Below are 115,343 nucleotides of genomic sequence, written 5' to 3' on the forward strand. Positions count from 1 at the left end.
TTTTTTTTGCGTTTTTTAAAATTTCGTAAATTTATTTAGAAATCAATACCATAGAAATATTTTAATAATATTAATACTTTGTAAAGATATTGTAAAAATTAACGACAAAGTCTTTTCGGATTCGACATTAACGTATATACTTTTTAAGTTGCAAATAAAAGAGAGAAAAACAAAAATATATGGCTCCATGGAGGAATAAGCAATGGCTATCAAAAGAAGAAAAGATAAGTTTTCTGAAATGTTAAGTCAGATATCTGAGAACTTAAAAGAAACTGGGCAGTATTTTGTTGATTTCAAAATCAATAATGCCAATGATCTAAAAGTATTCTCAGAAACAATTAAGGATTATGAGTCAAAAGGCGACACGTTTGTTCATACCATCATCATGGAACTGAACAAAGCATTCATTACTCCGATTGAGCGTGAAGACATTCTTCAGCTCGCAGTGATTATGGACGATGTTTTGGATGGCATCGAACATTCTGCTGCATTGTTTGAAATGTATTCTGTTACACAGCCGACTGACTACATGGTAAAGTTTGTTGACACAATTAATGAGTGTACAATCGAAATTGCTAAATCAATTGATTTGCTTTCAAACAAAAAGCTAAGCGAAATCCGCACTCATGCTATCCGTTTAAAAGAACTTGAGTCAAACTGTGATAATTACTTGCGTACAGCTGTGAAAAATTTATTTGCAATTGAAAAAGACCCGATTAAAATCATTCAATATAAAGAGATATATGAAACACTTGAAGAGATTGCTGATAGCTGTCAAGGTGTTGCCAACACACTTGAAACTATCATCATGAAGAACGCGTAAGAGGCGATATTATGGATACTACATTAATTCTTACCATTCTTGTTGTTATTTTTGCCTTAGGGTTTGACTTTATTAACGGATTTCATGATACGGCAAATGCAATTGCAACATCTGTATCAACTAAAGCCCTTAAACCAAGACAGGCAATCATCCTTGCATCTGTCATGAACTTCGTCGGTGCAATGACATTTACAGGGGTTGCAAAAACCATCACAAAGGACATTGTTGACCCGTTTACCCTGCAAAATGGATCTGTTGTTATATTAGCTGCATTGATTGCAGCCATCACGTGGAATTTAATTACTTGGTATTATGGAATTCCAAGCAGCTCCTCACATGCGATTATTGGTTCAATCGCAGGTGCTGCGATTGCTGCGGCAGGATTTAATTCTCTAAACTATTCAGGGTTTTTGAAAATCCTTCAGGCGCTTATCATTTCGCCGATCTTAGCGTTTATTGTCGGTTATATTATTTACAGTATTTTTAAAGTTGTCTTTAAAAACAATAATCTGACAAAAACAAACAAAAACTTCCGTGCGATTCAGGTGGCAACAGCTGCTTTGCAATCTTACACTCACGGTACAAATGATGCTCAAAAAGCAATGGGTATTATCACGATGGCCCTTATTGCAGGGAATCTTCAAGACTCAACAGATATTCAATGGTGGGTTCAATTCTCATGTGCACTTGCAATGGGAATTGGTACAAGTGTCGGCGGCTGGAAAATCATTAAAACCGTTGGCGGAAAGATCATGAAGATTCGTCCAGTTAACGGTGTAGCAGCAGACTTAACTGGAGCAGCCGTTATATTTGGCGCTTCGATTATTCACTTGCCAGTCAGTACAACACATGTTATTTCATCTTCAATACTTGGCGTAGGCTCTGCACATCGAATCAAAGGTGTAAAATGGGGAACGGCTAAAACGATGGTCATCACATGGTTCATCACCTTGCCGATATCTGCAACATTAGCAGCGATTTCCTACTTTATATTAAATTTATTCTTTTAATTAGCATACCCTCCTTAACTGGAGGGTTTTTTTATTTAGGAAATTATAGTTTGATAAAATGTTCGTATATAACATGAGGAATGCTAGTGCATGAAGTCTCAAAGCTTAGAATGGAGCAGAAAAACGCCTCCAGCTTAATAAAAGTGCGCGAAAGCAAGTGAATGCCGCAAAAAAAAACGCGCCCGCCTTGAAAAAAGTGCATCAAAGCGGTGATGGTGCAAAAAAGTTGACTATCTGCTCAGCAGTTTTTTCCTGACGGGTAATGCAGCTTAAAATCATTCACACTTCTTAGGTCCGCTTCCTACCCGAGCCTCGAAGGAATACAATTTCTCTCCTTCAATAAAGAAGTCGCCTGCGTATTTTTTTACTTGTCTAAAATTGACGAAAAAAATACAGAGTGATACTATTGTTTTAGATGATAGTGAAAATCGTTATCAATTGGAGGGTAAAAAAAGATGTTTCAACAGCAATCTATTTCAGCAGTAATACGGGAAAGAATCTCAATCAAATCAAATTACCTTCCTCTCGAGGTAAAAGAAGAAGATATTGTAATCCTGCTTAATGACGCTGTCTGGGCGCCTAACCATGGTCTAAGAGAGCCTTGGCGGTTTTTATTTGTAAGCGGAGATCGGAAAGAAGCTTTTATTCAGACTGTTCTTGCATGCTACGAAGCAAAAGCACATGAAAAAGTGAGGTCAAAGCTGGCAGACGTTCCTGCATTTTTAGTTGCCATTATGCCTGAAGATCCCCGCCAAAAAATATGGGAAGAGGATTTTGCGGCAATCAGCACCCTTATTCAGAATCTGCAGCTGCTTGGCTGGGAAAAAGAGCTTGGAATGGTTTGGAAAACGCCAAATCACATCTATGACCCGAAATTCCGCCGTGCCATCGGAGTTCAAAATGGCGAAAAAATTGTTGGCATTCTGCAGCTTGGCTATTTTGATCCTGCCCTGCATGTGAAAGATAGAAAGCGGACGAATGCATTGGAAAAAATGAGTTCATTTTGAGAAAGATCTGTGAATAATACTTGGTAAATTCAATGATATATCCCATACTTAAAAAATCTGTATTTTTTTCCTGGCTCGAACCAGGGAAATATGAATAAATATCATGACGGCAACTGCAAAATAGAAAAATATCACACAAAATCATAATATTCTCATACTCCGCAAACAATAATAAAAAAGCGATTTTAGGAGAATGAAATGAATATATTGATTATTTATGCTCATCCGAATCCGGAAAGCTTTAATGCAGCGATATGTGATGCCGTGGAAAAAGAATTTACAAGCAAAGACTTTCAGGTGAGAAAAAGAGATCTATATCAGATGAAGTTCAACCCCATTTTGACAGAGGACGACTATACATCCTTTTATCAGGATAAAGTTCCGGCTGATATTCAGGCGGAACAGAGTGAACTTATATGGGCAAATATTCTTGTCTTTGTTTTTCCAACATGGTGGGCCGGGATGCCGGCTATTTTAAAAGGGTATTTTGACAGAGTTTTTACCAACGGTTTTGCTTTTCGATATTCTGATGAAGGTCCGGAGGGCTTGCTGAAAGAAAAACAGGCACTAATTTTCCAGACTACAGGGCAGCCTGAGAAGTCTTTGAAGCCCCCGCAATTGACCATGGCCATGCAGGCATCGTTTGATGTTGGTATTATGAATTTTTGCGGAATCGAAACGCTTGCCCACAAGTTTATTTATTCGGTTCCATATGTTGATGAAGAGACACGGAAATTTATGCTGAATGAAGTCAAAGAAGTTGTTGAAATGATTGGGAAACAAAAATAAAAAAAGATCTTCCTGTAAACGGGAAGATCTTTTTTTACGCACAGCGTTTATTTTATAGAACTTTCGGCGAGCAAGAGCTGCAAGACTGAGGGATCTCTCTATCATAAGACTCATGAGACATGCTGCCAACAGTGGCTGGAGTATGATTTCATATGTGAGAAAACCTTTTCAATTACAAACGAAGCAAAAGCACTCAGAACAAATGAAAAAGCAGCTTATACGTTTCATGCTGCAAGCGGCAAACGCTTGAGGATTGCTCTGGCATGGACAGATTATCCGGGAAATCCATCAGCATCTGTTTCGTTAGTCAATGATTTGGATCTTGTCATTAAATCACCTAGCGGAAAAACTTACACAGGAAACGATTTCACTTCTCCATACAACAATCAATGGGATGGAAGAAATAATGCAGAAACGGTTATTCTGCCAAATGCGGAAGCCGGGGCTTATACGATTGAAGTGCAGGCTTACAATGTTCCGTCAGGCACTCAGGATTTCTCTTTTGCAGTTGTACAATAGAACAGATAAAAGGAGCCGCTTCATGCAGAAGCGGCTCCTTTTTTTAATATTGATGACATCATATCCATTATTGAATTTTTCCAGATTGATTTTTTTGCAATAAGAGATTGACAGATAAGGAAATAAAGAATATAATTACTTTGAATTCAAGATATTTTAATTAAAAGTAATTTCCCTGCAAGGTCTGCATATAAGTTAAAGAGTAAATTTTTTTAAGAATATATCTCGAATTAAAAATAATTGAAAGAAGGATGATCAGAATGTTAGTAGACTTAGGACTTTTACTTATTCGTTTAGTGATTGGACTTTCGTTCATGGCTCATGGAGCACAAAAACTGTTTGGTTCATTTGGAGGTCACGGCATTAAAGGCACAGGGGGCTTCTTTGAATCCATTGGAATTAAACCTGGAGTTGCAATGGCGGTACTTGCGGGCCTGGCTGAGTTTGCTGGCGGAGCTTTTTTTGCAGCAGGCTTCCTTACTCCGCTTGCAGGAGCTGCATTAGCTGGCACAATGCTTGTTGCGATTGTTAAAGTTCATGCACCAAACGGCTTCTGGGCTGCTCAAAATGGCTATGAATTCAACCTGACTTTGCTCGCTGTTGCAATTGGTGTAGCTTTAACAGGTGCAGGCGCATATTCACTTGATGCATTAATCTTCTAAATATAAAAAAAGGAACTCAGCGGTTAACCAGTTCTGTACAGAGGTGCAAAACAGTATATCGCAATGTAAGTTGCCCGCCATTTAGCAGTTAAAATGGCGGGCTTTTTCCTTTATATATTGCGGCAGGTTATTGGACATTTATGCTAATGTGGAAATATAAGTTATTTCATTAAAAGGATTGTGGAATAAGGAGATAGTGAAACAAGCATCAAAGTACTGAAAAAGTCATGTGTTGAAAGGAAAATAAATAATTTCATAAGAAAAGGAGACATTTTAAAATGACAACTTCAGAAAAAAATTTAAGGACTTGTAATAAAGGACACAAATATTATAAAAGCAGCGATTGTCCAACCTGTCCGACTTGTGAGCAAGAACGTAAACCTGCTAATGGATTTCTTTCATTGCTCTCGGCACCAGCAAGACGAGCATTGGAAAACAATGGGATCACTTCTTTGCAGGAGCTATCAAAATGCAGTGAAAAAGAGATTTTGCAATTGCATGGTATGGGACCGGCTTCTTTACCTAAACTTAGGACTGCTATGAAGGAAAATGGGTTATCATTCAGAAACTAAACACCAAGAATTAATACTGGAGTATGATATTATTTGATTTTTTTCTTCAAGTAAATATTAAGATTATTATTAATCGTTGATAAATTTTCAGCGATTTTTTTGTTTATTACAAACGAACTTTTGTTCCATTTAATAATTTGATCAACGTTCATGCAGTTAAGTCTGTCACATAATGATGTCACCGTAGAAAATATGCCAATATTTCCTCATTTTGTAGAATGTAAGGAGGATATATGAAGGATTTAACTGAAATGCTTAAGGGAGTTCTTGAAGGTGTGGTACTTCAAAAGATTCAATTAGGCGAAACCTATGGGTATGAAATAACTAGGTATCTAAATGAGTTAGGTTTTGATGATATTGTGGAAGGAACTGTCTATACCATTCTTGTTCGAATAGAGAAAAAAGGGCTCGTGGAGATTGAGAAGAAAAAATCTGAGCTTGGGCCCGCGAGAAAATTCTACACACTAAATGCCAAAGGAGAACAAGAATTAAATGATTTTTGGCAACGATGGTCATTTTTAGAAGAAAAAATGAATGAAATAAAGGAGCAAAGAAATGTTTAAAAAGATGATTCAAGAAAAAAGGGAATTTCGTGCATATCAAAAAAGAGTGAATGAATTACCTGAAGAATACAAAAAGGCTATGAAAGCAATTGAAAATTATATGTGGAACTTTGCTAAGGGATCAGGCATGTTGGAGCTTTTAAAGAATATTTTAGAGATGTTCGAGAATAGTGCCAGTGATGGATTAAGCGTACGAGATGTAGTAGGAAATGATATAGCAGAATTTGCAGACTCATTCCTAGCCGAGTTTCCAGAAGAAACATGGATTGACAAATTAAGAAAGAAATTAAGAGATTCTATTAAATAAAGGAGCGAGCCATGAATTCAACAGTCCTTGAAATCAAAAATGTAAAAAAGAGTTTTAAAGGAAATGAGGTTTTAAAAGATGTCAATATCACTGTGAAGCAAGGTTCCATTTATGCCTTATTAGGGGCGAACGGTGCTGGGAAAAGTACCCTATTAAAAATCGTTACGGGGCTACTTAATAGTGATGGCGGCAAGGTGACCATTCATGATATTAATGTTGCTGACAATCCTATGGCGGCACAAAAGCTATTTAGTTTTAGTTCACAAAATACCACCGTTGACGGTGTACTCACAGGATATGAAAACCTTCATTTGATTGCAAAATTGCGGCATGTGCACAATCCCAGAAAAGTTGCTGAAAGTCTGTTAGATAAGTTTGATCTGACCGAGGCCAAAGATAAAGCTGTTTCCATGCTATCATTTTTTTAAGGGCGCAAGAGCTATAAAATAATACAAAGAGTCAACCAATTAGTCAAACAAGAAATACTCTTTCGGTTGTTCAACTGAAAAACCAAGAATCCTGTGTCAACAATGACGTTAGGGTGCTTGGTTTTATAGGACGTGTTTTGGATTGTTTTGGATTTATTTACATATGAATAAATTATAGAAAAAAGCAATTATGGCAGTACATTACCTGCAGCACGATAGATGCCATACCACTCCTCGCGAGTAAGAAGGATATCACTTGCCTTACAGCAATCCTTTAAACGGCCTTCATTCATCGTACCGATAACCGGTTGCATGTTTGCTGGATGTCGCAATAACCACGCGATAGCTATGGTTGAGTTGCTTACTTCATATTTGTTCGCGACTTCATCAATCTTTTGATTCAATTCAGGAAACTTGTCATTACCTAGGAATACTCCCTCAAAGAACCCGTATTGGAAAGGGGACCATGGCTGAATGGTAATATCGTTCAGTCTGCAATAATCAAGTATGCTGCCATCTCTGTTCACAGCAGAATCATTTTCCATGTTCACATTAAATCCATTAGAGATCATATTTGCATTGGTAATACTTAATTGAAGTTGATTAGCAACGATTGTTTGCTTCACTGACTTCTTAAGTAATTCGATCTGCATTGGATTCTGATTTGAAACACCAAAGTGACGAACTTTTCCTGAACTTTTAAGAATATCGAAAGCCTCTGCCACTTCTTCGGGTTCTACCAATGTATCCGGACGGTGTAACAGCAGAATATCTAGGTAATCTGTATTCAATCTCTTTAAGCTTCCGTCAACTGATTCTAAAATATGTTCTTTTGAAAAGTCGAACATTCCTTCTCGAATACCGCACTTAGATTGCAAAAAAATCTTTTCACGGATATCATCGTTCATATGGATGGCTTCAGCAAATATTTCCTCGCATGTTCCAGCCCCATAAATATCAGCATGGTCGAAGAAATTTGCACCTAATTCAAGTGCTGATTGGACAAAGTGCTCAGCCTCGGCCTTTTCCAGAGAATTAATGCGCATACAGCCGACTGAAACAACCGGCACCTCTAAAGTGCTTTTTCCAAGTTTCATAGTCCTCATGATAGATCCTCCTTAATGTAATTGTGTAATTTCATATAATGCGTTTGAACTTTTCTTCCACGATGGCGGCAAAGGTATTTGTATACAATAAAAATTGAAAATTCGGTTATGTATCCCTTATTGATTGTGACACACTGGTACAGCGTTTTCAAGAAATTACTACGCAGTATTCAAGCTTGTCCTCCATACAGAAGGCAGTTGCTTTTTCCCATAAGGCAGTCCATCTTTTATTGATATAAACACTAATTCCCTTTACCCTATTGCCATTAGCAAAAGAGCTCCAATTGTAGGTGCAAAGCTTCCTAGAAAAGAAGTTTCGATTAGCTTTCCAAGTTTCATTCCAGCTAATAATAAAGAAGAACAAGAAGCACCATACCCTAAACAACAGAAACAGTGAACTTAATAAAAAATCTGTTTGTTTGGTCTTGCTTATTTGACACAAATAGGACATTAAAAAGGAAGAAACGTTGTGAAAGAATATAAAAAAAGGAGCTACAATCGTTATAAAAAGAGGGTTAAACATGAATAAGTATTATCATGGGCAAATAATAATTTGGGTTCTCAAAAAGTCGCTATTTTCTGTATTAATTATAAAATGAATTTAAATCTTAATAATCCTTTACAAAAAGTAACTTAAACGATTAATAAAGAAATGATAAAACTAAATATCTGGAGGTGAAATAATGGAGAAAAAAAACCTTGTAAAAAATAATCCAATTATAGCTGCTGTACGTGATGTTTCCTTAATTGATAAAGCAGTTCTTTCACCTGTAGAAACGATATTTTTAATGTCCGGTGATATTTTTACAGTTGAACATTGTGTTGAAGAAAGCAGAAAAAACAACAAATCTATTTTTTTGCATATTGATCTTATAAAAGGGATAGCCAATGACCGTGAAGGAATAAAATACTTGTCAAAAAAAGTGAAGCCAGATGGAATTGTTTCAACAAAAAATCAGTTGATTCAAGCAGCTAAAAAAGAGGGATTACTAACCATCCAGCATTTATTTATGATAGATACACAAGCTTATGAAAGTGGTATACGAAATATTTCTAATGTAAATCCCGATGCAATTGAAATTATGCCAGGATTAATGCCACGAATGATACGAGAATTTTATGAAAAAATTGATTGCCCTATTATTACAGCGGGATTAATTAAACATCCCAATGAAATAAGAGAGGCAGTAGATGCTGGAGCACATGGAGTAGCCGTAGGAGCACCTGAGTTATGGGATCTGGACTATAAAACCTATTTTAAAAAATAGCAGGTGGAATGAACTTTTTATTAAAATAAAAATGAATAATTTATTTACTTATAACAATTCTATTTTAATAGAAGAGTCTAATGAATGCCTAGTCCAAAGCATTTGTTGCCGAGAAAGATTGCAGCGACACTAGCTGGATCAGAGGACCCGTTTTCGGTGTTAAGTTCTATTTACAAGGACCATCAATCAGTAAAATAAAAGAAATCGTAATAATTCTTTACGTAAAGCTTATATAGAATTTACAATGCTTTGTCAAAATAGCATTATAAGCAACAACAACTGCACACTTAACATATCCGGGTGGGAGTATATGGAGAAAACCCAGGTATAGTTACTAGTTCTAATAAACATATAACCGTATGTCTATTAGGGCTGACTATACTTGGGTTTTTTGTTGTTCAGCTTATAAAATATCAGTTAAATTAGGAGGGGAAAAAATGCCTTTTGGTAACATTGGAATTCCTGGATTAATTTTAATCATCATTCTAGCCCTTATCATTTTTGGTCCCTCAAAGCTTCCTGAGCTTGGAAGAGCAGCTGGAAATACACTGAAGGAATTTAAGAATGCAACAAGAGATCTTATGAGTACGGACAAAGAAACGAATAAGGATCAAAAATAAGATTTTCGAAAACAAGTCTAGAAATCTATTAGGTTCCAGGGTAGAGGTGACGTAGTATGAACGATCATGAGATAGAACTAATTGCTCACTTAGAAGAGTTGAGAAAGCGACTGATGGTTGTTCTTGACGTATTTTTACATAAGAGTAACGTCTGTTCTTATTACTCCGCCTGATTTGATTTCAGATAGTTCTAGAGTTCATCTCGTTCTGATCTATGAGGCAAGTATTACTCTGTCTGCTTTTGTCTATCAGGAAAAAATTGTGAAAGCTAGCTAGAATCTGGGGATGCAATCTAAGTATTGCAGTAGATATATATCGGAAAATTAGTGATCTAGCAATTTCCTTACCTTTAAAAACGATCAAAAGGGAGAGATACAGTTGAATTACGAAAATTGGTTAAAGGATTTTAACTCTAAAAAGATGACACGCCGAAGCTTTTTAGAATCCACTGGAAAAACAGCTGCCGTTACAGCACTCGGCTTCTCGCTGCCTACAATCAAATCGGTTCAAGCAGAGGAGGCACCAATTTTTTCTGCTTACCCATTCACTCTTGGCGTTGCCTCTGGTGATCCATTGTCAGACAGTGTTGTTTTATGGACAAGGCTTGCTCCAAACCCTCTAGCAGAGGACGGAAACGGAGGAATGGACAATCGGTACGTCCCGGTCGAATGGGAGATTGCAGAAGACGAGCAGTTCAAAAAGGTTGTTCGAAGCGGTAAAGAAGTTGCAGGCCCAGAGTTAGGTCATTCAGTGCATGCAGAGGTCTTTGGTTTAAGACCATGGAGAGAGTATTATTATCGTTTCAAGGCTGGAACAGAAATTAGTCCAATTGGCCGGACGAAGACTGCTCCTGAGGAGGGAGACCATCTGAAGAGTCTCTCGTTTGCAATCGCTTCATGCCAATCCTGGACAGGAGGTCGCTTTGCAGCTTATAAAAATATGGCACAAGAGGATTTAGATGTTGTTTTCCACCTTGGAGACTATATCTACGAAAAGGGCAATACAGAAACGCTGACAGATTATCGCCTTCTACATGCTCAATACAAAACATCACCAGATCTGCAGGAAGCCCATCTAGCCTTTCCGTTTATCGTGACGTTTGACGATCATGAGGTAGACAACGATTGGGCGAATGATATTTCGGATCCGAATTTTCCGGAAGGGGAGCGTGAGCGTTTTCTGGCAATGCGTGCGGCAGCATTCCAGGCGTATTATGAGCACATGCCGCTTAGACGTCGTTCGAAGCCAAACGGCCCTGATATGCTTCTTTACCGTAAATTTACCTTTGGAGATCTTGCAGAGTTTAGTGTATTGGACACAAGACAGTATCGGGATAATCAAGTCGGCACAGGATTCCCGGGAGGACCGCTTGATCCAGAAGCTTCGAATCCAGAACGAACAATCATGGGTTCTGAGCAAGGAGCTTGGCTAATCAATAACCTTAGTCGTTCACGTGCAAAATGGAATGTGTTAGCACAGCAAACGATGATGGCACAATATGACTATGACACAGGCGAGGGCATCAGTGTAAATCATGACCAGTGGGATGGGTATTCCGCTGATCGGGACCGCCTTTTTGAATTCATTAAAAAACGCCGGCCATCCAACCCGGTTGTTTTAGGTGGCGATTGGCATTCAAGCTGGGTCAATGATCTAAAGGAGGACTTTAACAATCCTAAGTCTGAAACACTAGCAACTGAGTTTATTGGAACGTCAATCAGTTCTGGCTGTGGCTGGAAGGACAAGGTAGAAGAGGCGCTATCCGTTAATCAGCATGTAAAGTTCTTTGACGGTGACTATCGTGGATATGTACGTTTCCATGTCACACATAAATCTTGGCAAAGCGATTATCGTGCTGTTTCTTCAGCTAGTGATCCAAATGCTGTCGCTAGCTCCCTAGCCTCTTTTCTTGTGAAGAATGGAAAACCTGGGGCAATTCGAATCGGTGGAATCGATGTGTCCAATATTGTTGCGAAAACAATGTTCTCAGGAAAACCAAACCCTGTTTCAGTTGACCTTGGCAACGGGACAGAAAAAGCAGTTGCAGTAAAGGTGGGCATAAAGGTTCCGAAAGAATGGAAGTGCGAGTTCAAAAATATCGTCCTTGAACCGGGCAGTACGACAACAGTGGAGTTCATGGTAATCCCCCCTCCCCACATGCCGGCTGCTGAAAAACTTAGCTTAGATATAAAAGCTGGCAATACTGTTATTTATGGAGTGTCTAGAGAACTATTCGCTGTCTCAGTTCCATCAAGTGACGAGCTTGTACTCGCGCTCGATTCAGGAGGTACTTCAAGTCCGATTCTTCCATCTTATGCCAGACTTTCTCCTGATGATAAATGGGATGAGGCCAAAGGGTATGGATGGATCGGAACTGTACCGGACTTTAGAGACAGAAATAAGCTAGATGAACTGAAGCGTGATTTTACTTTATCTCGTAACGGAACAACCATTCTTAGACTTAAGGTACCTGCAGGGGTTCATAAAACTTCTATACTGACAGGAGATGCTTCTTTTTCTTCTGGAAATACAATCATAAGATCGGAGAGTAATCTTCTAGGTGAATCCGGAGAAGAATTATATCCTGGTCAATTTAAATGGATTACCTTTGACTTAGACGGAGGAGCACTGGGCAGAGAAATAGATCTTGAAATTACCGGGGCTTTGAAGGAAGGGTTTTGGCGTATTGTTTCCTTAATTATGATGTAATATAAGGCTCTTTGATCCTATAAAATGGGGTGGTGGCAGTATTGTCACCACCTTAGTAATATTTACGTTAGGAAAATAAAGAATTTACAATTAAATGCTAGAATAGTTCTTAGTTCGATGTGACATAAACTATAGAGTTTGTGTTTATTCTGACTAACTATACTTGTGTTTTTTCTGTTTTCTTTCATAGAAGACTAGCAAGTGATGGCTTTCAAAAATTTTTCACATCAGAAAAATCCTTTAGTTTTTTAATTAGCTTAGCGGTTCCGTTCGGCTTACTTTTCGAGCTTCCAGCTAGAGTCAAGAGTCACCATTACATTTGAACCAGTTGGAGCCTGTTTGAAACTTTTTGCACCTTTCAAAAGAACCCGTTGCTCAGCGCTGAGTTCCTTTTTCTTCTATTATCATCGCTGGATCAGACTCCAGCCTTTCAAGAATTCTTCTTTTCTGATATAACATAATCCCTGTTTCAGCAATATCCTTAACCATCGAACGATTTGTATATGCTCCGAACAGCATGCCGGCAACAGGCACCATCTGCAGCAATTTTTTCAGTCCCAAATGGTCACGGTATGTATAAACAACCTCGCGCCATCCCTGAAGCTTAGACATCATTTCTGCAGGCTCCATGCTGCGGTTATAAAAACCCGATAGTTCGTTTAGGATCGCTTGTTTGCCGACAATATCCGCTGATGCAAATTGGAGGCACTTTACGATGAAAATCCGCTCTTCCTTGTCTTCAGGATCATAGCCATAAGCAATTGCAATTTCCTGAAGCGTTTTTAGAGAAAGTCCGAGCAGGACAGGAATGTCTGCGGCGAGTGTGAAAATTCCTCCAAATCCGGTTGTCGCACCCTGAACTGTGGCAACATTTCCCCGGTTTGTCCTCAGATCCCCGCTTACGAGGTTCATGACCTTTAAAGGTACTTTTTTCAAATCATTTATAGTACTAACCGTCTCATCCGGAACAAGCAGCTGGACTTTTTTCAGAATGCCGTTTTTTTGTGTTAAATACTTGCCGCCGCTTTGAATGAAGCTTCCCAGTTCATCAAGCATAACACCAATTTTCTTTTGAACAAAAGCAGGTGTCAGCTTATCTAATAATTTAAAGGGAATCCGGCCGATTTTCTCCCAGAAAAATAACCCTTTTTGATCATCTTCCCATTTTTTAATTTCTTTTAATTGAATGAGGAGCTGTTCTTTCGTTTCCATTCACAAACCGCACCCTTTCGCATAATAATCTTTTTTCATTTTAGCAAAAAGGAGATAGAAATAGGAAAAATGAGGCATATTTTTTGGTTTTTGCAGAAGTTTATCAGATAATGAAGATAAAAGCTGAAAGGGGAATGATATATGGCGAAAAATCTGCAGGATACAACTTTATTACATAATGGCGTGAAAATGCCTTGGTTCGGGCTTGGGGTATTCAAGGTAGAAGAAGGATCTGAAGTTGTCAATTCAGTAAAATGGGCAATTGAAGCAGGATACAAAAGCATTGATACTGCTGCTGTCTATGGAAATGAAGAAGGCGTAGGCCAAGGGATTAAAGAAAGCCGAGTTCCCCGCGAAGAGTTATTCATCACAACAAAAGTGTGGAATGCTGATCAAGGATATGAATCCACATTAAAAGCATTTGATGAAAGCATGAAAAAGCTAGGTTTGGAATACTTAGATTTATATCTTGTTCACTGGCCTGTAAAAGGAAAGTATAAAGATACATGGAGAGCGCTTGAGACGCTTTATAAAGAAGGAAAAGTAAAAGCAATTGGCGTGAGCAACTTTCAGATTCACCATCTTGAGGATGTGATCAAGGATGCTGAGATTGTGCCGATGGTTAATCAGGTAGAATACCACCCACGGCTAACTCAAAAAGAACTTCAGGCATTCTGCAAGCAGCACAGCATTCAGCTTGAAGCCTGGTCACCGCTTATGCAGGGAAAACTTCTTGATGATGAAACGTTAACTGAAATTGCTGAAAAGCACGGTAAATCTGTAGCTCAAGTCATCTTGCGCTGGGATCTTCAGAACGAAGTTGTAACGATTCCAAAGTCCGTAAAAGAACATCGCATCTATGACAATGCATCGATCTTTGATTTTGAATTATCACAAGAAGAGGTGGAACGCATCGATGGATTAAACCGCGATGAGCGTGTAGGTCCTGATCCGGATAATTTTGATTTTTAATTAATAAGTGAGACAGACTGCCCAATGCGGATAGCCTGTTTTTTCTCGTTTATTAGTAAAAAATTTATCAGCATCCAAATCAAGCGGCCCTGACTCTTAATCCTGTCCATTTATTTTCGGAAAATTCTGATGTGTAATTTAGTCATATTTGATATAATCAGATTGATTAAATGCGCGGACAAAGGGGAAGTGCCGATTCCATGATTATATTCAAAACCTTTTCACTCTTATTAATTATCGGAGGCCTTCTTTTTACGGGATATGGTGTATGGCAGATTGTTGAGACAAATGTAAAAACAAATCAGTCATTGGCAGACGCACAAGCTGCGATCAGGTCATCAGAGGAAAAGAAAATGCCTTCTCCATCACAAGAGAAAAGGTATGAACCGGAGATTGGGGATGCTGTCGGTATTCTTAAAATTGACCGCTTAAATGCAGAGCTGCCGATTGTAGAAGGAACAGATCCGGATGATCTGGAAAAAGGAGTAGGGCATTATAAGGGGAGCTACTTTCCGAATGAAAACGGCCAGATCGTGCTGTCAGGGCACAGAGATACAGTGTTCCGTAAAGCGGGAGATCTGATAATTGGCGATTCATTAAAAATTCTACTGCCATATGGCGAATTTGAATACAAAATAAAGTCCACTAAAATTGTCGATGCAGATGACATGAGCATTATCACGCTTCAAAATGAAAAAGAAGAGCTCATTTTAACAACGTGCTACCCTTTCAGTTTTGTCGGTAATGCGCCCGAGCGCTACATTATTTATGCGGAAAAAGTAAATTAGCAGCGGAAGGAGGTTTTTTCATGATTGCTATTCGGGAGATTGAAGAGGAAGATAACTTTAAGAAAGCTTATCCAGTTATGTCTCAATTGCGCACACAGCTTAGCGAGAAAGAGTATCTTAATTTGCTCGAGCCGATGAGGAAGCAGGGATACCGTTTAATAGCCCTATATGAAGATGAACAGGTTAAGGCGTTAGCAGGTATCATCGAGCTTACAAATTTCTATAACGATAAGCACATTTATGTATATGATTTAGTCACAGATGGAGCATCTCGATCACGCGGATTTGGGGAAATGCTGTTAAACTACGTTGAAGAACTTGCTAAGGAAGCAGGCTGCGGCATGATTACATTAAGCTCAGGCAATCAGCGTATTGATGCCCATCGTTTTTATGAAGAGAAGATGGGTTTTGACCGCGTCAGTCATGTATTTAATAAGAGATTATAAAAGAATGCCCCAGAATTTCTGGGGCATTTTCTTTTTGTTAGGAGGAAACTGGAAAAAAGAAAGTAATCTGATCTTTCCGGCTAGTAAATTTTATTTTATGGAAAGTAAAATCCTTTTTCCAGCAAGTAAATCGGGTTATCTGGACAGTATTTCACAATCCCCTGCAATTTGAACGGTTAAAATTGCAGTTTTGCCAATAATTTTTTCATATCTTCTGGGAAATCCGCGCTCACTGACACTTTTTCAGCTGTAAAAGGATGCATAACCGTTATTTCTGACGCATGCAGAGCTTGGCGGTTTATCAAGTTTTTGTTCCCGCCATATAAGTCATCCCCTGAAATCGGATAGCCAATGTGGCTCAGATGGACACGAATCTGATGGGTTCGACCGGTTTCCAGCTGCAGTTTAACAAGTGATACATCAAAACGAGTATTGTAATCTTCCGTTTTAAAATGAGTTAGTGCAGGCTGTCCGCTCGGAGATACTCTCCGACGGGTCGAATGATGACGGTCCTTTCCGATCGGCTGATCAATCTTTCCGTTTTTCTGCTTCAATTTCCCTTGTACGATGGCTGTATAAGTTCTTTTGATCAGCCGTTCTTCAAGGAGGCGGTCCAGGATAGCATGTGATAAGGCATGTTTGGCAAAAACGATTGCACCTGAGGTATCGTGATCAAGTCTGTGAATATGTCTTATTTTTCTAGTCATCCCCTGCATCTGTAAATGAAAGGCGGCTCCATTAGCGAGTGTGCCGGTTTGACCCGGTTCATTTGGATGTGTATCCATTCCGGCAGGTTTATTGACGATTAAAAAATGCTCGTCCTCAAATAGTAAATCAAGCTCCATGTATTCTGGGATGATATCAAGATCTTCATCTTGAAATAAACGAATCATAATGGAGTCTTTTTCATTTAATGGCGCCGTCCAATTTGGCAGGGAGTCATTTATTTTTACTTCATGTTCCATCCGCCATTTATGAATGAGCGTCTTTGGTGCATTCAGTTTTTCTTTCAGAAATTGCTGAAGGGAAATCCCTGTCCATTCTTTCTTAACCGGAAATTCCATCCATTCTCCTTTAATTTTCATTGCAATCCCCTATCTATCAGTAGTCTTACAAGTATACTAAAGATGCTAATTGGATGTCCAAGCTAGAAACGGAAACACTTACCTCTCCTTCGGGCATTAGAGCTATGTTATTCTAGCAGTAAGATAAATGCCCGATCGCAGCAAAGAGGTGAATGAATTTGAGAATTGTTTTTGCATCAACCGAGGAGCAGGAGCAGTACATTGAAGAACTGATTGAAACTATGTATGAAGAAATATTCCCGCAGTATTTTTCAGATGAAACGATTGATCAGCTGGATGAACTTGCCGTTTTAAAGCCGCAAACAGAAGACATGCAGTATAATGGCACGTTAAAAGAAGCTTTTCAAATCATGTCCAGTCTTCAAGCCCTTACAGCATTGCTTAATCATTTGGATCAGCAATCTGAAGAGGAAAACAGGGATCTTTACGACCGCAATATCAATATCTTAAAGAAGTACGGCTATCAATTCCCCCTTACATTTGATCACTTTCTTTCTTCAAAAGAGAAGGCTGAACAAGTAAGCAAATATGGTAAACCGTCAAATAAGTGGATTGTATAAAAAAAGGGTACACGGTCGTGTACCCTTCTTTTTTGTATTTAGAACCCGTATTTTCGGTCGATAGAGCCTGGATGTATGTTATTTTCGTTATTTAGTGTGCCCTATCTGCCTTTAAATAACGTTATTGTCCAGCTCCATCGACCAGAACACCTCTGCCTATAAAGTCAAACCCGGACTTTTCTGTCAGAGCCTTATCTGTCTGTCGGGGCTAAATGGATGATTCCGCTTTTCTTATTTCCAATTACTCAATAAATTCTTAAAATAAGCCTCATCATTATAGCCTTCTACACGTTCTACTTCTTTTCCGTTCTGATAGCGGACAAGTGTTGGAGTAACTTCGATTCCGTACTGCTGCCAGCCGTCTTCAAACTCAAGCAGGTTTAATTGGCCGATTTCTACCCCTGCTTCTTCTGCAGCAGGCATTAATTCAGGAGTCGTTCTTTTGCAGTGTTCACAAGTTGGACTGAAGTAATAAATAACAAAGTCCTCTTTTTTATCCATCTTTTCATCTACTTCTTCAGGAAGGATGATATTCTGATAATTTGGGTCTTCAAGCTGGTCTACGGTAGCAGGATTCAGTTTGTCCTTGCCATATGGATTGCCTTCTGCTTTTTCTGTTTGCTGATAATTTGTTACCAATGCCAAACCGCCGAATAACACGATAAAAATACCTGCAAAAATTAAGAGCTTCTTCATATTAACGACCTACCTTCATTTTTCTGTAAATATTTAAGCTTGTCACAAATACAACGGTAAATCCGATTAGTGCCAGAAATGGTATCGTAATAAATCCAAGCCAGTTGATGTATTCTCCAGTGCAGGGAACAATGCCGCATGATGCTGAATTTTCGCCTACAAAGTCAATTTTTTGAACCGCATAATGATAAATGGAAATCGAACCGCCAATCGCTGATAAAATCATGGAATAAAACGCAATTTGGTAATCCTTCTTATAGATCGCAATGCCAAGAATGACGACAAGAGGATACATTAAGATCCGCTGGTACCAGCAAAGATCACAAGGGATGAATTCCATAATTTCTGAAAAGTATAAGCTCCCAAGCATCGAGATGAATGAAGCCGCCCATGCAATAAATAATTGATTTTCTATGTATTTTTTATGTTTCTCTGACACATTATCGCCTCTCCATTCATGAGTTTACACTACATATTATAGTCCTCGATCAGAGTCTTGTAAAACCAAACTTTCAGACGGCCAGAAATTGGAAAAAGAAGACCTTGATTTGCAGCTTCGCTCATGATGCTTTTCCAGTTATAAAAATAATTGCAGAAACTCTTTTGTCATTTTGTTTCGGTTTTGATTTCCAAAATAATTAGCGGGTGTTTGTACACTTCTGAAGCAAAAATTTAAAGTAAAACATGTCTTCTTTCAAAACCGTTCATACTAAAACACCTCTTTCTTATCTTAATGAAAAAGAAGGGTGAATACAAATTTCAAATTCAGCGGCAAAAGTTCATGGATTTAATTGAGAGTAAAGGACACATTTTCTAAAAGAAAAGACAGGATTTATGCACATACTATTAGCTGAAAGGAGCTGTTTTAAGTTGAATTCATCAATCAGAGAAACTATGTCAAAAGATCTTGTTACAATTTCTTCCTCACAAAGCATACAGGAGGCTGCAGAACTGATGAGCAGCAAAAATGTTGGTTCCATTCCTGTTGTGGATGGGGGACAGGTAAAAGGTGTCATCACAGACCGGGACATCACGCTCCGTTCAACTGCACAAGACATGCCTAATGATACGAAAGTGGCAGATGTAATGTCTTCAAACCTTGTGACAGGAACACCTGACATGAGCAGCGAAGAAGCAGCGCGGCTGATGGCGTCAAATCAGATTCGCCGCTTGCCGATCGTTGAAAACAATCAGCTTGTAGGCTATGTTGCACTGGGTGACCTTGCAACTGATCAAATGTCTAATGAAGCAGCAGGACAGGCACTGACTAACATTTCAGAGCAGCACTAATAAGGAAGGCACCTGCAAAGTATAAGCAGGTGCTTTCTTTTCTTTTTCCGTTATATAATGTTCTTATTAATGACAGGGGGGAAGATTCATGATTAAAGCCATCATCTTTGATTTTGACGGATTGATTCTTGATACAGAAACGCACGAATATGAAGTCCTTCAGGAAATTTTTAAAGAACAGGGCAGTGAATTGCCTATGTCAGTATGGGGTAAAGTGATAGGAACAGCATCTGATTTCAATCCATTTGCATACTTGGAAGAACAAATCGGAAGATCAGTCAATCATGAGCATTTAACACACTTGCAAAAAGAAAAGTTTGAAAAAAGAATATCTGCTGAAGCTGCGAGACCTGGTGTTGAGGCTTATTTAATGGCTGCAAAGGAATTGGGCCTGAAAATTGGCCTGGCATCTAGTTCAAGCTATGAATGGGTATCCTCGTATTTAGAAAGTTTGAATCTAATTGCTTATTTTGAGTGCATACGCACATCCAATCATGTTCAATTCGTTAAACCAGATCCTGCCTTGTACATAGAAGCAGCTAAATGCCTAGGTGTTAAGCCCGGTGAGTGTCTGGCCTTTGAAGATTCCGTAAATGGCGCACTCGCCGCTAAAAAAGCAGGCATGTTCTGCACCATCGTTCCAAACAGCGTGACAAGTCACTTAGAGTTTGGAGACGTTGATCATCGTTTAGAGTCGATGGCTGAAATGGAGCTTGAAAAAGTCATCTCGCTTATTGAGTCAAAGAACTGAAAATGTTTCGGAGCGGACTAATTAGGGAATAAATTGCTGTACTACATAAAGGAGCGATTCTTTTGACCGATACAATTGATTTGTCCAAATTCGAGAAAAAAATGATTATCAGAAATATTGAAGAGAATGACATAGATGAAATATTAGCGATGCAGGCTTTATGTTTTCCAGGAATGGTTCCTTGGGAAAGAGAGCATTTAGAAAGTCATCTGGAGCATTTTCCTGAAGGCCAGTTTTGTGCTGAATTTGAAGGAAAGATCATTGGTTCATGCTCAAGTCTGATCATTAACTTTGATGAATACGATGACCGTCACACTTGGGATGATATTACGGATAACGGATATATATCAAACCATAATCCTGACGGCTACAATATGTATGGAATAGAAGTGATGGTGCATCCTGAGTATCGCCGGATGAAAATCGGCCATAGGCTTTATGAGGCAAGAAAAGATCTTGCGAGACGGCTGAATCTTAAAAGTATTATAATCGGGGGACGAATCCCGAATTATCATAAGTTTGAAAAAGAAATGTCTCCGCGTCAGTATGTGCAGGAAGTCATTCATCATAAAATCTACGATCCAGTGCTCTCGTTTCAGCTGCTGAACGGATTTTTGCTGATGAGAATTAATCCAAACTATTTGCCTGACGATCGTGCTTCGGGTAAATATGCAACTCTAATGGAGTGGAACAATGTTGATTACATGCCAAACACTAAACGATTCTATAAAACGGCTCTGCCGGTGCGTATTTGTGTTGTGCAGTATCAAATGAAACAAATTAACTCGTTTGAAGAGTTTGCGAATCAGGTGGAATATTATACAGACGTTGCATCTGATGCATCTGCTGATTTTGCTGTATTCCCGGAATTGCTTACAGCTCAGTTAATGTCCTTTTTGGATGAAAAATCACCAAGCAGGGCGATCCGCAAACTGACTGAGTATACGGAAGAGTACATTAGTCTTTTTACAGAGCTTGCAGTGAAATATAATGTCAATATCGTTGGCGGTTCTCACTTTGTAGAGGAAGATAACGGAAAAATTTTTAACGTTGCCTACCTTTTCCGCAGAGACGGCACAATTGAAAAGCAATATAAAATTCACATCACTCCAAATGAACGCAAATGGTGGGGAATCAGCAGAGGGGATGATGTCAAAGTTTTTGATACTGACTGCGGCAAGGTCGCCATTCAAATCTGCTATGACATTGAATTCCCTGAGCTCGCACGCATCGCTACTGAAAAAGGCGCTAAAATCATATTCACGCCATTTTGTACAGAAGATCGCCAGGGCTACTTGCGTGTCCGCTATTGCTCACAGGCGAGAGCAGTGGAGAATCAGATCTATACCGTCATTTCAGGTACAGTCGGAAATCTCCCGCAAACAGAAAATATGGATATTCAATACGCACAATCCGCTATTTTTGCTCCGTCTGATTTTGAATTTGCAAGAGACGGCATAGTTGGCGAGTGCAATCCGAACATTGAAATGGTCGTGATCGGAGATGTGGATCTTGAAATACTCCGCAGGCAGCGTCAATCCGGAACAGTCAGACAGCTGAAAGACCGCAGACATGACGTTTACGGAATTCGATATAGGAAGAACTAGGGCAAAGATAACTCATCTTTGTCTTCTTTTTTTGAAGTTATAGGAATGCACATGATTGCAAGCGGAAGCGCCTAACTCCTCGGTCAGAACGGATCACAGAAAAGTCAAAACCGGATTATAGAAAGAAACCTTGAGTTTACAGGAATATATGTAGTACATTCCATTTAAGCATTTATATTAAATATTAAAAAAGTAGGAGGTGCAGACGATGAGTTTTGAAGGTCAGCAAATATTGCCTGCTATCCGCAATATGAAGCAGTTTGAACGTTTTTTGGAAAGTCCGTATCAGTATGGAGTCCTTCTGGATACTCATCTCGGACAGGTTCGGAATATTGTCAGACTGACAAATGCATCGAACAAGAAAATTCTCATTCATGTCGACTTGATTCAAGGCTTGAAGCACGATGAGTATGCAGCAGAGTTTATCTGTCAGGAAGTAAAGCCGGCAGGATTAATTTCAACCCGATCAAACGTGATTGCAAAAGCAAAGCAGCGGGGTATTTATGCCATTCAGCGGCTGTTTCTTCTTGATTCGAGTGCCCTTGAGAAAAGTTTAGAGCTGATAACAAGAAACAAACCGGATTATATTGAGGTACTTCCAGGACTTGTTCCCAGTTTGATCCAAGAGGTAAAGGAGAAAACCGGAATACCTATTTTTGCAGGCGGTTTCGTCAAAACCTCTGAAGAAGTGCATAACGCGCTCGCAGCAGGTGCTACAGCAGTAACATCATCAGAAATGGAGTTATGGAAAAATTATCAAAATATATAATGTTTTTTGTTGACACCGCTTACATTAGCATGTACCATAAAGGCAAGTTAATAAATGTGATGGAGAAACGGAGATCCACAGCAAATCTTTACTTATTGTAAAGTCATTTGTTGTGGATTTTTTTATTCTTTTAATCTATTAAAATCACATTTATCAGATAGGAGGATATAAAGATGACGGCTTTTTGGGGAGAAGTAATTGGTACGATGATTTTGATTGTGTTCGGCGGAGGTGTATGTGCAGGTGTCAGCTTAAAGAAGTCATTCGCGCATAACTCTGGCTGGATTGTCATTACAATGGGATGGGGATTTGGTGTTGCCATGGCTGTTTATGCAGTCGGCGGAATAAGCGGGGCGCATTTGAATCCGGCTGTTACATTTGCTCTTGCTTTTGCAGGTACTTTTGAATGGAGTCAGGTGCCATCTTATCTAGCAGCTCAAATGATTGGAGCATTTTTAGGAGCAGTGCTTGTTTTCCTTCAGTACCTTCCGCACTGGAAGGAAACAGAGGATCCAGGTGCAAAGCTCAGTGTGTTTTCTACAAGTCCGGCGATTCCCAATCACTTTGCCAACTTTATCAGTGAAGCGCTTGGAACATTTATCTTTGTGCTCACATTACTTGCGATTGGAGCGAATACATTTACTGAGGGCCTGAATCCGCTTATAGTAGGATTTCTGGTCGTTGCAATCGGGCTATCGCTTGGAGGTACTACAGGCTATGCAATCAACCCTGCTCGTGACCTTGGGCCAAGACTTGCACATTTTGTTTTGCCGATTGCAGGAAAAGGGAGTTCGAACTGGAAATATGCATGGATACCAGTTGTTGCACCTCTAGTAGGCGGATCTTTTGCAGCGGTCTTTTATAATTACGTTTTTAAGGGTAATATCAATACTGCCTTCTGGTATGTAGCAGCTGCACTTGTATTTATGCTTGGAATTGTCTTTGCACTGTCAAAGAAACAATCGAATTCTGAAAGCTCTGCAACTTACTAAAATTAAAGGGGGATTTATCCATGGAAAAGTATATTTTGTCTTTAGACCAGGGTACGACTAGTTCTAGAGCCATTTTATTTAACAAACAGGGTGAAATTGTTCACATTGCACAAAAAGAATTTAAACAATATTTCCCTAAGCCAGGCTGGGTGGAGCATAATGCAAATGAAATCTGGGGTTCTATTTTAGCTGTAATCGCAACATGTTTATCAGAAATGAATGTAAAACCAGAGCAAATTGCAGGCATCGGAATCACGAATCAGCGCGAGACAGCTGTTGTCTGGGATAAAAATACTTCACAGCCTGTATACAATGCGATTGTATGGCAATCAAGACAAACGGCTGGCATTTGTGAAGAATTAAAAGAAAAAGGCTATAATGATACATTCAGAGAAAAGACAGGATTATTGATTGATGCTTACTTCTCTGGAACAAAAGTGAAATGGATTTTAGATAATGTTGAAGGTGCAAGAGAGAAAGCTGACAAAGGCGATCTTTTATTCGGAACAATTGATACATGGCTGATCTGGAAGCTGTCAGGCGGTAATGCACATGTAACCGATTATTCAAATGCTTCCCGCACATTAATGTATAACATCCATGAATTAAAGTGGGACGATGAGCTATTAGAATATTTAACTGTTCCAAAATCAATGCTTCCTGAAGTTAAGCCTTCATCGGAAGTGTATGCAAATACAATAGAATATCACTTCTTCGGTCATTCCGTGCCAATTGCAGGCGCTGCAGGAGATCAGCAGTCAGCATTATTTGGCCAGGCATGCTTTGAAGAAGGAATGGCTAAAAATACGTACGGTACAGGCTGCTTCATGCTGATGAACACAGGCGAAAAGGCAATTCGTTCTGAAAATGGCCTGTTAACGACTATCGCATGGGGTGTGAACGGCAAAGTCGAATATGCGCTTGAAGGAAGTATTTTCGTAGCCGGTTCTGCGATTCAATGGCTGCGTGACGGACTCCGCATGTTTAAAGATGCAAAAGACAGTGAGCGCTATGCTGACCGTGTCGAGTCAACAGAAGGTGTTTACGTTGTTCCGGCATTTGTAGGGCTCGGAACACCATACTGGGACAGTGACGTGAGAGGAGCTGTTTTCGGCTTAACACGGGGCACTTCAAAAGAGCACTTTGTCCGTGCTACACTCGAATCACTTGCATATCAAACGAAGGATGTCCTGACTGCTATGGAAGCAGATTCAGGCATTTCATTAAAAACACTTCGTGTTGACGGCGGTGCTGTTAAAAATAATTTCTTAATGGATTTCCAAAGCAACATGCTGGGCGTCCCTGTTGAGCGTCCTGAAGTAAATGAGACAACTGCGCTTGGTGCAGCATACCTTGCAGGTCTTGCTGTCGGCTTCTGGGAGGACAAATCTAATATTACTAAGCAATGGAAATTAGATAAGCAGTTTGAACCGGAAATGGAAGATGAAGTCCGCGATGAGTTATACGGCGGCTGGAAAAAAGCAGTAAAAGCAGCTCAGGCTTTTAAATAAACAAATCTTATGATATACTGACATCAAGTTAATAGAACGGTTGGAGATTGGGAGAGGCCACAACACTAGAGCAGGCATTTAATTGCTGCACTAGCTTGTTGTGGTCTCTTTTTTAATCCCTTCTGGAAAATATTAGGAGGAAAATCAAATGGCTTTTTCAAGCGATAAAAGACACGATATCTTAAATAAAATGACGCAGGAAACGTATGATGTATTTGTCATTGGCGGAGGAATCACAGGGTCCGGCATCGCGCTTGATGCTGCTTCAAGAGGAATGAAAATCGGTCTTGTTGAAATGCAGGACTTTGCAGCAGGCACTTCAAGCAGATCGACAAAGCTTGTGCACGGCGGACTCCGCTACCTCAAGCAATTTGAAGTCAAAATGGTGGCAGAGGTCGGGAAAGAAAGAGCCATTGTGTATGAAAACGGGCCGCATGTAACAACTCCTGAATGGATGCTCCTCCCCATGCACAAAGGAGGAACGTTCGGACCATTTTCAACATCGATCGGTCTTCGTGTATATGATTTTCTTGCAGCTGTTAAACGCGGAGAAAGAAGAAAGATGCTAAGCGCCAAGGAAACACTTGCGAAAGAGCCGCTTGTGAAAAAGCAAGGACTAAAGGGCGGAGGCTACTATGTAGAATACCGGACAGATGACGCAAGACTTACAATTGAAGTCATGAAAGAAGCTGTGCGCTTCGGTGCAGATGCAGTCAACTATGCAAAAGCGGGCGGGTTTATTTACGAAAAAGGAAAAGTCATCGGTGTTCATATTGTGGATACGATTTCTGGAAAAACATATGATGTGTACGCTAAGAAAATCATCAATGCTGCAGGCCCTTGGGTCGATCAGCTGAGAGAAATGGATAAATCGAAAAATGGAAAATCTCTTCAGATGACAAAGGGAATACATCTTGTCTTTGATCAAAGCAAATTCCCGCTGAAACAGGCTATTTACTTTGATACGCCTGATAAACGGATGGTATTCGCGATCCCGCGTGACGGTAAAACCTATGTAGGCACAACAGATACAGTATACAAAGAAGATCCGAAAAATCCCCGTATGACAGTGAAAGACAGAGATTACGTGATTGAGTCCATTAACTATATGTTCCCTGACTTGTCCATCCGTGCTGAGGATGCTGAATCAAGCTGGGCCGGCATTCGTCCGCTTATTCATGAAGACGGCAAAGATCCTTCTGAAATATCAAGGAAGGATGAGATTTGGACATCTGAAACAGGACTCATCACCATTGCAGGCGGAAAACTGACAGGCTACAGAAAAATGGCAGAGCACATTATTGACCTCATTGTAAAAGATTTTAAAGAAGCAGGATTAAAGGATTTTGGAGCATGCAAAACAAGAAACATGCCGATCTCAGGCGGACATGTAGGCGGTTCATCAAGTCTTGAAACTTTTGTCAAAACAAAAACGGAACAAGGCATGTCCCTTGGACTGACAGAAATGCAGGCGAAGCATTTATCAAGAAGGTATGGATCAAATGCAGATGCGCTGTTTGAGAGAGCAGAGACGTTAAAACCGTTTGCTGAAAAATACGGGTTGCCTATTTACATTCTCGCAGAAATTGACTATGCGATGACAGAAGAAATGACAGCCACTCCTTCCGACTTCTTTGTCAGAAGAACAGGTGCCGTGTACTTTGATATTAATTGGGCAAGAACGTATCAGGAGCCTGTCACAAATTACATGGCTGACAAACTGAAGTGGAGTCCTCGGCAAAAGCAGCAGTACTTTGCTAAGCTTCAAACTCATCTGCACGATGCAGTTGTGCCTGATGAGGTAAGAAAAGCAAACTGATTATGAGAATACGGCAGCCGTTAGTAATGCAAAATCACCATCGGCTGCCATTTTTCTTTAGATTTTATTATTTTAAAATTGAATTTTTTTAACAAAATTAAAATATCAGCAAGTCCCAATATGTGTTAAAATAAGCCTTGGAATCGACTGATTTCTATTTTTTACATACGAATTTAGGCAGGAATTGTCTAAATAATGAAGAAATAATTACAAAACACTTACAACCCTAAAATTATTGGAGGTACATTATGAGTTTTGAAAAAAGCTATCAGCGCTGGAAAAGCAAAACAGATTTAGATTCAGAATTAAGACTTCTTTTATCAGATTTAGAAAATAACGATAAAGCGCGCGAGGATTGCTTTTACAAAAACTTAGAATTTGGAACAGGCGGCATGCGCGGGGAAATAGGACTTGGAATTAATCGCATGAACATATATACTGTCCGAAAAGCATCTGAAGGTCTGGCGCTTTATATTGAGTCTTTCGGCAAAGAAGCGAAAAAACGCGGAGTGGCGATTGCTTATGATTCCCGCCATAAATCACCGGAGTTTGCAATGGAAGCTGCAAAAACTCTTGCAAGCCATGGCATTCAAACATATGTCTTTGAAGAACTGCGCCCGACACCTGAGCTTTCGTTTGCTGTACGGTATCTAAACGCGTTCTCCGGCATTGTCGTCACAGCAAGCCATAATCCTCCTGAATATAACGGCTATAAAGTATACGGCGAAGACGGAGGACAATTGCCTCCTGCAGCAGCAGATGAAGTCATCGCCAAAGTAAACGAAATTGAAGACGAACTAAGCATCCAGGTGAAGGATGAAGCAGAATTAAAAGCAGCAGGGCTTATTAAAATGATCGGAGAAGAAATTGATTCCGCTTATAATGACAAGCTTGTAACGATCTCTGTGAATCCGCAGCTATCTGAAGAAGTAGATTTGAATATTGTTTTTACTCCTCTTCATGGTACAGCAAATAAGCCTGTTCGACGCGGCCTTGATGCACTTGGCTATAAAAATGTAACCGTTGTATCAGAGCAGGAGCTGCCTGATCCAAACTTCAGCACAGTCAAGTCTCCAAACCCTGAGGAGCATGCAGCATTTGAGTATGCCATCCGTGACGGCAAAAAAACCAATGCGGACTTATTGATTGCAACAGATCCTGATGCAGACCGCCTTGGAATCGCCGTGAAAAATTTAGAAGGAGAATATGTCGTTTTGACGGGCAATCAAACTGGGGCCATTCTTCTTCACTATTTATTATCCCAGAAAAAAGAAAAGGGCATCCTGCCTGCCAATGGAGTTGTTCTGAAAACCATCGTAACTTCAGAAATCGGCAGGGATGTAGCGGCGTCCTTCGGTTTAGATACAATCGATACACTGACAGGCTTTAAGTTCATCGGTGAAAAAATCAATGAATACGAGCGCACCGGTCAATATACTTTCCAATTTGGCTATGAAGAAAGCTACGGCTATTTGATTGGGGACTTTGCACGTGATAAAGATGCTGTACAAGCAGCAATCTTAGCTGTTGAAGTGGCAGCTTATTATAAAAAACAAGGCAAGACGCTTTATGAAGGTTTACTCGAAATTTTTGAGCAATACGGCTATTACCGTGAAGGACTTGAGTCATTGACACTTAAAGGGAAAGATGGAGCTGAACAGATTCAAAGCATTTTAACTTCATTCCGCAGCAATCCTCCTCAGACGATGGGAGTTAAAAAAATTGTGACGATTGAAGATTATAAAGCAGGAACCCGCTTCAACGCAGAAGCTAAAACGACAGAAGAGATCACGCTGCCGCCGTCTAACGTTCTTAAGTACTATTTAGAAGACGGATCATGGTTCTGCCTGCGTCCATCCGGAACGGAGCCGAAAGCGAAATTCTACTTCGGTGTAACAGGAGAAACACTTGCGGACAGCGAACAAAAGCTTGAAGCTCTTACTTCTGCCCTTATGAAAAAAGTAAACGAATTGATCTAATAAGGAAGCTATTTTAAAAAATGCAGCTGGAAAAGGTGATGGTCTTTTTCAGCTGTTTTAATGGGAAAGAGGTTTTATCATCTCATCTGATGTCGGAAGATACACGATTGCAAATGGTTCAGCGTATACAGCGACTAAATATGCGGTTCAAGGCTTTTCAGGCTCACTGGCTCAGGAAGTGCGCGAATACGGCATTCGCGTAGGCACAATCAATCCAGGCATGGTCGATTCCTATTTCAACAATGGAGTACAGGGCGCGGAGGAGAAAAAAGACTGGCTTAAAGGAAAAGACATTGCAGACGCAGTTGTCTATATGGCAAGCGCGCCAAAGCATATGATCATTGATGAAATTGTCGTTCATCCGCTTGTACAGCAATATCCGATTTCGTGAAATCCGCTGATTCAGCGGTTTTTTTTTACGTTAAGATATTGATGCTACTTGAAATTTTTTCTGATTTCTAATTCTAACACTAGTGCGGGAACCCATATTCACACAGGATCAGGCCCTTTCTATAAGGATTTGACATTTGGCATTTTAGTTGCTGCTCAGATGAAGTTCAACAAACTTGAAGTTCTATAGCGTAAAATGCAGTTTTATCAGTGAAAGTAATGATTTTATCAGTTTTACCGCAAAAACATGATTAGGGAAAACATATTATCCAGCCCAATTCTCCATCTAAAGTCTGAGAAAAAATCAGTCACATTGAGAAGGCAGCAAAAGGGGAAACGCTGATATACTATCAATATAAACACTGTGAAGGAGAAAGATATGTCCAACGATGAAAAACGCATTTTGGAACTGCAGACGCTAAAGACAATCGCTGAAACACTTAATCAGTCAAATGATCTCGAACAAATGCTTGATGACGTTCTTAAGAAGCTTCTTCACGTAACGGGACTCGAAACAGGCTGGATCTTTCTTATTGATTCAGATAAACAATATCGATTAGCTGCGGACCAGCTGCTTCCGCCTGCACTTGAAACAGAACATAAAAAAGCAATGTGCAGAGGGGATTGCTGGTGCATCGATAAATTTGCGGACGGCCGTTTAAACAAGGCTGCAAATATCATAAACTGCAAACGTTTAGAAGACGCGGAGCAATTTGAATGGGGCGAAACGAATGAAATTACCCATCATGCTACCGTTCCGCTTAGAACGGGGAATGAAAAAATCGGATTATTAAATGTTGCTTCTCCAAATAAAACTAATTTCTCGACCGAAGAGCTTGCCTTGCTCGAAGCTGTTGCTTTACAAATAGGGACTGCCATGAAACGGATGAAGCTTGTTGAAAACGAACAGCATCTTGCTCTAATTGCGGAGCGGAACAGGCTGGCACAGGATTTGCATGATTCCGTCAATCAGCTTCTCTTTTCAATTATGCTGACAGCAAGAGGTTCAAAGGAATTGACAGAAGATCAACAGATGAAAGAGATGCTGTCATATGTTCAAGATCTCTCACAGGAGGCTCTTTCAGAAATGAGGGCTTTAATCTGGCAGCTTAGACCTCAAGGGCTGGAAAATGGGATTGCATCAGCGCTGATGAATTACGCGAAAGTATTGGGCCTAGAGCTTGAAACGGATATTCAGGGTGTTCAAACTCTCCCGTGTGATGCAGAGGAAGCCTTGTGGAGAATCGGTCAGGAAGCGTTAAATAATTGTAAAAAGCATGCACAAATAAAAACTGCTGCCATTCGCATACACCGTTCGAAAAATGAGGTAATCATGACAATTAAAGACCAGGGAGCAGGTTTTTCTTACAATGAAAAATTGCCGCTGCCTTCAATGGGGCTTCAGGGAATGAAAAATCGCGTCCAAAAATTAAACGGCACATTTCAAATAACCGCCGGAATAAATAGAGGCACGGAAATAGAAGTGAAAATACCAATTTAAGGGGGCATGAACATGGGAATTCGCCTGTTAATTGCTGACGATCACAAAGTGGTCCGAAGAGGGCTGCATTTCTTTCTCTCTACCCAAAAGGATATTGAGATTGTCGGAGAAGCTGAAGATGGGGAAGAGGCTGTAAAGATGGTGCGCACGCTGCTGCCAGACGTGATATTAATGGACCTCTCCATGCCCATCATGAACGGAGTAGATGCAACAAAAGAAATCCGCACATTCAACGAACAGATAAAAATCATTATTTTGACGAGCTACGCCGATCAGGACCATGTGATCCCAGCCATTCAGGCCGGAGCATCCGGCTATCAGCTCAAGGATGTCGAACCGGATGAACTTGTTCATACGATCAGGGAAGTGCTGAAAGGTGAAAGCAAGCTTCATCCCAAGGTCACATCCCATGTCATGTCCCATTTGATGCAAACGAATCAAAAAGATGAAAAGCTATTGACACCGCTTACGAATCGGGAGAATGATGTATTAAAGGAAATTGCAAAAGGAAAAAGCAATAAAGAAATTGCCGCTTCTTTATACATCACAGAAAAGACTGTAAAAACACATGTGTCAAATATTTTATCCAAGCTGTCGCTCTCTGACCGCACACAAGCTGCCCTGTATGCAGTCAAGAATGGCTTGGACAAATAAGAGAGGAAGAATGAAAATGAAATTGCTTGTTATTAATGGAAGTCCAAGAAAAAAAGGAAGAACCCGTCTCGCATCAGCATTTATTGCTGAAAAATACGGAGCAGCGCAAATCGATTTAAGTGTTCTGAATCTCCCAATGTTTAATGGAGAGGAAGACCAGGAAAAGCTTGATGCAGTTCAGGAATTGAAAAACCAGGTGAAAGCAGCTGACGGTGTCATTTTATTATCACCTGAATATCACAGCGGCATGAGCGGCGCATTAAAAAATGCCATTGATTATTTAGGCAGTTCTCATTTTGCACATAAGCCCGTTGGCTTAATTGCAGTTGCCGGCGGCGGAAAAGGCGGGATCAATGCTCTGAATAATATGAGAACCGTGATGAGGGGAGTTTATGCAAATGCCATACCAAAACAGCTTACCCTTGATCCGATCTGTTTTGATTATGAAAACAAAAAACTTCTTGAAGATTCAGCGGTGCTAGTTGACCAGTTACTCGAGGATCTTAAGATGTATGTAGAATTTTATATACAAAAGCAAAAGTAAAATGGAGGGGATTCCCTCCATTTTTTATTTGAGCAGAGCTATTTATTCGATTCCATTTTCTAGCTTCTCCGCCTAACAAGTCGGTTCCGCTTTTCTATGTCAAATAAGCATACTCCGCATCTTCTAACTCATGTCCTGTTTCTACTGCGTGATCGATATAGCGAAGGAGTGAATATAATTTCTTTTCGACTTCTCCGTAATTGTTTTCGAAATTGTATGCGTGCAGGAACTGCTCAATCCGTTTTGAGAGCATATCATCTTTTGTGCGCACCATCAAAATCAAAAGATTATCCCACTGTGATCGGTGAGTATAATATAAGGCTTTGTCGTAATCGACTGTCTCCACAAACATTCCTCCCTTTAAGGAGATATGTTTATTTTGTGTGAAACGGGCAATGATTTTCTGTGTAAAAGTTGGAGGACCTTTGCTCATCAGCTTGGAAGTGTTTCCCCGGGATAATTGTTCTGTAAGCGGCTCATAAACATCTTTGTTCAGGAGAAGAATAATGATTAATCACCTTATTAGGAAGTGTAAAGAATGGATTTTTTTCATGGTCAGGAAACTCTTACATCCATTCAATGGATTCTGAGAGCAGTTTTTGCTTTTTTCTTTTTAGCCTTATCCGCTAAAGTCATGGGCCAGAGATCGATTGCCCAGCTGCGGCTCCTTGATTTCGTGATTGCACTCATTATTGGCAATATCATGGCTCATCCGCTTTCTGATGAAGGACTTGGACTAAAAGGTTCAACAATCACGATGACCGTTTTAATTATTTTGTATGCAGCGGGCGTATTTATCAGTCTAAAGTGGCATGCGTTTCGCATATTTCTTGATCCACCCGCTTTTCCTTTAATCACAAATGGCAAGATCTTTTATAAAAACTTGAAAAAAGCAAGATTAACCATTGAAGATTTGCTTTCGGAGCTTAGGAAACAGCAGATTGAAGATCCTGAAAAAGTTGCCGCAGCCCTTTTCGAATCAGACGGCAGGATTTCCTGTTTTTTAAAAGCGGATCATCAAACCGTTACGAATCTTGATCTGAATTTAGCCCCGGCTCCTTTCGATCTACCTGCAACCATCATCAGAGAAGGCAGCATAAATAAGCAAGAACTTCAGCGTTTTGGGAAGGATGAAGAATGGCTGGTCACTGAACTTAAAACCGTTCACCAAAAAAAAGTGAATGAAATTCTCCTTGCCATTATGGATCAGAAGGGCAGTCTGAGGGTGTTTCTATATTCATAATGTCTCCTTTAAAAAACTTTAAATGAAATACAAAATTTTTAAAAAAATGGACATACCAATAAAAATCCGGTTTTACTAATAATATGTAACCGGTTACATATATTTGGTAGTGCATAAAAAATTGAATTTCAAGGGGGATGGCATGAGCAAAGAAATCCGGATTTTGTCACCATGCGGCATGCTTGGATACGGTTTTCCGCTTGAGAGCTTTCAGAATGGCATGAAAAAGAAGCCTCATGCGATTGTTGTGGATGCCGGTTCTACAGATGCAGGACCGCATAAATTGGGGGCAGGTGTCGGCATCGTTTCAAAAAGGGCTGCGAAAAAAGATCTGAAGATCCTCATTTCTGCTGCTTTGGACAATCACATTCCTCTTATCGTCGGTTCAGCGGGAGGAGCTGGTGCAAAACCTCATGTTGAATGGACATTGGATATAATGGATGAAGTCCTGTCAAATAAGAAAACCAGGCCTAAAGTTGGTGTCATTTGGGCGGATTTTGATAAATCGTACATCAGTCATGCCCTTAATGAGGGGAGAATGGAGAAAATGAGTCCGAATGTGCCCGATTTAACTCATCTTTCTTTAACTGAAACTCATTCAATTGTTGCCCAGATGGGACATGAACCCATTTTAGAAGCGCTTCATCAGGAGTGTGATCTTATCATTTGCGGGAGAGCGTTTGATCCATCTCCGTTTGCGGCTGTTGGCATTTTTCACGGCATGGATGCAGGCCTTTCTTATCACTTAGGAAAAATATTAGAATGCGGTGCCTTATGCGCTGAACCTGGAACGACGAAGGATTGTATTCTCGGTACAGTTAAAGAAAGCTCGTTTACTGTTCAGGCTTTAAATCCAATCAGAAAATGCAGTACAACAAGCGTGGCAGCTCATACCTTTTATGAAAAAGATCATCCTTATCTACTCCATGGTCCGGGATTTTTATTGGATTTATCTCAGTGTGAGTTTAAAAATGCAGGCGAGGATTTAATTGAAGTATCAGGCAGTAAATATGTTCCTTCAAAGGATTACCGTGTGAAGCTTGAAGGAGCGAGAGTGAAAGCATACAGAACATTTGTCCTTGCAGGGGTTCGTGATCCGGTTTTACTTAAAAATATCGAAAGAATTGAAGCGTCTGTAAAAGAAGAAGTAATGAGCCATTATAGGGATATCCCTGAACATACTTATCAAATCAACTTTTACCACTATGGAAAAAATGCCGTATTAGGAGAAAGTGAGAGCGAACCCTTTTCAGGTCATGAAATTGGTCTTGTATTTGAGGTTGTCGCAGATACTCAAGAAGCAGCAAGCAGCATATGTGCAACGCTGCGCTCCACTTTTTTGCACTACGGCTATGAAGGAAGAAAGTCGACAGCCGGGAATCTGGCCTTTCCTTTTGCTCCAAGCGATATTGAGTTTGGACCTGTATATGAGTTCTCAATCTATCATCTTATGAAACTGAATAAAGGTGAGATGCCGTTTCAATTGGAGGTTCTATGACAACTTTAGGAGAATACTCAAAGGTGCTTAGAAGCAAAAACTCCGGTCCATTTGAAATCACGCTGGATGTTTTATTTTGCAAAAGCGATGATTATTTTCATGTGAAGCATTCAAACAAAATCACCGGGGACGCTATTTGCAGGCTCTATCGTCTTAAAGCGGAGGAGCTGAAGCATATCGTTTTTTTTGATCAGGCGCTTGGATTCAAGATTACCTTTTTCAGAAGCCATTCGTCCGGATCTGTGTTTGACCGCGATGTGTATGGTGCGCAGCAGCATGCCCCATTAATGAATCTTGAAATAGATTAGGAGATTTGACTATGAATAAAATAGCGGTCATTGGCAGTTTAAATATGGACCTGGTTGCCGTAACAGATATTTCTCCTAAAATGGGAGAAACCGTAATAGGGAAGGATTTTCATATGTTTCCCGGCGGAAAGGGAGCCAATCAGGCAACCGCAGCTGCTAGGCTCGGCGGCTCAGTCAAGCTTTTTGGAACGCTTGGAGACGATCAGCACGGAAAGTTTCTGCTTCATCAATTAGAAAACAATAAGGTAGATGGATCAAGCATTCAAATGCGGCGCGATGCACCGACCGGCTGCGCAATAATTGAAATCTGCGAGGCTCAAAACCGGATCATCGTTGTCCCGGGTGCAAATGCAAAAACGGATGAAGCTTATTTGCAGAAAAAAATAGATGATCTTTTAGAAGCTGATGTCATCTTAATTTCAATGGAGATTCCGATGCAGCCGATAGAATACATCATCAAAGAGCTTGCCGATCACGGAAAAATCATTATTCTGAATCCTGCCCCGGCTGTTCCATTATCTGATGAGATAATCAGCCTTTGCACATACTTGATTCCAAATGAACATGAAGCAAAAATTATTTTTAACAGCAAGTATGAAGAAGCTGAGGCTTTGAAAAAGTATCCAAATAAGCTCCTAATTACAAAAGGAGAACAAGGCGTCACCTGCTTCAATGGACAGGAAATGGAAACTGTCCAGGCCATCAAAGTAAATCCAGTTGATTCAACAGGTGCAGGTGATACGTTTGCAGGTGCATTTTCTTACGCGATTTCAGAGGAAAAGCCTCTAAAAGAATGTATTCAATTTGCGGTGATCGCTGCAGGCTTAAGCGTTGAAAAACGAGGGGCGCAGAGCGGGATGCCGACCGCAGCAGAAGTAAAAGAATATTGCAGCAGGGCTGCTGATGATGATTAAACAAAAATTAGCGCTCATGCGCAAAGACTGGGTATTATACCTCATGATTTTCCCTGCCCTCCTGTACTTTGCTGTCTTCCATATTGTGCCTTTGATCGGCATGAAGCTTGCGTTTCAGGATTACAGGATTATTGGTGACAATGTGTGGGTTGGCATGAAGCATTTTAATGTCCTGTTTGATTCACCGGCGTTTTTCTCCGTGCTGAAAAATACGATCATCATCAGTACGATGAAAATCATTTTTGTCTTTCCAATTCCCATTATTCTTTCTCTTCTCATCAACGAGGTGAGAAACATGCCTTACCGGAAATATGTTCAGTCGATTGTTTATTTGCCTCATTTCCTGTCGTGGGTTGTCATAGCAGGGATTTGGATCAGTCTGCTGAGCCCTGTAGACGGCGGAGTGAACGTAATCAGGAATTTCTTTCAGCTGCCTTCGCTTGACTACATGACAAGCAAGGATCAAATACGCTGGGTGCTCGTCTTTTCTGAAATGTGGAGAAGCGCCGGCTGGGACTCGATTATCTATTTAGCGGCGATAATGAAAATCAGTCCTTCCCTGTATGAAGCGGCACGCATGGATGGAGCATCTGGCCTGCAGCAAATGAGGTATATTACGCTGCCTGAAATGAGCAATACGATCATTACGGTCTTTATTCTGAATTTAGGTTTCTTTATGAATGCAGGCTTTGATCAGGTATTTAACTTTATGAATGATTCCGTTATCAGCGTTGTCGATATTCTGGACACATATGTATACAGAATCGGAATTCTGAACGGTCAGTATGCTTACGCTACAGCAGCGAGTCTCTTCAAAGGCGTAATTGGGGTCGTTCTTATTTTCGGCACTCATTTCCTTGCAAAACGGCTGACCGGGAAAGGGGTATGGTGAGGAATTCCTATGAAAACATTGAAACTGTCTAAAATCCTGCTTTACTCAGTCTTATTTTTAATAACGCTTACAATGATTATTCCAATTGTGAATTTGCTTGCCATGTCTCTTACAGCACCTGAGAATGCTCACAAAATGACGGGGCTTTCTCTGATTCCGAAAGGATTTTCGCTGATTAATTATCAAATTCTTCTGTCCAATCCGCTTATCGTGAAAAGTTTGTTCAATTCAATTTTCATTACTGTTTCGGGTACTTTGCTGAATCTTCTTCTTACTGCACTGGCAGCCTATGTTTTAACAAGAAAAAGGCTTGCCGGCAGAAAGTTTTTTATGGTCATCCTGATTTTGATCATGGTTTTTGAGCCGGGCTTAATACCTGAATATTTAGTTGTAAAGGATCTTGGACTGCTTGATTCCTATTTATCTCTTATTCTCTATAAAGCCATCAATGTCTATTACTTGTTTATTATGATGCGATTTTTTGAAGATGTGCCCGAAAGCATACTCGAAGCAGCGAGAATCGACGGAGCAGGTCACATGAATATATTTTTCAGAATTATGCTGCCGCTGTCAAAGCCGGCACTTGCAACGCTGGGCTTATTTTACGCCGTCTTTCATTGGAACGAATTTTTCAGAGCGTCCATTTATCTTACGGACCCGGGAAAATGGCCTCTGCAGCTTGTTCTCAGGCAATTCGTTGTTGAACGGGATAATGCTTCATTAGTCGGAGTACAGACCCTTTTAGAGTACAAAAGTGTGGCCAATCTTGATTTTGGCTCGCTGCAGGCAGGTACGATTATGCTTGCCATAGTACCCCTCTTAATCATGTATCCCTTCATTCTGAAGTTTTATGCAAAGGGTGCATTAGAGGGTGGAGTAAAGGATTAGAAAGGCAAATTCATGATATAAAGGAGAATGGCAATGAAGAAACTTTTGCTGATTATGCTTGCAGGTCTATTTGCATTTGCTGCAGGCTGCTCGGAAAAAACAGAAACGGCAGAGAAAAACGAGGATGGTTCTACTGTAATCCGCATAGTCATGAAGGATGAAAATCCGTCGAATCCTGTTTCAGCTGCTTATTTTGAAGCGCTGGAAAAAGGATTAAAGAACGATGAGAATCTGAATGTGAAATTTGAGCTTGTAGAAATGCCACAGGGAAACTATGCAGAAAAACTGAATTTGCTTCTGCTGAGCGGTGATATTCCGGACATGATTTATTTCCAGGGGGGAGATCAGCAGATTGCAGATCAAGATTTGCTGGAAGATTTAACGCCTCATATCGAAAAATCGAAGTATTTGAAGGACAGTCTTGAGCCGTGGAACGAAAAGAGACTTGAAAATTATCCGTACTTATTGTGGGTGAAGCCTCTTTCTCAGAAGACGCCAGTGATCAGAGGCGATTGGTTTGAAAAAATGAAATCGTCCAAAGTGCTAGCTGCCGATCCTACGATTGATAACTACTATAATTTCTTTAAAGAATTAAAAACGAACCCTCCAGGCGGAGCAGGAAAACCTTCGTATGCTTTTACGGCTGCTGGAGATCTCGAGGAACTGAATGCCATTTTCAACATGTCGTTTGGCATTACCTCTTCATGGCTGAACAGCGGCGGGCAATTTGAGCATTACAAAGTATCGAAACAGGAGAAGGAGAAGCTTGCATTCTATCAAAAGTTATACAAAGAAGGTCTCCTTGATCCAGGCTATATCACGAAAGAATGGGATACAAAAGAAAAAGCCTTTTATGATGGGGAGGCTGGCGTGATTGTCGGTACCGCGGGCAAAGTCATTGATATCTACAATGGGAAAATGATGCAGACTAATGGCGAAAATACCGGGGTGAAGGTATTGCCGCCTGCTAAAGGGGAAGGCCAGGGATTTGGCGCTGCAGATGTCACAAAAGAAGCAAGAGGAGTAGCGATATCCTCACAATCAGAAAAGAAGGAGCTTGCATTTAAAATTCTAGATTACCTGGCAAGCCCTAAAGGACAAATGATTGACCGCCTTGGTTTTGAAGGGGAGCACTATGTGGTAACTGACGGAAAAATAGATCTTACAAACACGTATTATGAACAATGGTTTGCGAGATTCTGGGAGCCATCTGAATTTAAACCCGAAATGCCGCTTGAAAAGCCGCTGCTTGGAGAAGCGGCTGAGGAATCTTTAAATATGGTCAATGAATTCTACAAGGAAGATAACCTCTTTATTTTGCCTGAGGAATATATCGCAAATTGGGATGCAATGGAGAACCTATATAAAGAATATGCAACTGACATCATCACGGGAAAGCGTCCGCTTGAGGACTTTGATGCATTCGTAAAAGAATGGAATGCTGCAGGAGGAAAAGAGATTACAGAATATGCAAACAAGCAATTGAAATAGAAAAAGAGAGAGATTCTGAATTCGGGATCTCTCTTTTAAAATATAGGAGAATAAAGTTTGGCTCATCGATGGCGCGCGGAATCGCCCAACTCCTCGGCCAGAACAAATCCTCAGGAAAAGTCAAACTCGGACTTTTCTGCCGGATTCTTATCTGTCTGCCTGCGCTAAACGGGCGATTCCGTTTTTCCTATAAAAAACATAGAATGATAGCCTATTCCCAGACGTAAGTTAGAAAGAACAGCAGGAATTACAGCGAAACTGAAATGGGAGAGGGGAATGGCGGTTGATTCCTGGAGATTATCTTGAGCGTGTGTATGTAGGGTTTCTTGGAATGAATATTGGAATAAGGCTCGGAGCGCCGGTTGAGCCTTTGGAATGGACATTTGAGAGAATCGAAGATGTGTATGGTGATATAAAAGGATATCTTAAAGAATATAACACCTTTTCTGCCGATGATGATGCGAACGGACCAGCTTTTTTTATCAGGGCTCTATATGACGATGCAGCTGACCGTGAGCTGACGGCCGAAGATGTCGGACGCGCATGGCTGAACTACACCCGCCAAGGGATCGGGATGTTCTGGTGGGGAGGAGAAGGGATCAGCACGGAGCATACGGCATATCTGAATTTGCAGAGAGGAATTCTGCCTCCTCAATCAGGATCTGCAGATCAAAATGGTTTAACGCTTGCGGAACAGATCGGCGGGCAAATTTTTGTCGATACTTGGGGGCTGCTTTTTCCGGGAGACAGCGAAAAAGCGGCTGATTATGCAGCCAAGGCGGCAAGTGTCTCGCACGACAAGAATGGTATATACGGTGCGAGATTTATTGCTGCATGTATTGCGGAGGCCTTTCATGCAGAGAGTATCCCGGAAATCATTTCAAATGCTTTAAAAACCATTCCGTCTGACAGCACCTACGCCAAAGTCGTTAACGAAGTAATTGATTTTCATTGGGAGCATCCCGAAGACTTCAGAGCCTGCAGAATGTTTTTGGAGGAGAACTGGGGGTACGATAAATATCCGGGTGTCTGTCATATTATTCCTAATGCAGGTGTTTGCATTCTTGCGCTTTTATACGGAAATGGAAGCTTTGAAAGAACGATCGAAATCGCAGCCATGTGCGGCTGGGATACAGATTGCAATGCAGGCAAGATCGGGACGATTGCAGGAGTATGGAATGGAATTGAAAAAATACCGAATCATTATAGGAAGCCGATCAATGATTTTATTGTACTATCAAGTGTCTCGGGATATTTGAACATCATGGATATTCCTACATTTGCAAAAGAGCTTGCCCTGCTCGGCTATAGGGTGTCAAAGCAGCAGGCTCCAAGCGGTTTGCTGAAAAGCTTCAAAGAAGAGCACATCTATTTCGACTTTACCCTTTCAGGATCGACGCACGGCTTTCAAACAAATTTTCCTTTCAAGACATTCATCAGACACAGCAATGAAATCGGTTATGAAACAAATGGGGCCCTCGAAATATTCATTGACCGGATGATAGAAGGCGAAGCAAGCAAGGTATTCTATAAGCCTTTTCACAGAAGAAAAGACTTTAATGATGAGAAGTATAAACCGTCGTTTGCCCCTAAAGCCTGCAGCGGCCAAAAGGTCAGCATGCAGATTTATTGTGACAAGTGGCAGGGTGAAGATTTTTTTGTCACTCCGTATGTGAGAAATACGTTTAATGAAGGGGACATCAAGCTTCAGCCTATCAGGCTGATCAATCAAGCGTGGAACGATATAGTGTTTATTATTCCAGAGACAGACGGCGCAATCATCGATGAGGTCGGAGTGATGATAGAAAGTCCATCTCCGCTTTTAAACCGGTCATTTGGGAAGCTATTTATAGATGAGTTTCAGATATCAGGAAAGGCGAATTATAAAATAGATTTCAGCAAACAGGCAATAGAGTTCCAATCTGTCACACCTTTTGCCCATCACAAGGGTGAAGCAAGCCTCGAACACAGAAAAATGAGGTGCAAGTCTGAAGATGAGTGCTCTTCTTTTACAGGGAATTATTATGCCAAAAACTATAAGTTCGCAGCCGCTGTTCAGCCGCTCAGCGGCGTTCAGCACATGATGATCCTCAGGGCGGAGGGAATCTTCCGGCATTACAAAGCCGGGTTTGACGGGCAGAATAAGGTTTCTTTGGTCTTAACCGATTTTGGCATGAAAAGACTGATAGAAGTGCCATATAAGTGGACCGCTGGGGTGGAGTACTGGTTTGAAGCAAGCTGTGAGGGAGACATGATTGAGTTTTTCATAAACGGCAAACGGATTTTCCAAGTGGAAGATGATCGCTTCAAGCGGGGAATGTTTGGATTTTCTGTCCTTGGAAAAGGCGAAGCTCTTCTGTCAGATATAGAAGTGAAGGAACTATAGGATCATCAGGGGGAAATCACTTGAGGGAGAAGAAAGTAACCATTCGGGATGTGGCAAGGAAAGCGGATGTTTCAGTTGCCACCATTTCCAGATATCTGAATAAAAAAGGATATGTCAGCCATGCAACAGAAAAAAGAATTCAGTCTGTCATGGAGAATTTGAATTATAAACCAAATGAAATTGCAAGAGGTCTTGCCAGGCAAAAAACGAATACAATTGCCCTGTTTATTCCTGATCTCAGCAACCCTTTCTTTCCCAAGCTTGTTCAAGCAATCGAAAAAGAAGCAGCCCGCAAAGGATACAAAATAATCCTGGTGCCTGCCGGTTTTAAGGAAATGACGGGTGTCTTTATGTGGGAAAGCTTTGAAAATATGTATATTGACGGGTTTATTTTCGCTCCCTATCAGCTTAAGGAGAAATCAATTAAGCTTCTGAAGGAAAAGAAGATTCCATTTGTGATTGTTGACCGTGCAGCCAATGTAACATCCGCAAACTCAGTGGCAGTCGATCATTATACAGGTGCAAAGCTTGCAGTCTGCCACCTGTTGGATGTCGGCTGCAGAAAGATTATTCACATAGGCGGACCGAAACAGCTCATTCCATCAAATGAGAGGCTGAGAGGTTATGCGGATAGTGTAAAGCAATTTTCCAGGGAGCACCCTGTGATTCATTATGAAGGTGATTACAGTCTTGAAAGCGGGAGGCTGCTGACTAAGGTGGCGCTGAAGCAGCATCCTGATGCAGATGGATTTTTTCTCGGAAACGATTTAATGGCAATTGGCTGTTTGAAAATGCTGAAGACTCTTAGGAGAAAGATCCCTGAAGAGATTGCTATTGCCGGTTTTGACGGAATTGACCTCACGACCCTTGTAGAGCCCGAGATTACAACGATTGAGCAGCCTGTGTATGAAATTGGACTGGCTGCAGCAGGCAAGCTTATTCAATTAATTGAAGAGAAAACAGGAGGGAATGAGGCATTTCCGAAGCTTGCATTAAAACTTCTGGCAAGAGCCTCCACACTTGGTTTTAAGGGAAAGACCATCAGTAAAGGAGAGGGACAATGACGGAGCGGATGCTTGAAAAAATAGAAGGTGTTCTTTATGGCGGTGCTATCGGTGATGCAATGGGTTCACCGACAGAGGGGCTGCTGCCTGAAGTAATCAGGGAGAAATTCGGTGTTGTAACATCATTTCGGGAGCCGGCAAGTGATGCGTGGAAGGAACCAGGCAACATGAGGCCTCTCGAAAAGGGAAACGGACACATAACGGATGACACATTAATGGTAGAGGCGCTGCTTAAGGTATATGAAAAAAAGCGAAGGCATTTAACAGCTTATGATATAGCAGAAGAACTAGTGGAGGAAATAGCTGAAAAGAAGGTCTACATTCCTGAGCTGCGGAAGGAAGCGCCTATTATTACAAGACTTTATTATCCAGAGCAGTATCTCTTTCTAAGGCACAGGCTTGCAAATGCAGATCCCCGAGAAGCGGGCATCGGCAATATGGTGAACTGCGGAGCTGCCATGTATATGAGTCCTGTCGGAATGATGAATGCAGGAGATCCTGAACGAGCCTATCACGAAGCAATTGATCTTGCCGGGGCTCATCAAACAAGCTACGGCAGGGAAGCAGCCGGTGTAATGGCAGCTGCTGTTGCTGAAGGCATGAGCGAAAACGCGACAGTGCAAAGTATTCTAAAAGCGGCACGGACGCTCGCTAAAGACGGTACAAAGCTTGCCATTGAGGCAGCGCTGGGTGCAGCAGCTGTCCATTTGGATGTTCTCGAAGCAAGAGAGGATCTAAGACGGGCTATTGAACCTTTCGATACAGTGAAAACTTTTTCTGATCGTAAAAAGCAGGGAAAAGGAAATGCCAACACACCGAGCAGAATTCATTCCATTGAGGAATTGCCGATAGCCCTGGCTTTATTTTTGGTAGCAGGAGGAGACACGATGAAGACGATCATAGGCGGTGTGAATTACGGCCATGATTCAGATTCTATCGCAAGCATGGGCGGAGCGATCGCAGGATCATTAAATGGAAAATCCTCATTGCCTGAAGAGCTTATGAAGGAACTTGATGCTGTTAATAAACGTTCGTTCAAAGAACTATCAAAGACAGCATATGAAACAGCCATGACTGTGATCAAGAATGACAAAGCTTATTTTGAAAAGAGGATAAACAGGATCGGCTTATAATAAAATAGCCGCAGCCAGATAGAATGCTGCGGCTGAATCTTTCTCGGCAGTTCCAATTTTATGGGGGGTATCCACTAAATGGATGTAAATAAATGTGTAGTCTGTATGAAGAGGGGGTAAAGATTAGTACAAACCTAAAGAAAGAGGTACAGCGATGAGAAAACCTACCATTTACTTTCTGTCATACTTTAACTCTTGCAGGAGCATAATTGCAGAAGCATGGGCAAAAAAACTGTTCTCAAGTAAATGGCAAATCGAAAGTGCTGGTCTTGTCACATCACGAGCCGACCATGCTTGCGTAAAGGCCATGAAAGAAGTAAATATGTTTATTGAAGACCTTGACTCGGATAAAATTAACCTGGAACTATTAAATAAAGCATCAGTAGTTGTTCAAATGTACGATTACAAACAGGAAAAAACACCGCCTGTTGAAGAAGGGAAGAATGTTTTTTCGTGGAATCTGCCCAATCTGTCCATGTATTCATATGAAAGTGACGAGGAAGAATTTGCCCACTATCAGGAACTTTGTGATGACATTGCCATGAGAGTGAAAAACCTCTATGAGAAGGTTGAAGGTAAGACATTGAATCATACCGGTTTTGTGATGTAGTGCACGGAAAAAAAGCTTGGCAGCTGCCAAGCATACATAGTTTAAGCTAAGACTTGTTCAACCGCAGACACTTTATCCATCGCCGCTCCGGCATTGATGAAGCTTAGGCTCATCTCTGCTCTCCATCCCTGTAAGAATGGGTTTTACTCCAATCAGACCTATTGAAAGGATTAACTTTTCCAACCTTTCCACCACCATCTCACCAGACCTTATATACTCCCGAAAAGTCTACGATCAGCGTGTTTAATTTCAGCTGTAAGGCACGAGATAATGATTGTTCAATTAAAACAGTGCGTATAACACCGTGAATCAAGCAAACTCCGGTTTTTGGGTACTCATACAGTGCGTATGACACTCGGAAACAGTCAAACTTCGGTTTTTGGATACTTATACAGTGCGTATGACACCGTGAATCAAGCAAACTTCGGTTTTTGGGAACTCTTACAGTGAGTATGATACCCTGAAACAGTCAAACTTCGGTTTTTGGGAACTCATACAGTGCGTATGATACCCTGAAACAGTCAAACTCCGGCTTTTGGGAACTCATACAGTGCGTATGATACCCTGAAACAGTCAAACTCTGGATTTTGGGAACTCATACAGTGCGTATGACACCGTGAAACAGTCAAACTCCGGTTTTTGGGAACTCATACAGTGCGTATGACACCGTGAAACAGTCAAACTCCGGTTTTTGGGTAATCATACAGTGCGTATGATTCCCTGAAATAGTCAAACTCCGGTTTTTGGGAACTCATACAGTGCGTATGACACCGTGAAACAGTCAAACTCCGGCTTTTGGGAACTTATACAGTGCGTATGACACCGTGAATCAAGCAAACTTCGGTTTTTGGGAACTCATACAGTGAGTATGACACCTTGAATCAAGCAAACTTCGGTTTTTGTGTACTCATACAGTAAGTATGACACCCTGAAACAGTCAAACTCAGGTTTTTGGGTACTCATACATGGCGTTAAAACATACATTTTTTAACGAAGTTCCATTACTGCGCACGGAGACCATTTTCAAACATATATACCAAACCCTGTTCAAACCCTGCTGCCCATACCTGCATCCCGTGGCCGCCGTTTAATATTCTGAGTTCAGCCGGGCTTCCGGGGACAGGCTCCCATTTCTCAAAAGGCCGATTAAAGACATTCGATCTGTGAAGGAACTGATAGGAGGTGACTGCCTGAACTTCCATATTGTATTTGTAGGCATCCTCAGGCAGATCCTCTTTTTCACTTATATGATTCCAGTCATCGTCTCCGGTCATAATAAACACCGGCACTTCGAAAGGCTGCTGTCCGTATGCTTCAAGAGCTTGAGGATAATTTAACGAGTCCCATCTTGCAGCATCAAAGGGATCTCCAAATGAACCTCGTTCAACTGCGCCAGATGTTTTAGGCGCATCGAAAGCCTGTATGGCAGGACTTAATAGTGATGTTCCGCCGAAGAGGTGTGGATAAACAAGAGAGTAGCGCAGTGCTCCATATCCTCCCATTGAATAGCCGACAAGCCCGCGTCCATTCCTTTCTGGAATCGTTTTAAAATCCATATCTATTTTCTTTATCAAATCGTTTATAAATGCAGATTCCGTATTTCCATATTTGAGTGAATTCACCCAATAGCTGTTGCCTGTCACAGGTGCAACAGCCATGACGGGTTCAATCTTTTTATCTTCAATCATTTTATCTAAAATTGGCCAGAATTTGTCCCAGCTTTTTTCATCTCCATAAGAACCATGAAGCAAGTAGAGGACGGGATATTTTTTTTCAGCAATTGGATTATACTCTTCAGGCAAATAAACGACATACTTCAATTCATCGTTCCCTGGTGTTTCATCTTGGATCAGACTTGGTGCATTGAATGAATAAGTATTTACAGTTCCTTTCTTTTCAGAGCTGTAGCTGTCAGGGTCATAGATTGGAGAAAATTCAGGACTTTCAGTTTTTCCGAACATATACTTTAATCCTTCTTGAAATCCCTTCAGCCAAACATCAAGTCCATGGCCGCCACCTATGATCCTTAGTTCTGCGGGACTTGAGGGAACATCTTCCCACTTTTGAAAGTCTATGCTGAACAGGTTTTTCCTGTGGAGCTCCTGATACAGCTGCACAGCCTGAACCTCCATATTATATTTATAAGCATCAGGAGGAAGATCCTCTTTTTCACTCAAATGATTCCAGTCATCATCTCCTGCTACTATATAGACTGGGACCCGAAAAGGCTGTTTTACGTAACTATTGATTGCAGTCGGGTAATTGTTTGCATTCCACAAAGCAGGATCATATGGTTCTCCGAAACTTCCTCTTTCAACTGCCCCGGATGTAGAAGGAGGCTCTGTGTTTTGAATGGCAGGGCTTAAAAGGGTTGCTCCTGAAAACAGATCAGGATAAACCATTGAATATCTGAGTGCCCCGTATCCGCCCATTGAATAGCCGGAAATAAATCTGCCGCTGCGGTCTGCAATAGAATTGTATTTCTTATCGATATGCGGAATTAAATCATCTATAACAGCGCTTTCATAATGGCCGTGCTTTTTAGAGTTTACCCAATAGGAATTGCCCGCTGCTGGGACTACGGCAATAAGCGGCTCAATTTCTTTTTTTTCGATCATTTCGTCAAGCTTTCCAAAAAAATCATCCCAGCTGTTTTCATTTCCTTCGCTGCCATGCAGCAGATAAACGACCGGATATCCTTCTGAGCGTTTTTTATCATATCCTCTTGGAAGATAAATCTTATAGGTGAGCTTATGGTGCTTTGGCCGCTCATCTTTCAGCAATGCTTTGGAAGTGATCGATTCAACAGCGGTTTTGCTTGGGGGCACATACGGATTTTTTGCTGCAGTGAAAGAAGGAATTGTTAAGTTGATCATGAAAAAGACAAAAAGAAGCACAAGCCATACTTTTTTGTTCCCCACTTTGGATCCTCCTTTAGAAATATTCCACTTATTAGCTTATTTAAATTCTCCTGAATTGATAATATAAGATACTGGATATATTTACAAACTATTCTGAAAAAATAGCTCCAGATTGTCTATGCAAATAAAAAAACTGCCCTATCAGCAGTTTTCTTCACGTGTTATTTAATAATCGAACCAGCATCGGTTTGTTTTTAACCAGGTCTGCAAGCGTATATCCGTCAAGTACTTCAAAGTAGGCCTGCAGCGCTTTATGAAGCACCCCTTTTAATGTGCAGGCAGGGGATATCGTACATGCATTTCGTCCAGGATCGAAGCATTCCACAAGGCTGAAGTCGTCTTCGGTTTGACGGACAATGAACCCGATATTGATTTCTGAAGGATCTTTCGCCAGACGAATGCCGCCGCCCCGACCTCTTATCGTTTCAATTACATTTAATTTGCCAAGCTCATAGGTTACTTTCATTAAATGATTTTTTGAGATTTGATAGGCTTCTGCTATTTCTTTTATATTGGATAGATTATCTTTTTCTTTTGTTGCCAGATAAATCAGCACCCGCAAAGAATAATCTGTATAGTTTGTTAATCGCATAAATGTCACATCGCCCCATTACATGAAGTACGTCTATCTTACCACAGCAGCAGAGACTTTATGAAAAGTTAAATTTCAATTGTGACAATTTTTCTAAAGATGTATTCGAAATATTGCTTTAAGAGTTTTTTCGATTTAAGATAAAGATGTATTTAAAATACTACTTTAACACGAAGGGAAGCATCGAAATGCTTACTCAAAAAACAATCGAAATTATTCAATCTACTGTTCCCGTATTAGAAGAAAAAGGTGTAGAAATCACATCTGCTTTCTACAAAAATCTATTTGAAAGCCATCCTGAGCTGCTGAATATTTTCAATCATGCCAATCAGAAAAAAGGAAGACAGCAGACTGCCCTTGCAAATACGGTATATGCTGCAGCAAAACACATTCATCAGCTTCATATGATACTGCCGGCAGTGAAACAAATTGCACATAAGCATAGAAGTCTAGGAGTAAAAGCGGAACACTATCCAATTGTTGGAGAACATTTGCTTAAGGCCATAAAACAAGTTCTCGGAAATGCTGCAACGCCTGAAATCATAAATGCCTGGGCTGAAGCATATGGCGTCATTGCCGATGTTTTTATCGAAGCGGAAAAAGAATTATATGATGGCGCAGATTGGTCTGGATTCAAGCCTTTTAAAGTCGTGCGCATTGAGAAAGAAAGTGAATCGATCTCTTCTTTCTATTTAGAGTCAAAAGATGGCCTGCCAGCTTTCAAGCCAGGCCAGTACATTTCCGTAAGAGTCAGCATTCCGGGAGAAACGTATACGATGAACAGACAATATAGTTTGTCAGGCAGCAAAGATATGCCGCATTTAAGAATTTCAGTAAAACGAGAAGGCGGTCCAGAGACTGAAGCAGGGAAGGTGTCCAATTATCTTCATGATCATATAGCAGTCGGAGATAAAATCGAAATCAGTGCTCCTGCCGGTGAATTTACATTAAGTGAGGCTGCTGAAACACCTGTCACATTTATTAGCGGAGGAGTAGGCATCACTCCATTTATGAGTATGCTGCGCACTATTGCAGTTGAACAGACAGAGCGGGAAGTGACGTTTGTCCATGCAACACAAAACAGCAGCACACATGCATTTGTAAAAGAAACAGCATCATTAGGTGCGAAGCTGCCTAACAGCAGAATGTTTGCCTTTTACAGCAGCCCGTTAAATCAGGATTTGACAGATCTATGCTTTTATAAAGAAGGCTTAATTTCTAAGGATGATTTGGAGCGTATTCTGGAGAATAAAGAAGGAGATTTCTATATTTGCGGACCTGTGTTATTCATGAAAGCAATGATTCAAAATCTGCTGTCTCTAGGGGTTGAAAATGAAAAGATCCACTATGAATTCTTTGGGCCGGCAATGGACTTAAAGACAGACGTTCAAACCGTTTCTTAATGTCATAAAACGTTACAATCCTTTCTCGTTGACAGAATGACGCCAAACAACTTAACATAGTTAAGTATTTGAAAATGAAATGCCTGATGCAGCAGTTTATTATAGAAAGCTTCCTTGTTGTGACGCTTGTTATGACAATCATTTGGCAAAAACAAACGCTAAAGCAAAATATGTATGTAAAGCCTGAACGAGTTTAAATAGAGTGAAAAGCATGAATCCTGCCATAAGGATTCATGCTTTTTTATTTGTACCCGGAAATTTCTAATCTGAGTGCTAAAAAAGAAAGATACACTTAATAGAAAGAATAATGGCACATTATAAAATATAATTAAATCAAAAAAAACGTACACTAGTAAATTCCTGAAAATGGCTTAATGAATGAGAAAAAAGGCTAGGAAAAACAAGATTTCGCTTTTATGTGCTGATTGCCTTCCTGCATTGCACCTGCTAACAGCTTTTCTGAAACGGATTTCCTTCATCTTTTCCGCCCGCCATTCATACATTGTCTTAAAGACGAAATAGGGGGAAAACGCGTGAACGAAGCCTACCGGAAATCACTGGAATATGCCATTGCGGAAATCACGGAAATTGCAGATGGATTTGGACTTGACTATTATCCGATGCGGTATGAAATTTGTCCTGCTGATATCATTTATACATTTGGTGCTTACGGAATGCCGACCCGTTTTTCACACTGGAGCTTCGGAAAACAATTCTTCAAAATGAAGCTTCACTATGACCTTGGATTAAGCAAAATCTACGAATTGGTCATCAATTCGGATCCATGCTATGCGTTTTTGCTTGATACCAACTCCCTGATTCAAAATAAATTAATTGTGGCTCACGTCCTTGCCCACTGTGACTTTTTCAAAAATAACAGCAGGTTTCAAAATACGAAGCGCGATATGGTTGAAAGCATGGCTGCCACAGCCGAACGGATTAAACAATATGAAATTGATTATGGCAGAGCAGAGGTAGAGACATTCTTGGATGCGGTGCTTGCGATTCAGGAGCATATCGATCCGTCCTTAATGCGGCCAAAGCTCTCCTGGACAATGGGAGATGCTGAGGAGGAGGATGTTAAAAAGGCTTCTCCGTATGATGATTTGTGGAATTTGGATGATAAGGAAAAGCCAAAAGGGGCTCCTCCAAAAAAGAATAAAAAGTTTCCGCCATCACCTGAAAAGGACATCCTGCTGTTTATAGAAGAATACAGCAGGGACCTGGAAGACTGGCAGCGCGATATCCTCACGATGATGCGGGAGGAAATGCTCTATTTCTGGCCGCAGCTCGAAACAAAAATCATGAACGAAGGCTGGGCATCCTTCTGGCATCAGCGGATTCTGAGAGAGCTTGACCTAACCACAGATGAATCCATTGAATTTGCAAAGCTGAATGCAGGCGTCGTTCAGCCGTCACGGACTGGCATTAATCCATATTATTTAGGACTTAAAATTTTTGAAGACATCGAAGAACGCTACAACAATCCCACAGAAGACATGAAAAGACGCGGGGTAGAGCCTAACTCTGGCCGAGAAAAAATGTTTGAAGTGCGGGAAGTCGAATCTGACTTGTCGTTTATTCGAAATTATTTGACAAAGGATCTTGTCACTAGAGAAGACATGTATCTCTTTCAAAAGCAGGGAAGAGATTACAAGGTTGTCGATAAAGTGTGGGAAAATGTCCGGGACCAGTTAATCAACATGCGTGTAAATGGAGGGTTCCCGTACATTACAGTGAACGATGGGGATTATCTTAAGAATAATGAACTTTACTTGAAGCACTGGTACGAAGATATTGAACTCGATTTAAAATATCTTGAAAAAGTGCTTCCTTATATTCATCAGCTGTGGGGACGCGCAGTGCACATGGAGTCGATTCTGGAAGGGAAGCCTGTTTTGTTTACGTATGACGGGAAGGCGATTCACCGTAAGTATTTATAAAAAGGAAGCAGCCTGTGGCTGCTTTTTTTGATGTGCAATTTTTAAGGATTCAATTGATGTTTATTGAAAGATATAATTAATGAAAGATTTGTGACTTTCCTTGCTAATAAGGGTTAGTAGTCCATAGAATAGATATAGATCTTACTAGGAGATGTGAAAAATGAAAATCAAAGCCTTTTTATTAAGTAGTGTAACAGCTTTTGCATTATTACTTTCAGCCTGTACAGATCAGCCAGAGGAAAAGAAAACTGCGAGTAAGGAAGAACATGCAGACCACGGTGAACATGCTGCTTCTGGAGATATTCGGGAAGAAACAAAAGGTATCGGTTACCAGCCATCCTTTTTAGCAGATAAACCAGAAGACATGCAGGTAATTTACTCTGCAGCAGCAAAAAACAGAGAACTTTTAGAGAATATTCCATGTTACTGTGGTTGCGGTGAATCAGCAAACCATAAAAACAATTATGATTGCTTTGTTTTTGAGAACAAGGAAAATGGAGCAATTGTCTGGGATGACCATGGAACGAAATGCGGAGTTTGTTTGGAAATTGCAGCACAATCTGTTTTACAGCTGCAGGAAGGCAAATCAATTAAAGAGATTAGATCTGAAATTGATGAGAAATATAAAGAAGGATATGCTAAACCAACTCCAACTTCAGAGGTTTAATAATATGGTAATTCTTGAATCACAAAACGAGCACCCAATTCTTATGAGTTGGGTGCTCGTTTTGGTTTAAATTATTACGCATATGCTCTTCTCTAACTATGCAGACATTGATCCTCATAAATTGAATATACATGTACAAACTTCATTTTGGAGGGTGTAAATGTCTATTGATGCTGCGGTATTTATTTTTATATTTTTAGCTATCTTATTAGGGTGTATGATTGGAGGCATTTTCATACATACAACCAAAGGGTTGTTTCGTCAGAATGAAACATACATCAGTTTGTTGTCTGGAGGACTTCTAGGTGGACTTTTAATTTTTGAGTTAGTTCCGGAAACACTCGGGGAATATAATTACATTGGCATTTTTGCAGGCAGTACCATAGGGATCATCATCATGTTATTTGTTAAGCGATTTTTACATCAAGATCGTTTTTGGTCATCTAATCTCTCGAAAAGTACATTCTTCTTTTTATTTATTTCTTTAATTATCCACAGTTTACCAACAGGGATGGCATTAGGTCTTAATATTAAAAGTGATAATTCTTTTTCACTTTTATTCGCCGTTTTGATTCATCAAGTACCTGAGGGTGCAGCGTTAATGGGTGCAGCCATGTCTTCAAAGCTGCAGTTTAAGATCTTCGTTATCTTTAGTGTTTTGATTGCTGCAATTTTTGCTGCTACAACATATGCAGGTATGAATATTCATATTCACTCGATTAAATTGGATACCATATTTATGGGTATGGCTATAGGAACCTTAACCTACGTTGCTTTCATTGAAATGCTGTATAAAGGCGTAAAGGAAATAACAGTTCAATCATTTTTTATTATTTTACTAGGTATTTTCATGATGAAAGTCTATTTTTTCTTGGTTTGAATCAAAGTTTACAATTTTTCTGTGTACTTTCTGAGTAACGATTCTTACTTAAATCACCTTGTACCAAAGCAAAACAACAATAATGAATGAAGAATAACAAAAAGCTCCGAACGCTCGGAGCTTTTTGTCTGCTGGCGTAGCCTCAAGCCAAATTGTTATTTTTCTTTTCCATCTTCTTTGACATCATCATTTCCATCATCTATGATTCCTTTAGTTGATTGCTTGAATTCTTTTAGGGTTGTACCGACAGCTCTGCCAAGTTCCGGGAGCTTCTTTGGTCCAAAAATGATTAATGCCATCGCTCCAATTAAAACAATACTACCTGGTCCTACCATGTAAATCCCTCCTTAGAATTTAACAAAAAATGCGGTAAAATACATAATCAAGATTCCAATGGTAAAACCAGATAGGTTTAACCATGAAACAGATGGTTCTGCATGTTTTTTATGATCTTCCATTAACATTTTAGTTATGACGTAAATGACTTGAAGAATGGCTCCTGCACCAATTCCTAGGAACAACGCTCCCAAAATTGGAGAGAAAATAAATCCGCCAACCCATGTACCTACAATAGCGGGGGCACCAGCAATTAATCCAAGTAAAATAAAGTCTCTGAAACGAGGTTTTGACTTTAACAAAGGAGCTGCGATCCCGATCCCTTCCGTTATGTTGTGGAGAGTAAATCCAATTATTAAAAAGGTTCCCAGAGCAGCTTCACCTAGCGCAAACGATGAACCTATTGCTAAGCCTTCTCCGAAGTTATGAAGACCAATTCCAGTCGCCATCAGCAAAGCTAGACCAAATGGTGAATATCCATTCTTTTCTTGCTTTTTTTGCTGATACTGATCAAAACCGATCAACAGCAAGAAGGTAATCGCCGCTCCTATAATGACAACCATATTTCCTTGAAGGACAGAAGGGGCTTCTGCACCAATTTCAAAACCGTCAGCCAGAGTTCCAACAAATAAGAATAATAGCAAGCCAACTGTAAGGGCAAGAATGGCATTAATCCACTTTCGAGAGAACCGCTTCATAAATGGATACCACATTAATCCCAATGTAATCGGGACAATCCCGACATAAAAACCAATAAAGCCGTAGTTAAGGAAATTCTCCCAGTTCGTTTCTGGAGTGAGTGTTGCCGCTGCAATGTCTCCCTCAGTGATAATACCGTTTTCTGTAATTAATTTAATTGTATGCGGATCACCTTCCACCCATGGATAGGTGATGCTCACCTTTCCTTTATCAAAACGTTTTAGAGTTTCGCTGGGTGTGACTCTGAAATTCCAAACGGAATCATTCACCATGATTTGAGAGATCGTTAATGATTTTGGTCCAGTATTACTAACAGATAATTCAAAGCCGGATTCTGTTACCTTGATTTGTTCGATATTCAAAACTTCAATCGGAGCTGCAGGATCTTTTTCTACACCTGCTCCATTCATAAGTACCCAACCTAATACTCCTAAGAGTAAAAATAATGGTATTAAACCTGTAACCAGCCAATTAATCTTCATCATAAGCCCCCTTTCTTATTCGACTTCAAAGAATCCCATCCACCCTAACTCAGCGAACTCACTGACATGGGCATGAAACATGTACTTTCCTTTGTATGGAAAACGCACTTCAACAATTCCGCGTTCTCCTTGACATTGCATAATTGTGTCGGTAAATTGAGACGGATTATCGTCTCTTCCAGTCGGATAGTACGTAAAGAAATTTGCATGCAGGTGAAAGGAATTGATTAAGTCGAATTCTGTTAAGTTACTTAGATAAATTCGAACGAGTTGATCCTTTTTGATTTTAATAGGATGATTCATAAATGCGAAGGCATATCCGTTTACTGTGTAAAATTCGTTTTCTCCATCTAAATCCAAATCAAATCCATTCATAACCATATTTAATTCTAATGCTGGTTCTCTAGGCTTCTTAGGATCAATTATGAAATTCCCGTATAAACCTTTATGAATATGGCGTGCTAATGGAAGGACATGGCAATGGTAAACTTGTAATCCATATGGCTTTGCCTCAAATTCATACGTAAATTTCTGCCCTGGATAGATAGATTCTAAACCGTCCATTTCTGGCGGATGAATGCCGTGAAAATGAATGGAATGAGGATGGCTGCCCTTATTAATAAAATGAAATCTCAAAAGGTCACCTTCGGTACAGCGAAAAGTTGGTCCCGGAATCGTCCCGTTATAAGTCCAGCCAGGGAATTTAATTCCTTTGGCTATTTCAATTTCTTTATCAATTGCTTCCACTTCATATACTCTGAGTGTTTGCCCGTTGGGGAGGATGGAAACTTTTCCATAATCAAATTCAGTAAGGAGGCGTTCCGCCATTTTATATCCTGTGGTCTTCGATGTATCACCCGTATTAGCATGATTTGAATGATTGCTGGTTTTATGAGACGTATGACCAGATGCTTTGGCTACAGTGGAAAATGGAAATAAATGATTTAAATAATAACTGCCTGCAAGCCCAAATGCTCCAGCTGATCCAATCTTTAAAATATCTCTGCGAGAAATCTTTTTTTCTTCAGACATAACTTGACCTCCTCTTAAAAAAAGTTTACCTAAGGAAACTTTTTGGTGTATAACCTATACTTTAAGGTGGAACCAAGTTAACTGTCAACATGTTTTTGTTTACAAAAAAAAACATAATTCTACAGTTACAATACGATTCTTTGGTCTAATCTAAGACACATACAATTAAAAAGAAAAGCAGGAATCCGAAAAGGGATACCTGCTTTTTGATGTTTAAATGGAAAGAAAGAAATTAGTATAATAAGAACGTTTGTTTATCCTTTTAATAAGGAGGGATAAAAGATGAGTATCAATGATCGAGGGTAATATCAAATGGACCAGCTTGATGCTTCCGGAACAAGTTAAAGCACTGCGTTATTTTTTTCACGAAGAATATTATGATCATTTCCGAGCCGGTCATAGACGAACAGCAGCTGGAAGAAATGAATAAAATTGTGGCGGAATCCAATCGTGTATGGTTCATTATGTGACCCTATTCAAAATCACTTTCGAGTTGTTAGAATCACCATCTAAAGGCAAGCCTGGCAACGAACTATAGGAATGAGGAGTAAATAATGTAAGGGAATCGTACCTTTTCCTCCAACTTTCACCGATCATGCTGGCTTCGTCCAAAATAAGAAATGATACATTTGCTTTCTTTAAGAAGTATCCGATCGCAAGACCTGCTTGTCCGGCACCAATCACAACGACATCGTATATCATTTAAAATACCCTCCCTACTGTTCCTTTGTTTGGATGACAAAGAAATATTATTCAAAAGATTGTTTGACTATTAGTGTAATGCTCCATATACTAATAATCAAATGAATGTTTGAATGTTGAGGTGAGAGAATGAAAAACCAAGATGTATGTGAGGTAACTTGCGTTGATGGAGAAAAGGTAAAACGAGTGCAAATGGAGCTTGAAACACAAGATACAACACCTGTTGCCAAAATCTTTAAAGCATTATCGGATGATACAAGAGTGAAAATTGCATATGCCCTTTCTCTTGAAGAGGAGTTATGTGTTTGTGATGTCGCAAACATTGTTGGTGCAACGACAGCGACAGCTTCTCACCATTTAAGACTTCTTAAAAATTTAGGATTAGCTAAATTTCGTAAAGAAGGAAAGTTGGTCTACTATTCTTTAGATGATGACCATGTCAAACAGCTTATACAAATTGCTTTTGCTCATCAAAGGGAGTTGAGTGTTCGTGTCAACTGAAGGTTTGGAACAAATGGATGAAAAAAATGTATATCGTGTTCAAGGATTTACATGTGCAGGCTGTGCAGGTAAATTTGAACGGAATGTAAAAGAATTAGATGGTGTTCAAGATGCGAAAGTGAATTTCGGTGCTGCCAAGTTAATGGTAGTAGGAAACGCAAGCATAAAAGAACTTGAAAAAGCAGGAGCATTTGAAAATCTAAAACTAACTCCTGAAAAAGAGAAAATTCAGGCTGTCAAAGAACCTTTCTTGAAAAAGTATGGGTCGCTCCTAGCTTCCGGTTTATTCATTGCTATCGGTTATCTATCCATGATGATGTATGGAGAAGAAAGCATTCAGTCCGTTCTTGCCTTTTTAGCCGCCATCATCATTGGAGGTTACTCATTATTTATTGTTGGGTTCAAGAATTTATTTCGTTTCGAATTTGATATGAAAACCTTAATGACAATTGCCATCATCGGAGCAGCTATTATTGGGGAATGGAGCGAAGGTGCGATTGTTGTTATCTTGTTCGCCATCAGTGAAGCGTTAGAGTCTTATTCGATGGATAAAGCACGGCAATCGATACGTTCTCTTATGGATATAGCTCCAAAAGAAGCACTTATTCGACGCAATGGCACTGAAAGTATGATTGCAGTGGATGATATTCAAGTCGGAGACATCATGATTGTAAAACCTGGTCAGAAAATCGCAATGGACGGTATGGTTGTTAAAGGAAATTCGTCCATCAACCAAGCTGCGATTACTGGAGAATCTGTGCCTGTTGAAAAAAGAATGGATGATGAGGTTTTTGCAGGAACGTTAAATACAGAAGGTTTATTAGAAGTCAAAGTGACAAAGCATGTCGATGATACAACGATTGCAAAGATTATTCATCTTGTTGAAGAAGCTCAAGCAGAACGTGCTCCTTCCCAAGCTTTTGTTGATAAATTTGCAAAATGGTATACACCTGCGATCATGGTTGTAGCATTCCTAGTCGCGGTTCTTCCTCCCCTTTTCTTTGATGCAAGCTGGGATACTTGGATTTATCAAGGTTTAGCGGTATTAGTTGTTGGCTGTCCATGTGCATTAGTTATTTCTACACCAGTATCCATCGTAACTGCCATTGGGAACGCTGCGAAGAACGGCGTCTTAATCAAAGGCGGTATATATTTAGAAGAAATGGGTGCATTAAAGGCAATCGCTTTTGATAAAACAGGCACCTTAACAAAAGGTGTACCTGTTGTCACCGACTTTGAAATGGTCAACCTTAAAGGGAACGAAAAAGAATTGTTCTCGATTATAACGGCTTTGGAATATGGTTCCCAGCATCCTCTTGCGTCAGCCATTATGAAGAAGTCTGAAGATAAAGGTATCGACTATAAGCACTTGAAAGTAGAAAATTTTTCATCCATTACTGGTAAGGGAATTGAAGGGATCGTTGATGGAAATCATTATTACATCGGCAGCCCTAAGTTATTTGAAGAAATGTTTCTAACCCACATGACTACTGAAATGAAAGATCGCATTCTATCCTTACAAAATCAAGGTAAAACAGTTATGCTGATTGGTACGAAGGAAACCCTTCTCGCAATCTTAGCTGTAGCTGATCAAGTTCGCGAAAGCTCTAAGTATGTAGTGAAAAGATTGCATGATTTAGGCATTAAAAAGACAATCATGCTTACGGGTGATAATAAAGGAACCGCAAGTGCCATCGGAAATGAGGTAGGCGTTACTGATATTCAGACTGAATTGCTTCCTCAAGATAAGCTAAACACGGTAAAGCAATTGAGAGATGAATATGGTCAAGTCGCAATGGTCGGAGACGGTATTAATGATGCACCAGCTCTTGCCTCAGCAACAGTTGGGATTGCGATGGGCGGAGCTGGAACAGACACTGCTCTTGAAACAGCAGACGTGGCATTAATGGGAGATGATTTGAAGAAACTTCCTTTCACAATTGAACTTAGCCGCAAAGCACTTGCGATTATCAAACAAAATATTACGTTCGCTTTAGGAATTAAGCTTTTAGCATTATTACTGGTCATCCCAGGATGGCTAACCCTATGGATTGCCATCTTTGCGGACATGGGAGCTACACTGATCGTAACGTTAAATGGTTTAAGGCTTCTGAGAGTTAAAGATAAATAAGTAAAAAGGCTTTCCATTCCTGTGGAAAGCCTTTTTTAGGTATGCTGTATATGTACAAAAGGAAGCAGGGAAATGTTACAAAATTGTAGAAACTGACGGACATGTCCCTATGTGTATTTGTTGATCTTTATAATCGGGAAATTATCGGATACAGTGCTGGTCCACAGAAGGACGCAAAGCTTGTGTATCAAGCGATTTCTTCGATAAAAATTGATCTAAACAAGATCAAGTTATTTCACACGGATCGTGGAAGTGAATTCAAGAATAAATTGATTGACGAAGCCTTAGAAACGTTTGAAATCAAGCGTTCTATGAGTATGAAAGGCTGCCCATATGATAATGCGGTTGCGGAGGCAACATTTAAAATTATCAAGACAGAGTTTGTGAAAAAACGCCACTTCGAATCACTATCCGACTTAAAGAGGGAACTATTTGATTATGTGAACTGGTTTAATGGAACAAGAATTCATGGAACATTGGGTTATTTAAGCCCACGAGAATACAAAAATTTACACCTTAAGAAAACTGTTTAGTTTAGTGTTGACATACCAGTTTGCTTATCCGAAAAAGAACAAGTTATCAAGAAATACAAAGCATCCGTTGTAGGTCCGCAACACTTTTTATCTATGTTGGCTCCAAATACACAGTTGAGAAAACCAAAATCATCCACAATAGGATATTTTATCGTTACGACACATCGAATCATTTTTGTTGGTGAAACAAAGGTGAATGAATTTTTTACAATTAGGGATGTAAGTATTGATAAAGTAACTGGAGTTATTTCTTACATAGGTAAAAAGGTAAATATCTTCAAGGTTTTAGGAGGATTATTTCTTTTGCCAATCGAATTAATTTTCTCTTATCTTTTAACGACTGTGAGTGATTCTTTCATATCGATCCTTGCAACTATCTTATTCATAGGTGGGCCATTCTTTATGATCTACTCTGGTCTGGTAAAAAAATATACACAAATAGATTTAAGAATTATGGCTAGTAATGATGGAAATAGTGCTGTTGGAGTTTCTGCTGACATAAACCTTGGACTTTTAGCGAGAATTTTATATACAATCTAAAGCAGACAGAGAGAAAGCTTGGATGGCCGTTGATGCAGCAAACACAGCTGCCGATACACAAAAGCTAATGAGGGAACTTGGTGCCCTTGTACGTGATGTTCAAAATTAGGTCATCAAGCTGTTGCTAAATGGCAAGATAAAAATGTTCTTAAGGAAATTATAGATACAGATTTGGAGCATTCAGAAAATCTAGATGTTAATCAATCAAATAATACTTTATCTGCTAACTCATCAGAGGTTTCAAATTTACAAAATATTTTTCAGTAAAATCACTTAGGTTATGTGAACAAGAACTCCCTTCAGAACGCAAGTTCTGAAGGGGGTTTTTACAGTGTATAAGTTGCATTGACTACCTATGACGGTGTAAAAGGCATTTAAAGAAATCTGCTTTTCTTGTTCAGCAATCGGGCGCGATTGCTGAACAAAGAGCAGTCGCTTTTTTACTGGGGTAAGATCCGAAATGTTCTAAAAATGATTGATGTAGATAATCAAGAAACCCAGCATCTTCACATGAGAAGATGCTGGGTTTTTAAGGTTGGATGTGCAAAATAACTCCTAAAGTGACAAGTACCTCTTGGACGTCCAAAAGGTACTCAACCTCGTTTTGTTACCATAACCAGGGATTATCGGTAGTTAACGGATCGTAATTTAGGCTGCGAATAAGCTTCACATAAGGACCGTATTGAAAATCCTATTGGATACATAACGACAGTTTTAAATGCCTCTAAGGGTCAGGAGATGGCTGCGAGTACATCTGAAGAGTCTGTGATATTGCTGCACTTGATTTCTTACTTTAGAAAATCAAAAGGTCCAAAGCCTGATTGGTTTATAAAAAAATAATCGATTGAACAGTTAAAAACAGAGTTCAATATGAATGAAAAAGAGGCATTATCAATCTTTGAAGGGGTTAGAGCAGGATTATACGAGGCCTTAAATATAAATGTCTCCTCTGAGGAATATAAAGAAGAAGACTTCGAAAAAGAAAAAATAAAATTGAAAAAACTCATCCGGCAAAGGAATTCCGCCTCACCTAAATGAGGCATTGCATAAACCGTTATGGGGATGTTTATTCGGAGGGGTATGCCCTTATAATATTTAATTGGATTTATTCTTTAATAAAAAATATTGATCATTATTGTGTTCTCTAATGAACTAACGCATTCGTTAGTTCATTAAAGAATTACCCCTCTTAAAAAGTAAATAATTAGTTTTATCTATTAGTGTTGTAATGTTCAATCATCATCTTCTTTAACAAAATCATCTAGACGGAAGAAGAGGGTCGGGTCAGCGAATTCTACATATCCTCCTCCTGCGTTCACACTTCCTCCAGTTACGCTAACTTCCATTTTTTCCGCATCTAGATCGATATCACCTCGAATGCTTACACGATAAGTATTAAAAAAGGTAATTGGTACCGCTACTATCGTGCATTCATTGGGTTGTAGTATAACCGTTGTTTCCGGTAAAGCAGGTGGTCCTTCAACGCTTGTTGTTGGAAAAAGCGCTAAAGTGCACTCATCTACAGTTACCTTAACTATTCTCGTGTCATCTGTATGATTTTTAAAAACGATATTCAGACCGTTATTGACTCTTCCGAAAAAGTTAAATTCGCTCGCATTAGGAGACAATGGGACGTAAAAAGGTCCCGTGGATATTTTCTTTTTTGACATTTTACAAACCTCCAAAATTATTTTTGATTATTTGTTAACGACTAACTGCTGTACTCTTTCTCAAGAATGTATGTTAAGCCATTATTAAAATTTAATTGTTGTTTTATTTGGTATCCTTGTGATAATAGGTCTTCTATAATTTGTTCAAGAGGTAATATGGGATCAGTACCTGAATAATTTAAAACGATTAACGCTTTATTCATGTTCTTACACCTCCTTTAAAAATCTACTTTACTTATTTATTAGATTCCGAATATCGTATAAATGAAATGGACCAGAAGACACCATTAACAAATTAATTCAAGCAGGAATTGAATTGTTTTCTAAACAAGGCTATTCTAGTTACGAAGATAAACAAGGCACTACGGCAGCTCGGGAAGGATGTGCCGGATGATTATTTCGGCATGTAAGAGAGAGCAAAGAGGTTGGGTCCCTCTTAGAGTCCAAAAGGGACCCAACCTCTTTTTGTCGTGACATAAGATCTGTTAGATTTAGTCTAAGTTAATCTTCATCTACCTCGATAAAGTCTTCATGTTTAAACACCATTGACACAGTTGGACGTCCATCATTACCACCGAACAATGCCACTTCAATGCCTTCTGCCTCTTCATCTGTATCACCTTCAACGGTTACACGAAGCATGTCACCACTTTGGAAGGTAGAAGGGCCATCCAATACTCTTAAAACTGTACAGTGTTCTGACGGTAGAGTTACTAGTTGGTTGAGAATTGTAGTCTCTGGAGCAGTAGTTGGGAATAAAGTACCTGCACAACGGTCAACTGTTACACGAACAGTTTTAGGTTGATCAGTAGGATTTTTAAGACCAATCACTAAACGATCTACAGGTAGATTACTAGTACCGTCAATAAATAATGGTACAAAAAATGGACCTGATGTGATCTTATTACTCATTTATTAGTGCCTCCTTTTCTTTTTGGTAATATATTTTATTCTGATTTATCCATAGTGAAACGGACAAACTGATCAGGTGAATCAACCATTTTTTCTCATTTTATCTATTAAAAGTTATCTCCTAACAAAAAGATATTTTTAGTATGTATACTCTATACAAATCTAGTTAACATAAACAGTAATTATAGGCAATGAAAGAGGTTGGGTATCTTTTGGACGTCCAAAAGGTACCCAACCTCTTTTTGTTGACATAAGCGATGTTATCAGTACTGAAAAAAGGATATTTAGTTCATATAATGTTCGTACTGTGCAATAACCACTCCCTATTTCTCACCAATCAACTAATAAAACTGTGTTAGACTTATTTAAAAAAGACAATGGGAGGACTTAAAATGGAAGTATTACAAAATTACATCAAAGCAACAAATACTCACAATTTTGACGAAGTCAGAAAAGTGCTGCACCCTAATGCTGTTTACTTCTTCACAGATCGAAATTGTACTACTCACGAAGAAATCCAAACATACTTTGAGAACGCTTGGTCATTGGTTGAAAACGAAAATTATGAAGCAAAAGATGTGAAATGGCTATTCACAACAAGTAACTCAGCAACTTGTACATATACATATTTCTATGAAGGCTATATCAATGGAAAATATATAAGTGGTCATGGAAGAGCTACTAAGGTTCTGGTGCAAGTAATCTCTAAATCTTGGACATACTGATACTATTACTCTAAAAAGGTGCGTGATCAGTATGGAAAAGGAAAATTTGTTCAAATGGAAGCACTATCAGCCTGATATTATTTTATTAACGGTAAGATGGTACCTACGGTACACCCTAAGTTTTCGTGATTTGGTGGAAATGATGGAGGAGCGAGGTCTGTCCATTGCTCACACAACCATTATGCGTTGGGTACATCAATATGGTCCTGAGTTGGATAAGAGAATCCGACGTCATCTCAAACAAACCAATGACTCATGGAGAGTGGACGAAACGTACATAAAAGTAAAAGGACAATGGATGTACCTGTATCGTGCAGTCGATTCAGATGGGAATACCATTGACTTTTTCCTTAGTAAAACGAGAGATGCCAAATCAGCCAAGCGCTACTTGAAAAAAGCCTTGGCTTTTTCGTATGTTGCCAAACCTCGTGTAATAACAGTAGATAAAAATCCAGCTTATCCAGTAGCTATTCAACAGCTGAAAAACGAAAAAAAGATGCTGGAAGGCATCCAAATAAGGCAAGTAAAATATCTGAACAACATCGTGGAACAGGATCATCGATTCATTAAGAAGCGAGTCCTTCCTATGTTAGGGTTCAAGTCTTTTGACACTGCTACATCCATTCTTTCAGGAGTAGAAGCCATGCATATGATTAAAAAAGAACAGATTGATTTGCGGGATCAGTCTGTCCAAAATCAGAAAGAATTCATCCATCAATTGTTTGGGCTTACAGCATAAGATACGATTCCGCTAGGAATATATGCGCTTTATTCTCTTTTATTTTATCTTTGCACCAGAACCATATTAAAAGCTATCTTTAACAATCTGATGCGTTAGTTACTATGTAATACCTCTCATTCATCATTACGTTTTATTTGAAAAACTTATTAGAACAAAACGTTATATTCATTTTCTTAGAGTTCTCAACAAAGAAAAAAGAATCCTTGTAGAACATATATTGACCCCGATAATCCTGAAAAAGACGAAGCACTGTTTGATGCTGAAATAGAAATTAACGGAAACTATGACGGGAACCCTACATGATAGACTGGGGCCCACTATAAATATTTTCCATAGTGGCCCCTCATTCCTCGAATCTTTTCCGTACCCTAAGTGTCAAAAAAAATAGAAAAAGCCTTCCGTTAGGAGGGCTTTTATGCTGTCCAATGCTCAAAAGAAGGTATCCGTAAGAATCCCTTCTTGTAAGGTTGCTATACTTTACGACTCCTTTTAGCCTCGGTTTTAGATATATATAATCGCTGCTTTCATCAACAACGAGTCTTTTATATTCAGAATAAAGCTTTTTACGGTCTGAAGGTTTCATGAACTCCATGATCCCAGCTGACGAACCATCCTCAAAAGAAAGGAGCACGCCAAATTTACTTTTTCTCAATCCAGTAATGACAATGTCCTCATATTGATAATTAATAACCTTTAACCAATCATTAGATCGTGTGGCTGGAGAATACTTAGAATCCTTTCTTTTCAAGACAATGCCTTCAGGACCTTGTTCTTTTACAAGATTAAAGTATTGTTCCCCATGACCTTCTAAATACTGTACAAAAACAATATATTCATTTGAAGGCAATATCTCTTGAAGCAATGCTTTTCAAAGCGTACCTTTCAGCAAAAAGCCAAAGGGTACACTTTTGTGTGCAGTATTTTTCTTTTCTTAGCTGGTAATGCGTAAGCCTGTTACACGGTAGTTTGCTTATACTCTACGGATCACTTTTTTGTTTTTTTCCATTTTAAATTATTTGATTGAGTGTTACCTGCGATCTAAAAAGAAGTTCGAATGAACGCAAAGTGTGGTAATATCTTAAAGTTTGATTAATTTATTTTCTTATCGAATGTACTTGTGCGAGCCGTCACAGTAGGGCTGCTTTTGAGATAGTCCACAAGTGCAATCATTTAATCCCTTTCCATTGAGAATTTGCTGCATACATTTTTCAACCCTTGACTCTCGAGTTTTGGATTGTTTGGCTTTAGAAAAATAAAGAATGTATTCTCTTTGTCGTCCCGGCGTCAATGCTTCAAAAGCGGTTTTCAAGGCAGGGATTTCATCGAATTTATTTTGAAGTTCTTCAGGAATTATGATTTCTGTATTCTTTTTAAAATTCACTTCCAAACCGGCTTTTTCAACTTCAATGGCTTCATAAATATAGGCTTTCAAGATGGTTTCCATTTCAACTATTTCTTTAACATGGGTGAACCTAATCTGGCGCGCCGCCTGTACATTCTCCGTTTGTTGGATTAGAATCCCATGGGCATCCTGTAACAAGGCACCTTTGTGAAACAGAAGCGCACAATATTCTTTGAATCCATGTATTAAAACTATGTTTTTTTTCTCAAACGTGTAACAAGGATTCATCCACTTAAATTCTTCGGTCAGCTCACAGTCAAGAACGATATTTCTCAACTGCTCATATTCTTCCTTCCACTTTTTAGCTTTACTTAAAAATTCATCAACCTTAGGATTCATTCTACTATTTGTCATCAAGGAACACCCCTCTTCAATTTTTCGATCAGCTGACAGTCAAGAATAATCATTCTCAATTTCTCGAAAAGTGGTTGCTTATACGCTAATAATTATTTCCGCCAAAAAGTTGAACAGTCTGCCTTATCCAAAATATTAAACTCGATCATTTTCTCAAGTAATGAGAAATCAACCGGACTATCCCACTGGATACGTACCAACTGCTTGGTGTGATCATAGCCAGCCTGCACAATTTCATCAGAAAAATGATTAATCCCTGCCCTTTCAGGGGCAACAGCCAAATGATGTTTGGCTACGCTAAAGCCAATAATAAATGTGCCGTGATCGGTAAACATAGGCTGATTCCACGCAATTTTTGGCATTAAATTTGGAAATTTCTTAGTTACCCAAGCCAAAACCTTCCGTTCGGGCCCGATGTTGCGGGTTATCAATATGCGCTAAATATTCTGCAAAAACTTCCATGTTGTTCCCTCCTAAAATAAAAATTATGTCGTTCAGAGAAATTCCTCAAACCCATTCGTTTGTAACTTTTTAAACTTCTACAAATAATACACAAACTCCTTCTTCCATAAAACTGCCCGTGAGTTTAAAAGCATTTCTTCACTAACTACATCCATCATAACTTTGATTCCGGTGTCTAATCAATGCGGGGCTTTATAGTGCTGGTTTGAGTGACAGGTGTGGAAGGATCTTGCCAATCAGCCACCAAGCTGAACAAAAAAAAGAAGCGGTTCAATTCCCACTTCATATCGAGCAATCACTTTTCTATGTTTGTATGTAAACAATGATTTAACATTATTATGAAAGCTTTTTATCACTTCTGAATATAGATAATTGCTTCAAAGTCTGGCCGTCCTTTACGGTCAGAAACAATAATCTCACCGTCAAGAATCGTTCCGTCAGGTGCGTCTATACGGTGCAGCTCCTTAAACTTTGCAGTAACTTCATTATTATGGCGTGTATATAATCTGACGTTCCCCTCAAATTTGGAGAGTGTCAGCCGTATTCCGTCAAGTTTTAGTTCACATAAGAAGTCTGGATTTGTAAAAGCCTCATCTGATTTATGAAGAAGCATTGGAGAAATGTACATTAGAATCACCTAAGTTTCATTCTAAATCTTGGGATTAGGTTAGTAACTAGTGGTTTTTTTGGGAAAATAGGGATTAACTATTCACGAATAATAAAGTTGTATGAAAAATAATAAAGTCGTTTAAAAAATATAATAGTTGTTTAAAAATTAGCCGACATGAAAGGTTTTATATCCCCTTTTTCCATATCATGTATAATAAGTATATGGAATATTCGGTTATTGAATGTTTCACAAACATGCAGTATGGAGGAAGAAAAATGAAGATAATAGAGCTGCCAATTGAATTTGAATTTAATAGACAAAAAAATTACATTTATCCTAACTTAATTATATTGAATAATGAACTAACTTTGGTCGATACAGGGTATACAAATTTCTTACCTTTAATTGAAAATGAAATTTTTAAAAATGGGTATGAATTGAAGAATTTAAAGAATATAATCATTACTCACTATGATGATGATCATATAGGTTCCCTATATGATTTCAAAGAAAAGTATCCTTGGATTAACATTATAGCTAGTGAAAGTGAATCAAAATACATTAGTGGGGAAATGAAGTCAGAGAGATTGGTTCAAGCCGAAGAAATGCTAGAAAACATGCCAAATAAAGAAATTGAATTTGGTAAATGGTTTATACATCAATTAAAAAATTTGAAGCATGTTTCAATTGATGAAAAGGTAAATGATGGTGATATGATTTTAGATAACAAATGCAGAGTAGTAGCAACACCAGGGCATACTTCAGGGCATATTTCATTGTATTTTCCAAGCTTAAAAAGTGTAATTACAGGTGATGCAGCTGTTAATGAAGATCATGAATTGAACATTGCTAATCCACACTTTTGTTTAAATGTTGAGAAAGCGCAATGGTCTTTGAGAAAGGTTAAAAACCTTAAAGCTGAAACTTACTATTGTTATCATGGTGGTAAATTCACTTTATAAATTTTGGGGTTAACATAGATATTCGGCTTTAAAATCAAACAACTTTATTATTCAGTTTTATAACAACAATCGCGAATCGATGTTTTGAATAAAGTCGTGATGTTTGAAAAAAAGTTACGATGCTTTGCCCCTTTGGATATAGCTATCTAAAGGGGTGTTTTTATAGTGAAAGGAAAAGTACATCTGAATTAAAAGGTGGATTAGGGAATTGTTGAGTGACAATAGAGTTGTTCCGCAATCGGGCCATATTCTGGAGTAAAAAAAGGCAATTAGGTGGTTCATCTCGAAATGTATGTTATTCCATTATAGAATTAGCCCCCGTTGGAGTGAGCTCTAACATTTTGTCAGCTAACTTATTAAGAAAATAACGGTCATTTTGGTATTCTCATTTTAGAATTTATAGATCTCTTAATGGTTTTATGAATTTTAATCAAATACCCTGTAAGTACTAGGCACCGGTTTTGTCCGGTGCCTTTTGAAGAAGATGTTGCCCATCTCCCCAATATGAAGCTAAATATACATTGAAGCAGAATTGGTGATCATATTATTTATTCCTGAAACCGAAGGAAAAATAATATAGTAGTCTCCTTAAACTACTATATTATTAAAATTATCTATATTCCCCCAATTTAAGCCTTTTACTAAAATGAAAATTCGACAATATTCGTAACATTCTCCTATAAAAAAACAAAAATTCTTTGTTAATATCACTTTAATACAATTTTTTTATTAAATTTTCCAAATTAAAGATTAAGTATCATGTGAAATCCCCCCATTTACACTCTTTAAAGATGCACTTACATTTAAATTGTATGTATTATCCTGCGAGGGGGAAAATTTTTATCATAATATTTTAATGGGGGAGAGGTAAAAGAGAATGAAAAAGAAGTTTATTAAAAAAGTGACAACGCTTGCATTGGGGCTAGGTTTGCTTTCTAGCAGTCTATCAATCACATATCTTAGTCTACCAACTAAAGTACGTGCTGAGGAGACTCTATTACCACTTTTTCAAAGTGGATCTGTATCAAGTACAAAGTCTGAACAAATCTTGGCTTCTCTGACTAAAGAGCAGCGGGAGGCGCTGACTAAGCTTCAAGCCTCCGAAAACTATGGGCCACAAGGATTTAATGAAGAAGAATTAAAGAGTGATAATGAAATCACTGTTATTGTTGAGTTTAAGACCAAGCCTGAGAAAGTTGCGGTTCTTGATGCTGCATTAAAGGGAAAGAAATTAACAGCTGTGCAAGCGAAAAACAAAATTGACCATGAGCACGCTACTTTTGAAGAGGATGTAAAGAGAATTTTGCCATCCACTCTAGAAAAAAGTGGAAAAAAGGCTTATCAAATAACGCGTTCCTTTAAAACAGCCTACAACGGGGTTTCTATGAAACTACCCGCAAATGAAGTAGAGTCGCTACTTCAATCAGATGCTGTAAAAGCAGTTTATAAAAGTGTTACATTTACTATCGATCCGCCAATCCAATCAGATTCTAGTGAAGAAGAAGAATCTACTAAAAGAATAGAGAGTATTCCTTTTCTAGGTGTAGACAAGTTACATAAAGAGGGTATTACAGGAAAAGGAGTGAAGGTCGGAGTCATTGACACAGGTATCGATTATCACCATCCTGATTTAAAAGGTGCTTTTAAGGGTGGATATGATTTTGTAGATAACGATCTTGATCCAATGGAAACATCATACGACGATTGGAAAAAGTCTGGACTTCCAGAGACTAGTGAAGGTGGTTCACCATATTATACGAATCATGGTACGCATGTTTCAGGTACGATTGCAGGGCGAGCAAAAAATACGAGCGGTGTAGCTGTAAAAGGAATTGCACCTGAAGCTGAAGTTTATGGATATCGTGTTTTAGGGCCATATGGAACGGGTGGACTGGAAGATATTCTAGCGGGTATAGAAAAAGCAGTTAGCGATGGCATGGATGTTATCAATCTATCATTAGGGATCAACATCAATGATCCGCAGTATCCTACAAGTACAGCTATCAACTATGCGGTTTTAAATGGTGTGACCGTGGTTGTTTCGGCTGGTAACTCTGGACCTTATTCGTATACTCTTGGCTCTCCGGGAGCGGCTGCTTTAGCATTGACGGTTGGAGCTAGCAGTACACCAATTCCGGTAGCGCAATATACTGGAGTAGTATCTGGTTCTACGACAGAATTTCTTTTAAGCAATCTATACAGTGATTTAGTGACCGATTTGAGTGTTTTTAACAATCATCAATATGAGGTCATTGATTTAGGGGTCGGTTTGGAATCCGATTACGTTGGGAAGGATGTCGCTGGAAAGATCGTTTTCGTGAGTACCGGCGTTATTGGGACTCAAACTAAAACCGTTTATGCCAAGAATAACGGTGCAGCTGCCATCATCGCATATCACAATATCCCAAATAGCGGGACAAACCCTTTCGTAAGAGAGGATCAAAACTTCATTCCTGCTTTTTCCATTAGCTATGAGCAAGGATTGGAGTTAAAAGCACAATTAGCTACAGGCAATACGAAATTGACTTTTAAAAATTTTAAAGAAGAATATACAGAAGGTGATAAGCTTGCTTGGTTCAGCTCTCGCGGGCCATCACGCAAAAATTACGATATGAAGCCAGAAATCACCGCCCCAGGTGTGAACGTTTTATCAAGCGTTCCAGCTTATTCGGTTTATCAAAATGATCCATCTAATTATCAATACGCTTATAACCGCATGTCTGGTACATCAATGGCCGCACCTCATGTAACAGGAATTTCTGCTTTATTACTACAGGCAAATCCTGATCTCGAGCCAAGTGATATTAAAACGATTTTGATGAATACAGCTAAACCATTAGCAGACCAATATAGTGTATTTGAAGTAGGAGCAGGTCGTGTCGATCCATATCGTGCCATCCACGCAGGAATGGAGCTTCAAGTTCAAGATGAAACTCCAATTCGCGTAAATGAAGAAAACATTGTAATGAAAGAAGAGACAGGCGGGATTAGTTTCGGTAATCATTATGCAAACGAAGAAACTATTATTAAAAAGACTGTAAATATTACAAATTTAGAAGATAAAAAGAAAAAGTTTGATGTGGATGTCCAATTTCAAACAGATATCAGTGGATCACTAAATGCTAGTTCTAATGAGGTGATAGTAGATATTCCGAAGGTTATTCCGGTTCAATCTTTTAAAACAAAAAAAGTGCCTGTTTCCATAACGGTTCCTGCGACTGCCAAAGCCGGCATTTATGAAGGCTATGTTAACATGACAAACCAAGACGACAAAAACGAACAATATCGGATTCCGTTTAGCGTTCGAACAACTGAGGAAGGAATTGACTCTGCTTCCCTTTCTTCAAATACAATTTCACCTTACCATTTACAAGTGAGCCCAACTAGTACTACCTGGTATGAAAAATTGAATTTCAGATTAAAGTCTCCTATGAAATGGCTGGATTTAGTTGTGGTTGATGGAAAAACTGGAGAGGATATAGGATTTTTAGAAACGATTTATACGGAAGATTTGTATGATAATACGAACTATTATGTTGATAGGATATTTGATGGTAGATACTATGCGTTTACTGGAAATCCAGAAAAGCCTATCTCCTCTCAACAGAGTTATGTAAAACCTGGATATTACCGGATTAAAGTTATTGGTACAAGTGAACGTGATCATATTTTTACAACGAATAATGATATATATGTTGACCCTAACAGCTCAACGATGACAACAACTTTAGATGGAAATGAATCACCTGTCTTTGAATATCAGCCGGGACAAAAAACAGTTCCTCTTCATGTTAAAGTTACAGATGAAGAAGTGGAAAAGATGTTGGCATCGGGAATGAATGTAAATCAGTCAATCAACTCCGTCAAGTATTCTATTAACGGAAGCTCTAAGCCTCTCCTTCCTGTTGGGACAGATGGAACGGTAGATTTTGACTTTCCGATAAATGAAACCAACCCATTCAATCGCTTTACATTAAATGGACTAGATGGAGCCAAAAATCCGACTCCAAAGAAAAATTACTACTTTGTTAAAGCGGGTACACCGTACGGATATATGAAGACTGACAAAACAAACGTAAAAATGGGAGATACGGTATCTACCACCCTCTTCTTAAATAACGTACAAAAGTTAAAAACGGCAGAGTGGACTCTCACTAACATTGGCCAAAGCTTTGATATTGTAGAAGTAAAGGGGAATGATGCCCTTGCGAATTACGGTGCTGCCGTGGTGAATGTTGAAACGACAGGCAACACTTCAAAAGTGAAGCTGACTATAGATGGAACAAAAACGGTGAGCGGAAATATTCCTGCAATCAATCTGACATTGAAAGTGAAGGATACAGCATTTGCAGTAAGTGCAGCCGTAAATCCGACCGTTGCTTATACGAATGATCTGGGTAATCGTATTTCCGTCTCTTCTGCGGGAATGGAATGGCAACTACAGTCAACCTTCTCGGATGTAACTGGAGCAATAAGAGGATCTGCCGTGCCATTAAAAGATTGGACAAAACTTGGTGCATCTATTCGATTAATCGATGCGAACGGCACTGTGTTTGATGGCACATCGACCATTGGTAGAACTGGAGATTACCGTATTTCTAAACTTCCAATTACTGACAAACCGTTCACTTGGGAAATGAAATTGCCAGGACATTTTATGATGAAACGACAAATTCAAATTGGGGTCGAGAAGAATGGAATCATTTTGGGACAGCTTCGTCAATACTATAGTGGTGGCAGTCATTACTTTTGGGAATATGCTGTTGCTGGCGATGTGAATCAAGATCATGTGATCGATGTTCAGGATGCACTCGAAATTCAAAAGGCTTGGAATACAAATAACAGAGCCGCTGATATTAACTTCGACGGAATTGTGGATGCAAATGATATGTATTGGGTTGAAAGAAACTATCTAAAACAAAACCATGAAGCTGACAATCCACCAGTACCTTTCCAACAAGTTGATGGAAAGACACTGCAAGATATTTTAAAAGAATTGCAAATCTCAGCCTAGCATTTAAATTCTCTATTAGTTCATAATGTGTTTGTCTCATGCCGATTTAAGTAAGACGCACTTACCTTTCTATAACGAAAAAGACGCTATTCTTCTAAAATAATTGGAAAGAATAGCGTTTTTTTCTTAATCCATACGTCGCTAAACGGGCGCTTGCGCTTTTCTTAATATCTTGAAAGGCTTCAGAATGTTATTTAGTAGCCAGGTCTTTGGTCTTATTTTACTAAACTTCATTTTCAGAAAAATCATAAAAGTTAATTAATTATGCTTATTTCCCCCATTTTAAAAGTAATCATTTTACTACTAATCATAACTTCGACAAAATAACTTAAAGTTCTATTTTAATATTGCTTAAATGACAAAATTTTTTATTGAGATATAAAAAAATAAGTCTATCGAACCATGCTTAAATCCCCCAATTTACTATATTTTATGGTGCCTGTACAATTTGAATTATATTTATTTACGCTATCATTTTATAAGTTTAATAATCTCATAATCATGGTGGAATAAATATAAACTCAAAAAAGGAGAGACGTAAATGAAAAAAAGTAAATTGAAGGCGTTTAAAGTCATGTCTACTGCAGCTGTCGCATCCTTAATACTTACATCTTTCACAGTTTTTGCAGAAACGAATGACACTTCAACCGAGCCTCAAGCGTTTGAAGATATTGTGGAACAAGGAAGGAATTTATTTTTTGATAAGGACAAGTTAGATCCTGGAAGTGATGATTTATATAATAAAGATATTAATAAAGAAGGTTCGAATAAAGCCTATAACCCAAATGACCTTGTTCGACTAATCGTAGAAGTGGAACAACCAACAGATGTGGACAATACATCTAAAAATAAAAAATTAATCATGAAGCAAAAGCAAGACAAAGTCATCTATCAAATCTCAAAAGCGAAAGCTTCAAAATCAAATTTGCCAACTAAGGTGAAACATCGTTATTTTGAAGGGTTTAACGGATTCAGTTTAGAAACAGAGTTTCAAAATATTAATGAAATCCAGTCAATTCCTGGGGTTACTAATGTACATATCGCCAAAACATTCCAACCAGCTATGGGAGCAAGTAAAGATTTAGTCCAAGCTCAAAAGGTATGGAAACAATATGGTTATGAGGGTGAAGGATTACTAGTCGCTATCATCGATTCAGGGGTCGATTACACACACAAAGATATGACACTCACTGAAGAGGGAAAGGCAAAACAAAAGTGGTCTCAAGAAAAAATCGAGTCTAAATTGGGAGAAACGGAAGTAAACGACGTTTGGTATAGTGAAAAAGTCCCTACAGGTTATGATTGGGCAGATAATGATACGAATGTCATTCCCGCGATAACTGGAAGTGCTCACGGTACTCACGTTGCTGGTACAGTTGGAGCAAATGGAGATGAAACGAAAAGTGGTGTTGCAGGAATAGCACCAGGTGTTCAACTACTAGCAGAAAAGGTATTTTCAGATAATAGTGGTGGAGCCTATGAGGATGATATTATAGCAGGTATTGAGCATGCTATTACAATGAATGCAGATGTTATCAATATGAGCTTAGGTTCAGATGCAGGCTATGTAGGGGAAGAAAATGATCCGATTCAGAAAGCTATTCGAGTCGCATCAGAAAATGGGACACTTGTTGTAGTGGCAGCAGGTAATGCATCGTACAGTACGAAGAATGCATTGATTCCCTCTTCTTTACAGCCATATGCAGAAAATCCAGATATAGGAGTAGTAGGTGAACCTGGTGTAAGTCCTTATGCTTTATCAGTCGCTTCCTATGAAAATACAAAACTACATGTAAATACATTAGTCGAAGAAAATGGCCTATCACTTCCATTTCAAGATCAAACACAATTTGGTCCAAAATTTAACTTTAAATTATCTAAGTTTTTATCACCAAATGAATCCTATGAACTGGTATATGTAGGCGAAGGAAAGGTAAAAGCTGATTACTATAAAAACAATGTTTCGATGGTTAATGGAAAAATTGCCGTAATAAAGCTATTAAATAGTTACTCTTATTATTCTCCTATTCAAGCTCAAGCAAAAGCAGCCGGCGCAAAAGCTATGATCATTATTCCACCTACAAATATGGCTGATTATCCATATTTATTTTTAAGTCAATATGGCATTCCAGCTGCGACTACAGGTAAAGTTCCTGGAGAAGCATTAGTAAATAAACTAACAAGTGGTCAAACTGTAAAAATGAAATTAGCTGGCGGCACTTCGGTAGACAACCCAGCGAAAGACACAATGTCCCATTTTTCATCTATTGGTTCCCCGCATACATTAGATTTTAAACCAGAGATTTCGGCACCAGGTGGAAAAATTTACTCCACTGTACCAGGAAATGATTATGAAATAATGAGTGGAACATCCATGGTAACTCCACATGTTGCAGGCGGCTCAGCATTGTTAATGCAGGCCCTATATGAAAAAGGATTAGCACATTCTAAAGATACCGTTCTAAAGGCAAAACTTGCTTTAATGAATACTTCCAATATTGTCATGGATCCAAGAACAAATGGAGAAGTTCCATATTCACCACGTGTACAAGGATCAGGTTTAATGCAAATTCAAAATGCAATTAATACACCTGTTATTGTGGCAAATAGAAACACTCCTTTAGAACAAGCTGGAGCGGTAGCTTTAAAGGAAATCGGTCAAAATACAAGTTTTAAATTAAACGTAGAAGCATTTGACATACCTAAGGGTAAAAATAATAGTGATGATATTGAATACAAGGTTTATGTCGATGTATTAAAAGATCAAACTGAAATGAAAGAATTTGATTTAGACGAAGATGGTGACTTAGATTCCAAGGAGTATTTAACGTTAACAAGTGAACGTATTAATGGTGCGGATGTCACGGTAAATGATAAAAAAGTAACGCTAACAGAAGGCGCATCCATTAAAATCCAACCTGGTCAAACAAAAATGCTGACTATAAATGTAAAGTTACCAGATTCCTTAAAGAAAAATAGTTTTGTAGAGGGATTTGTTCGTCTCGTTCCAGTAGCTGAAGACCAGGATAAAGCAGTTCCACTTTCCGTTCCTTATATGGGCTTCTATGGAAAATGGGATGAACCACAAAATATTGATCCTCCAGCATGGGAAACCGATGCCTTCTTAGGATATACTGCTCTTTGGGATGAAGTATCAGAGAATTATCCAATGGGATATGACCCAACTACTGGAACATTTGATACAAACCGTATCGCATTCTCACCAAACTTCTTTGCAAATGGTGTATATGGTACATTTACAGCATTACGTAATTTACAAAAAGTTGAAATGTATGTAGAAGACGAATCGGGAAATTCCATTAAAAATTTAGGTGACTTTAGTGAATACACAGGAAAGCCATGGAAATTCAGAAAAAATATTATGGGATATAGAGATTATAAATATCAGGGATATATGTGGGATATGAAAAATCTATCTGGACAGTTTGTACCTGACGGAAATTATCGTTATGTAATTAAAACGACATTAGATTATGAAAATGCAAAACCACAGATAGTTAAAATGCCAATTAAAGTAGACTCCATTGCTCCAACCATTTCTGATATTCAGGTGAAGCCAAAGGACGGTAAATATGAAATATCCTTTAAGGCCGAAGATAATGATAAGGGAAGTGGCTTTAATGATAGTATTATTTGGTATAATGGGAAATATTCAAGCTTAAAACCAGGAGTAACTTCTAAAATTGTAAATGAAGAACCGAAAAGTGTTGTCGTTGTAGCATCTGACTATGCTTATAATCAATCATACCTAGTTTGGGGAGATCCAAGTTATATTAATCAAGATATGGTCATTTCCTATTACGGCGTAAGTCCAGTAAATAATGTTAACAGTACTAATCAGGCAAAAATTTTAAGTTTTGCTAATAACCGAGTAGACTGGACGATTACTATCAAAGATGCAAGTGGAAAAATCGTCGATTCATTTGAAGTCAAAAATGAACATACACTAAGAACACAATGGGCACCTAAAGCGGGTCTCCCAAATGGTACGTATTCTATTTCGTTGGATATTGTCACGAAAAGTGGCTTTAAAGTAACAACAACGTCCAAGCAAGTAACAGTTAACCAATAACCATAAAAAAAAGATTTTGATTTGAAGAAAACGACAGGTTCGCCTGTCGTTTTTTATTTTATGGAATAGGTGGGAGAAGAAAGATGGCGCAGGAGACATCCCTTGCCCATTTAAGACCCTGGGGATTCTCCCCAATACCCCTAACCTCAAAGGGCCAGTAAATTGAGTAAAAGATTTACAACTTCACTTTTTTATACAGCTATTAGGTGTACTTAAGCATGATCAACTCTTAATTTTTCAACTGTAAAACAGAATCTTATATATCGCTCAAAAAACAATCATTGACAGCGAATAATGAAAAAGATACTTTTAATTAATGATGAGAATTATTATCAAGTAGGTAAGGTGATGAAATGAAACAATTACTAGTTGAAGATTTATTGGTTGGCTATAATGAAAAGGTGATTATTAACTCTTTGAACGTTGAGATACCTGAAGGAAAGATCACTACAATTATTGGTCCCAATGGGTGTGGTAAGTCAACACTATTGAAAACAATTTCTCGTATTTTAAAGCCGAAAAAGGGAATTATTTACTTAGACGGAAAATCTATTCACCAGCAATCACCAAAGGAATTAGCGAGGCAAATGGCGCTTATGCCGCAAAGTCCAACAGCTCCCCAAGGCTTAACAGTTTATGAGCTTGTATCTTATGGACGTTTTCCGCATCAAAAAGGGGTGGGGCGTTTAAATAAAGAGGACAAAAAGATGATTGAGTGGTCTTTAGAAGTAACGGGAGTAAATGCTTTTGCCGATTTAGAAGTAGAATCATTATCTGGAGGACAAAGGCAAAAAGTTTGGATTGCCATGACTTTGGCTCAAGATACAGGCGTTATTCTACTTGATGAACCAACAACCTATTTAGATATGGCTCATCAATTAGATGTTCTTAAGCTCTTAAGAAAGTTAAATGAACAAGAAAATCGTACTGTTGTCATGGTTCTTCATGATATAAACCATGCCGCTCGTTTTTCTGATAACTTAATAACGATGAATGCTGGAAACATTGTGAAAACGGGTTCGCCTTTAGAGGTGATGACTCAAGAAACATTAAAGAATGTATATGACATTGAAGCAAGCATTATCATCGAACCAAAATCAGGCTGCCCAATTTGCTTAACATATGATTTATGTGATGATTACGATAAACGTGAACTTGTTTTGAGATCTTGCTGAAAAGTCAAGGTCTCTTCTTAATTTTCAAATACTTTTAGAAAAAGGATGATTCACCAATGAGCTTTCAACAGCTGTCTACCATTATTCCCATCTTAATCGATGTAACTCTTCTTAAGACTTCGCAAATACATACAGCTAAATCAGACTGTCATGCAATCCTCATTGTTAAATATGGGCATGTAACCATCACTCCAGAAAATCAGCCCCCTATAATTTGTACAGAAGGCTTTGCACTTAATGCAAAGGAAGGCCCATTTCTCATTGAAATTCCGAAAACAAGGTCTGCAGAATATGTATTAATTACCTATCGTCTCTTCCCGGAAAATCAAGAGTGGGCATTAAGTGGTCTTTTGTATTCAATTAGTGAAGAAAAAATTTATTATATGCTTGACGAGCTTATTCGAATACGTACCTTAAGTAGTAATAAACAGGACCCTGGGGTACAGTCGTTTAGAGAACGACTTATGCTTGAAAGGATTTTATTTATTTATTTGTTCGAGTCAGCGATGAAAAAGGAAAAAAATACTACGATGAGCTTAATTGAGGAAACGGTATCATATTTGAACCAACATTATATGCTTGAAATAAAGCTGCCACTGCTGGCTGATAGGGCTGGTTTAAGTGTCGGTCATTACACAGTTGTATTTAAAAAACATACTGGTATGACAGTTAAAGCTTACCTATTGAAACTTCGAATTGAAAAAGCAAAACAATACTTAGCACAATCAAACTTAACGGCGAAGGAAGTGGGAAAACGAGTTGGATTCTATGATTATTTCCATTTCAGTCGCAGCTTTAAAAAGGCGGTTGGCTGCTCTCCGACGATTTTTCGAGCAAACGTTGAGAAAATCTAAAAATACGACATGCTAGTTCTTATATTATGATATGTTCAAGAAAAGCAATAACACATAAAATCTAATTGATAATAATTATCAAAATCAATTAAGGGGGAGCAAATTATGCACCAGCGGATGAAACGGTTCCTTGGCTTTGCTATTATGTGTTCATTTATTTTAAGTCTTATTGCTTGTAGCAATTCCGTTAATAATGAATCAAAGAAAGAAGCACCAAAAGAAGCAAAGGAAGAAGCTATTGAGGTTGAACATGCACTTGGGAAAACAGTGCTAGACAAAAAACCTGAAAAAATTGTTGTATTAGAATTTAGTTATACAGACGCACTTATGACACTTGACGTTCAACCTATAGGTATAGCAGACGATGATGATCCAGACCTTTTCATGGATACTGTAAGAGAACAATTAGAGGATTACACATCAATTGGATCTCGCTATGAGCCAAATATCGAAATGATTAGTTCATTACAGCCTGATTTAATCATTGCAGATTTAAATCACCATAAGAACATATATGATCAATTAAATGAAATTGCCCCTACAATTGTTTTAGATGACCATCAAGCAAATTACAATCAAATGCTTGATAACTATTTACTCATTGCTAAAGCGATCGGAAAAGAAGAAGAAGGTAAAGACCGTTTAGAAGAGCATAATCAAAAAATTGAAGAAGCGAAGCAAAAGCTAGGAGATACTGCTATTACCGTGTTGCCAACTGTAACGAATCCAGAAGGTTTCTTTGCACACTCCGATCATTCATATACAGGATCTTTCCTGACAAGTATTGGCTTTGATGATCCAGTAAAAAGTGAGGATTCCTATCCGAAGTTAAGCTTGGAGCAGCTTGTTGAAACGAATCCACAAGCGATTTTCTTACTGCCAGCTACAGAAGAAACAATTGTAGATGAATGGGAAAAAAATCCTTTATGGCAAGAGATTGACGCTGTGAAAAATAATAAAGTGTTTACAGTTGAAAGAAGAGATTGGGCACTTTCACGCGGATTGATTGGGTCAGAAAAAATGATTGAGGATATTGTAAAGCATTTAGGAGAGCAGTAATATGAGCAAGTTTACAGTAAGAAAGCAGAAACCTAAATTGTTTCTGCTCTTACTTTTTTCAGGGACTTTGTTTTTCATTGTCACCGGCTTCCTCATTAGCCTTAAGTGGGGACAAGCGACTATTTCATGGCGTACTTTATATGAGGCCATTACATATCAAGGGCAAAATAAAGAGCATCTTTACATTCAAACATTAAGAATGCCAAGAACAATAATGGCATTTATTATTGGTTTCCATATGGCATTAGCAGGATTACTTACACAGTTGATTACGAGAAATCCTATTGCTTCACCTCATGTTTTTGGGATTAATGCAGGAGCTTCCTTATCAGTTGTCATCGGATTAATTATGTTTTCGAACTATACCTTAACAGCTTCTATTTATTTTGCTTTTATTGGGGCTGCCCTCGGTGCACTTCTCGTTTTTTCATTAGCCGGAATACAGCAAAAGCAGCATGTTCGACTAGCTTTAGCCGGAATAGCAGTTCATTTTCTATTATCTTCTTTAACAGAAGGATTAATTATCATGAACCAACATTCTACAGATAGTATGATGTTTTGGCTAGTAGGAGCTGTTGATCAAGCAGGCTGGCTAGAAATTCAAGCGATTTTACCTTGGTCTGCTATTGGGATTACCACTTTCTTGTTTATGCTGCCTTCTTTTAAGCTTCTAGTGATTGATGATGACATCGCAGTTGGTCTGGGACAGCGGATCATGTTAGTGAAATTGATTGGTATGCTCATCGTTATCTTGTTGGCTGGATCTGCAGTAGCGACTTGCGGTCCTATTGGTTTTGTTGGACTTATAGTTCCACATATTGCTCGTTCTATAGTAGGCAACAAGTTAGGTATACTTGTTCCCTTAACTGGGCTATTAGGAGGCATGCTTCTTATATATGCAGACTTCTTAAGTCGTTTTATTGCATATCCTTATGAATCTCCAGTCGGAATTTTAACTGCAGTTATTGGTGGACCTTTCTTCATTTATTTAGCCCGTAAGAAAGGAGCATCACAATCATGAAAAAAATAATGATATTAATTTTTTCATTTTTATTAATGATGATTTTTTTCTTTGTATCTTTAAGTGTTGGCGCCGTTTCTATTTCCATACCAGATTTATGGTCAAGCCTTTTGCAAAAGGAGACTCCGTTTACTTTTATTGTTTGGGAATACCGTCTGCCTCGAGTAGTGATAAGTATTCTTGCAGGCTTTGGCTTAGCAGTAGCAGGGGTTATATTGCAGAGCCTTGTTCGAAATCCGTTAGCAAGTCCTGATGTAATTGGTCTTACAAAAGGTGCAGGCTTTTTTGCAGCATTCGTGATATTTCTCTTTCCAGGTTCTCCTGACTATGTATTGCCAGTTGCAGCTTTAATGGGTGCATTTTTAGTGTTTATCCTACTTTTAATATTAAGTAAGCGTTTGACATTAAACCCTGGTGCTTTTGCATTAGTGGGCATAGCATTAGGGGCTATATTTCAATCAGGAATTCAATACTTGATTGTTAAATATCCTACTGATATCAATATGGCATTGTTATGGATGTCTGGAAGCTTATGGGGAAGAGGGTGGAGCGAAGTGTTATCTCTCCTTCCTTGGATCATGATTCTTCTTCCACTTGCTTGGTGGCAATACCCAAAGCTTAATATTTTTCAGTTGGGAGATGAGTATAGTCAGACATTAGGTCTTGACCTCATTCGACAACGCTTTTGGTTGTTGCTTCTTTCTGTCTCACTCGCGGGAATATCGGTTGCATCAGTAGGTTCAATCGGGTTTGTTGGATTAATTGCTCCTCATATCGCTCGCCAGCTTGTCGGAGGTAGACATCAGCTTTTGATTCCGTTAGCAGCGTTAATTGGGGCGAATCTGATGCTAATTGGTGATAGCATCGGCAGGGTGATCATTATTCCAAGAGAAGTTCCGGTTGGCGTAATGACAGCAATCATCGGTGCTCCTTATTTTGTATATTTATTAAGGAAAGAATACAAAAGGAAGGTTTAAGCGGAAGCTTCTAATAATAATCAGCGGCTTTTTTATTACCTTGCTGATTCAAGGAGTGCTGACTTCAACTTTAACCTTACTCATAGACTATCATTATGGTCAGCAAATCAATTTCTTTGGCTTCATCGTCAGTGTGACTTTTTTATCAGGAATTATCCAGTCTGCAAGATGGATGTGGGAGCCGTTCCTTGGCAGAAAAATTGGTTTCTTGTCGGATGGACCCAACGGAAGAATTCCCCTATTTATCTTCTCCTGTATCTTAACAGCGGTTTTATTTGGAATGATTTCATACAGCCTGCCCATATGGTTATGGACCATTGTGATGCTGGCAGTTCTATTAGGTGCAACAGCTATTTCTACGCTTTCAGATGCTCTTGCAATTGATGCAGCAAAGAGTGCAAATGTTGTCTCTTTCCTTACACTCTACTCAATTGTTCAGGATGTAGGAGCCGCATTGGGACCATTCCTTAGTTACATGCTCATTGAGCTTAAGCGCGGATTTATCTATTTGTATTGGGGAGGTGCCTGTCTGTTTACAGCTATAGGGATTCTATGGTTTCTCCTATACCTTGATGAAAAGGAAGCAGGATCAATTCGAATAAAAAATAACCTACATAGTTGATTGAAATCTTAAAGCTTGGAGCTTAAATCCAAGCTTTTTCGTTTATTGCCCTCAAAAAAATATGCTTACACTAATTTACAAAGTTTTTATATATAAGCACTTTATTATATAAGCGAATTATTATATGATATTTTTGACATGGAGGTGTTGGTAAATTGGAAGTGAGTTCAACGTTTGATATTCAGAAGGTGTCTCAAATCCTTAAATTGCTTGGAGATAAAACACGTCTCACGATGATGAAAATGCTCGAGACAAATGATTGCTGTGTCTGTGAATTTACAGCGATTTTTAAAACAAGTCAGCCAGCAATCAGTCAGCATTTGCGGAAACTTCGTGATACAGGATTGGTAAAAGAAACACGCAATGGCCAATGGATTTTTTATTCCACGAATAAAGAAAATGAATACTATCCAATCATTAAAGGATTATTAAATTATTTACCTGCACAGGATAACTTATTAAAAGAACTAGAAGCACAAGGATTGCGTATTACCTGTGAATAGAGAGGGGAAGAAAGATTGACTTCAGTACTTTTAGCTTCCATCATTTTTCTTTTAACTCTCATCTTAGTGATTTGGCAGCCTAAAAATCTCTCCATCGGCTGGTCAGCCTGTGGAGGAGCTTTAGTTGCATTATTAGTTGGAGTAGTTGATTTTGGTGACGTCATTGATGTAACGTCGATTGTCTGGAATGCGACACTTGCATTTATTGCAATTATTATCATCTCTCTGATCTTAGATGAGATTGGTTTCTTTGAATGGTCTGCCTTGCATATGGCAAGAGCAGCAAGAGGAAACGGCGTTAGAATGTTTGTTTATGTATCGATTTTAGGAGCACTTGTCGCTGCGTTCTTTGCGAATGACGGTGCCGCTCTCATTTTAACTCCTATTGTTCTTGCAATGGTTCGGAACCTGAATTTTGAAGAGAAAATGGTCTTTCCATTTATCATCGCAAGTGGATTTATCGCCGATACAACGTCATTGCCGCTTGTAGTCAGTAACTTAGTGAATATCGTTTCTGCTGATTACTTTGATATTGGTTTTATCGAATATGCTTCAAGAATGATTGTTCCTAACTTTTTTTCTTTAGGTGCGAGTATCCTCGTTTTATACTTGTTCTTCCGTAAAAGCATACCGAGAAATTATAACCTTGGGGATTTGAAGACTCCAAAGGCTGCGATTAAAGACGAAAAGATGTTCCGCCTATCTTGGATCGTACTAGGGGTTCTGCTCATTGGATACTTTATTAGTGAGTTATTGCATATCCCAGTATCCATTGTTGCTGGTGTCGTCGCCATTTTCTTCTTGGCTATGGCTAGACGCAGCCCAGCTGTTCATACCAAAAAAGTGTTAAAAGGAGCTCCATGGGCGATTGTTTTCTTCTCTATTGGGATGTATGTCGTCGTGTACGGTCTCAGAAATGCCGGGTTAACGGCTGTTTTAGCTGATGTGATCCAGGCAGCGGCTGATCAAGGATTATTTGTCGCAACGATTTCAATGGGCTTCATTGCTGCAGTCTTATCTTCGTTCATGAACAACATGCCGACAGTCATGATTGATGCATTAGCCATCGCAGGTACAGATACTGCGGGCACGCTAAGAGAAGCATTGATTTATGCAAATGTGATTGGTTCTGATTTAGGACCTAAAATTACGCCAATCGGCTCTCTTGCCACCTTACTATGGCTGCATGTATTGAGCTTAAAAGGGGTCAAAATATCTTGGGGCACTTACTTTAAAACAGGTATCATTTTAACGATTCCAACCTTGTTTATTACACTTGTTGGACTCTATCTGTGGCTGCTCATTATATAAAACATCAAACTCAACTTAAAAGGAGACAGCAACTATGTCTAAAAAAACAATCTACTTCTTATGTACTGGGAACTCTTGCAGAAGCCAAATGGCAGAAGGCTGGGCAGAAAAACATCTTGGCGAAGAGTGGGATGTGAAAAGTGCCGGACTTGAAGCACATGGATTAAATCCAAACGCTGTAAAGGCAATGAAAGAAGTTGGAATCGATATTTCAAACCAAACATCGGATGTAATTGATCCTGAAATCTTAAACAATGCTGATTTGATTGTCACACTTTGCGGACATGCTGCTGACAATTGCCCTGTAACACCTCCACATATCAAACGCGTACACTGGGGATTTGATGACCCAGCGAAAGCAGAAGGAACGGAAGAAGAAAAATGGACGTTCTTCCAGCGCGTACGTGATGAAGTTGGCGAAAGAATTGAGCGTTTTGCCAAGACTGGCGAATAATTAAGCAGAATCGCTGCGTCATCTTATAGAGGTGTTTCCTCTGACATGTTAAAGTCTCAGAAATGAGGCTTTTTTCTTTTAAACAAAAAAGGTGAATTTTATAATAAATTAGAAGGAATCAAGAGGATGGAGGGTGTTTACATTGAACTATCAAATAAAAAAAATGATGGACAGCGATTGGGAGCAGGTTAAAACTATCTATCTTGAAGGCATTGCAACCGGCAATGCTACATTCGAAACAGATGCTCCTTCATGGGAGAGCTGGGATGAAAGTCATTCTAAAACATGCCGGCTAGTTGCAAAATCCGGAAATAAGACAATTGGCTGGACGGCTTTAAGTCCAGTTTCAGGAAGATGTGTATACTCAGGTGTAGCAGATGTGAGCATTTATATCAGCCAATCATATAAGGGTCAGGGAATTGGAACGGCATTGTTGCGTTCCATGATAGAATTAAGCGAAAAAGAAGGATTTTGGACACTTCAGGCAGGAATTTTTCCTGAAAACACTTCGAGCATAAAATTACATAATAAGGCTGGTTTCAGAGAAGTTGGGATTAGAGAACGCTTAGGCAAAATGAGTGGAGTTTGGAGAGACGTAATCCTATTAGAAAGACGAAATGGGATTCTTTAATCTTTCAATGAAAAATAAAAAACGAAGAGTTCATAATCAGTCTCTTCGTTTTTTACAATAAATATCAATGGATTTTCCCATTCATCTCTGTTATTTGCTTAACCGTTTTTTCATCCAGTCGTTTGATGACTTCATAAAGAAGTTTAACTGAATGATCCAGATCGTCTTTGTGAACGATGGAAACATGGCTGTGAATATATCTTGCCGGAACGCTGACGACCAGTGTAGGAACCCCCTGATAACCAAGGTGGAATTTCCCTCCATCGGTTCCTCCGCCAGGCATGATGTCAACTTGGTACGGGATTGAGAGTTCTTTTGCCACTCCGACGACAAAATCACGGAGCTTTGGATGAGGTATCATGCTTGCATCGTAAAAGCCGAGCAATGGCCCGTTCCCTAATACCGTATGTCCTTCTTTTTCTTTCATTCCGGGTGTATCGCCAGCTACTCCAACATCAAGTGCAAACGATAGATCAGGATTGACTTTATTGACTAAAGTCTGAGCTCCTCTTAGGCCCACTTCTTCTTGTACAGTGGCACCTGCATATAAAATATTTGATGCCATTTTATCTGCAGCGACTTTCTCTAATGTTTTCAGGGCTACGTAGCAGCCCGCACGGTTATCCCAATTCCGCGCAAGCAGAAACTTAGGGTTTGGAAGCACTTCGAATGGGCAGACAGTTGCGATCGGATCGCCGACCTGAACACCAAAACTCTCTGCTTCTTCTTTACTTGATGCACCAATATCAATAAACATATTTTCGGGTTCCAGCACATTTTTGCGTTCTTCTATGGATAGAACATGAGGTGCCTTAGAACCGATGACACCTGTCAAATCTCCTTTTTTCGTCAGCACTTTTACGCGCTGCGCAAGCATGACATGACCCCACCATCCGCCTAACGTCTGAAACCTTAAAAACCCGTCATTCGAAATGGTTTTTACCATAAGGCCGACTTCATCCATATGACCGGCGATTAAGATTTTCGGGCCTTTTTTTCCTGTAACTCCAACAATACTTCCAAGATGATCTTTTTGTATCTCAGGTGTTATTTGACTTATGTTTTCTTCCAGCACCTTATGAATCCGTGCTTCAAAACCTGAAGGTCCTTCGGTTTCGGTTAATTGTTTCAACAGCTGTAAGTCTTTTTCCACTATACATCCCTCCATTAGGTAGGATGCCATGGATCAGGAGATTCTACGCTTATTTTTATACGATATTTAAAGTTCGTTCATTCCGAACAATAATCCTATAAATGCCAATAATAGCCCGCCAGCATATGAGAAGAGGAGATATTTAATAAGAACAGACTTGTTTTTCTTTTCTCTCAGCTGGATATTCTCCAGTTTGAATGTGGAAAACGTTGTAAAAGCTCCCATAAATCCAATGCCGAACATCGCATAAAAGCTTTCAGAAACCCCTTTTCCAGTCATCCACCCGAGCAAGAATGAGCCGGCTAAATTGACTGTGAGTGTGCCGATCGGAAATCCAGTCTGACTTTTTATATTCATCTGTGAGCTGATGATAAAACGGGCAATTGCCCCTAAAAATCCCCCTGCAGCAATTAATAATAAGTTCATGATGCAGCTTCGCCCCTTTTCTTGAACATGCGGCGTCCCAGGGTGTAACCGTACCACGTCACGAAAAGCCCTCCTGCAAAACTGAGCAGCACATAGAAAAACGCCATGAGGATTGAACCGCTCCGAAGCAGCAGAACCGTTTCAACGCTAAACGTGGAAAAGGTTGTGAATGAGCCGACAAGACCTGTTCCGAACCCTGCTAAAATATGAGGATGAAAGAGCTTCAGCCTCACAATACTAGTTGTAAACCATCCAAGAATAAAGCAGCCAATTAAATTCGCAAGAAGGGTTCCCAAGGGAAAACCATTGCTGAGCCAAGGGTGAGTAAGCACGCCTAAAGAATACCTCAGTAAACTGCCAATTATTCCACCGGCACCGATCAATAAATAATTCATCTTGCAAACCTCCCATTTCAGATAAAAAAATAGACTCCTGCCCACATTGATTATGAGCAGGAGTCATCAGCTCAGAGGCGGTTATGGCGAACTCCATCGCCTATCATCATGTCTTAATAGGCTTATTTTAATAATGAACCCTATTTTTTAAAAGTTTTTGTCATGTGGAAATCTATATAAAAACTCATAAAAACTTCACATCATTATTATAAAATAAAGATTATACTTTGGTATAGAACTTTAAAGCGGGGTCTGAATTGTGAATACAATAACGGTTATGATCATTGATGATGAAGCAGCAATGAGAGCACTGATAAAAACATTTCTAGTCATTGAGGGCTATTCAGTCATTGAAGCTTCTAATGGCATGGAGGCTCTTGAAATGATAAATCATGAAGCGCCGGATCTTATTGTCGCGGACGTTATGATGCCATATATGGATGGATTTTCATTTGCAGCTGAATTGAAAAAGAACCATCACATTCCCCTCATTTTTCTTTCTGCGAAAGGGGAAGAATGGGATAAAATACAGGGCCTGAAGCTTGGCGGAGATGATTATATCGTAAAGCCGTTTCACCAGGGAGAGCTTCTGGCAAGGATTGAATCTGTTTTAAGAAGAGTGAGGCAGAGCAGCGTCTTGAGTAATCGTCTAACAGTTGGTCCGCTTGTTCTTGATGCATCTGGCTATAAAGCGCTGATAAAAAATCAGCCCTTGCCTTTAACTTTAAAAGAATTTGAGATCCTGTCTCTGCTGGCAAGAAATAAAGGGACTGTTTTTACTAGAGAACAGCTCCTGCAAACAGTTTGGGGAGTAAATTATATTGGCACAGGGCGAACAGTGGATACTCATATCAAAACACTGAGATTAAAATTGAAGGATCACGCATACCTCATTCAAACAGCATGGGGTGTAGGCTATAAATTTGAGGTGTAATGATTGAAACGTCTGAACTTAAGCCAGAAAGTGCTGATGCTGATCGGCATCTGCATCATTTTCAGTATCTTATTCTCGTTCTTTTTTCTTCATTTTTTATATAAAGAATTGTACTTTAACAGCATTAAAGAGTCTGTCATTTATCAGGGCGAGCGGACTGCTGCCCACTATCATTACGGTTCACTGAGTGATGAAATTATTGAAAAAATTCACTGGTACAATGTCGTTTCTGAATATGAAGTGATTGTACTGGATGATATTGATGATTTAAGCGCATATTTTCCCTATGAAGTGAACTATGAAGCTCTTATAACAGGTGAAGACCGCAAAATCCTTGAAAATGGAGATTACATTGTAAAGGATGGCTACGTAAAAGAATTGAACCGGGAAATTATAGGCGCCGTCTTCCCGATTATGGGCGAAAAAGGGCTTATAGGTTTCATCTATATATATGTTCCATTAGCAGATCTTCAAGAAGTATTCGAAGGCAGTCTGCCAATTCTGCTGCTTGTCGGTTCTCTCTTTTTTATGATACTCTTTTTAGCCGTTAATCAAATTCGGCGATCCCTTTTTCAGCCGCTGAATGAGTTTCAGGAATTTTCAAGAGAAGTGTCAAAGGGCAATTACTCAAATCGCCTTCTAAACAAAAATCATGATGAAATTGGGCAGCTGGCGCACGCCTTCAATTCCATGAGTCAGTCCCTTGAAGAGCAAGAAGCCAGGAAAAAAGAGTTTCTTGCAAATGTCGTGCATGAGCTTCGAACGCCTCTAACTTATATTGGAGGGTACAGTCAGGCGCTTAAACACCAAATGTATGCTTCACCTGAAGAAGCGGATCACTATTTGATGACGATTGAAAGAGAGACGAATCGCCTGAATAAGCTGATAACCGATTTAATTGACCTTGGTCATCTTCAGGAAAACATGTACACGCTGAATGCTGAACCTATAGCGATTGTTCAGCTATTTTTAGATACCCTTGCATTATTTGATATTAGAATTAATGAAAAGAAGCTAAAAACAGAACTGGATATTCATGAAGATCTAGTCGTTACAGGCGATCCTAAACGGCTGCAGCAAGTATTCTACAATCTCCTGGATAATGCTATAAAGTATTCTTCGGAGGAAAGCTATATTAAAATGACCCTTACTGAGGAAAACAAACAGCTATTGTTTCGTTTGAACAATAAGGGAAATGAAATATCAGAAGATGATCTGGCCCAAATAGGAGAACGTTTTTTCCGTACGGACAAAGCAAGAAGCCGAGTGACAGGCGGAACAGGTCTTGGTATTTCAATAGTAAAAGAAATTGTCAGGCTGCATGAAGGTGAATTTACGATCAGCAGCGATAAATCAAACGGAACAACTGTAACCGTTATATTGCCAGGATTATTATAATTCAGCTTAAACCGTCCCATTTTTTGGGACGGTTTTTTGCTTATTGATTAAAAGTGAAGTTTCAGTTCGTAATCATCGATAAGATCAAAGAGTATGAGTTGTATACGCCTGAAATGGAAAAAAGTGTAATAATCACCGCATATGAGTCATATAAAACGCCCAAACAGGAAAAAAGGTGACACAAACACCTCTTATGAGTCATATAAAACGCCCAACCAGGAAAAAAAGTGTCGCAAACACTGCTTATGAGTCATATAAAACGCCCAACCAGGGGAAAAAAGTGTCACAAACATCGCTTATGACTCATTTAAACCGCCCAACCAGGAAAAAAAGTGTCACAAACACCTCTTATGAGTCATATAAAACGCCCAACCAGGGAAAAAAGTGTCACAAACACCTCTTATGAGTCATATAAACCGCCGAACCAAGGAAAAAAGTGTCATAAACATTGCTTTTGAGTCGTATAAAAAGCCCAACCAGGAAAAAAAGTGCCACAAACACCTCTTATGAGTCATATAAACCGCCCAAGCAGGAAAAAAAGTGTCGCAAACACTGCTTATGAGTCATATAAACCGCCCAAGCAGGAAAAAAAGTGTCGCAAACACTGCTTATGAGTCATATAAACCGCCCGACCAGGAAAAAAAGTGTCACAAATACTGTTATGAGTCATATAAAACGCCCAAGCAGGAAAAAAAGTGTCACAAACACCGTTATGAGTCATATAAACCGCCCAACCAGGAAAAAAAGTGCCACAAACACCGCATATGAGTCAAATAAACGCCCAAGCAGGAAAAAAAGTGTCACAAACACCTCTTATGAGTCATATAAACCGCCAAACCAGGAAAAAAAGTGTCGCAAACACTGCTTATGAGTCATATAAACCGCCAAACCAGGAAAAAAAGTGTCGCAAACACTGCTTATGAGTCATATAAACCGCCCAACCAGGAATAAAAGTGTCACAAACACCTCTTATGAGTCATATAAACCGCCCAACCAGGGAAAAAAGTGTCACAAACACCTCTTATGAGTCATATAAACCGCCAAACCAGGAAAAAAAGTGTCGCAAACACTGCTTATGAGTCATATAAATCGCCCAACCAGGAAAAAATGTGTCACAAATACTGTTATGAGTCATATAAAACGCCCAAGCAGGAAAAAAAGTGTCACAAACACCGTTATGAGTCATATAAACCGCCCAACCAGGAAAAAAAGTGCCACAAACACCGCATATGAGTCAAATAAACGCCCAAGCAGGAAAAAAAGTGTCACAAACACCTCTTATGAGTCATATAAACCGCCAAACCAGGAAAAAAAGTGTCGCAAACACTGCTTATGAGTCATATAAACCGCCAAACCAGGAAAAAAAGTGTCGCAAACACTGCTTATGAGTCATATAAACCGCCCAACCAGGAATAAAAGTGTCACAAACACCTCTTATGAGTCATATAAACCGCCCAACCAGGGAAAAAAGTGTCACAAACACCTCTTATGAGTCATATAAACCGCCAAACCAGGAAAAAAAGTGTCGCAAACACTGCTTATGAGTCATATAAATCGCCCAACCAGGAAAAAATGTGACAAACACCTCTTATGAGTCATATATACCGCCCAACCAGGAAAAAAAGTGCCACAAACACCGCATATGAGTCATATAAAACGCCAACCAGGGGAAAATGTGTCTCCATCCGCTATAAAAGAGGCTTCAATCATACCAGAGTGAATCAGGCGCATTGCTTTTCTTCATTTTTCTCAAATTCTCTGTTTTTTTCTCACAGTAATTTCACAATCATTATGTACGCTTTAGTTACTAAAAATCTACTACAAAATGGAGGTGGAAAAATGAAAAAAACGATGTTTCTTTTGCTGATTCTTATCTGTGTTCTTCTAAGCGCATGTCAATTTAATGACGAAAAACCTTATCAAATGAAATCGTTCACTTATACAAATCAAGATGGCGAGGCTTTTGGTACCGATGATTTAAAAGGAAAGGTATGGATTGCCGATTTCATTTTCACTAGCTGTGAAACTGTATGTCCGCCAATGACAGCAAACATGGCAGCTCTGCAGAAAGATTTGAAAGAAGAAGAACTCACGGTGGAACTTGTTTCGATCAGTGTGGACCCATCCGTCGATACTCCAGAAAAGCTTCAAGCATTCATGCAAAGGTTTACAGAAGATGAATCCAACTGGAATATGCTTACGGGCTATTCTCAGGAGGAAATTGAGAAATTTGCAAGAGATGAATTTCAAACTCTTGTACAAAAACCTTCATCATCTGACCAAGTGATACATGGAACTAATTTTTACTTAATCAACAAGAATGGTGAAATCGTAAACGATTATAGCTTTACACATGGAAATCATTTCAAAAAAATCATTGCTGATGTGAAGAAACAAATGTAAAAGGAGAACGTGCATGATTACTAGTGAGAGAAACTATCAAGAGGGAAACGCGGGACAAGCTCCATTAAGGACTTCAAACAGCAAAACAAAAACGTCCATTTATCAAGCTGTTTGGAGGTGGCACTTTTACGCTGGCATCATTTTTGCGCCATTTCTAATTATTTTAGCCTTTAGCGGAGGAGTATATCTTTTCAAACCACAGATAGAAGATTATCTATATAAAGATATGTACTATGTCGAGGAAGAAGGATCAAGAACACTTTCTCCATCCGCTCAAGTTTCAAACGTGCAGAATAAATATCCTGATGCAGCCGTAACATCAATCAAATTTTATGAGGATCCGATGCGGACGACTGAGCTTGGATTGATGCAGAATGAAAAAATGACTTCCATTTACGTAAATCCTTACAACGAGGACATTCAGGGAAGCTTAAAAGCAGAGGGAAAATTCTCGGAGATTTTTAAAAAGATTCATAGTGAATTGCTTGTCGGCGGTACCGCCGCAAATAGACTTGTGGAGCTTGCAGCCTGCTGGGCGGTGATCCTCTTAATCACAGGTTTATATATTTGGTTCCCTAGAAATAAAGCTTCCATCTGGGGAACTATTTTACCGAGGTTTACGAAAAAAGGAAGAACGTTTTGGCGTGATATGCATGCCGTGCCCGCCTTTTGGTTTTCAGCTGCAATTTTAGTATTGATTGCAACAGGACTTCCTTGGTCAGGGGTAATGGGGGAGCAGATGAATAAATTAGCCACAGCCACAAATACAGGAGCTCCGCCATTTGCTTATAGCTGGGGGGAAAAGCCAGAGTCTAAAATTAAGACACAGGATGTTGCAGAAGAGGTGCCGTGGGCAGCTGAAAACCTTCCTGTTCCATCATCGTCCAGCGCAAAGTATGTTCCGATTTCACTTGAGGATGTTCAATACATTTCTGAAAATGAAAAAGTGGCAAAACCATATACGATCTCCTTCCCGCAAGGTGAGAAGGGTGTTTATACGATTTCATCATCGAATCCAAATCCAAGTGATGATGCGACATTACACATTGATCAGTACAGCGGGACAGTTTTAACTGACGTTAGGTTCAGTGATTACGGAATCATGGCAAAAGTGATATCCCTGGGCATTTCCCTGCATGAGGGTACATTATTTGGTCTTGCCAATCAGATTATAGGATTAATTGTTTGTTTGGGATTGATCGGATTGGCTGTAAGCTCCTTTATTATGTGGAGAAAGAGAAAACATGAAGGGAAATCAGGCGCACCAGCTCAATCGAAAAACATAAAGGCTGTCAGAGGAGTTTTATTTATTATGCTGATACTTGGACTGATCATGCCGTTAGTCGGAATTTCAATCATAGCAGTCTATTTATTGGATCGATTTCTTTTTGTGAAAATCAAACCTCTTAAAGCATGGATAGGATGATGAAAAGATGAAAAGAAAAATACCATATTTTTTGATGTTAATTCTTATCCTTTTTTTAACTGGATGTGCGGCAAATACAGATCAATTTATCGAAAAAGAAACACCGAAAATAGTGGAAGTGGACATCCAATTGCCCGAAACAATCACATCTAACCATGACAATACCTTTAAAGCAGTTATTACTCAAAGCAGTATACCTGTTGAAGATGCAGATGAAGTCATGTTTGAAATATGGAAAGCAAATGAGAAAGAAAAGGCTGTCATGATTGAAGCCTCATATGATAAGAATGGTATCTACAAAGCAAAGAGCAGCTTTGAAGATGACGGCGTGTATTTTATCCAAACACATGTCACAGCCCGGGATATGCATGTCATGCCAAAGCAGCAATTTGCCGTCGGAAATGTAACGGAAGAAGAGCTGAAAACTGTTCAGGAAGCCTCTACTCAAGAAAAGTCAAATGGCACTTCAGGAAAACATCATTAAGGGAAAATGAATCAATAGGCCGTAAGCTAAAAGGAAAAGTTTCATTTAATAAAATGGGGGGAAGATAACCTTTAATTAAAATAATAAAGAGAGAAAGAAGGAAAATGCGATGTTATGGACGATAATTGGACTTTTACTTTTATTTTGGGTGCTCGGTCTTGTATTTAATGTAGTAGGCGGAATCATTCACGTTCTACTTGTTCTTGCAGTGATTGTATTTCTATATAACTTTTTTGTAAAAAGAGGCAAAACGAGGGTTTAAGTCAAAAAGAAGACTGAGGTGAAGGCACAATGCGTGCTTTTGTCTCAGTCTTTTTTCTTACCGTTTTATTAATGCCTTTCTCAGGCAGAAGGTGTGATACAATTAAATAATAGCTGTAAAAATAATGACTCGGAAAAAGAAAGTGATCAACAGTGCTAGGAGACTAAACATGACAGTAGAGAAAAATGTAAAGATTATTCCGCTTGGCGGAATGGGTGAAATCGGGAAAAATATGTACCTCGTCGAATATAAAGATGAGATTGTGATTGTTGATTCAGGAGTGAAATTCCCTGACGAAGAATTAAGAGGCGTTGATTATATCATCCCTGATTATACATACTTGGTGAAAAATGCCCCTAAAGTAAAAGGGCTTTTTATCACTCATGGACATGAGGATCATATTGGAGGCGTGCCTTTCTTATTGAAAAAGCTGAATGTTCCCGTATTTGCAGGAAGACTTGCTATGGGCTTTATCAGAAGCAAGCTTGAGGAGCACAACCTGCTCAGAGATGCAGAACTTCATGAAATTACAGAAGAAAGCACGATTAATCTGGAAAGTCTGAAGGTCACCTTCTTCCGGACAACTCACAGTATTCCGGATTCGTTTGGCGTGGTCATCCATTCGCCAATAGGGAATATTGTTCACACTGGTGATTTTAAATTCGACCTGACACCGACAGGACCAGAGCAGGATTTATCAAGGGTTGCCAAGGTTGGGCAAGAAGGTGTCCTTTGTTTGTTATCCGACAGTACTAACAGCGAAGTACCCGGCTTTTCAGTATCTGAAAAAAAGATCGGTCAAAATATTTTAGATTTGGTCAGAAGACAGTCAGGGCGGATTATTGTTGCCTTATTTGCATCTAATGTCTTTCGCCTTCAGCAGGTGATTAAAGCATCTGTTGCCTGCGGCAGGAAGGTAGCCTATACAGGAAGAAGCATGGAAAGAGCGATATCAATTGGCCTTGAGCTTGGCTACATTGAAGCGCCAAGCGGAACGTTCATCGATCCGGATGAGATCAGTTCCTATAAAAACAATGAACTGACTATCCTGTGCACAGGCAGCCAGGGGGAACCTTTTGCAGCTCTTTCAAGAATTGCAGAGGGAAAACATCGTCATATCCATATTGAAGAAGACGATACGATCATCTTTTCATCTTCCCCAATTCCGGGAAATGTCTTGAGTGTAAACAGAATTATAAACAAACTGATGAAAGCCGGAGCAGATGTTATTGATAATAAGCTCTATGACATTCATACGTCAGGACATGGCGGTCAAGAGGAGCTGAAGCTTATGCTGAAGCTGCTGAATCCAAAATTCCTGGTGCCGATTCACGGTGAATACCGCATGCAGAAAATGCATCAGACTCTTGCAATGGAATGCTTTATTCCTGAAGAAGACATCTTTATTTTAGACAACGGACATGTATTGAATGTTTTCAGTGATAAGGCGCATCAGGCGGGAAAAGTGCCGGCCCGCTCTGTCTATGTAGATGGAAACGGAATTGGCGATGTCGGAACATCCTTGCTTGGCGAGCGCAAGCAGCTTGCTGACAGCGGAATCATTTCCATTCTGATCTTTAAAAATGGGGAAGAATTCATCCGTAAACCGCAGATTATTTCAAGGGGTTTTGTTTACTTGAGAGAATCCAATGACTTTATTGTCGAAATAGAAGCATTGGCTGCTGCTGTCATCAGGGAAGACAAAATCGACGGGGATATCGAAAAACATTTAAATTCAGTGATTTCCGATTTTATTTATAAAAGACTCAAGAGATCTCCCATTGTGGTAGTTAAAGTAATTGATGTGAAAAAAGAGAAGTAAGCCGCACTCAGGAAAGCTCTGTACATGTACAGAGCTTTTTATTGTTTTTCAATCGGAATTTGTTCAATTTTGCCTAAAACCACATTCCTGGTCTTCCGCCTACAAATGAAATCACAACTGCAATACAGAAGGATGCGTATAATCCGACCATCGGATCAACACCAGCAATAATGGAGAAAGCAGTCGCTTCTGGAATAAGGGCTAAAGCAACGACGATACCAGATAAAATATCTCCCCGGATATTACTAAACCACTCTTGTTTAATTGTCTGTACGTTCAACCAATAAACACCTCTATCTTATTTTGTTGTGACTTTCAACTCTCATGAAAGCCGTGGCCGTAGATAACCTGGAAATTATACCACCCTTTATGTAATAGATGTAGTTTGAAGTAAGCGAGTACCTCTTCTTTCGGCCATTTAGGCTCGCAAATACAAATGCAGCTTCATCTTTATGTAAAAAATGTAAACTCTAAGCTAGTAAACTTTCGATTTTCATATACCATTTGGCATTTGTCCAAAATCAACAAATAAAGCGCTTTATTATTGTATTTTTAGAACGTTGTGAAAATTGTCGAAAAAAAGTAAGATTATCTTGTGATTACAACTTCTACAGGAGGTGTGTGTTAACAATGGAAGCGATTACAAGGGATTTTTTCTTATTCTTATCCAAAAATAACTTACTTAATAATATTGCAAAGAAGCGCGGCGGCAGTTTTGCTGCTGGAAAAATTATTGGGGGAACAGATTTTCAAAGTTCCATCAAGTTCATTAAACAGCTGAATGAGAGCGGTTTGCTGGTAACTGTCGATCATCTTGGAGAATTCGTAGATTCAGAGGAAGTAACAAGAGAAAGAACAGCGGAATGCATCGAAACAATTGAAATGATCAGCAGGGAAAAGCTTGATTCACAAGTATCTTTAAAGATGACATCCCTCGGTCTTGATATTGATCATAAGCTGGTCATTGAAAATATGACGAAAATCCTTGATACGGCGGAAAAACACAATGTCATGGTTACAATTGACATGGAGGATGAAGTCCGCTGTCAGGCTACTCTTGATATTTTCACGCAGTTCAAAGCAAAATACAGCTGCATCAGTACAGTCTTACAGGCTTATTTATATCGTACAGAGAAGGATTTAAGCGATCTCGCGCAGTATAAGCCATTCCTGCGTCTCGTAAAGGGAGCATACAAAGAGTCTCCTGAGGTGGCCTTTCCTGAAAAGAAAGATGTTGATGAAAATTATAAAAAGCTGATTGAGCAAAGTCTGCTTAATGGCAACTATACAGCCATCGCGTCTCATGATGACCAGATCATCGAATACACAAAAATGCTCGCCAAAAAGCATAACATTCCAAAATCAATGTTTGAATTTCAAATGCTTTACGGAATGAGAAGCAAAACGCAATTGGAGCTTGTCAAACAAGGCTACAAAATGCGGGTCTATGTACCGTATGGCCTTGATTGGTACGGATACTTCATGAGAAGACTTGCTGAAAGACCTTCGAATATTGCATTTGCATTCAAGGGCATGGTGAAAAGTTAAGTTTAAAATAATAAATTATTTTTAAGGAGCGATTTCTAATGATTCCATACAAACACGAACCATTTACTGATTTTACAAACGAAGAAAATAAGAAAGCCTACCAGGAAGCTCTTCAAAAGGTAGAAGGCTATTTAGGACAGGACTATCCTCTATATATCGGTGCAGAAAAAGTAACGACAGATGATAAAATTGTGTCTTATAACCCTGCTGATAAAGAAGAAGTGATCGGCCGTGTATCAAAAGCAAGCCGTGACCATGCAGAAAAAGCGATGCAGGAGGCTTCTGCTGCGTTTGAAAGCTGGAAAAAAGTAAAGCCTGAAATCCGTGCTGATGTACTGTTCAAAGCAGCTGCCATCATCCGCCGCCGCAAACATGAATTTTCAGCCCTTTTAACTAAAGAAGCAGGAAAGCCATGGAACGAGGCTGATGCTGATACAGCAGAAGCAATTGACTTCCTTGAGTTTTATGCACGTCAAATGCTGAAGCTAAAAGATGGAGTTCCTGTTGAAAGCCGCCCGGGCGAATATAATCGCTATGACTATATTCCATTAGGCGTCGGCATCATCATTTCACCTTGGAACTTCCCGTTTGCTATTATGGCAGGTACTGCTGTTGCTGCAATCGTAACAGGCAACACGATCCTATTAAAGCCGGCTTCAACTACACCTATCGTAGCTGCTAAGTTTGTAGAAGTCATGATGGAAGCGGGTCTTCCTTCAGGCGTTCTGAACTTTGTTCCTGGAAGCGGAGCGGAAGTGGGAGACTACCTTGTTGACCATCCAAAAACTCGTTTTATCTCCTTCACAGGCTCACGCGATGTAGGCCTTCGCATTTTTAACCGTGCATCACAGCTGAATGACGGTCAAATCTGGCTGAAGCGTGTGATCGCTGAAATGGGCGGTAAAGATACGATTGTAGTAGATAAAGAGGCAGATCTTGAGCTTGCAGCTCAATCGATTGTAAAATCAGCATTCGGCTTCTCAGGACAAAAATGCTCGGCTTGTTCCCGCGCAGTTATCGTAGAAGATGTCTATGATCAAGTATTAAACCGTGCTGTAGAATTAACAAAACAATTAACAGTCGGCAATCCAACAGAAAATCATTTCATGGGACCTGTTATCGACCAGGCAGCTTTTGACAAAATCATGAGCTATGTTGAAATCGGGAAAGAAGAAGGACGCATACTTGCAGGCGGAGAAGGAGACAGCTCTAAAGGCTACTTCGTGCAGCCGACAATTGTTGCTGATGTTGATCCAAAAGCACGTTTAATGCAGGAAGAAATCTTTGGACCGGTTGTTGCTTTTGCAAAAGCAAAAGATTTTGACGAAGCACTTGAAATTGCCAATAATACAGAGTATGGTTTAACAGGTGCTGTCCTAACAACAAACCGCTCTAACATGGAAAAAGCACGTGAAGACTTCCATGTCGGAAATCTGTACTTCAATCGCGGATGTACTGGCGCAATCGTAGGCTATCAGCCATTCGGCGGCTTCAACATGTCAGGAACTGATTCTAAAGCAGGCGGACCTGATTACCTTCAGCTTCATATGCAGGCTAAAACAACATCTGAAACATTTTAATAGATAAAGAATCAGAGATTCAAAGATATGCGATTCATATGCATTCTTATATTATTCATGTAAGACAACTCCAGATTCAATCCTGAGGAAGTGACAAAAAAGGTTGCTTCCTCTTTTTAAAAAAAGTATAAATATTTTTGGTTCTGAAAGGGGTTCCTCTATGATTGATTACGCATTGGTTTTATCTATAAGCATTTATATGGCGGGCATGCTGATTATCGGATATTTTGCCTATAAAAGAACATCCAACCTAAATGATTACATGCTTGGAGACCGCGGTCTCGGACCTGCTGTTACGGCTTTAAGTGCTGGTGCAGCAGATATGAGCGGATGGCTGCTGATGGGACTGCCGGGCGCTATGTTTGCAACTGGACTCAGCTCCATTTGGATCGTCATCGGTTTAACGCTTGGCGCTTATGCCAACTGGCTTTATGTTGCACCTAGATTAAGAACATATACGGAAGTGGCGAATAACTCGATTACCATTCCGGCTTTCCTTGAAAATCGATTTGCTGATGGTTCACGAATCCTGAGACTTATTTCGGCTTTAGTTATCTTAATATTCTTTACTTTTTATGTCTCATCAGGAATGGTCTCAGGCGGTGTTTTATTCCAAAGTACATTTGGCCTTGATTATCATACTGGATTATGGATTTTAACTGGTGTTGTGGTGGCCTATACATTATTCGGCGGTTTTCTGGCAGTAAGCTGGACCGATTTTGTTCAGGGGATCATCATGTTTATTGCATTGATTCTTGTACCTATTGTTACGCTTATCCATGTTGGAGGTTTTGGACCTTCCATTGACACAGCGCGCTCAATTGACCCTGCACTTTTAAATATTTTTACTGGAACGAGTCTTTTAGGAGTTATTTCATTATTTGCCTGGGGACTTGGCTATTTTGGCCAGCCGCATATCATTGTCCGCTTTATGGCGATTAATTCAGTAAAAGAAATCAAAAAAGCCCGTAACATCGGGATGGGCTGGATGATTTTCTCAAGTATCGGTGCGATGCTGACAGGATTCATCGGCATCACTTATTTTTCTCAAAATGACATGAAGTTAGACGATCCGGAAACGGTTTTCATCGTTTTGGGAGAAGTACTGTTCCACCCATTTATTACAGGATTTTTGATTTCAGCTATTCTCGCAGCGATTATGAGCACGATTTCTTCCCAGCTGCTTGTAACAGCGAGCTCCTTAACAGAGGATATTTATAAAACGTTCTTCAGACGCTCTGCTTCAGATAAAGAGCTTGTCTTTTTAGGCAGATTGTCCGTTCTGCTTATCTCGGTCATTGCCCTTATTCTTTCTTGGGAGAAAAACGACACGATCCTTGAACTTGTCGGCTATGCATGGGCTGGATTTGGTTCATCTTTTGGACCGCTGATTCTGCTCAGTCTCTTCTGGAAACGGATGACGAAATGGGGAGCATTGGCAGGGATGATCGTAGGTGCCGCAACGGTTATCTTCTGGTCGATGGCAGGCCTGTCAGAAACTCTTTATGAAATGATCCCTGGTTTTGCAGCAAGCTTACTTGCTATTATTGTGGTCAGTCTGCTTACTGCTCAGCCTTCAAGAGAAGTAGAAGCTCAATTTGAAGAGTTTGAAAAAATTGTAAAAGAATAAGACTTGAAGGGCCGGGATTTTCCCGGTCCTTTTTTATGTGCTGACAAATCCTGAATGATTTATTTTTGATCTCAAATGGAGCCGCTATTCCCTTCCTGCTGATAAAAGTATTATAATTAGGTTCATCATTTATATCTGAAGCAGGAGGGGCCATATATGTTGCTTGAAAAAATACTGACACTGACAAACATTAACGATATTACAGATATGGTCAGCACTTATTTAAAAAAACCAGTCGTCATTGAAAATGATCAATTCTCTTTGCTGTCCTACAGCTCTTATTATATAGACCATTTCGATCAAGCCAATCAGCAGACCATTTTTACGAAGCATTGGCCAATTCCCATTCTTGAGAAATTCATGGATGAAGGCATTGTCGATCAGCTAAAAACGATACCCCATCCGTTTCGGGTGAAACAGATAAAAGAAATCGGCTTAAATCAGCGGGTTGTTGTAAGCGCAATCTACAGGGAACAGGTTTTTGGCTATATATGGGTTCAGGAAACGGAAACAATGACAGATTCAGATCTGAAATTCCTGCATGAAGTTTCGCGTCATATCGGCAAACTGCTTTATCAGAAAAATCAGATCAGCCTTAGAGAGAATGAAGAAAAAAATGAGTTTTATAAAAAAATCATCGGTGAGGCGTTCCAGACGGAAAATCAAATCAAGTGGGAAGCAGCTAATCACAGTATCCTGATTCCCGAAACGTTTCTTGTTAATATTTTTACCATTTCTCAAAATGATGAAGAACTGTTTGAAGAAGTAACAGAAACGGTTCGGTTATTTGCAAATGCCTTAAATCATTTGTCCCAGGTTTTTACGGAACAGCTGAAGATTGTCGTTATAATCGGGAGCAATGCAAAAGGCTTAAGCCAGCTTTCAGAAAGCGCAGAGGAATTAACGAATACGGTTCTCTCCCAATTTAATGGCCGAAAGGTGTATGCCGGTATTGGAAATGAGTATTCGTCCATCCTTCAATTGAAGAAATCTTATCTTGAAGCGCTTGAAGTAATCAATGCAGCCAAATTTATCGGAACACCTGATAAACTTCCTTTCATATACAGCAAGCTCGGAATTTTCCGTTATCTCGAAACGATCTCAAAGCATCATGGGATAACAGGCTACATCAATAAAAATCTGCAAATTCTGCAAAAAAAGGATCAGGAAAGCCAGACAAAATTACTTCAAACGCTAGAAATCTATCTTCTTAACAACTGCCGCATCAAACCGACAGCCGAACAGCTGTTTATACACACAAACACGTTAAAATACAGAATCAATCAAATTTCTGATCTTACCTCGATTGATTTCGATGATTTTCATGCACGAATCCAGCTTTATATTGATTTACAGCTCATTAAGCAGGAAAGATAATTCGTCTGAAAGAGCAGGGCGGAATCCTTCCTGCTTTTTCAGGTGTATAAAGGGGTGGCAAAATGTTTTACACAATCTGTTTATTCTTGCTGGCAGGTCTTGCTGAAATTGGAGGAGGATATTTAATTTGGCTCTGGCTTCGGGAAGGAAAACCTCTTTATTGGGGAGTTTTTGGAGGTTTATCTTTAGCTCTTTATGGAGTCATTGCTGCCATGCAGACTTTCCCTTCTTTTGGAAGGGTGTACGCGGCATATGGAGGTATTTTTATTGTGCTTTCGGTTCTATGGGGATGGGGAGTTGACCGGAAAACACCTGATTTCTATGATATATTTGGTGCATTCATTTGTCTTGCCGGAGTGTCAGTTATGCTATTTGGACCAAGAAATTAAGCACCTCAAGAGGTGCTTAATTGCAATTTTCATTAGATTTTTGAATCAATGTCTGATGTATCAACCTGATCGCCAAACCATTCAACAAGCTTTTGTTTAGCCTGATCTTTTATATCCTGATCAATGTACATCGCCACTTGCAAGAGAGCGAGGCCAAGTGCTCCAAGGTCATCGGTGTAGCCGACGCCTATAGCTAAGTCGGGAATGAGATCAAGCGGCAAAATGAAATAGCCGAGTGCGCCGATAATAATCGCTTTTGTTTTTGCCGGAACTTCCGGTTTTTGAAGCGTGAAATATAAAAGCATCCCGGCATACACAACAGAGGATCCTGCCTTTTTTCCATACTTCTTTAATTTGCTCCAGAATTTCGTCTCTGAAAAGTGTTTTTCTGATTCCTTCAATTGCTCGAGTGTTTCCTGTTCCTGCTTAGATGGCATGTATTTCACCTGCTTTTCTTAAGGTTTAAGTAAATTATTGCATTGATGGCAAACGGAAGCGCCTTGATTCTCAGTCAGCACGGCTAGGGCAAAAAAGTCAGATCCTTATCTGCCCGTCGGAGCGGACATTGGCGATTCCGCTAAGTTACCTAGCTCCACCTCCTAACTCCTCGGCCAGAACAAATTCCCCGAAAAAGGCAAAATCGGCCTTTTCCGGTGAATTCTTATCTGTCTGTCGGAGCTGAACAGTCGGTTCCGCTTTTCTAAGTTGTCTAGCTCCACCTCCTAACTCCTCGGCCAGAACAAATTCCCCGAAAAAGGCAAAATCGGCCTTTTCCGGTGAATTCTTATCTGTCTGTCGGAGCTGAACAGTCGGTTCCGCTTTTCTAATGAACTGTACCATTATTTTACTACAATCTCTGCCCTTCATGTTAAGACTTCGATGTTTATTATAAGCTGATAAAAAAATGGTTAAGAATGCCTGCAAATCGCACATTGTTCACAAAAAAATCCACACTGTCCGGTTTGGCTGGATAGTTTTACAGGGGATATGATAAAAGGAAGGGGAAAACTAAGAAAAACCGGAACGCAGGAGGGGATCTCAAAATGTTTTTTCATCCTATGGATATTTTAGTTTTTGCGGCATTTGGACTGGCGCTTTGGGCGCAGTTTAAAGTGAAAAGTAATTTTAATACATGGTCAAAGGTTCAGGCTTCTTCAGGAATGACAGGAATGGAAGTTGCACGCAGAATTTTGGACCACAACGGGCTTCATCATGTTCCGGTAGAACCTGTTAGAGGAAAGCTGTCTGATCACTATGATCCTTTAAAAAAAGCTGTGCGGTTATCTGAACAGGTTTATTACGGAAGATCCATTGCATCAATCTCAGTAGCTTCGCATGAAGTGGGTCACGCCATTCAGCACAAAGAATCCTATGGGGCTTTAACCTTAAGGCACAAAATGTTCCCGGTCGTGAATATTTCCTCAGGTATCGCTCCCTTTTTGCTTATAGGAGGCTTTTTATTAGGGTCCTTCAATCTAATCGGGCTTGGAATTATCTTTTTTTCAGCGGCAGTTGCCTTTCAATTAGTCACATTGCCTGTTGAATTCAACGCCAGCAGAAGAGCCAAGGATTTTATTCTTGCAGAAGGCATCATCCGCAATGAAGAAGAGCGCGGCGTAAACAAAGTACTTGGGGCAGCTGCGCTGACATATGTAGCGGCAGCTCTCATTTCCCTGTTTGAATTGCTGAAGTTTATTATGATTTTCAGCCGGGGGCGGGAAGAGTAGAAAAAGACAGCGGACTCATAATTTTGAGCCAGCTGTCTTTTTTGCTGAAATATAGAAGTTGGAAAGAGGCATTTACAGAACATGACTCTAAAAAATGCAAACCAGCTTTTGGTGTTTAACAGCAACTGGTACAATAAATTTATTAATTACGATACTCGCAGGAAGACTCGAAACCCGGGAAAAGCTTTTTTTTCCGGCAATGATGCTGTTTTTTGCAATTTAATGAACTGCGGACCATTATAAAAAGGATATAGAAAATCTTGGAGAAACAGGAGGGGGAAAATTGCTTACTTTAATTAAAAACACAGAAGTATATGCACCCCATTATTTAGGCCGCAAGGATGTTCTGCTTGCGGCAAATAAAATAGGCTATATCAAGGATACGATTAAAATGGATTCCTCATCTATTGATGTAAAAATAATTGATGGAACAGGGAAGCTCCTTGTGCCGGGATTTATTGATGCTCATGTACATTTAATCGGCGGAGGAGGGGAAGGGGGCTTTAAAACCAGAACACCTGAACTGAATTTAACAGATGCTGCAACGGCGGGGATCACAACGGTAGTTGGAGTGCTCGGAACCGACGGAACAACAAGACGGATTGAAAGTCTGCTTGCTAAGGCCCACGCTTTGGATGAAGAGGGAATCACGGCTTACATCCACTCGGGATCGTATCAGATTCCGGTGAAAACCTTAACAGGGAAGATTGAAGAGGATTTGATTTTTATTGAGAAAATACTTGGTGTAGGCGAGATTGCCATATCCGATCATCGTTCTTCTGAACCGGCTTTTGAAGAACTGGTGAAAATCGCAGCTGCAGCCCGCAATGGCGGTTTAATTACCGGAAAAGCAGGACTTTTGGAAATACATGTAGGCGATAGTGACCGAAAACTTGATCTTTTGTTTGAGATTGCAGAAAAGACGGACATCCCCATACATCATTTTCACCCGACCCACATTAACCGAAACACAGAATTATTTGAAGAGGGCATCAGGTACACGGAAATAGGCGGATATGTGGACTTAACAACAAGCACGATTCCTCAATTTCTTGAGGAAGGAGAAGTGAAGTGCAGCAGAGGCTTGCGGCTGATGCTTGAGAGAGGCGTTTCAATCAATCAGATTACGTTCTCATCAGATGGACAGGCAAGTCTCCCATATTTTAATGAAGATGGCGATTTTGCGGGTCTTCAAGTCGGAAGAGTGTCATCTCTTTTTAAGGAAGTCCGTTCATCTGTATTGGATGAAGGAGTTCCGCTTGAATCAGCACTTCAGGTCATCACCTCTAACCCGGCACGAATTTTAAAGCTTAAAAACAAAGGTGAAATCAGAGAAGAGAAGGATGCTGATCTCGTTTTGCTGGATAAAGAGACGCTGACGATTGATACCGTTATTGCAAAAGGGAAAGTGATGGTCGAAGGAGGAGTCCCGATCATTAAGGGGACATTTGAAAACTAAATAACAAGGAGCTATGCTTGAACTGAAGTCAAACAGAAATTAATTATTCTGAACCTTTTAATATCCATTGTTCAATTGAACCAATTCCTATATACTTCTAACTATTACTTATAATTTTTATATTCTTGTATAATTTCAGTTAAGATGGTCTGATCGTTTCTACCTGGCAGCCGCTAAAATGCCAGACTACAAGAAGGTATGAGCAACAAAAATGAGAAGATGTGAATGGTATGATATGCTAATCATCGATTATCCTGTTTGCTTATGAGGATTATCTTTGTATTTCGTATTGAAAAACGATTCCGTGTGCACGCTCTTATTTTTTCGTACTTTCTGTCTTGCGGCTGAAGGTGTGAAAGAATAAGGGCTTTTTGGATATTGTAAAAGAATGAATGCCAAAAATTCTTAACAGCCAGAGGAGAGAGACAGATGGAATTGGTAAAAGGAACGGCGCTATTATTAATGGTACTTGGGTTATTTTCTTTATTCAGCTATAAAGCTCCAAAGGGTATGAAGGCGATGGGAGCTCTCGCCAATGCAGCAGTTGCAGCTTTTCTTGTTGAAGCCTTTCAGAGGTATGTTGGAGGAGATCTTCTGAAGATTGAATTTCTTGGAGAAGTCGGGGATGCTGCGGGCAGCATGGGTGGCGTAGCAGCAGCTGCTCTTGTGGCGCTTGCACTTGGTGTGTCCCCGGTTTATGCTCTGATGCTCGGCGTGTCATGTGCCGGACTTGGTTTGCTTCCGGGCTTTTTTGCAGGGTATCTGGTTGCATTCCTGGTAAAGGTGATCGAGAAAAAAACGCCGGCAGGTCTTGATTTGCTGGTCACCATTATTGTGGCAGCCCCGCTTGTCAGATTAATTGGAAACACCCTTACTCCGGTAGTCGATGCAACGCTTCTGAACATTGGCGGCATTATTACTGAAACAGCTAACAGCAACCCGATTATAATGGGAATTATCCTTGGCGGAGTGATTACCGTTGTAGCAACGGCTCCTTTAAGTTCTATGGCTCTGACAGCCATGCTCGGATTAACTGGACTGCCTATGGCGATTGGTGCATTGGCCGTATTTGGTTCATCCTTCATGAACTATGTTCTTTTCAGCCGATTGAAATTTGGTGACAGAAGAACGACAATTGCTGTAGCCATTGAGCCTCTCACTCAGGCGGATATTATTACAGCTAACCCTGTCCCCGTTTATATAACGAACTTCTTCGGAGGCGCTGCAGCCGGAGTAGTCGTCTCCCTATTCGGACTTGTAAACAACGCAACTGGAACGGCAACTCCGATAGCGGGTCTTGCTGTCATGTACGGGTTTAATGACCCATTAACCGTTACTATTACAGCCGCGCTTTGTGCTCTTGCCGGAGGGATCTCTGGATTCCTTGGATCGCTTGTGTTTAAAAATTATAAAATCAAAACGGTTTCTGATATTAGAGAAAGCAGCGATTTTAAGGAAGCTGCATAACGAAAAAAAGCTTCTGGAGAAATTCTTTCCTCAGAAGCTTTTTTCTTTTCTTGCTTCGATATTCAGCTTTTTCATTCTGTATTGCAGACTCTGGCGGCTTAGGCCCGCTTCTTCTGCGGTTTTTGAAATGTTGTACCCGTTCTTTTTCAGCATGACTTTTATATAGTGAGCTTCCGAACGGTCCATGTGTTCTTTTAGCTTGAATGATTCGATTGTTTCTTCATACAGCTGTTCTTGGGCAGAAGAAGCCGTTTGCACTTTTGACTTTGAGCGGAAATGCATGGGCAGATGGTTAAAGCGGATCGTTTCCTCATCTGCCATTAAATTCATTGCTCCCTCAATCATGTGCTGAAGCTCTCGCACATTGCCCGGCCATTCGTAAGTATGAAGAGTTTCCAGGACCTCCTGATCAACACGCTGAACATCCATTTGGAAAAGCTCATTGTATTTGCTGATAAATCGCTCGATAAGAAGGGGGATATCTTCGGTTCTGTCTCTTAGCGGAGGGACAAAAATAGTCACTACACTCAGACGATAGTATAGATCCTTCCTCATCCGTTCTTTCGTGATGGCTTCAATAGGATCCTCATTTATTGTCGCTATGATTCTTACATCGATTGGCGTATCTTTCGTATCGCCAATCCGCCTGATCGTTCTCTCCTGCAAAGCCCTCAGCAGCTTTGACTGCAAATGGGGATTCAATGAGTTAATTTCATCAAGCAGCAGCGTACCTCCTTCTGCCTGTTCAAATAAACCCGGATGATCAATCGCCCCTGAAAAAGCTCCTTTTTTGGTACCGAATAATAAACTCTCAATCAGACTGTCGGGCAGTGCAGCACAGTTCTGAGAAATAAAAGGAGCCGCAGATCGGCTGCTTCCGTTATGGATGCTCTGGGCAAAAAGCTCCTTTCCTGTGCCGGTCTCCCCGACAATCAAGACGGATGACGCTGTACGGGTCGCCCGCTTTGCACTTTCAATAACTTCTTTTATCGCGGGACCTTCTCCAATAATGCTTTCAAACGTATACCTTGTTCCTCCTTTTCTTTTAATAGTGTCCTTCATCAGCCTTTCTATCTTTGTAATATCTTTTGCAATCTCAACAGCACCGACAATCTCTTCTCCATCCCTGATAGGGAAAGTATTGTTGACGGTTGTGATTTCTTTTCCTTTGTTGTTGAAATAGGTCTGTTTGATATTCTTTGTTTCTGTACCGTTCTGAAGAGCCTGCACAAGCGTGCTGTCCCCGTCTTTAGAAAACATGAACACATCGAGAAGGTTCTTATTCATGACATCCCGGCTGTCCATTGACTCAATCTGCATCATTTTTTTATTGTAGAGGATGGTGTGTCCTTTTTTATTAATCACGTGAAGTCCTACATCGATTTCATCAATGATGGCTTCCATAAAAAGATGCAGATCTTCTTTTTTCAGATCCATAGTCAGCCCCCCGTTTTGACTCTTTTATTCTATTTTATCCTGTCAGCCGTATTGAAGGCAAAAAAAATTTGCGTCAAGGGTGCAAAGAAATTATACATAGCAAAATAATTTTGCAGACGGAGGCCTTTTACTGAAGTGATTACATGTTGGCACGGAACTTGCATTCTATATATCTGAAGAATCAAATTAGGAGGAATTGCCATGACCGTTCCATACAAACATGAGCCGTTTACTGACTTTGCAATAAAAGAGAATCATCAGGCCCTTCAAGAAGCACTTGCATACGTTAATACCCAGCTAAATAAAGAATATCCGCTGATCGTCGGCGAAGAGCGAATTACGACAGCTGAAAAAATAACATCGGTTAATCCAGCCAATAAAACAGAAGTAGTCGGAGTTGTATCCAAGGCTACAAAAGAATTGGCAGAAAAAGCAATGGAGAAGGCTGCAGAAGCCTTTGAAAAGTGGAAAAAACAGAAGCCTGAAGCGCGTGCATCCATTCTGATCCGTGCGGCAGCCATGCTCCGCCGCAGGAAGCATGAGTTTTCAGCCTATCTGATTAAGGAGGCAGGCAAGCCATGGAATGAGGCAGATGCCGATACAGCAGAAGCTATCGACTTTCTTGAGTATTACGCACGCCAGATGCTGAAGCTGAAGGACGGCGTTCCTGTACAGAGCAGAGAGGGAGAGCAGAATACGTTCAGCTATATCCCGCTTGGAGTAGGCATAGTCATTTCCCCGTTCAACTTTCCGCTTGCCATTATGGCGGGAACGGCAGCCGCCGCAATTGTTGCAGGAAATACCATCCTTTTAAAGCCTGCAAATTCAACACCTGTTGTTGCAGCCAAATTTGCAGAGCTGCTTGAGGAAGCGGGACTTCCTGCCGGTGTCCTGAATTACATTCCGGGAAGCGGTGCTGAAGTAGGAGATTATTTGGTAGATCACCCGAAAACTAGATTTATTTCCTTTACTGGTTCGCGTGAGGTGGGGTGCAGAATCTATGAACGCGCTGCAAAAGTCCACAGCGGACAGATTTGGCTGAAACGGGTCATCGCTGAGATGGGCGGCAAAGACACTGTAGCCGTTGATAAGGATGCAGACCTTGATTTGGCCGCTTCTGCAATCGTTGCTTCTGCTTTTGGTTTTTCGGGACAGAAATGCTCTGCAGGATCACGTGCAGTTGTTCATCAGGATGTTTATGATGAAGTCCTTGAAAAAGCAGTGGAGCTAACAAGAAAACTTATTGTGGGGAACCCGGAAGAAGCAGGTACTTATATGGGACCTGTCATCGACCAGAATTCCTACAGCAAGATTATGAGTTATATAGAAATTGGCAAGGAAGAAGGCAGGCTCATGACGGGCGGAGAAGGGGACGAATCAAAAGGATTCTTCATCCAGCCTACTATTTTTGCTGATATAGATGAAAAAGGCCGTCTCATGCAGGAAGAAATCTTTGGCCCAGTCGTTGCTTTCTGCAAAGCAGATGATTTTAACCATATCCTTGAGATTGCCAATAACACAGATTATGGACTGACAGGTGCTCTCATCTCGAATAACCGTGAACATATTGAGAGAGCGAAAGAAGAGTTTCATGTCGGTAATTTATATTTTAATAGAGGCTGCACAGGCGCAATCGTCGGGTATCAGCCGTTTGGCGGATTTAATATGTCAGGAACAGATTCTAAAGCCGGCGGTCCAGATTACTTGCTGCTTCACATGCAGGCGAAAACTACTTCAGAGACATTTTAAGGAGGAATAAAAATGACAACATTGACAAAATCCCAAGAATTAATACAGCAGACATCCCAATACGGAGCAAACAATTATCATCCGCTTCCAATTGTTATTTCAGAAGCAGAAGGCGTTTGGGTAAGAGACCCGGAAGGCAATCAATACATGGATATGCTGAGTGCATATTCTGCTGTAAACCAGGGACACAGACATCCTAAGATCATTCAGGCGCTTAAAGACCAGGCAGATAAAATTACGCTCACATCCCGCGCGTTTCATAACGATCAGCTTGGTTCATTCTATGAGGCTGTTGCAGCATTGACTGAAAAAGAAATGGTCCTTCCGATGAATACAGGTGCAGAAGCAGTAGAGACGGCGATTAAAGCTGCACGAAGATGGGCTTATGATGTTAAAGGAGTTGCAGAAGATCAAGCTGAAATCATCGCCTGCATCGGAAATTTCCACGGACGCACGATGTCTGCAGTTTCCCTGTCTTCAGAAGAAGAATACAAGAGAGGTTTCGGGCCAATGCTGCCTGGAATTAAGCTGATTCCATATGGAGATATAGAGGCATTAAAATCTGCCATCACAGCTAATACAGCGGCTTTCTTGATTGAGCCTATCCAGGGTGAAGCAGGTATCGTAATTCCTCCGCAAGGATTTTTAAAACAGGCAGCAGAGATGTGCAGAGAGAACAATGTTATTTTCATTGCAGATGAGATTCAATCAGGACTCGGCAGATCCGGTAAGACATTCGCGTGTGACTGGGAAGATGTGAAGCCTGATATGTACATTCTCGGCAAGGCCCTTGGAGGAGGCGTATTCCCGATTTCCTGTGTGGCAGCAGGCAAAGACATTCTCGGTGTGTTTAATCCGGGCTCTCACGGTTCAACATTTGGAGGCAATCCGCTTGCATGTGCCGTTTCTGTTGCAGCCCTGCAGGTTCTCGAGGAGGAAAAACTGGCAGAGCGATCTCTTAAGCTTGGAGCTTATTTTAAAGAGAAGCTCTCTGAAATAAAAAATCCGCTTATTAAGGAAGTGCGGGGAAGAGGCTTGTTTATAGGAGTTGAACTCACAGTGCCTGCACGCCCGTACTGTGAAAAATTAAAAGAAGAAGGACTGCTGTGCAAAGAAACGCATGAAACGGTCATCCGTTTTGCCCCGCCGCTTGTCATCTCTGAAGAAGATCTGGATTGGGCGATTGCTAAGATCACACGCGTTCTATCAAACTGATAAAGCTGGCACAGGGGTTTAATCTCTCTCAAAAAGAATTCGGTCACTTTTCAAATTAATTCGCGCTTTCAATCAACTTTACAGTTGAACAAGTAAAACTCACAAGTTAAAGTAAAACAGTTTATTATTCATATCAATGGGGTGGAATCATGGGGATTGTAAAGGACATACAGGCAGATAAAGAAAAAGAAAGCTTAAATTTATTTAAGTCCACGCAGACGATTATTAAAGAAGCACTGAACAAATTAGGCTATTCAGATGAATTTTTTGAGCTTTTAAGAGAACCGATCAGAATGCTCACTGTCCGGATACCGATTCAAATGGATGATGGTTCGGTAAAAGTATTCACAGGCTACCGCTCCCAGCATAATGATGCAGTTGGACCGACAAAAGGCGGCGTCCGCTTTCATCCGGAAGTAAATGAAGACGAAGTGAAGGCTCTGTCAATTTGGATGAGCTTAAAATGCGGAATTGTAAATTTGCCATATGGAGGCGGAAAAGGCGGAATTATTTGCGATCCGAGAGAAATGTCGCTGAATGAATTAGAACGGCTGAGCCGCGGTTACGTCCGCGCAGTCAGCCAAATCGTAGGTCCTACAAAAGATATCCCTGCCCCGGATGTGTTTACGAATTCTCAAATTATGGCGTGGATGATGGATGAATACAGCAGACTGCGTGAATTTGACTCCCCTGGTTTCATCACCGGAAAACCGCTTGTCCTTGGCGGATCACACGGAAGAGAAACAGCTACAGCCCGCGGCGTTACCATTTGCATAGAGGAAGCTGCCAAGAAAAAAGGAATTACCCTTGCAGGAGCTAGGGTTGTGATACAGGGTTTTGGCAATGCAGGAAGCTTTCTGGCTAAATTTATGCATGACGCAGGTGCAAAAGTCATCGGCATTTCAGATGCATATGGCGCACTACATGATGCAGACGGTCTTGATATTGATTACCTGCTTGATCAGCGTGACAGCTTCGGCACGGTCACAACGCTCTTTAAATCAACGATTACAAATAAAGAATTATTAGAGCTGGATTGTGACATTCTGGTGCCCGCTGCGATCTCGAACCAAATAATAGCTGAAAATGCACATCAAATTAAAGCGTCTATAGTGGTCGAGGCTGCAAATGGACCAACGACCATTGAAGCCACTAAAATCTTAACGGAGCGGGGCGTTCTGCTTGTACCGGATGTGCTGGCAAGTGCTGGCGGTGTTACCGTATCATACTTCGAATGGGTCCAAAACAATCAGGGGTATTATTGGTCAGAGGAAGAAGTCGCAGAAAGACTTCAAAAAGTGATGGTTGATTCTTTCGAGAATACGTTTCAAACGGCACTTATCCATAATGTAGATATGAGACTCGCAGCATACATGATCGGAAGCCGGAAAATGGCGGAAGCTTCACGTTTTAGAGGCTGGATTTAAGAGGCGGCCGTAATCTTGTATTACTCTGCTCCTCATACTGGGATCACAATTGTACGGAATTATTTTGGAAAGTCTCGGAATAAATTCCAAAAGTCTTGGAATAATGTCTGAAAGTCTCGGAATAAATTCCAAAAGTCTTGGAATAAAGTCTGAAAGTCTGGCTGCCTCTATTTGCTAGGCATGTTTGAGGGCCATCCCGCTGAAAATAGCCCGCAATCTAGCCGGCATTCGTAATTGTACAATTAATGCCAGATATCCAATACGAAAAGAGCCTGGAGAACTTCTCCGGGCTCTTCTATATTTTAGCTTTAAACTTCAGGGCCACAATACAAATGACAAGCCACGCGCCTCCCGCAGCAAACCCCGCAATCACATCGCTTGGGTAATGCACGCCAAGGTAGATTCTGCTGAAGCCAATTAAAAAAACGATGAAAAAGAACAAGGCCATAATAAGTACTTTAAGGCTCTTCTTTTTGACCATTAGAGTTAATAAGTATGCAAGAATACCAATGAACGAAAAGGAAACCATAGAATGTCCGCTAGGAAAACTATAGCCGCTTTCTGTAATAAGGGGATTAAAAGTGGGGCGGTCTCTTTTAAACACCCATTTCAAATAATAATTCAAAAGAGATGAACCGGTTACTGCCACAATTAAAAACAGTCCTTCCCACCATTTTCGGTTGATGAACAGCAGAATGAGAGCGATGGACATTCCAATCATGATGCCGGTTACTGAACCAAGGGAAGTGATGCCAGACATGATTTGGTCAAGCAGAGGGGTGCGCAATTCGTGTATATATTGCATGATGGGGGTATCAAATGAGCGCAGCTCCATTTCGATGACTTCGTCTGCAAATTCAATAATGATAAAGCTGAACGCCCCGATCATCAGGATGGAATACATGATAAAAGCCTTTGACATCTTTTCTTGTGAATCTTTCTTCATTGCAAAACTCCTTACCGTAATTAATAAAGAAAATACCACTTTTGATTATACAGCAAACATTATCGATCATTTCAGGTTTTAAGAAGAAGATTTAAGGAAAAAGAATACTACAATTGGAGGTGTCGCAGATTGATTAAAGAACTTATTAAACGAATACAGCTGCATGAAACAGGAGATCAGGCAGCTGTGCTGTCCCACTTCTTTTTACTTTCCTTATTTCCGCTTCTTATTTTCTTGGTCGCATTGCTTCCTTACTTTAATATTGAAACGAGCAGTATGGTTGATATTATAAACCAATATGCGCCACCAGAAGCAGGAGGAATGCTTTCTGAGCATTTAGAAGGGTTAATAAACGAACCTAACGGAGGCTTGCTGTCATTTGGTATTTTGGCTACTATTTGGTCAGCTTCTAAGGCAACAAATGCCCTTATCCGGTCGTTAAACAAAGCGTTTATTGTGGAAGAATCCCGTCCTTTCTGGAAAATTCGTATTCACGCAGTTATTATGACAATCGGTCTTGTCATTACGTTTGCTCTTACACTTGTATTGCCTGTGTTTGGAAGTGCCATTATCGGATTTGTTGGAAATTATTTTACGTTTGTAAGTGACAATGAAATTATTTTAAATGTAATGAGGTTTTTAATATCTTTTCTAATGATGTGTGCTGTGCTGATGGTTTTGTATTATTTGGCTCCTAATGAAGAAATGACTTTAAAAGGTGTCTACTTCGGGGCAATCATCGCAACTATCCTTTGGCAGCTTGTATCGCTTGGGTTTGCATTCTATGTTTCTCAGTTTGGAAATTTTAATGCTACATACGGCAGTCTTGGCGGTGTCATCGTTCTCATAACCTGGCTTTATTTATCGGGATTTGCGATTTTGATTGGCGGAGAAATCAATGCCATCAAGGTTTGTGAGAGGAACGGAAAGAAATGTATATAAGACTTGATGGAAGCCCGACAGCTTTATAAATAAAAAACGAAAAAACTATTGACATAAATTAATAAATGATGTTAAAATTAAAAATTTGATACATTCACCTTTGTGTGGTATACTGTAAATAGATACCATATGGAGGTGTTTTTTTGTTCAAAATAGGCGACAAAATTATGTACCCAATGCACGGAGCAGGAATTATAGAATCTGTAAAAGAGATGGAGATACAAGGCAAGAAACAGGAGTACTTTGTTATTCAGCTGTCCATCGGGAATTTGCAGATTATGATCCCTCTGCAAAAATTGAAAAAGCTCGGCATTCGTCCTGTTGAAAATCAAGGAAAGCTGGAAGAAGTATTGGTTGTTTTTCATGACGGAGAATCAGATGAGCTGCTGCCTTGGAAAGAACGATATAAAACCAATATGGATAAAATAAAATCAGGGGAAATCCAGCAGGGGGCTG

The 115,343-nt window shown here is 39.7% G+C and carries 106 protein-coding genes, 5 pseudogenes and 1 riboswitch (1 of these 112 running past the window's edge); of the genes and pseudogenes, 84 read left to right on the top strand and 27 right to left on the bottom strand.

Translation table 11 applies throughout. The annotated features are described in order from the left end of the window. Nucleotides 1–202 precede the first annotated feature (202 nt). The 10 genes from LIT25_03700 (at nt 203) to LIT25_03745 (ending at nt 6,680) form a co-directional block, all read left to right on the top strand. Complete coding sequence (locus tag LIT25_03700; GenBank protein USK34485.1) at nt 203–823, top strand: DUF47 domain-containing protein; 621 nt, start codon at nt 203–205, stop codon at nt 821–823. Nucleotides 824–834: 11 nt separating this feature from the next. Continuing rightward, nucleotides 835–1,833 (top strand): inorganic phosphate transporter, encoded by a 999-nt coding sequence (locus LIT25_03705; protein ID USK34486.1) that lies wholly within the window; start codon nt 835–837, stop codon nt 1,831–1,833. A gap of 455 nt (nt 1,834–2,288) precedes the next feature. Next, on the top strand, nt 2,289–2,840 hold the full coding sequence (locus LIT25_03710) for a nitroreductase (protein ID USK34487.1): 552 nt from the start codon (nt 2,289–2,291) through the stop codon (nt 2,838–2,840). 198 nt (nt 2,841–3,038) lie between these two features. Next, on the top strand, nt 3,039–3,629 hold the full coding sequence (locus LIT25_03715; GenBank protein USK34488.1) for an NAD(P)H-dependent oxidoreductase: 591 nt from the start codon (nt 3,039–3,041) through the stop codon (nt 3,627–3,629). 246 nt (nt 3,630–3,875) lie between these two features. Continuing rightward, nucleotides 3,876–4,148 carry a hypothetical protein gene (locus tag LIT25_03720; protein ID USK34489.1) on the top strand — a complete coding sequence of 91 codons (273 nt, stop codon included), beginning with the start codon at nt 3,876–3,878 and terminating at the stop codon, nt 4,146–4,148. A 260-nt stretch (nt 4,149–4,408) separates the two neighbouring features. Continuing rightward, nucleotides 4,409–4,810, top strand: coding sequence for a DoxX family protein (locus LIT25_03725; protein ID USK34490.1), 402 nt, complete (start codon nt 4,409–4,411; stop codon nt 4,808–4,810). A 278-nt stretch (nt 4,811–5,088) separates the two neighbouring features. After that, a complete protein-coding gene (locus LIT25_03730; protein ID USK34491.1) occupies nt 5,089–5,382 on the top strand; it encodes an RNA polymerase alpha subunit C-terminal domain-containing protein in 294 nt (97 codons plus the stop codon). A 233-nt stretch (nt 5,383–5,615) separates the two neighbouring features. Then, a complete protein-coding gene (locus LIT25_03735; protein USK34492.1) occupies nt 5,616–5,945 on the top strand; it encodes a PadR family transcriptional regulator in 330 nt (109 codons plus the stop codon). Continuing rightward, a complete protein-coding gene (locus tag LIT25_03740; GenBank protein USK34493.1) occupies nt 5,938–6,252 on the top strand; it encodes a DUF1048 domain-containing protein in 315 nt (104 codons plus the stop codon). The genes LIT25_03735 and LIT25_03740 overlap by 8 nt, the downstream gene beginning before the upstream one ends. 11 nt (nt 6,253–6,263) lie before the next feature. Continuing rightward, nucleotides 6,264–6,680, top strand: coding sequence for an ATP-binding cassette domain-containing protein (locus tag LIT25_03745; GenBank protein ID USK34494.1), 417 nt, complete (start codon nt 6,264–6,266; stop codon nt 6,678–6,680). 188 nt (nt 6,681–6,868) lie between these two features. Here LIT25_03745 and LIT25_03750 read toward each other — a convergent pair whose 3' ends face one another. Further along, on the bottom strand, nt 6,869–7,786 hold the full coding sequence (locus LIT25_03750) for an aldo/keto reductase (protein ID USK34495.1): 918 nt from the start codon (nt 7,784–7,786) through the stop codon (nt 6,869–6,871). 683 nt (nt 7,787–8,469) lie between these two features. On the opposite strand from LIT25_03750, the gene LIT25_03755 reads away from it, so the two are divergent. The 3 genes from LIT25_03755 to LIT25_03765 all read left to right on the top strand — a co-directional run bounded on the left by LIT25_03755 (nt 8,470) and on the right by LIT25_03765 (nt 12,383). Further along, nucleotides 8,470–9,054, top strand: coding sequence for a glycerol-3-phosphate responsive antiterminator (locus LIT25_03755; GenBank protein ID USK34496.1), 585 nt, complete (start codon nt 8,470–8,472; stop codon nt 9,052–9,054). Nucleotides 9,055–9,491: 437 nt separating this feature from the next. Next, entirely contained in the window at nt 9,492–9,674 is a 183-nt protein-coding gene (gene tatA / locus LIT25_03760; GenBank protein USK34497.1) for a twin-arginine translocase TatA/TatE family subunit, read from the top strand. A gap of 378 nt (nt 9,675–10,052) precedes the next feature. Next, entirely contained in the window at nt 10,053–12,383 is a 2,331-nt protein-coding gene (locus LIT25_03765; GenBank protein ID USK34498.1) for an alkaline phosphatase D family protein, read from the top strand. Nucleotides 12,384–12,758: 375 nt separating this feature from the next. Here LIT25_03765 and LIT25_03770 read toward each other — a convergent pair whose 3' ends face one another. Beyond that, nucleotides 12,759–13,595, bottom strand: a complete 837-nt coding sequence (locus LIT25_03770; GenBank protein USK34499.1) for an EcsC family protein — start codon at nt 13,593–13,595, stop codon at nt 12,759–12,761. Between the two features lie 141 nt (nt 13,596–13,736). On the opposite strand from LIT25_03770, the gene LIT25_03775 reads away from it, so the two are divergent. From LIT25_03775 to LIT25_03785, 3 genes are all read left to right on the top strand, one after another. Then, a complete protein-coding gene (locus LIT25_03775; GenBank protein USK34500.1) occupies nt 13,737–14,567 on the top strand; it encodes an aldo/keto reductase in 831 nt (276 codons plus the stop codon). Nucleotides 14,568–14,767: 200 nt separating this feature from the next. Further along, nucleotides 14,768–15,355 (top strand): class D sortase, encoded by a 588-nt coding sequence (locus LIT25_03780; GenBank protein ID USK34501.1) that lies wholly within the window; start codon nt 14,768–14,770, stop codon nt 15,353–15,355. 20 nt (nt 15,356–15,375) lie between these two features. Next, nucleotides 15,376–15,801: a GNAT family N-acetyltransferase gene (locus tag LIT25_03785; protein ID USK34502.1), complete on the top strand. Its 426-nt coding sequence runs from the start codon at nt 15,376–15,378 to the stop codon at nt 15,799–15,801. Between the two features lie 176 nt (nt 15,802–15,977). Here the strand turns inward: LIT25_03785 and LIT25_03790 are convergent, their stop codons facing one another. After that, on the bottom strand, nt 15,978–16,886 hold the full coding sequence (locus LIT25_03790; protein ID USK34503.1) for an RluA family pseudouridine synthase: 909 nt from the start codon (nt 16,884–16,886) through the stop codon (nt 15,978–15,980). 158 nt (nt 16,887–17,044) lie between these two features. On the opposite strand from LIT25_03790, the gene LIT25_03795 reads away from it, so the two are divergent. Further along, nucleotides 17,045–17,446 carry a YhcU family protein gene (locus tag LIT25_03795; GenBank protein USK34504.1) on the top strand — a complete coding sequence of 134 codons (402 nt, stop codon included), beginning with the start codon at nt 17,045–17,047 and terminating at the stop codon, nt 17,444–17,446. Between the two features lie 231 nt (nt 17,447–17,677). On the opposite strand, the gene LIT25_03800 is transcribed toward LIT25_03795, so the two are convergent. Further along, nucleotides 17,678–18,142: a thioredoxin family protein gene (locus LIT25_03800; GenBank protein ID USK34505.1), complete on the bottom strand. Its 465-nt coding sequence runs from the start codon at nt 18,140–18,142 to the stop codon at nt 17,678–17,680. Nucleotide 18,143: 1 nt separating this feature from the next. Beyond that, on the bottom strand, nt 18,144–18,581 hold the full coding sequence (locus LIT25_03805; protein USK34506.1) for a disulfide bond formation protein B: 438 nt from the start codon (nt 18,579–18,581) through the stop codon (nt 18,144–18,146). Between the two features lie 455 nt (nt 18,582–19,036). Here LIT25_03805 and LIT25_03810 point away from each other — a divergent pair, with 455 nt between their 5' ends. From LIT25_03810 to LIT25_03865, 12 genes and pseudogenes are all read left to right on the top strand, one after another. Next, nucleotides 19,037–19,432, top strand: a complete 396-nt coding sequence (locus LIT25_03810; protein ID USK36148.1) for a CBS domain-containing protein — start codon at nt 19,037–19,039, stop codon at nt 19,430–19,432. 88 nt (nt 19,433–19,520) lie between these two features. Further along, nucleotides 19,521–20,183 carry an HAD family hydrolase gene (locus tag LIT25_03815; GenBank protein ID USK34507.1) on the top strand — a complete coding sequence of 221 codons (663 nt, stop codon included), beginning with the start codon at nt 19,521–19,523 and terminating at the stop codon, nt 20,181–20,183. A 62-nt stretch (nt 20,184–20,245) separates the two neighbouring features. Beyond that, nucleotides 20,246–21,790 (top strand): GNAT family N-acetyltransferase, encoded by a 1,545-nt coding sequence (locus LIT25_03820; GenBank protein ID USK34508.1) that lies wholly within the window; start codon nt 20,246–20,248, stop codon nt 21,788–21,790. 208 nt (nt 21,791–21,998) lie between these two features. Beyond that, nucleotides 21,999–22,559 carry a glycerol-3-phosphate responsive antiterminator gene (locus LIT25_03825; GenBank protein ID USK34509.1) on the top strand — a complete coding sequence of 187 codons (561 nt, stop codon included), beginning with the start codon at nt 21,999–22,001 and terminating at the stop codon, nt 22,557–22,559. Nucleotides 22,560–22,732: 173 nt separating this feature from the next. Beyond that, complete coding sequence (locus LIT25_03830; protein ID USK34510.1) at nt 22,733–23,551, top strand: aquaporin family protein; 819 nt, start codon at nt 22,733–22,735, stop codon at nt 23,549–23,551. Nucleotides 23,552–23,571: 20 nt separating this feature from the next. Then, nucleotides 23,572–25,062: a glycerol kinase GlpK gene (glpK, locus tag LIT25_03835; GenBank protein USK34511.1), complete on the top strand. Its 1,491-nt coding sequence runs from the start codon at nt 23,572–23,574 to the stop codon at nt 25,060–25,062. Nucleotides 25,063–25,210: 148 nt separating this feature from the next. After that, nucleotides 25,211–26,881: a glycerol-3-phosphate dehydrogenase/oxidase gene (locus tag LIT25_03840; protein ID USK34512.1), complete on the top strand. Its 1,671-nt coding sequence runs from the start codon at nt 25,211–25,213 to the stop codon at nt 26,879–26,881. A 248-nt stretch (nt 26,882–27,129) separates the two neighbouring features. Continuing rightward, nucleotides 27,130–28,860 (top strand): phospho-sugar mutase, encoded by a 1,731-nt coding sequence (locus LIT25_03845; GenBank protein ID USK34513.1) that lies wholly within the window; start codon nt 27,130–27,132, stop codon nt 28,858–28,860. A 76-nt stretch (nt 28,861–28,936) separates the two neighbouring features. After that, nucleotides 28,937–29,251: pseudogene (locus tag LIT25_03850) on the top strand (SDR family NAD(P)-dependent oxidoreductase). Nucleotides 29,252–29,650: 399 nt separating this feature from the next. Next, nucleotides 29,651–30,751 (top strand): GAF domain-containing sensor histidine kinase, encoded by a 1,101-nt coding sequence (locus LIT25_03855; protein USK36149.1) that lies wholly within the window; start codon nt 29,651–29,653, stop codon nt 30,749–30,751. 12 nt (nt 30,752–30,763) lie between these two features. Continuing rightward, complete coding sequence (locus LIT25_03860) at nt 30,764–31,405, top strand: response regulator transcription factor (GenBank protein USK34514.1); 642 nt, start codon at nt 30,764–30,766, stop codon at nt 31,403–31,405. A gap of 16 nt (nt 31,406–31,421) precedes the next feature. Beyond that, on the top strand, nt 31,422–31,949 hold the full coding sequence (locus LIT25_03865; GenBank protein ID USK36150.1) for an NAD(P)H-dependent oxidoreductase: 528 nt from the start codon (nt 31,422–31,424) through the stop codon (nt 31,947–31,949). Nucleotides 31,950–32,043: 94 nt separating this feature from the next. Here the strand turns inward: LIT25_03865 and LIT25_03870 are convergent, their stop codons facing one another. After that, a complete protein-coding gene (locus tag LIT25_03870; GenBank protein ID USK34515.1) occupies nt 32,044–32,295 on the bottom strand; it encodes a YhdB family protein in 252 nt (83 codons plus the stop codon). 192 nt (nt 32,296–32,487) lie between these two features. Between LIT25_03870 and LIT25_03875 the strand changes: the two genes are divergently transcribed. From LIT25_03875 to LIT25_03925, 11 genes are all read left to right on the top strand, one after another. Next, entirely contained in the window at nt 32,488–33,192 is a 705-nt protein-coding gene (locus tag LIT25_03875) for a DUF421 domain-containing protein (GenBank protein ID USK34516.1), read from the top strand. Between the two features lie 142 nt (nt 33,193–33,334). Next, entirely contained in the window at nt 33,335–34,690 is a 1,356-nt protein-coding gene (locus LIT25_03880; protein USK34517.1) for a DUF1446 domain-containing protein, read from the top strand. After that, entirely contained in the window at nt 34,687–34,998 is a 312-nt protein-coding gene (locus tag LIT25_03885) for a DUF4387 domain-containing protein (GenBank protein USK34518.1), read from the top strand. Before LIT25_03880 ends, LIT25_03885 begins: the two co-directional genes overlap by 4 nt. 11 nt (nt 34,999–35,009) lie before the next feature. Beyond that, on the top strand, nt 35,010–35,912 hold the full coding sequence (rbsK, locus tag LIT25_03890) for a ribokinase (protein USK34519.1): 903 nt from the start codon (nt 35,010–35,012) through the stop codon (nt 35,910–35,912). Then, complete coding sequence (locus tag LIT25_03895; protein USK34520.1) at nt 35,902–36,804, top strand: ABC transporter permease subunit; 903 nt, start codon at nt 35,902–35,904, stop codon at nt 36,802–36,804. The genes rbsK and LIT25_03895 overlap by 11 nt, the downstream gene beginning before the upstream one ends. Before the next feature lie 9 nt (nt 36,805–36,813). After that, on the top strand, nt 36,814–37,692 hold the full coding sequence (locus LIT25_03900; protein ID USK34521.1) for a carbohydrate ABC transporter permease: 879 nt from the start codon (nt 36,814–36,816) through the stop codon (nt 37,690–37,692). 33 nt (nt 37,693–37,725) lie between these two features. Continuing rightward, nucleotides 37,726–39,183 (top strand): extracellular solute-binding protein, encoded by a 1,458-nt coding sequence (locus LIT25_03905; GenBank protein ID USK34522.1) that lies wholly within the window; start codon nt 37,726–37,728, stop codon nt 39,181–39,183. A 283-nt stretch (nt 39,184–39,466) separates the two neighbouring features. Continuing rightward, entirely contained in the window at nt 39,467–41,569 is a 2,103-nt protein-coding gene (locus LIT25_03910) for an ADP-ribosylglycohydrolase family protein (protein USK34523.1), read from the top strand. Nucleotides 41,570–41,589: 20 nt separating this feature from the next. Next, a complete protein-coding gene (locus tag LIT25_03915) occupies nt 41,590–42,633 on the top strand; it encodes a LacI family transcriptional regulator (GenBank protein USK34524.1) in 1,044 nt (347 codons plus the stop codon). Further along, nucleotides 42,630–43,766 carry an ADP-ribosylglycohydrolase family protein gene (locus tag LIT25_03920; GenBank protein ID USK34525.1) on the top strand — a complete coding sequence of 379 codons (1,137 nt, stop codon included), beginning with the start codon at nt 42,630–42,632 and terminating at the stop codon, nt 43,764–43,766. The genes LIT25_03915 and LIT25_03920 overlap by 4 nt, the downstream gene beginning before the upstream one ends. A gap of 154 nt (nt 43,767–43,920) precedes the next feature. Next, on the top strand, nt 43,921–44,376 hold the full coding sequence (locus LIT25_03925; protein ID USK34526.1) for a hypothetical protein: 456 nt from the start codon (nt 43,921–43,923) through the stop codon (nt 44,374–44,376). Between the two features lie 1,001 nt (nt 44,377–45,377). Here LIT25_03925 and LIT25_03930 read toward each other — a convergent pair. Both LIT25_03930 and LIT25_03935 read right to left on the bottom strand, forming a co-directional pair. Continuing rightward, nucleotides 45,378–47,297: a hypothetical protein gene (locus LIT25_03930; GenBank protein USK34527.1), complete on the bottom strand. Its 1,920-nt coding sequence runs from the start codon at nt 47,295–47,297 to the stop codon at nt 45,378–45,380. 154 nt (nt 47,298–47,451) lie between these two features. After that, nucleotides 47,452–47,889: an Rrf2 family transcriptional regulator gene (locus tag LIT25_03935; protein USK36151.1), complete on the bottom strand. Its 438-nt coding sequence runs from the start codon at nt 47,887–47,889 to the stop codon at nt 47,452–47,454. 188 nt (nt 47,890–48,077) lie between these two features. On the opposite strand from LIT25_03935, the gene hmpA reads away from it, so the two are divergent. The 4 genes from hmpA (at nt 48,078) to LIT25_03955 (ending at nt 52,782) form a co-directional block, all read left to right on the top strand. Continuing rightward, a complete protein-coding gene (hmpA, locus tag LIT25_03940; GenBank protein USK34528.1) occupies nt 48,078–49,292 on the top strand; it encodes an NO-inducible flavohemoprotein in 1,215 nt (404 codons plus the stop codon). 533 nt (nt 49,293–49,825) lie between these two features. Beyond that, a complete protein-coding gene (locus LIT25_03945; protein USK34529.1) occupies nt 49,826–51,235 on the top strand; it encodes a SpoVR family protein in 1,410 nt (469 codons plus the stop codon). Nucleotides 51,236–51,395: 160 nt separating this feature from the next. Beyond that, a complete protein-coding gene (locus tag LIT25_03950; protein USK34530.1) occupies nt 51,396–51,902 on the top strand; it encodes a PCYCGC domain-containing protein in 507 nt (168 codons plus the stop codon). 160 nt (nt 51,903–52,062) lie between these two features. Then, a complete protein-coding gene (locus LIT25_03955) occupies nt 52,063–52,782 on the top strand; it encodes a ZIP family metal transporter (protein ID USK34531.1) in 720 nt (239 codons plus the stop codon). Nucleotides 52,783–52,937: 155 nt separating this feature from the next. Here LIT25_03955 and LIT25_03960 read toward each other — a convergent pair whose 3' ends face one another. The 4 genes and pseudogenes from LIT25_03960 to LIT25_03975 all read right to left on the bottom strand — a co-directional run bounded on the left by LIT25_03960 (nt 52,938) and on the right by LIT25_03975 (nt 56,030). Then, entirely contained in the window at nt 52,938–53,117 is a 180-nt protein-coding gene (locus tag LIT25_03960; protein USK34532.1) for a twin-arginine translocase TatA/TatE family subunit, read from the bottom strand. Between the two features lie 12 nt (nt 53,118–53,129). Next, nucleotides 53,130–54,299, bottom strand: coding sequence for a ZIP family metal transporter (locus LIT25_03965; GenBank protein USK34533.1), 1,170 nt, complete (start codon nt 54,297–54,299; stop codon nt 53,130–53,132). 15 nt (nt 54,300–54,314) lie between these two features. Then, complete coding sequence (locus tag LIT25_03970) at nt 54,315–55,331, bottom strand: multicopper oxidase domain-containing protein (protein ID USK34534.1); 1,017 nt, start codon at nt 55,329–55,331, stop codon at nt 54,315–54,317. 495 nt (nt 55,332–55,826) lie between these two features. Beyond that, nucleotides 55,827–56,030 (bottom strand): annotated as a pseudogene (locus tag LIT25_03975) (NAD(P)-binding domain-containing protein). A 132-nt stretch (nt 56,031–56,162) separates the two neighbouring features. Here LIT25_03975 and LIT25_03980 point away from each other — a divergent pair. From LIT25_03980 to LIT25_04000, 5 genes and pseudogenes are all read left to right on the top strand, one after another. Continuing rightward, nucleotides 56,163–56,534 carry a metalloregulator ArsR/SmtB family transcription factor gene (locus LIT25_03980; GenBank protein ID USK34535.1) on the top strand — a complete coding sequence of 124 codons (372 nt, stop codon included), beginning with the start codon at nt 56,163–56,165 and terminating at the stop codon, nt 56,532–56,534. Between the two features lie 13 nt (nt 56,535–56,547). After that, the gene (gene cadA / locus LIT25_03985) at nt 56,548–58,665 is read left to right on the top strand and encodes a cadmium-translocating P-type ATPase (protein ID USK36152.1); all 2,118 of its coding nucleotides are present in this window, start codon (nt 56,548–56,550) and stop codon (nt 58,663–58,665) included. 107 nt (nt 58,666–58,772) lie between these two features. Next, nucleotides 58,773–59,198, top strand: a pseudogene (locus LIT25_03990) (IS3 family transposase). A 192-nt stretch (nt 59,199–59,390) separates the two neighbouring features. Beyond that, nucleotides 59,391–59,738 carry a hypothetical protein gene (locus LIT25_03995; protein USK34536.1) on the top strand — a complete coding sequence of 116 codons (348 nt, stop codon included), beginning with the start codon at nt 59,391–59,393 and terminating at the stop codon, nt 59,736–59,738. 870 nt (nt 59,739–60,608) lie between these two features. Further along, nucleotides 60,609–60,776: a hypothetical protein gene (locus tag LIT25_04000; GenBank protein ID USK34537.1), complete on the top strand. Its 168-nt coding sequence runs from the start codon at nt 60,609–60,611 to the stop codon at nt 60,774–60,776. 194 nt (nt 60,777–60,970) lie between these two features. On the opposite strand, the gene LIT25_04005 is transcribed toward LIT25_04000, so the two are convergent. The 3 genes from LIT25_04005 to LIT25_04015 all read right to left on the bottom strand — a co-directional run bounded on the left by LIT25_04005 (nt 60,971) and on the right by LIT25_04015 (nt 62,320). Further along, complete coding sequence (locus LIT25_04005) at nt 60,971–61,408, bottom strand: hypothetical protein (protein USK34538.1); 438 nt, start codon at nt 61,406–61,408, stop codon at nt 60,971–60,973. A 41-nt stretch (nt 61,409–61,449) separates the two neighbouring features. Further along, nucleotides 61,450–61,611: a hypothetical protein gene (locus tag LIT25_04010; protein USK34539.1), complete on the bottom strand. Its 162-nt coding sequence runs from the start codon at nt 61,609–61,611 to the stop codon at nt 61,450–61,452. A gap of 298 nt (nt 61,612–61,909) precedes the next feature. Then, nucleotides 61,910–62,320 (bottom strand): hypothetical protein, encoded by a 411-nt coding sequence (locus LIT25_04015; GenBank protein USK34540.1) that lies wholly within the window; start codon nt 62,318–62,320, stop codon nt 61,910–61,912. Nucleotides 62,321–62,712: 392 nt separating this feature from the next. Here LIT25_04015 and LIT25_04020 point away from each other — a divergent pair, with 392 nt between their 5' ends. Together LIT25_04020 and LIT25_04025 are read left to right on the top strand one after the other, a co-directional pair. Beyond that, complete coding sequence (locus LIT25_04020) at nt 62,713–63,045, top strand: nuclear transport factor 2 family protein (protein ID USK34541.1); 333 nt, start codon at nt 62,713–62,715, stop codon at nt 63,043–63,045. 31 nt (nt 63,046–63,076) lie between these two features. Next, a complete protein-coding gene (locus tag LIT25_04025; protein ID USK34542.1) occupies nt 63,077–63,784 on the top strand; it encodes an IS6 family transposase in 708 nt (235 codons plus the stop codon). Between the two features lie 346 nt (nt 63,785–64,130). Here LIT25_04025 and LIT25_04030 read toward each other — a convergent pair whose 3' ends face one another. The 4 genes and pseudogenes from LIT25_04030 to LIT25_04045 all read right to left on the bottom strand — a co-directional run bounded on the left by LIT25_04030 (nt 64,131) and on the right by LIT25_04045 (nt 66,633). Further along, nucleotides 64,131–64,649, bottom strand: coding sequence for a hypothetical protein (locus LIT25_04030; protein USK34543.1), 519 nt, complete (start codon nt 64,647–64,649; stop codon nt 64,131–64,133). 240 nt (nt 64,650–64,889) lie between these two features. After that, entirely contained in the window at nt 64,890–65,543 is a 654-nt protein-coding gene (locus LIT25_04035; protein ID USK34544.1) for a YdeI/OmpD-associated family protein, read from the bottom strand. 92 nt (nt 65,544–65,635) lie between these two features. Further along, nucleotides 65,636–66,005, bottom strand: a pseudogene (locus tag LIT25_04040) (iron chaperone). Between the two features lie 352 nt (nt 66,006–66,357). Continuing rightward, nucleotides 66,358–66,633 (bottom strand): hypothetical protein, encoded by a 276-nt coding sequence (locus LIT25_04045; protein ID USK34545.1) that lies wholly within the window; start codon nt 66,631–66,633, stop codon nt 66,358–66,360. 257 nt (nt 66,634–66,890) lie between these two features. Here LIT25_04045 and LIT25_04050 point away from each other — a divergent pair, with 257 nt between their 5' ends. From LIT25_04050 to LIT25_04110, 13 genes are all read left to right on the top strand, one after another. Then, nucleotides 66,891–67,577 carry an MBL fold metallo-hydrolase gene (locus LIT25_04050; GenBank protein USK34546.1) on the top strand — a complete coding sequence of 229 codons (687 nt, stop codon included), beginning with the start codon at nt 66,891–66,893 and terminating at the stop codon, nt 67,575–67,577. Between the two features lie 877 nt (nt 67,578–68,454). Beyond that, nucleotides 68,455–72,591: a S8 family serine peptidase gene (locus LIT25_04055; GenBank protein USK34547.1), complete on the top strand. Its 4,137-nt coding sequence runs from the start codon at nt 68,455–68,457 to the stop codon at nt 72,589–72,591. 541 nt (nt 72,592–73,132) lie between these two features. Beyond that, nucleotides 73,133–76,684, top strand: a complete 3,552-nt coding sequence (locus LIT25_04060; protein ID USK34548.1) for a S8 family serine peptidase — start codon at nt 73,133–73,135, stop codon at nt 76,682–76,684. Between the two features lie 353 nt (nt 76,685–77,037). Then, the gene (locus tag LIT25_04065; protein ID USK34549.1) at nt 77,038–77,859 is read left to right on the top strand and encodes an ABC transporter ATP-binding protein; all 822 of its coding nucleotides are present in this window, start codon (nt 77,038–77,040) and stop codon (nt 77,857–77,859) included. A 56-nt stretch (nt 77,860–77,915) separates the two neighbouring features. Beyond that, nucleotides 77,916–78,713, top strand: coding sequence for an AraC family transcriptional regulator (locus LIT25_04070; GenBank protein USK34550.1), 798 nt, complete (start codon nt 77,916–77,918; stop codon nt 78,711–78,713). Between the two features lie 105 nt (nt 78,714–78,818). Beyond that, complete coding sequence (locus LIT25_04075; GenBank protein USK34551.1) at nt 78,819–79,772, top strand: ABC transporter substrate-binding protein; 954 nt, start codon at nt 78,819–78,821, stop codon at nt 79,770–79,772. 1 nt (nt 79,773) lies between these two features. Beyond that, nucleotides 79,774–80,793 (top strand): iron ABC transporter permease, encoded by a 1,020-nt coding sequence (locus LIT25_04080; protein USK34552.1) that lies wholly within the window; start codon nt 79,774–79,776, stop codon nt 80,791–80,793. Beyond that, nucleotides 80,790–81,770: an iron chelate uptake ABC transporter family permease subunit gene (locus LIT25_04085; GenBank protein ID USK34553.1), complete on the top strand. Its 981-nt coding sequence runs from the start codon at nt 80,790–80,792 to the stop codon at nt 81,768–81,770. Before LIT25_04080 ends, LIT25_04085 begins: the two co-directional genes overlap by 4 nt. A 40-nt stretch (nt 81,771–81,810) precedes the next feature. Further along, nucleotides 81,811–82,392, top strand: a complete 582-nt coding sequence (locus tag LIT25_04090) for a hypothetical protein (GenBank protein USK34554.1) — start codon at nt 81,811–81,813, stop codon at nt 82,390–82,392. 155 nt (nt 82,393–82,547) lie between these two features. After that, nucleotides 82,548–82,895 carry a metalloregulator ArsR/SmtB family transcription factor gene (locus LIT25_04095; protein USK34555.1) on the top strand — a complete coding sequence of 116 codons (348 nt, stop codon included), beginning with the start codon at nt 82,548–82,550 and terminating at the stop codon, nt 82,893–82,895. A gap of 15 nt (nt 82,896–82,910) precedes the next feature. Continuing rightward, nucleotides 82,911–84,206 carry an arsenic transporter gene (locus LIT25_04100; GenBank protein ID USK34556.1) on the top strand — a complete coding sequence of 432 codons (1,296 nt, stop codon included), beginning with the start codon at nt 82,911–82,913 and terminating at the stop codon, nt 84,204–84,206. Nucleotides 84,207–84,240: 34 nt separating this feature from the next. Next, nucleotides 84,241–84,660, top strand: coding sequence for an arsenate reductase (thioredoxin) (gene arsC, locus LIT25_04105; protein USK34557.1), 420 nt, complete (start codon nt 84,241–84,243; stop codon nt 84,658–84,660). A gap of 166 nt (nt 84,661–84,826) precedes the next feature. Continuing rightward, nucleotides 84,827–85,291: an N-acetyltransferase family protein gene (locus LIT25_04110; protein USK36153.1), complete on the top strand. Its 465-nt coding sequence runs from the start codon at nt 84,827–84,829 to the stop codon at nt 85,289–85,291. Between the two features lie 64 nt (nt 85,292–85,355). Here the strand turns inward: LIT25_04110 and LIT25_04115 are convergent, their stop codons facing one another. Genes LIT25_04115 through crcB (LIT25_04125) form a run of 3 tightly spaced genes read right to left on the bottom strand, consistent with a single transcriptional unit; the run spans nt 85,356 to nt 87,265 of the window. Continuing rightward, nucleotides 85,356–86,459 carry a M42 family metallopeptidase gene (locus LIT25_04115; GenBank protein ID USK36154.1) on the bottom strand — a complete coding sequence of 368 codons (1,104 nt, stop codon included), beginning with the start codon at nt 86,457–86,459 and terminating at the stop codon, nt 85,356–85,358. A gap of 51 nt (nt 86,460–86,510) precedes the next feature. Next, a complete protein-coding gene (crcB, locus tag LIT25_04120; protein USK36155.1) occupies nt 86,511–86,873 on the bottom strand; it encodes a fluoride efflux transporter CrcB in 363 nt (120 codons plus the stop codon). Continuing rightward, complete coding sequence (crcB, locus tag LIT25_04125; GenBank protein USK34558.1) at nt 86,867–87,265, bottom strand: fluoride efflux transporter CrcB; 399 nt, start codon at nt 87,263–87,265, stop codon at nt 86,867–86,869. The genes crcB (LIT25_04120) and crcB (LIT25_04125) overlap by 7 nt, the downstream gene beginning before the upstream one ends. 259 nt (nt 87,266–87,524) lie before the next feature. Between crcB (LIT25_04125) and LIT25_04130 the strand changes: the two genes are divergently transcribed. The 7 genes from LIT25_04130 to LIT25_04160 all read left to right on the top strand — a co-directional run bounded on the left by LIT25_04130 (nt 87,525) and on the right by LIT25_04160 (nt 95,994). Further along, complete coding sequence (locus LIT25_04130) at nt 87,525–88,199, top strand: response regulator transcription factor (protein ID USK34559.1); 675 nt, start codon at nt 87,525–87,527, stop codon at nt 88,197–88,199. 3 nt (nt 88,200–88,202) lie between these two features. Continuing rightward, on the top strand, nt 88,203–89,597 hold the full coding sequence (locus LIT25_04135) for a HAMP domain-containing histidine kinase (protein USK34560.1): 1,395 nt from the start codon (nt 88,203–88,205) through the stop codon (nt 89,595–89,597). Nucleotides 89,598–91,436: 1,839 nt separating this feature from the next. Then, a complete protein-coding gene (locus tag LIT25_04140; protein USK34561.1) occupies nt 91,437–92,000 on the top strand; it encodes an SCO family protein in 564 nt (187 codons plus the stop codon). A 13-nt stretch (nt 92,001–92,013) separates the two neighbouring features. After that, the gene (locus tag LIT25_04145; GenBank protein USK34562.1) at nt 92,014–93,426 is read left to right on the top strand and encodes a PepSY domain-containing protein; all 1,413 of its coding nucleotides are present in this window, start codon (nt 92,014–92,016) and stop codon (nt 93,424–93,426) included. Between the two features lie 7 nt (nt 93,427–93,433). After that, entirely contained in the window at nt 93,434–93,910 is a 477-nt protein-coding gene (locus tag LIT25_04150; protein USK34563.1) for a FixH family protein, read from the top strand. 109 nt (nt 93,911–94,019) lie between these two features. Beyond that, nucleotides 94,020–94,172, top strand: a complete 153-nt coding sequence (locus LIT25_04155; protein USK34564.1) for a lmo0937 family membrane protein — start codon at nt 94,020–94,022, stop codon at nt 94,170–94,172. Nucleotides 94,173–94,341: 169 nt separating this feature from the next. After that, the gene (locus LIT25_04160) at nt 94,342–95,994 is read left to right on the top strand and encodes a ribonuclease J (GenBank protein USK34565.1); all 1,653 of its coding nucleotides are present in this window, start codon (nt 94,342–94,344) and stop codon (nt 95,992–95,994) included. Between the two features lie 82 nt (nt 95,995–96,076). Here LIT25_04160 and LIT25_04165 read toward each other — a convergent pair. Next, nucleotides 96,077–96,274 (bottom strand): annotated as a pseudogene (locus LIT25_04165) (SulP family inorganic anion transporter). A gap of 350 nt (nt 96,275–96,624) precedes the next feature. Between LIT25_04165 and LIT25_04170 the strand changes: the two are divergent. The 5 genes from LIT25_04170 to LIT25_04190 all read left to right on the top strand — a co-directional run bounded on the left by LIT25_04170 (nt 96,625) and on the right by LIT25_04190 (nt 102,518). Continuing rightward, complete coding sequence (locus tag LIT25_04170) at nt 96,625–97,542, top strand: proline dehydrogenase family protein (protein ID USK34566.1); 918 nt, start codon at nt 96,625–96,627, stop codon at nt 97,540–97,542. Between the two features lie 38 nt (nt 97,543–97,580). Beyond that, entirely contained in the window at nt 97,581–99,122 is a 1,542-nt protein-coding gene (gene pruA / locus LIT25_04175) for an L-glutamate gamma-semialdehyde dehydrogenase (GenBank protein USK34567.1), read from the top strand. A 160-nt stretch (nt 99,123–99,282) separates the two neighbouring features. Then, on the top strand, nt 99,283–100,752 hold the full coding sequence (gene putP, locus LIT25_04180; GenBank protein ID USK34568.1) for a sodium/proline symporter PutP: 1,470 nt from the start codon (nt 99,283–99,285) through the stop codon (nt 100,750–100,752). A 156-nt stretch (nt 100,753–100,908) separates the two neighbouring features. Then, entirely contained in the window at nt 100,909–102,129 is a 1,221-nt protein-coding gene (locus LIT25_04185; GenBank protein ID USK34569.1) for a helix-turn-helix domain-containing protein, read from the top strand. A gap of 62 nt (nt 102,130–102,191) precedes the next feature. Beyond that, nucleotides 102,192–102,518: a YnfA family protein gene (locus LIT25_04190; GenBank protein ID USK34570.1), complete on the top strand. Its 327-nt coding sequence runs from the start codon at nt 102,192–102,194 to the stop codon at nt 102,516–102,518. A 32-nt stretch (nt 102,519–102,550) separates the two neighbouring features. Here the strand turns inward: LIT25_04190 and LIT25_04195 are convergent, their stop codons facing one another. Beyond that, on the bottom strand, nt 102,551–102,955 hold the full coding sequence (locus LIT25_04195; GenBank protein USK34571.1) for a DUF1232 domain-containing protein: 405 nt from the start codon (nt 102,953–102,955) through the stop codon (nt 102,551–102,553). 145 nt (nt 102,956–103,100) lie between these two features. Continuing rightward, the gene (locus LIT25_04200; GenBank protein ID USK34572.1) at nt 103,101–103,385 is read right to left on the bottom strand and encodes a hypothetical protein; all 285 of its coding nucleotides are present in this window, start codon (nt 103,383–103,385) and stop codon (nt 103,101–103,103) included. Between the two features lie 176 nt (nt 103,386–103,561). Here LIT25_04200 and LIT25_04205 point away from each other — a divergent pair, with 176 nt between their 5' ends. The 3 genes from LIT25_04205 (at nt 103,562) to LIT25_04215 (ending at nt 107,171) form a co-directional block, all read left to right on the top strand. Then, on the top strand, nt 103,562–104,245 hold the full coding sequence (locus LIT25_04205) for a zinc metallopeptidase (GenBank protein ID USK34573.1): 684 nt from the start codon (nt 103,562–103,564) through the stop codon (nt 104,243–104,245). 283 nt (nt 104,246–104,528) lie between these two features. Beyond that, complete coding sequence (gene iadA, locus LIT25_04210; protein USK34574.1) at nt 104,529–105,704, top strand: beta-aspartyl-peptidase; 1,176 nt, start codon at nt 104,529–104,531, stop codon at nt 105,702–105,704. 105 nt (nt 105,705–105,809) lie between these two features. Next, nucleotides 105,810–105,913, top strand: a riboswitch (purine riboswitch). A gap of 220 nt (nt 105,914–106,133) precedes the next feature. Continuing rightward, nucleotides 106,134–107,171, top strand: a complete 1,038-nt coding sequence (locus LIT25_04215) for a PTS sugar transporter subunit IIC (protein USK34575.1) — start codon at nt 106,134–106,136, stop codon at nt 107,169–107,171. A 30-nt stretch (nt 107,172–107,201) separates the two neighbouring features. On the opposite strand, the gene LIT25_04220 is transcribed toward LIT25_04215, so the two are convergent. After that, entirely contained in the window at nt 107,202–108,608 is a 1,407-nt protein-coding gene (locus LIT25_04220; GenBank protein ID USK34576.1) for a sigma 54-interacting transcriptional regulator, read from the bottom strand. 201 nt (nt 108,609–108,809) lie between these two features. Here LIT25_04220 and pruA (LIT25_04225) point away from each other — a divergent pair, with 201 nt between their 5' ends. The 3 genes from pruA (LIT25_04225) (at nt 108,810) to LIT25_04235 (ending at nt 112,999) form a co-directional block, all read left to right on the top strand. Next, a complete protein-coding gene (pruA, locus tag LIT25_04225; GenBank protein USK34577.1) occupies nt 108,810–110,357 on the top strand; it encodes an L-glutamate gamma-semialdehyde dehydrogenase in 1,548 nt (515 codons plus the stop codon). Between the two features lie 12 nt (nt 110,358–110,369). Beyond that, nucleotides 110,370–111,572, top strand: a complete 1,203-nt coding sequence (locus tag LIT25_04230; protein USK34578.1) for an ornithine--oxo-acid transaminase — start codon at nt 110,370–110,372, stop codon at nt 111,570–111,572. Nucleotides 111,573–111,721: 149 nt separating this feature from the next. Then, complete coding sequence (locus tag LIT25_04235) at nt 111,722–112,999, top strand: Glu/Leu/Phe/Val dehydrogenase (GenBank protein ID USK34579.1); 1,278 nt, start codon at nt 111,722–111,724, stop codon at nt 112,997–112,999. A gap of 295 nt (nt 113,000–113,294) precedes the next feature. On the opposite strand, the gene LIT25_04240 is transcribed toward LIT25_04235, so the two are convergent. Beyond that, nucleotides 113,295–113,711 (bottom strand): phosphatase PAP2 family protein, encoded by a 417-nt coding sequence (locus LIT25_04240; protein ID USK36156.1) that lies wholly within the window; start codon nt 113,709–113,711, stop codon nt 113,295–113,297. 363 nt (nt 113,712–114,074) lie between these two features. Here LIT25_04240 and LIT25_04245 point away from each other — a divergent pair, with 363 nt between their 5' ends. Then, entirely contained in the window at nt 114,075–114,887 is an 813-nt protein-coding gene (locus tag LIT25_04245; protein ID USK34580.1) for a YihY/virulence factor BrkB family protein, read from the top strand. Between the two features lie 143 nt (nt 114,888–115,030). Beyond that, a protein-coding gene (locus LIT25_04250; protein USK34581.1) for a transcription factor YdeB crosses the window boundary here: on the top strand, nt 115,031–115,343 show its 5' portion. The gene runs 167 nt beyond the window's last position; only the first 313 of its 480 coding nucleotides appear in the window; its start codon is at nt 115,031–115,033; its stop codon lies off the right edge, out of view.

The organism is Bacillus sp. F19, assembly GCA_023823795.1.
Classification (GTDB): Bacteria; Bacillota; Bacilli; order Bacillales; family Bacillaceae; genus Bacillus_P.

Coding starts and splice junctions, on each gene's coding strand:
- LIT25_03900 (USK34521.1), top strand. CDS start 36,814: ATGAAAACATTGAAACTGTCTAAAATCCTGCTTTACTCAGTCTTATTT.
- LIT25_03840 (USK34512.1), top strand. CDS start 25,211: ATGGCTTTTTCAAGCGATAAAAGACACGATATCTTAAATAAAATGACG.
- LIT25_04085 (USK34553.1), top strand. CDS start 80,790: ATGAAAAAAATAATGATATTAATTTTTTCATTTTTATTAATGATGATT.
- LIT25_04025 (USK34542.1), top strand. CDS start 63,077: ATGGAAAAGGAAAATTTGTTCAAATGGAAGCACTATCAGCCTGATATT.
- LIT25_03745 (USK34494.1), top strand. CDS start 6,264: ATGAATTCAACAGTCCTTGAAATCAAAAATGTAAAAAAGAGTTTTAAA.
- LIT25_04045 (USK34545.1), bottom strand. CDS start 66,633: ATGTACATTTCTCCAATGCTTCTTCATAAATCAGATGAGGCTTTTACA.
- LIT25_03925 (USK34526.1), top strand. CDS start 43,921: ATGAGAAAACCTACCATTTACTTTCTGTCATACTTTAACTCTTGCAGG.
- LIT25_03770 (USK34499.1), bottom strand. CDS start 13,595: ATGGAAACGAAAGAACAGCTCCTCATTCAATTAAAAGAAATTAAAAAA.
- tatA (USK34497.1), top strand. CDS start 9,492: ATGCCTTTTGGTAACATTGGAATTCCTGGATTAATTTTAATCATCATT.
- hmpA (USK34528.1), top strand. CDS start 48,078: ATGCTTACTCAAAAAACAATCGAAATTATTCAATCTACTGTTCCCGTA.
- LIT25_04230 (USK34578.1), top strand. CDS start 110,370: ATGACAACATTGACAAAATCCCAAGAATTAATACAGCAGACATCCCAA.
- LIT25_03700 (USK34485.1), top strand. CDS start 203: ATGGCTATCAAAAGAAGAAAAGATAAGTTTTCTGAAATGTTAAGTCAG.
- pruA (USK34567.1), top strand. CDS start 97,581: ATGATTCCATACAAACACGAACCATTTACTGATTTTACAAACGAAGAA.
- crcB (USK34558.1), bottom strand. CDS start 87,265: ATGAATTATTTATTGATCGGTGCCGGTGGAATAATTGGCAGTTTACTG.
- LIT25_04050 (USK34546.1), top strand. CDS start 66,891: ATGAAGATAATAGAGCTGCCAATTGAATTTGAATTTAATAGACAAAAA.
- LIT25_03725 (USK34490.1), top strand. CDS start 4,409: ATGTTAGTAGACTTAGGACTTTTACTTATTCGTTTAGTGATTGGACTT.
- cadA (USK36152.1), top strand. CDS start 56,548: ATGGATGAAAAAAATGTATATCGTGTTCAAGGATTTACATGTGCAGGC.
- LIT25_03880 (USK34517.1), top strand. CDS start 33,335: ATGAGCAAAGAAATCCGGATTTTGTCACCATGCGGCATGCTTGGATAC.
- LIT25_03895 (USK34520.1), top strand. CDS start 35,902: ATGATGATTAAACAAAAATTAGCGCTCATGCGCAAAGACTGGGTATTA.
- LIT25_04185 (USK34569.1), top strand. CDS start 100,909: ATGTTGCTTGAAAAAATACTGACACTGACAAACATTAACGATATTACA.
- arsC (USK34557.1), top strand. CDS start 84,241: ATGTCTAAAAAAACAATCTACTTCTTATGTACTGGGAACTCTTGCAGA.
- putP (USK34568.1), top strand. CDS start 99,283: ATGATTGATTACGCATTGGTTTTATCTATAAGCATTTATATGGCGGGC.
- LIT25_04010 (USK34539.1), bottom strand. CDS start 61,611: ATGAATAAAGCGTTAATCGTTTTAAATTATTCAGGTACTGATCCCATA.
- LIT25_04115 (USK36154.1), bottom strand. CDS start 86,459: ATGGAGGGATGTATAGTGGAAAAAGACTTACAGCTGTTGAAACAATTA.
- LIT25_04140 (USK34561.1), top strand. CDS start 91,437: ATGAAAAAAACGATGTTTCTTTTGCTGATTCTTATCTGTGTTCTTCTA.
- LIT25_04000 (USK34537.1), top strand. CDS start 60,609: ATGAATGAAAAAGAGGCATTATCAATCTTTGAAGGGGTTAGAGCAGGA.
- LIT25_03920 (USK34525.1), top strand. CDS start 42,630: ATGACGGAGCGGATGCTTGAAAAAATAGAAGGTGTTCTTTATGGCGGT.
- LIT25_03800 (USK34505.1), bottom strand. CDS start 18,142: ATGAAGAAGCTCTTAATTTTTGCAGGTATTTTTATCGTGTTATTCGGC.
- LIT25_03950 (USK34530.1), top strand. CDS start 51,396: ATGAAAATCAAAGCCTTTTTATTAAGTAGTGTAACAGCTTTTGCATTA.
- LIT25_04160 (USK34565.1), top strand. CDS start 94,342: ATGACAGTAGAGAAAAATGTAAAGATTATTCCGCTTGGCGGAATGGGT.
- rbsK (USK34519.1), top strand. CDS start 35,010: ATGAATAAAATAGCGGTCATTGGCAGTTTAAATATGGACCTGGTTGCC.
- LIT25_03965 (USK34533.1), bottom strand. CDS start 54,299: ATGAAGATTAATTGGCTGGTTACAGGTTTAATACCATTATTTTTACTC.
- LIT25_03955 (USK34531.1), top strand. CDS start 52,063: ATGTCTATTGATGCTGCGGTATTTATTTTTATATTTTTAGCTATCTTA.
- LIT25_03970 (USK34534.1), bottom strand. CDS start 55,331: ATGTCTGAAGAAAAAAAGATTTCTCGCAGAGATATTTTAAAGATTGGA.
- LIT25_03860 (USK34514.1), top strand. CDS start 30,764: ATGGGAATTCGCCTGTTAATTGCTGACGATCACAAAGTGGTCCGAAGA.
- LIT25_03730 (USK34491.1), top strand. CDS start 5,089: ATGACAACTTCAGAAAAAAATTTAAGGACTTGTAATAAAGGACACAAA.
- LIT25_03740 (USK34493.1), top strand. CDS start 5,938: ATGTTTAAAAAGATGATTCAAGAAAAAAGGGAATTTCGTGCATATCAA.
- LIT25_04005 (USK34538.1), bottom strand. CDS start 61,408: ATGTCAAAAAAGAAAATATCCACGGGACCTTTTTACGTCCCATTGTCT.
- LIT25_04055 (USK34547.1), top strand. CDS start 68,455: ATGAAAAAGAAGTTTATTAAAAAAGTGACAACGCTTGCATTGGGGCTA.
- LIT25_04020 (USK34541.1), top strand. CDS start 62,713: ATGGAAGTATTACAAAATTACATCAAAGCAACAAATACTCACAATTTT.
- LIT25_04110 (USK36153.1), top strand. CDS start 84,827: ATGGACAGCGATTGGGAGCAGGTTAAAACTATCTATCTTGAAGGCATT.
- LIT25_03885 (USK34518.1), top strand. CDS start 34,687: ATGACAACTTTAGGAGAATACTCAAAGGTGCTTAGAAGCAAAAACTCC.
- LIT25_03790 (USK34503.1), bottom strand. CDS start 16,886: ATGAAAATTAAAGGAGAATGGATGGAATTTCCGGTTAAGAAAGAATGG.
- LIT25_04170 (USK34566.1), top strand. CDS start 96,625: ATGGAAGCGATTACAAGGGATTTTTTCTTATTCTTATCCAAAAATAAC.
- LIT25_04145 (USK34562.1), top strand. CDS start 92,014: ATGATTACTAGTGAGAGAAACTATCAAGAGGGAAACGCGGGACAAGCT.
- LIT25_04190 (USK34570.1), top strand. CDS start 102,192: ATGTTTTACACAATCTGTTTATTCTTGCTGGCAGGTCTTGCTGAAATT.
- LIT25_03815 (USK34507.1), top strand. CDS start 19,521: ATGATTAAAGCCATCATCTTTGATTTTGACGGATTGATTCTTGATACA.
- LIT25_03750 (USK34495.1), bottom strand. CDS start 7,786: ATGAGGACTATGAAACTTGGAAAAAGCACTTTAGAGGTGCCGGTTGTT.
- LIT25_04155 (USK34564.1), top strand. CDS start 94,020: ATGTTATGGACGATAATTGGACTTTTACTTTTATTTTGGGTGCTCGGT.
- LIT25_03960 (USK34532.1), bottom strand. CDS start 53,117: ATGGTAGGACCAGGTAGTATTGTTTTAATTGGAGCGATGGCATTAATC.
- LIT25_04215 (USK34575.1), top strand. CDS start 106,134: ATGGAATTGGTAAAAGGAACGGCGCTATTATTAATGGTACTTGGGTTA.
- LIT25_03735 (USK34492.1), top strand. CDS start 5,616: ATGAAGGATTTAACTGAAATGCTTAAGGGAGTTCTTGAAGGTGTGGTA.
- LIT25_03785 (USK34502.1), top strand. CDS start 15,376: ATGATTGCTATTCGGGAGATTGAAGAGGAAGATAACTTTAAGAAAGCT.
- LIT25_03715 (USK34488.1), top strand. CDS start 3,039: ATGAATATATTGATTATTTATGCTCATCCGAATCCGGAAAGCTTTAAT.
- LIT25_03875 (USK34516.1), top strand. CDS start 32,488: ATGGATTTTTTTCATGGTCAGGAAACTCTTACATCCATTCAATGGATT.
- LIT25_04240 (USK36156.1), bottom strand. CDS start 113,711: ATGTCCATCGCTCTCATTCTGCTGTTCATCAACCGAAAATGGTGGGAA.
- LIT25_04150 (USK34563.1), top strand. CDS start 93,434: ATGAAAAGAAAAATACCATATTTTTTGATGTTAATTCTTATCCTTTTT.
- LIT25_04060 (USK34548.1), top strand. CDS start 73,133: ATGAAAAAAAGTAAATTGAAGGCGTTTAAAGTCATGTCTACTGCAGCT.
- LIT25_03980 (USK34535.1), top strand. CDS start 56,163: ATGAAAAACCAAGATGTATGTGAGGTAACTTGCGTTGATGGAGAAAAG.
- LIT25_03705 (USK34486.1), top strand. CDS start 835: ATGGATACTACATTAATTCTTACCATTCTTGTTGTTATTTTTGCCTTA.
- LIT25_03865 (USK36150.1), top strand. CDS start 31,422: ATGAAATTGCTTGTTATTAATGGAAGTCCAAGAAAAAAAGGAAGAACC.
- LIT25_03780 (USK34501.1), top strand. CDS start 14,768: ATGATTATATTCAAAACCTTTTCACTCTTATTAATTATCGGAGGCCTT.
- LIT25_04070 (USK34550.1), top strand. CDS start 77,916: ATGAGCTTTCAACAGCTGTCTACCATTATTCCCATCTTAATCGATGTA.
- LIT25_03810 (USK36148.1), top strand. CDS start 19,037: ATGTCAAAAGATCTTGTTACAATTTCTTCCTCACAAAGCATACAGGAG.
- LIT25_04075 (USK34551.1), top strand. CDS start 78,819: ATGCACCAGCGGATGAAACGGTTCCTTGGCTTTGCTATTATGTGTTCA.
- LIT25_04035 (USK34544.1), bottom strand. CDS start 65,543: ATGACAAATAGTAGAATGAATCCTAAGGTTGATGAATTTTTAAGTAAA.
- LIT25_03755 (USK34496.1), top strand. CDS start 8,470: ATGGAGAAAAAAAACCTTGTAAAAAATAATCCAATTATAGCTGCTGTA.
- LIT25_03830 (USK34510.1), top strand. CDS start 22,733: ATGACGGCTTTTTGGGGAGAAGTAATTGGTACGATGATTTTGATTGTG.
- glpK (USK34511.1), top strand. CDS start 23,572: ATGGAAAAGTATATTTTGTCTTTAGACCAGGGTACGACTAGTTCTAGA.
- LIT25_04205 (USK34573.1), top strand. CDS start 103,562: ATGTTTTTTCATCCTATGGATATTTTAGTTTTTGCGGCATTTGGACTG.
- pruA (USK34577.1), top strand. CDS start 108,810: ATGACCGTTCCATACAAACATGAGCCGTTTACTGACTTTGCAATAAAA.
- LIT25_04200 (USK34572.1), bottom strand. CDS start 103,385: ATGAAGGGCAGAGATTGTAGTAAAATAATGGTACAGTTCATTAGAAAA.
- LIT25_03775 (USK34500.1), top strand. CDS start 13,737: ATGGCGAAAAATCTGCAGGATACAACTTTATTACATAATGGCGTGAAA.
- LIT25_04015 (USK34540.1), bottom strand. CDS start 62,320: ATGAGTAATAAGATCACATCAGGTCCATTTTTTGTACCATTATTTATT.
- LIT25_03710 (USK34487.1), top strand. CDS start 2,289: ATGTTTCAACAGCAATCTATTTCAGCAGTAATACGGGAAAGAATCTCA.
- LIT25_03845 (USK34513.1), top strand. CDS start 27,130: ATGAGTTTTGAAAAAAGCTATCAGCGCTGGAAAAGCAAAACAGATTTA.
- LIT25_04195 (USK34571.1), bottom strand. CDS start 102,955: ATGCCATCTAAGCAGGAACAGGAAACACTCGAGCAATTGAAGGAATCA.
- LIT25_04080 (USK34552.1), top strand. CDS start 79,774: ATGAGCAAGTTTACAGTAAGAAAGCAGAAACCTAAATTGTTTCTGCTC.
- LIT25_04235 (USK34579.1), top strand. CDS start 111,722: ATGGGGATTGTAAAGGACATACAGGCAGATAAAGAAAAAGAAAGCTTA.
- LIT25_04220 (USK34576.1), bottom strand. CDS start 108,608: ATGGATCTGAAAAAAGAAGATCTGCATCTTTTTATGGAAGCCATCATT.
- LIT25_03905 (USK34522.1), top strand. CDS start 37,726: ATGAAGAAACTTTTGCTGATTATGCTTGCAGGTCTATTTGCATTTGCT.
- LIT25_04065 (USK34549.1), top strand. CDS start 77,038: ATGAAACAATTACTAGTTGAAGATTTATTGGTTGGCTATAATGAAAAG.
- LIT25_03825 (USK34509.1), top strand. CDS start 21,999: ATGAGTTTTGAAGGTCAGCAAATATTGCCTGCTATCCGCAATATGAAG.
- LIT25_03935 (USK36151.1), bottom strand. CDS start 47,889: ATGCGATTAACAAACTATACAGATTATTCTTTGCGGGTGCTGATTTAT.